The 107922-nt window shown below is 67.5% G+C and carries 122 protein-coding genes and 1 pseudogene (1 of these 123 only partly in view); 85 read left to right on the plus strand and 38 right to left on the minus strand.

Annotation, left to right across the window (positions count from 1 at the left end; all coding sequences use genetic code 11):
* From tuf to ACKTTN_RS04685, 30 genes are all read left to right on the plus strand, one after another.
* Complete coding sequence (gene tuf / locus ACKTTN_RS04540; RefSeq protein ID WP_407908712.1) at positions 1-1191, plus strand: elongation factor Tu; 1191 nt, start codon at positions 1-3, stop codon at positions 1189-1191.
* Between the two features lie 564 nt (positions 1192-1755).
* Positions 1756-2067, plus strand: coding sequence for a 30S ribosomal protein S10 (gene rpsJ / locus ACKTTN_RS04545; protein WP_014161383.1), 312 nt, complete (start codon positions 1756-1758; stop codon positions 2065-2067).
* 11 nt (positions 2068-2078) lie between these two features.
* Positions 2079-2732: a 50S ribosomal protein L3 gene (rplC, locus tag ACKTTN_RS04550; protein WP_407908713.1), complete on the plus strand. Its 654-nt coding sequence runs from the start codon at positions 2079-2081 to the stop codon at positions 2730-2732.
* 10 nt (positions 2733-2742) lie between these two features.
* Positions 2743-3348, plus strand: coding sequence for a 50S ribosomal protein L4 (gene rplD / locus ACKTTN_RS04555; protein ID WP_407908714.1), 606 nt, complete (start codon positions 2743-2745; stop codon positions 3346-3348).
* On the plus strand, positions 3345-3641 hold the full coding sequence (rplW, locus tag ACKTTN_RS04560; protein WP_407908715.1) for a 50S ribosomal protein L23: 297 nt from the start codon (positions 3345-3347) through the stop codon (positions 3639-3641). The genes rplD and rplW overlap by 4 nt, the downstream gene beginning before the upstream one ends.
* A 10-nt stretch (positions 3642-3651) precedes the next feature.
* Complete coding sequence (rplB, locus tag ACKTTN_RS04565) at positions 3652-4479, plus strand: 50S ribosomal protein L2 (RefSeq protein ID WP_407908716.1); 828 nt, start codon at positions 3652-3654, stop codon at positions 4477-4479.
* 6 nt (positions 4480-4485) lie between these two features.
* The gene (gene rpsS / locus ACKTTN_RS04570) at positions 4486-4752 is read left to right on the plus strand and encodes a 30S ribosomal protein S19 (RefSeq protein ID WP_027082411.1); all 267 of its coding nucleotides are present in this window, start codon (positions 4486-4488) and stop codon (positions 4750-4752) included.
* Positions 4753-4762: 10 nt separating this feature from the next.
* Positions 4763-5098, plus strand: a complete 336-nt coding sequence (gene rplV, locus ACKTTN_RS04575; RefSeq protein ID WP_407908717.1) for a 50S ribosomal protein L22 — start codon at positions 4763-4765, stop codon at positions 5096-5098.
* A 14-nt stretch (positions 5099-5112) separates the two neighbouring features.
* Positions 5113-5853 (plus strand): 30S ribosomal protein S3, encoded by a 741-nt coding sequence (rpsC, locus tag ACKTTN_RS04580; protein ID WP_407908718.1) that lies wholly within the window; start codon positions 5113-5115, stop codon positions 5851-5853.
* A 5-nt stretch (positions 5854-5858) separates the two neighbouring features.
* Positions 5859-6272: a 50S ribosomal protein L16 gene (gene rplP / locus ACKTTN_RS04585; RefSeq protein WP_027082414.1), complete on the plus strand. Its 414-nt coding sequence runs from the start codon at positions 5859-5861 to the stop codon at positions 6270-6272.
* Positions 6272-6460: a 50S ribosomal protein L29 gene (rpmC, locus tag ACKTTN_RS04590; protein WP_407908719.1), complete on the plus strand. Its 189-nt coding sequence runs from the start codon at positions 6272-6274 to the stop codon at positions 6458-6460. Before rplP ends, rpmC begins: the two co-directional genes overlap by 1 nt.
* A 9-nt stretch (positions 6461-6469) precedes the next feature.
* A complete protein-coding gene (gene rpsQ, locus ACKTTN_RS04595; RefSeq protein WP_027082416.1) occupies positions 6470-6739 on the plus strand; it encodes a 30S ribosomal protein S17 in 270 nt (89 codons plus the stop codon).
* A 14-nt stretch (positions 6740-6753) separates the two neighbouring features.
* Positions 6754-7122, plus strand: coding sequence for a 50S ribosomal protein L14 (rplN, locus tag ACKTTN_RS04600; protein WP_027082417.1), 369 nt, complete (start codon positions 6754-6756; stop codon positions 7120-7122).
* An 11-nt stretch (positions 7123-7133) separates the two neighbouring features.
* On the plus strand, positions 7134-7451 hold the full coding sequence (gene rplX / locus ACKTTN_RS04605; RefSeq protein WP_407910008.1) for a 50S ribosomal protein L24: 318 nt from the start codon (positions 7134-7136) through the stop codon (positions 7449-7451).
* Between the two features lie 11 nt (positions 7452-7462).
* Complete coding sequence (gene rplE / locus ACKTTN_RS04610; RefSeq protein WP_407908720.1) at positions 7463-8005, plus strand: 50S ribosomal protein L5; 543 nt, start codon at positions 7463-7465, stop codon at positions 8003-8005.
* 18 nt (positions 8006-8023) lie between these two features.
* Positions 8024-8329, plus strand: a complete 306-nt coding sequence (gene rpsN, locus ACKTTN_RS04615; protein WP_407908721.1) for a 30S ribosomal protein S14 — start codon at positions 8024-8026, stop codon at positions 8327-8329.
* Positions 8330-8424: 95 nt separating this feature from the next.
* Entirely contained in the window at positions 8425-8823 is a 399-nt protein-coding gene (gene rpsH, locus ACKTTN_RS04620) for a 30S ribosomal protein S8 (RefSeq protein WP_407908722.1), read from the plus strand.
* Positions 8824-8836: 13 nt separating this feature from the next.
* On the plus strand, positions 8837-9364 hold the full coding sequence (rplF, locus tag ACKTTN_RS04625; RefSeq protein WP_407908723.1) for a 50S ribosomal protein L6: 528 nt from the start codon (positions 8837-8839) through the stop codon (positions 9362-9364).
* A 63-nt stretch (positions 9365-9427) separates the two neighbouring features.
* Positions 9428-9781, plus strand: coding sequence for a 50S ribosomal protein L18 (rplR, locus tag ACKTTN_RS04630; RefSeq protein ID WP_407908724.1), 354 nt, complete (start codon positions 9428-9430; stop codon positions 9779-9781).
* A 137-nt stretch (positions 9782-9918) separates the two neighbouring features.
* Positions 9919-10458: a 30S ribosomal protein S5 gene (gene rpsE / locus ACKTTN_RS04635; protein ID WP_407908725.1), complete on the plus strand. Its 540-nt coding sequence runs from the start codon at positions 9919-9921 to the stop codon at positions 10456-10458.
* On the plus strand, positions 10451-10651 hold the full coding sequence (gene rpmD / locus ACKTTN_RS04640; RefSeq protein WP_133479378.1) for a 50S ribosomal protein L30: 201 nt from the start codon (positions 10451-10453) through the stop codon (positions 10649-10651). The genes rpsE and rpmD overlap by 8 nt, the downstream gene beginning before the upstream one ends.
* Positions 10652-10657: 6 nt before the next feature.
* Complete coding sequence (gene rplO / locus ACKTTN_RS04645) at positions 10658-11095, plus strand: 50S ribosomal protein L15 (RefSeq protein ID WP_407908726.1); 438 nt, start codon at positions 10658-10660, stop codon at positions 11093-11095.
* 28 nt (positions 11096-11123) lie between these two features.
* Positions 11124-12452 carry a preprotein translocase subunit SecY gene (gene secY, locus ACKTTN_RS04650; RefSeq protein WP_407910009.1) on the plus strand — a complete coding sequence of 443 codons (1329 nt, stop codon included), beginning with the start codon at positions 11124-11126 and terminating at the stop codon, positions 12450-12452.
* Positions 12453-12890: 438 nt separating this feature from the next.
* Complete coding sequence (rpsM, locus tag ACKTTN_RS04655; protein WP_407908727.1) at positions 12891-13247, plus strand: 30S ribosomal protein S13; 357 nt, start codon at positions 12891-12893, stop codon at positions 13245-13247.
* Between the two features lie 9 nt (positions 13248-13256).
* Complete coding sequence (rpsK, locus tag ACKTTN_RS04660; protein ID WP_027082429.1) at positions 13257-13649, plus strand: 30S ribosomal protein S11; 393 nt, start codon at positions 13257-13259, stop codon at positions 13647-13649.
* Positions 13650-13662: 13 nt separating this feature from the next.
* The gene (gene rpsD, locus ACKTTN_RS04665) at positions 13663-14292 is read left to right on the plus strand and encodes a 30S ribosomal protein S4 (protein WP_027082430.1); all 630 of its coding nucleotides are present in this window, start codon (positions 13663-13665) and stop codon (positions 14290-14292) included.
* A 49-nt stretch (positions 14293-14341) separates the two neighbouring features.
* Positions 14342-15340 (plus strand): DNA-directed RNA polymerase subunit alpha, encoded by a 999-nt coding sequence (locus ACKTTN_RS04670; RefSeq protein WP_407908728.1) that lies wholly within the window; start codon positions 14342-14344, stop codon positions 15338-15340.
* A gap of 356 nt (positions 15341-15696) precedes the next feature.
* Positions 15697-16068 (plus strand): 50S ribosomal protein L17, encoded by a 372-nt coding sequence (gene rplQ / locus ACKTTN_RS04675; RefSeq protein WP_407908729.1) that lies wholly within the window; start codon positions 15697-15699, stop codon positions 16066-16068.
* Between the two features lie 495 nt (positions 16069-16563).
* Entirely contained in the window at positions 16564-17070 is a 507-nt protein-coding gene (locus ACKTTN_RS04680; RefSeq protein WP_407908730.1) for a disulfide bond formation protein B, read from the plus strand.
* Positions 17071-17075: 5 nt separating this feature from the next.
* On the plus strand, positions 17076-18461 hold the full coding sequence (locus tag ACKTTN_RS04685; protein ID WP_407908731.1) for a class II 3-deoxy-7-phosphoheptulonate synthase: 1386 nt from the start codon (positions 17076-17078) through the stop codon (positions 18459-18461).
* An 87-nt stretch (positions 18462-18548) separates the two neighbouring features.
* Here the strand turns inward: ACKTTN_RS04685 and ACKTTN_RS04690 are convergent, their stop codons facing one another.
* The 3 genes from ACKTTN_RS04690 to typA are packed head-to-tail and all read right to left on the minus strand — an operon-like array spanning position 18549 to position 22558.
* The gene (locus ACKTTN_RS04690) at positions 18549-20183 is read right to left on the minus strand and encodes an amidase (protein WP_407908732.1); all 1635 of its coding nucleotides are present in this window, start codon (positions 20181-20183) and stop codon (positions 18549-18551) included.
* A gap of 41 nt (positions 20184-20224) precedes the next feature.
* Positions 20225-20710 carry a DUF2127 domain-containing protein gene (locus tag ACKTTN_RS04695; protein WP_407908733.1) on the minus strand — a complete coding sequence of 162 codons (486 nt, stop codon included), beginning with the start codon at positions 20708-20710 and terminating at the stop codon, positions 20225-20227.
* 18 nt (positions 20711-20728) lie between these two features.
* Positions 20729-22558: a translational GTPase TypA gene (typA, locus tag ACKTTN_RS04700; RefSeq protein ID WP_407908734.1), complete on the minus strand. Its 1830-nt coding sequence runs from the start codon at positions 22556-22558 to the stop codon at positions 20729-20731.
* A gap of 77 nt (positions 22559-22635) precedes the next feature.
* Here typA and ACKTTN_RS04705 point away from each other — a divergent pair, with 77 nt between their 5' ends.
* The 7 genes from ACKTTN_RS04705 (at position 22636) to ACKTTN_RS04735 (ending at position 28556) form a co-directional block, all read left to right on the plus strand.
* Positions 22636-22875: a hypothetical protein gene (locus ACKTTN_RS04705; RefSeq protein ID WP_407908735.1), complete on the plus strand. Its 240-nt coding sequence runs from the start codon at positions 22636-22638 to the stop codon at positions 22873-22875.
* 19 nt (positions 22876-22894) lie between these two features.
* A complete protein-coding gene (locus tag ACKTTN_RS04710) occupies positions 22895-23401 on the plus strand; it encodes a peptidylprolyl isomerase (RefSeq protein ID WP_407908736.1) in 507 nt (168 codons plus the stop codon).
* A gap of 165 nt (positions 23402-23566) precedes the next feature.
* Positions 23567-24772, plus strand: coding sequence for a pyridoxal phosphate-dependent aminotransferase (locus tag ACKTTN_RS04715; RefSeq protein ID WP_407908737.1), 1206 nt, complete (start codon positions 23567-23569; stop codon positions 24770-24772).
* A gap of 108 nt (positions 24773-24880) precedes the next feature.
* Complete coding sequence (locus ACKTTN_RS04720) at positions 24881-25864, plus strand: malate dehydrogenase (protein WP_407908738.1); 984 nt, start codon at positions 24881-24883, stop codon at positions 25862-25864.
* Positions 25865-25972: 108 nt separating this feature from the next.
* Positions 25973-26860 (plus strand): methylisocitrate lyase, encoded by an 888-nt coding sequence (gene prpB / locus ACKTTN_RS04725; protein ID WP_407908739.1) that lies wholly within the window; start codon positions 25973-25975, stop codon positions 26858-26860.
* A gap of 73 nt (positions 26861-26933) precedes the next feature.
* Positions 26934-28079, plus strand: coding sequence for a bifunctional 2-methylcitrate synthase/citrate synthase (prpC, locus tag ACKTTN_RS04730; RefSeq protein ID WP_407908740.1), 1146 nt, complete (start codon positions 26934-26936; stop codon positions 28077-28079).
* Positions 28080-28082: 3 nt separating this feature from the next.
* Positions 28083-28556, plus strand: a complete 474-nt coding sequence (locus ACKTTN_RS04735; protein WP_407908741.1) for a potassium channel family protein — start codon at positions 28083-28085, stop codon at positions 28554-28556.
* 40 nt (positions 28557-28596) lie between these two features.
* Here the strand turns inward: ACKTTN_RS04735 and ACKTTN_RS04740 are convergent, their stop codons facing one another.
* Complete coding sequence (locus ACKTTN_RS04740) at positions 28597-29208, minus strand: glutathione S-transferase family protein (protein ID WP_407908742.1); 612 nt, start codon at positions 29206-29208, stop codon at positions 28597-28599.
* A gap of 102 nt (positions 29209-29310) precedes the next feature.
* Positions 29311-31344, minus strand: a complete 2034-nt coding sequence (locus ACKTTN_RS04745; RefSeq protein WP_407908743.1) for an FAD-dependent oxidoreductase — start codon at positions 31342-31344, stop codon at positions 29311-29313.
* A 390-nt stretch (positions 31345-31734) separates the two neighbouring features.
* On the opposite strand from ACKTTN_RS04745, the gene ACKTTN_RS04750 reads away from it, so the two are divergent.
* From ACKTTN_RS04750 to ACKTTN_RS04765, 4 genes are all read left to right on the plus strand, one after another.
* On the plus strand, positions 31735-32862 hold the full coding sequence (locus tag ACKTTN_RS04750) for an OmpA family protein (RefSeq protein WP_407908744.1): 1128 nt from the start codon (positions 31735-31737) through the stop codon (positions 32860-32862).
* A 258-nt stretch (positions 32863-33120) separates the two neighbouring features.
* The gene (locus tag ACKTTN_RS04755; RefSeq protein WP_407908745.1) at positions 33121-33594 is read left to right on the plus strand and encodes a hypothetical protein; all 474 of its coding nucleotides are present in this window, start codon (positions 33121-33123) and stop codon (positions 33592-33594) included.
* 6 nt (positions 33595-33600) lie between these two features.
* The gene (locus ACKTTN_RS04760) at positions 33601-34383 is read left to right on the plus strand and encodes a pseudouridine synthase (protein ID WP_407908746.1); all 783 of its coding nucleotides are present in this window, start codon (positions 33601-33603) and stop codon (positions 34381-34383) included.
* Positions 34384-34446: 63 nt separating this feature from the next.
* Positions 34447-34614, plus strand: coding sequence for a hypothetical protein (locus tag ACKTTN_RS04765; protein ID WP_407908747.1), 168 nt, complete (start codon positions 34447-34449; stop codon positions 34612-34614).
* 444 nt (positions 34615-35058) lie between these two features.
* Here ACKTTN_RS04765 and ACKTTN_RS04770 read toward each other — a convergent pair whose 3' ends face one another.
* The 4 genes from ACKTTN_RS04770 to tdh form a co-directional block, all read right to left on the minus strand.
* Positions 35059-36018, minus strand: a complete 960-nt coding sequence (locus ACKTTN_RS04770; RefSeq protein WP_407908748.1) for a quinone oxidoreductase family protein — start codon at positions 36016-36018, stop codon at positions 35059-35061.
* A gap of 90 nt (positions 36019-36108) precedes the next feature.
* Positions 36109-37302 carry a glycine C-acetyltransferase gene (gene kbl, locus ACKTTN_RS04775; RefSeq protein ID WP_407908749.1) on the minus strand — a complete coding sequence of 398 codons (1194 nt, stop codon included), beginning with the start codon at positions 37300-37302 and terminating at the stop codon, positions 36109-36111.
* Between the two features lie 25 nt (positions 37303-37327).
* Positions 37328-37585 (minus strand): hypothetical protein, encoded by a 258-nt coding sequence (locus ACKTTN_RS04780; RefSeq protein ID WP_407908750.1) that lies wholly within the window; start codon positions 37583-37585, stop codon positions 37328-37330.
* 69 nt (positions 37586-37654) lie between these two features.
* On the minus strand, positions 37655-38677 hold the full coding sequence (tdh, locus tag ACKTTN_RS04785) for an L-threonine 3-dehydrogenase (RefSeq protein ID WP_407910010.1): 1023 nt from the start codon (positions 38675-38677) through the stop codon (positions 37655-37657).
* A 170-nt stretch (positions 38678-38847) separates the two neighbouring features.
* Here tdh and ACKTTN_RS04790 point away from each other — a divergent pair, with 170 nt between their 5' ends.
* Positions 38848-40995 (plus strand): S46 family peptidase, encoded by a 2148-nt coding sequence (locus ACKTTN_RS04790; protein WP_407908751.1) that lies wholly within the window; start codon positions 38848-38850, stop codon positions 40993-40995.
* Between the two features lie 178 nt (positions 40996-41173).
* Positions 41174-43264 carry a S46 family peptidase gene (locus tag ACKTTN_RS04795; RefSeq protein ID WP_407910011.1) on the plus strand — a complete coding sequence of 697 codons (2091 nt, stop codon included), beginning with the start codon at positions 41174-41176 and terminating at the stop codon, positions 43262-43264.
* A 67-nt stretch (positions 43265-43331) separates the two neighbouring features.
* Here ACKTTN_RS04795 and ACKTTN_RS04800 read toward each other — a convergent pair whose 3' ends face one another.
* Positions 43332-43730, minus strand: coding sequence for a DUF3224 domain-containing protein (locus tag ACKTTN_RS04800; RefSeq protein ID WP_407908752.1), 399 nt, complete (start codon positions 43728-43730; stop codon positions 43332-43334).
* A gap of 257 nt (positions 43731-43987) precedes the next feature.
* Here ACKTTN_RS04800 and serA point away from each other — a divergent pair, with 257 nt between their 5' ends.
* The 8 genes from serA to ACKTTN_RS04840 all read left to right on the plus strand — a co-directional run bounded on the left by serA (position 43988) and on the right by ACKTTN_RS04840 (position 51899).
* On the plus strand, positions 43988-45565 hold the full coding sequence (gene serA / locus ACKTTN_RS04805; RefSeq protein ID WP_407908753.1) for a phosphoglycerate dehydrogenase: 1578 nt from the start codon (positions 43988-43990) through the stop codon (positions 45563-45565).
* 3 nt (positions 45566-45568) lie between these two features.
* The gene (locus ACKTTN_RS04810) at positions 45569-46210 is read left to right on the plus strand and encodes a histidine phosphatase family protein (protein WP_407908754.1); all 642 of its coding nucleotides are present in this window, start codon (positions 45569-45571) and stop codon (positions 46208-46210) included.
* A 68-nt stretch (positions 46211-46278) separates the two neighbouring features.
* Positions 46279-47553 (plus strand): bifunctional tetrahydrofolate synthase/dihydrofolate synthase, encoded by a 1275-nt coding sequence (gene folC / locus ACKTTN_RS04815; protein WP_407908755.1) that lies wholly within the window; start codon positions 46279-46281, stop codon positions 47551-47553.
* Between the two features lie 87 nt (positions 47554-47640).
* On the plus strand, positions 47641-48675 hold the full coding sequence (locus ACKTTN_RS04820; RefSeq protein ID WP_407908756.1) for an SPOR domain-containing protein: 1035 nt from the start codon (positions 47641-47643) through the stop codon (positions 48673-48675).
* Between the two features lie 2 nt (positions 48676-48677).
* Positions 48678-49226 (plus strand): CvpA family protein, encoded by a 549-nt coding sequence (locus ACKTTN_RS04825; protein ID WP_407908757.1) that lies wholly within the window; start codon positions 48678-48680, stop codon positions 49224-49226.
* Between the two features lie 21 nt (positions 49227-49247).
* Positions 49248-50717 carry an amidophosphoribosyltransferase gene (gene purF, locus ACKTTN_RS04830; RefSeq protein WP_407908758.1) on the plus strand — a complete coding sequence of 490 codons (1470 nt, stop codon included), beginning with the start codon at positions 49248-49250 and terminating at the stop codon, positions 50715-50717.
* Position 50718: 1 nt separating this feature from the next.
* Complete coding sequence (locus ACKTTN_RS04835; RefSeq protein ID WP_407908759.1) at positions 50719-51093, plus strand: ribonuclease E inhibitor RraB; 375 nt, start codon at positions 50719-50721, stop codon at positions 51091-51093.
* A complete protein-coding gene (locus ACKTTN_RS04840; protein WP_407908760.1) occupies positions 51093-51899 on the plus strand; it encodes a ferritin-like domain-containing protein in 807 nt (268 codons plus the stop codon). The genes ACKTTN_RS04835 and ACKTTN_RS04840 overlap by 1 nt, the downstream gene beginning before the upstream one ends.
* Before the next feature lie 14 nt (positions 51900-51913).
* Here the strand turns inward: ACKTTN_RS04840 and lpxH are convergent, their stop codons facing one another.
* The gene (gene lpxH / locus ACKTTN_RS04845) at positions 51914-52648 is read right to left on the minus strand and encodes a UDP-2,3-diacylglucosamine diphosphatase (RefSeq protein WP_407908761.1); all 735 of its coding nucleotides are present in this window, start codon (positions 52646-52648) and stop codon (positions 51914-51916) included.
* 233 nt (positions 52649-52881) lie between these two features.
* On the opposite strand from lpxH, the gene ACKTTN_RS04850 reads away from it, so the two are divergent.
* From ACKTTN_RS04850 to ACKTTN_RS04885, 8 genes are all read left to right on the plus strand, one after another.
* A complete protein-coding gene (locus ACKTTN_RS04850; RefSeq protein WP_407908762.1) occupies positions 52882-53133 on the plus strand; it encodes a type II toxin-antitoxin system HicB family antitoxin in 252 nt (83 codons plus the stop codon).
* Positions 53134-53190: 57 nt separating this feature from the next.
* Positions 53191-54597 (plus strand): glutamate--tRNA ligase, encoded by a 1407-nt coding sequence (gene gltX, locus ACKTTN_RS04855; protein WP_407908763.1) that lies wholly within the window; start codon positions 53191-53193, stop codon positions 54595-54597.
* 7 nt (positions 54598-54604) lie between these two features.
* On the plus strand, positions 54605-55099 hold the full coding sequence (locus ACKTTN_RS04860; RefSeq protein WP_407908764.1) for a transcriptional repressor: 495 nt from the start codon (positions 54605-54607) through the stop codon (positions 55097-55099).
* An 86-nt stretch (positions 55100-55185) separates the two neighbouring features.
* A complete protein-coding gene (locus ACKTTN_RS04865) occupies positions 55186-56682 on the plus strand; it encodes a hypothetical protein (protein WP_407908765.1) in 1497 nt (498 codons plus the stop codon).
* Positions 56683-56693: 11 nt separating this feature from the next.
* Positions 56694-57593, plus strand: a complete 900-nt coding sequence (locus tag ACKTTN_RS04870) for a metal ABC transporter substrate-binding protein (protein ID WP_407908766.1) — start codon at positions 56694-56696, stop codon at positions 57591-57593.
* Positions 57590-58390 carry a metal ABC transporter permease gene (locus ACKTTN_RS04875; protein WP_407908767.1) on the plus strand — a complete coding sequence of 267 codons (801 nt, stop codon included), beginning with the start codon at positions 57590-57592 and terminating at the stop codon, positions 58388-58390. The genes ACKTTN_RS04870 and ACKTTN_RS04875 overlap by 4 nt, the downstream gene beginning before the upstream one ends.
* 77 nt (positions 58391-58467) lie before the next feature.
* Positions 58468-58857 carry a MerC domain-containing protein gene (locus ACKTTN_RS04880; RefSeq protein ID WP_407908768.1) on the plus strand — a complete coding sequence of 130 codons (390 nt, stop codon included), beginning with the start codon at positions 58468-58470 and terminating at the stop codon, positions 58855-58857.
* 131 nt (positions 58858-58988) lie between these two features.
* Entirely contained in the window at positions 58989-59180 is a 192-nt protein-coding gene (locus ACKTTN_RS04885; RefSeq protein WP_407908769.1) for a 30S ribosomal protein THX, read from the plus strand.
* Between the two features lie 80 nt (positions 59181-59260).
* Here the strand turns inward: ACKTTN_RS04885 and ACKTTN_RS04890 are convergent, their stop codons facing one another.
* From ACKTTN_RS04890 to ACKTTN_RS04910, 5 genes are read right to left on the minus strand one after another with little or no spacing between them, the layout of a single operon-like run.
* Entirely contained in the window at positions 59261-60277 is a 1017-nt protein-coding gene (locus tag ACKTTN_RS04890; protein WP_407908770.1) for an extracellular catalytic domain type 1 short-chain-length polyhydroxyalkanoate depolymerase, read from the minus strand.
* A 60-nt stretch (positions 60278-60337) separates the two neighbouring features.
* Complete coding sequence (locus ACKTTN_RS04895) at positions 60338-60709, minus strand: response regulator (RefSeq protein WP_407908771.1); 372 nt, start codon at positions 60707-60709, stop codon at positions 60338-60340.
* 60 nt (positions 60710-60769) lie between these two features.
* Positions 60770-61987: a dipeptidase gene (locus ACKTTN_RS04900; RefSeq protein WP_407908772.1), complete on the minus strand. Its 1218-nt coding sequence runs from the start codon at positions 61985-61987 to the stop codon at positions 60770-60772.
* Positions 61988-62018: 31 nt separating this feature from the next.
* Complete coding sequence (gene hutI, locus ACKTTN_RS04905) at positions 62019-63230, minus strand: imidazolonepropionase (RefSeq protein ID WP_407908773.1); 1212 nt, start codon at positions 63228-63230, stop codon at positions 62019-62021.
* On the minus strand, positions 63223-63441 hold the full coding sequence (locus ACKTTN_RS04910; RefSeq protein ID WP_407908774.1) for a hypothetical protein: 219 nt from the start codon (positions 63439-63441) through the stop codon (positions 63223-63225). Before ACKTTN_RS04910 ends, hutI begins: the two co-directional genes overlap by 8 nt.
* Before the next feature lie 56 nt (positions 63442-63497).
* On the opposite strand from ACKTTN_RS04910, the gene ACKTTN_RS04915 reads away from it, so the two are divergent.
* Complete coding sequence (locus ACKTTN_RS04915; RefSeq protein WP_407908775.1) at positions 63498-64730, plus strand: formimidoylglutamate deiminase; 1233 nt, start codon at positions 63498-63500, stop codon at positions 64728-64730.
* A gap of 182 nt (positions 64731-64912) precedes the next feature.
* On the opposite strand, the gene ACKTTN_RS04920 is transcribed toward ACKTTN_RS04915, so the two are convergent.
* Positions 64913-66151, minus strand: a complete 1239-nt coding sequence (locus tag ACKTTN_RS04920; RefSeq protein ID WP_407908776.1) for an alkaline phosphatase family protein — start codon at positions 66149-66151, stop codon at positions 64913-64915.
* Between the two features lie 97 nt (positions 66152-66248).
* On the opposite strand from ACKTTN_RS04920, the gene ACKTTN_RS04925 reads away from it, so the two are divergent.
* The 6 genes from ACKTTN_RS04925 (at position 66249) to ACKTTN_RS04950 (ending at position 70704) form a co-directional block, all read left to right on the plus strand.
* Entirely contained in the window at positions 66249-66767 is a 519-nt protein-coding gene (locus tag ACKTTN_RS04925; protein ID WP_407908777.1) for a YybH family protein, read from the plus strand.
* An 86-nt stretch (positions 66768-66853) separates the two neighbouring features.
* Complete coding sequence (locus ACKTTN_RS04930; protein ID WP_407908778.1) at positions 66854-67216, plus strand: hypothetical protein; 363 nt, start codon at positions 66854-66856, stop codon at positions 67214-67216.
* 124 nt (positions 67217-67340) lie between these two features.
* Positions 67341-68126: an SEL1-like repeat protein gene (locus ACKTTN_RS04935; protein WP_407908779.1), complete on the plus strand. Its 786-nt coding sequence runs from the start codon at positions 67341-67343 to the stop codon at positions 68124-68126.
* A 61-nt stretch (positions 68127-68187) separates the two neighbouring features.
* Complete coding sequence (gene hutU, locus ACKTTN_RS04940) at positions 68188-69858, plus strand: urocanate hydratase (protein ID WP_407908780.1); 1671 nt, start codon at positions 68188-68190, stop codon at positions 69856-69858.
* A gap of 1 nt (position 69859) precedes the next feature.
* A complete protein-coding gene (locus ACKTTN_RS04945) occupies positions 69860-70141 on the plus strand; it encodes a DUF3253 domain-containing protein (protein WP_407908781.1) in 282 nt (93 codons plus the stop codon).
* 68 nt (positions 70142-70209) lie between these two features.
* A complete protein-coding gene (locus tag ACKTTN_RS04950; protein ID WP_407908782.1) occupies positions 70210-70704 on the plus strand; it encodes a hypothetical protein in 495 nt (164 codons plus the stop codon).
* Here the strand turns inward: ACKTTN_RS04950 and ACKTTN_RS04955 are convergent.
* Positions 70689-71204 carry a GNAT family N-acetyltransferase gene (locus ACKTTN_RS04955; protein ID WP_407908783.1) on the minus strand — a complete coding sequence of 172 codons (516 nt, stop codon included), beginning with the start codon at positions 71202-71204 and terminating at the stop codon, positions 70689-70691. The genes ACKTTN_RS04950 and ACKTTN_RS04955 overlap by 16 nt on opposite strands.
* A 48-nt stretch (positions 71205-71252) precedes the next feature.
* Between ACKTTN_RS04955 and ACKTTN_RS04960 the strand changes: the two genes are divergently transcribed.
* From ACKTTN_RS04960 to ACKTTN_RS04970, 3 genes are all read left to right on the plus strand, one after another.
* Positions 71253-71609, plus strand: coding sequence for a hypothetical protein (locus ACKTTN_RS04960; protein ID WP_407908784.1), 357 nt, complete (start codon positions 71253-71255; stop codon positions 71607-71609).
* Between the two features lie 11 nt (positions 71610-71620).
* Positions 71621-72058 (plus strand): nuclear transport factor 2 family protein, encoded by a 438-nt coding sequence (locus ACKTTN_RS04965; protein ID WP_407908785.1) that lies wholly within the window; start codon positions 71621-71623, stop codon positions 72056-72058.
* A gap of 796 nt (positions 72059-72854) precedes the next feature.
* The gene (locus tag ACKTTN_RS04970) at positions 72855-73091 is read left to right on the plus strand and encodes a hypothetical protein (protein ID WP_407908786.1); all 237 of its coding nucleotides are present in this window, start codon (positions 72855-72857) and stop codon (positions 73089-73091) included.
* Between the two features lie 2 nt (positions 73092-73093).
* Here the strand turns inward: ACKTTN_RS04970 and ACKTTN_RS04975 are convergent, their stop codons facing one another.
* The 4 genes from ACKTTN_RS04975 to ACKTTN_RS04990 all read right to left on the minus strand — a co-directional run bounded on the left by ACKTTN_RS04975 (position 73094) and on the right by ACKTTN_RS04990 (position 78684).
* On the minus strand, positions 73094-74671 hold the full coding sequence (locus tag ACKTTN_RS04975) for an XVIPCD domain-containing protein (protein WP_407908787.1): 1578 nt from the start codon (positions 74669-74671) through the stop codon (positions 73094-73096).
* A gap of 25 nt (positions 74672-74696) precedes the next feature.
* Positions 74697-75209, minus strand: a complete 513-nt coding sequence (locus ACKTTN_RS04980; RefSeq protein ID WP_407908788.1) for a hypothetical protein — start codon at positions 75207-75209, stop codon at positions 74697-74699.
* A gap of 251 nt (positions 75210-75460) precedes the next feature.
* Positions 75461-77965 carry an ABC transporter permease gene (locus ACKTTN_RS04985; RefSeq protein ID WP_407908789.1) on the minus strand — a complete coding sequence of 835 codons (2505 nt, stop codon included), beginning with the start codon at positions 77963-77965 and terminating at the stop codon, positions 75461-75463.
* On the minus strand, positions 77965-78684 hold the full coding sequence (locus ACKTTN_RS04990; protein ID WP_407908790.1) for an ABC transporter ATP-binding protein: 720 nt from the start codon (positions 78682-78684) through the stop codon (positions 77965-77967). The genes ACKTTN_RS04985 and ACKTTN_RS04990 overlap by 1 nt, the downstream gene beginning before the upstream one ends.
* A gap of 61 nt (positions 78685-78745) precedes the next feature.
* Here ACKTTN_RS04990 and ACKTTN_RS04995 point away from each other — a divergent pair, with 61 nt between their 5' ends.
* On the plus strand, positions 78746-79399 hold the full coding sequence (locus ACKTTN_RS04995; RefSeq protein WP_407910012.1) for an arylesterase: 654 nt from the start codon (positions 78746-78748) through the stop codon (positions 79397-79399).
* Positions 79400-79411: 12 nt separating this feature from the next.
* On the opposite strand, the gene ACKTTN_RS05000 is transcribed toward ACKTTN_RS04995, so the two are convergent.
* On the minus strand, positions 79412-79627 hold the full coding sequence (locus tag ACKTTN_RS05000; RefSeq protein WP_407908791.1) for an RNA-binding S4 domain-containing protein: 216 nt from the start codon (positions 79625-79627) through the stop codon (positions 79412-79414).
* Between the two features lie 4 nt (positions 79628-79631).
* Entirely contained in the window at positions 79632-80027 is a 396-nt protein-coding gene (locus ACKTTN_RS05005; protein WP_407908792.1) for a DoxX family protein, read from the minus strand.
* Between the two features lie 124 nt (positions 80028-80151).
* Here ACKTTN_RS05005 and ACKTTN_RS05010 point away from each other — a divergent pair, with 124 nt between their 5' ends.
* Together ACKTTN_RS05010 and ACKTTN_RS05015 are read left to right on the plus strand one after the other, a co-directional pair.
* Positions 80152-80550 carry a VOC family protein gene (locus tag ACKTTN_RS05010; RefSeq protein WP_407908793.1) on the plus strand — a complete coding sequence of 133 codons (399 nt, stop codon included), beginning with the start codon at positions 80152-80154 and terminating at the stop codon, positions 80548-80550.
* Positions 80551-80657: 107 nt separating this feature from the next.
* The gene (locus ACKTTN_RS05015) at positions 80658-81017 is read left to right on the plus strand and encodes a cupin domain-containing protein (RefSeq protein WP_407908794.1); all 360 of its coding nucleotides are present in this window, start codon (positions 80658-80660) and stop codon (positions 81015-81017) included.
* A gap of 3 nt (positions 81018-81020) precedes the next feature.
* Here the strand turns inward: ACKTTN_RS05015 and ACKTTN_RS05020 are convergent, their stop codons facing one another.
* Together ACKTTN_RS05020 and ACKTTN_RS05025 are read right to left on the minus strand one after the other, a co-directional pair.
* Positions 81021-81965 carry a DMT family transporter gene (locus ACKTTN_RS05020; RefSeq protein ID WP_407908795.1) on the minus strand — a complete coding sequence of 315 codons (945 nt, stop codon included), beginning with the start codon at positions 81963-81965 and terminating at the stop codon, positions 81021-81023.
* A gap of 60 nt (positions 81966-82025) precedes the next feature.
* A complete protein-coding gene (locus tag ACKTTN_RS05025) occupies positions 82026-82919 on the minus strand; it encodes a LysR substrate-binding domain-containing protein (protein ID WP_407908796.1) in 894 nt (297 codons plus the stop codon).
* Positions 82920-83090: 171 nt separating this feature from the next.
* Here ACKTTN_RS05025 and ACKTTN_RS05030 point away from each other — a divergent pair, with 171 nt between their 5' ends.
* From ACKTTN_RS05030 to ACKTTN_RS05040, 3 genes are read left to right on the plus strand one after another with little or no spacing between them, the layout of a single operon-like run.
* The gene (locus ACKTTN_RS05030; protein ID WP_407908797.1) at positions 83091-83984 is read left to right on the plus strand and encodes a DMT family transporter; all 894 of its coding nucleotides are present in this window, start codon (positions 83091-83093) and stop codon (positions 83982-83984) included.
* Positions 83984-84694: a DUF6058 family natural product biosynthesis protein gene (locus ACKTTN_RS05035; protein ID WP_407908798.1), complete on the plus strand. Its 711-nt coding sequence runs from the start codon at positions 83984-83986 to the stop codon at positions 84692-84694. The genes ACKTTN_RS05030 and ACKTTN_RS05035 overlap by 1 nt, the downstream gene beginning before the upstream one ends.
* 49 nt (positions 84695-84743) lie before the next feature.
* Positions 84744-85049, plus strand: coding sequence for a cupin domain-containing protein (locus tag ACKTTN_RS05040; RefSeq protein WP_407908799.1), 306 nt, complete (start codon positions 84744-84746; stop codon positions 85047-85049).
* Between the two features lie 96 nt (positions 85050-85145).
* On the opposite strand, the gene ACKTTN_RS05045 is transcribed toward ACKTTN_RS05040, so the two are convergent.
* Together ACKTTN_RS05045 and ACKTTN_RS05050 are read right to left on the minus strand one after the other, a co-directional pair.
* Complete coding sequence (locus tag ACKTTN_RS05045) at positions 85146-86045, minus strand: DUF72 domain-containing protein (protein WP_407908800.1); 900 nt, start codon at positions 86043-86045, stop codon at positions 85146-85148.
* Positions 86046-86147: 102 nt separating this feature from the next.
* Entirely contained in the window at positions 86148-86450 is a 303-nt protein-coding gene (locus ACKTTN_RS05050) for a hypothetical protein (RefSeq protein ID WP_407908801.1), read from the minus strand.
* Between the two features lie 164 nt (positions 86451-86614).
* Here ACKTTN_RS05050 and ACKTTN_RS05055 point away from each other — a divergent pair, with 164 nt between their 5' ends.
* Entirely contained in the window at positions 86615-89035 is a 2421-nt protein-coding gene (locus ACKTTN_RS05055; protein WP_407908802.1) for a TonB-dependent receptor plug domain-containing protein, read from the plus strand.
* Between the two features lie 70 nt (positions 89036-89105).
* On the opposite strand, the gene ACKTTN_RS05060 is transcribed toward ACKTTN_RS05055, so the two are convergent.
* Positions 89106-89678, minus strand: a complete 573-nt coding sequence (locus ACKTTN_RS05060) for a BON domain-containing protein (RefSeq protein ID WP_407908803.1) — start codon at positions 89676-89678, stop codon at positions 89106-89108.
* A 164-nt stretch (positions 89679-89842) separates the two neighbouring features.
* Between ACKTTN_RS05060 and motA the strand changes: the two genes are divergently transcribed.
* Positions 89843-90703, plus strand: a complete 861-nt coding sequence (motA, locus tag ACKTTN_RS05065) for a flagellar motor stator protein MotA (RefSeq protein WP_407908804.1) — start codon at positions 89843-89845, stop codon at positions 90701-90703.
* Positions 90704-90706: 3 nt separating this feature from the next.
* Positions 90707-91876: a flagellar motor protein MotB gene (motB, locus tag ACKTTN_RS05070; protein ID WP_407908805.1), complete on the plus strand. Its 1170-nt coding sequence runs from the start codon at positions 90707-90709 to the stop codon at positions 91874-91876.
* Positions 91877-91879: 3 nt separating this feature from the next.
* On the opposite strand, the gene ACKTTN_RS05075 is transcribed toward motB, so the two are convergent.
* On the minus strand, positions 91880-92821 hold the full coding sequence (locus tag ACKTTN_RS05075; RefSeq protein WP_407908806.1) for a peptidylprolyl isomerase: 942 nt from the start codon (positions 92819-92821) through the stop codon (positions 91880-91882).
* A 114-nt stretch (positions 92822-92935) separates the two neighbouring features.
* Positions 92936-93103, minus strand: a pseudogene (locus ACKTTN_RS05080) (HupB); the annotation flags it as partial.
* A gap of 156 nt (positions 93104-93259) precedes the next feature.
* Between ACKTTN_RS05080 and ACKTTN_RS05085 the strand changes: the two are divergent.
* Positions 93260-93685, plus strand: coding sequence for a PadR family transcriptional regulator (locus ACKTTN_RS05085; protein WP_407908807.1), 426 nt, complete (start codon positions 93260-93262; stop codon positions 93683-93685).
* Complete coding sequence (locus ACKTTN_RS05090) at positions 93682-94614, plus strand: sensor domain-containing protein (RefSeq protein ID WP_407908808.1); 933 nt, start codon at positions 93682-93684, stop codon at positions 94612-94614. The genes ACKTTN_RS05085 and ACKTTN_RS05090 overlap by 4 nt, the downstream gene beginning before the upstream one ends.
* Positions 94615-94683: 69 nt before the next feature.
* Here ACKTTN_RS05090 and ACKTTN_RS05095 read toward each other — a convergent pair whose 3' ends face one another.
* Positions 94684-95931 (minus strand): polyhydroxyalkanoate depolymerase, encoded by a 1248-nt coding sequence (locus ACKTTN_RS05095; RefSeq protein ID WP_407908809.1) that lies wholly within the window; start codon positions 95929-95931, stop codon positions 94684-94686.
* 71 nt (positions 95932-96002) lie between these two features.
* The gene (locus ACKTTN_RS05100; RefSeq protein ID WP_407908810.1) at positions 96003-96611 is read right to left on the minus strand and encodes a class I SAM-dependent DNA methyltransferase; all 609 of its coding nucleotides are present in this window, start codon (positions 96609-96611) and stop codon (positions 96003-96005) included.
* Positions 96612-96684: 73 nt separating this feature from the next.
* On the opposite strand from ACKTTN_RS05100, the gene ACKTTN_RS05105 reads away from it, so the two are divergent.
* Positions 96685-97134 carry a CopD family protein gene (locus tag ACKTTN_RS05105; RefSeq protein WP_407908811.1) on the plus strand — a complete coding sequence of 150 codons (450 nt, stop codon included), beginning with the start codon at positions 96685-96687 and terminating at the stop codon, positions 97132-97134.
* Positions 97135-97177: 43 nt separating this feature from the next.
* On the opposite strand, the gene ACKTTN_RS05110 is transcribed toward ACKTTN_RS05105, so the two are convergent.
* Complete coding sequence (locus ACKTTN_RS05110) at positions 97178-98863, minus strand: alkaline phosphatase (protein ID WP_407908812.1); 1686 nt, start codon at positions 98861-98863, stop codon at positions 97178-97180.
* A 176-nt stretch (positions 98864-99039) separates the two neighbouring features.
* On the opposite strand from ACKTTN_RS05110, the gene ACKTTN_RS05115 reads away from it, so the two are divergent.
* Complete coding sequence (locus tag ACKTTN_RS05115; RefSeq protein ID WP_407908813.1) at positions 99040-100368, plus strand: dicarboxylate/amino acid:cation symporter; 1329 nt, start codon at positions 99040-99042, stop codon at positions 100366-100368.
* A gap of 28 nt (positions 100369-100396) precedes the next feature.
* Positions 100397-100888: an acyl-CoA thioesterase gene (locus tag ACKTTN_RS05120; protein ID WP_407908814.1), complete on the plus strand. Its 492-nt coding sequence runs from the start codon at positions 100397-100399 to the stop codon at positions 100886-100888.
* Positions 100889-100942: 54 nt separating this feature from the next.
* Here the strand turns inward: ACKTTN_RS05120 and ACKTTN_RS05125 are convergent, their stop codons facing one another.
* Positions 100943-101581 carry a C40 family peptidase gene (locus ACKTTN_RS05125; RefSeq protein ID WP_407908815.1) on the minus strand — a complete coding sequence of 213 codons (639 nt, stop codon included), beginning with the start codon at positions 101579-101581 and terminating at the stop codon, positions 100943-100945.
* A gap of 168 nt (positions 101582-101749) precedes the next feature.
* Positions 101750-102250, minus strand: coding sequence for a C40 family peptidase (locus ACKTTN_RS05130; protein ID WP_407908816.1), 501 nt, complete (start codon positions 102248-102250; stop codon positions 101750-101752).
* 169 nt (positions 102251-102419) lie between these two features.
* On the opposite strand from ACKTTN_RS05130, the gene ACKTTN_RS05135 reads away from it, so the two are divergent.
* Complete coding sequence (locus ACKTTN_RS05135) at positions 102420-102899, plus strand: FKBP-type peptidyl-prolyl cis-trans isomerase (protein WP_407908817.1); 480 nt, start codon at positions 102420-102422, stop codon at positions 102897-102899.
* A gap of 77 nt (positions 102900-102976) precedes the next feature.
* Here ACKTTN_RS05135 and ACKTTN_RS05140 read toward each other — a convergent pair whose 3' ends face one another.
* Positions 102977-104584: a M4 family metallopeptidase gene (locus ACKTTN_RS05140; RefSeq protein ID WP_407908818.1), complete on the minus strand. Its 1608-nt coding sequence runs from the start codon at positions 104582-104584 to the stop codon at positions 102977-102979.
* Between the two features lie 303 nt (positions 104585-104887).
* Positions 104888-106480, minus strand: coding sequence for a M4 family metallopeptidase (locus ACKTTN_RS05145; protein ID WP_407908819.1), 1593 nt, complete (start codon positions 106478-106480; stop codon positions 104888-104890).
* Between the two features lie 389 nt (positions 106481-106869).
* On the opposite strand from ACKTTN_RS05145, the gene ACKTTN_RS05150 reads away from it, so the two are divergent.
* On the plus strand, positions 106870-107922 hold the 5' portion of the coding sequence (locus ACKTTN_RS05150) for an NAD(P)/FAD-dependent oxidoreductase (RefSeq protein WP_407908820.1). Its footprint extends 219 nt past the window's final position; 1053 of the gene's 1272 nt are visible here — the first part of the coding sequence; its start codon is at positions 106870-106872; its stop codon lies beyond the right edge, outside the window.

A 107922-nucleotide genomic window follows, 5' to 3' on the forward strand; every position in this document is an offset into this window, starting at 1 on the left:
ATGGCCAAGGGTAAGTTCGAGCGCACCAAGCCCCACGTGAACGTGGGCACGATCGGTCACGTCGATCATGGCAAGACCACGCTGACGGCCGCGCTGACGAAGGTGGGCGCGGAGCGTTTTGGCGGTGAGTTCAAGGCCTATGACGCGATCGACGCGGCGCCGGAAGAGAAGGCGCGCGGCATCACGATCTCGACGGCGCACGTGGAATACGAAAGCGCGAACCGTCACTACGCGCACGTCGATTGCCCGGGCCACGCCGACTACGTCAAGAACATGATCACGGGTGCGGCGCAGATGGACGGCGCGATCCTGGTGTGTTCGGCCGCGGACGGCCCGATGCCGCAGACGCGCGAGCACATCCTGCTGTCGCGCCAGGTCGGCGTGCCGTACATCGTCGTGTTCCTGAACAAGGCCGACATGGTGGACGACGCCGAGCTGCTGGAGCTGGTCGAGATGGAAGTGCGTGAGCTTCTGTCGAAGTACGAGTTCCCGGGCGACGACACCCCGATCATCCACGGCTCGGCCCGTCTGGCGCTGGAAGGCGACCAGTCGGACATCGGCGTGCCGGCGATCCTGAAGCTGGTGGACGCGCTGGACACGTTCATCCCGGAGCCGGAGCGCGCGATCGACAAGCCGTTCCTGATGCCGGTCGAGGACGTGTTCTCGATCTCCGGTCGCGGCACGGTGGTCACGGGCCGCATCGAGCGCGGCATCATCAAGGTGGGCGACGAAATCGAAATCGTCGGCATCCGCCCGACGCAGAAGACCACGGTCACCGGCGTCGAGATGTTCCGCAAGCTGCTCGACCAGGGCCAGGCGGGCGACAACGCCGGCCTGCTGCTGCGCGGCACCAAGCGTGACGACGTCGAGCGCGGCCAGGTGCTGGCCAAGCCGGGTTCGATCACGCCGCACACCACGTTCGAAGCCGAGGTGTACGTGCTGTCGAAGGACGAGGGCGGCCGTCACACCCCGTTCTTCAAGGGCTACCGTCCGCAGTTCTACTTCCGCACGACCGACATCACCGGTGCGGTGACGCTGCCGGAAGGCGTGGAAATGGTCATGCCGGGCGACAACATCAAGATGGTGGTCGAGCTGATCAACCCGGTGGCGATGGACGATGGCCTGCGCTTCGCGATCCGCGAAGGCGGCCGTACCGTCGGCGCCGGCGTCGTGGCGAAGATCCTGAAGTAAGTAGGCCGTCGGCCGGGCGCCTGTCCGGATGACGGTCGCGGTCGATCCAGCCATGCGGTCGGATCGATGCGACAAAGAAGGGGCGCCTCGGCGCCCCTTCCTATGAAGGCCTGAAGCGCGGTCGCGCCCTAGCGGCCGTTGCGAGCTGCGGTTGGCGGTCGGGCTCGATCTCGGTTCGCATGTCCGACCGACGACGGCGGAAAAAACGCACCGCTCGTCGCCTTGGACTGCGAAATTCGGCAGTTCGCCTCTTTACGCGGTCTTCGCATACAGGCTAGAATCGCGGTCCCTTCGAACTTGTTCGAGGGATCGACAGCGAAATGAGGGGCAGGACGCCACTCGTATTCGTCCGACAGGGAAGCGTCGTGTGTCGCTCCGGCCGCAGCTAGCGCTGCTTGCCGACGGGCTTCACGCGTCCTATACTTTCTTGTCTGGCGAGCCGGGAAACCGGCTCGCTTTGTTTTTCGCGTGTCACCGGCCGCAAGGCACGAGGTACGTGGCCACCGTGGGGTTCGGCGCATGAAGCCGCCGTGCCCGTCGCTCTTTACCGAAGGAAATCCCGTCATGGCGGACCAGAAGATCCGAATCCGGCTGAAAGCGTACGATCACCGACTGATCGATCGCTCGGCCAGCGAGATCGTCGAGACGGCCAAGCGGACCGGCGCGCAAGTGCGCGGCCCGATCCCGCTGCCGACCAAGATCGAGCGCTACACCATCCTCGTTTCGCCGCATGCCGACAAGGATGCGCGTGACCAGTACGAGACCCGCACGCACAAGCGCGTGCTCGACATCGTCGACCCCAACGACAAGACCGTGGACGCGCTGATGAAGCTCGAGCTCGCGGCGGGCGTTGACGTCCAGATCAAGCTGACCTGAGGCCTCCCACCATGACCGCGAAGAAGTATTCGTTGGGCATTGTCGGTCGCAAGGCCGGCATGAGCCGCGTCTTCCTTGAAGACGGCAAGTCGGTGCCGGTGACGCTGATCGAAGCGACGCCGAACCGCATCACCCAGATCAAGACCCCTGACACGGACGGCTACAGCGCCCTGCAGGTCACCGTCGGCGTGCGTCGCGCGTCGCTGCTCACCAAGCCGGAAGCCGGTCACCTCGCCAAGGCGAAGGTCGAAGGCGGCCGTGGCCTGTGGGAGCTGCGCGTCGAGAACGACCAGATCAATGGTTTCGAAATTGGCGGCGAGATCAAGGCCGACATCTTCGAGCCCGGCCAGATGGTCGACGTCCAGGGCGTCAGCAAGGGCAAGGGCTTCCAGGGCACGATCAAGCGCTGGAACTTCACCATGGGTGACGCCACCCACGGTAACTCGCTCTCGCATCGTTCGCCGGGCTCGATCGGCCAGCGCCAGACGCCGGGCCGCGTGTTCCCGGGCAAGAAGATGTCCGGTCACATGGGCGCCGAGACCAAGACGATCCAGGGCCTCGAGGTCGTCCGCGTGGACGCCGAGCGCGGCCTGATCGCCGTCAAGGGTGCGATCCCGGGTGCGCCGGGTGGCGACGTCATCGTCCGCCCGACGACCAAGGGCTAAGGAGAACACGATGGAACTCGCCATCAACAACAGCGACAAGAAGCTGTCGGTCTCCGACGCGATCTTCGGTCGTGATTTCAGCGAAGACCTGGTGCACCAGGTCGTCGTCGCCTACCGCAACGCCGGTCGCTCGGGCACCAAGGCCCAGAAGACCCGTGCGGAAGTCAACGGCACCACCAAGAAGTCGAAGAAGCAGAAGGGCGGCGGTGCGCGTCATGGCGCGCTGACGGCTCCGATCTTCGTCGGCGGCGGCGTGACCTTCGCGGCCAAGCCGCGCAGCTTCGCGCAGAAGGTCAACCGCAAGATGTATCGCGCCGCGATGGCGTCGATCCTGTCCGAGCTCAACCGTCAGGGCCGCATCTCGGTCGTCGATGCTTTCGAAATGGAAGCGCCGAAGACCAAGGACCTGATCACCAAGCTCAAGGATCTCGGCACCGGCCGCCGCCCGCTCCTCGTGACCGAGGATGCGACGGAGAACCTGTACCTGTCGGCGCGCAACCTGCCGTACGTCGAAGTCCGCGATGTCCAGGGTCTCGACCCGGTGACGCTCGTCGGCGCCGACTCGGTGGTGTTCACCGCTGACGCGGTCAAGAAGATCGAGGAGTGGCTGGCATGAACGACGCCAAGCTCTACAGCATCATCCGCGCCCCGCGCATCTCGGAAAAGACGGCGCGTCTGCAGGAAGTCTCGAACCAGTACGTGTTCGAGGTCGCCACCGACGCCAACAAGCTCGAGATCAAGGAAGCCGTCGAAAAGATTTTCGGCGTCAACGTCCGCGCGGTGAACGTGGTCAACATGAAGGGCAAGGGCAAGGCCTTCAAGTTCCGCATGGGCCATCGCGCCGACTGGCGCAAGGCCTACGTGACGCTGGCCGAAGGCCAGTCGATCGACGTGATGGCCACGGCCTGAGGATAGACAGATGGCATTGATGACCTTCAAGCCCACTTCGCCGGGTCGCCGCAGCGCGGTCCGCGTCGTGACCCCCGGTCTCCACAAGGGTGATCCGTACCAGGGTCTCGTGGAGAAGCAGGGCAAGACCGGTGGCCGCAACCACCATGGCCGCATCACGACGCGTCACGTCGGCGGTGGCCACAAGCAGCATTACCGCATCATCGACTTCAAGCGCGACAAGGTCGGTATCCCCGCCCGCGTCGAGCGCATCGAGTACGACCCGAACCGCACCGCGCACATCGCGCTGCTGTGCTACGTCGATGGTGAGCGTCGTTACATCATCGCGCCGAAGGGCCTGGCGACCGGCGATCAGGTGATCGCGGGCCGTGATGCTCCGATCCGCGTCGGCAACACGCTGCCGCTCACCAACATCCCGGTCGGCTCCACGGTGCATTGCATCGAGATGAAGCCGGGCAAGGGTGCGCAGCTCGCCCGCGCCGCTGGCGCTGGCGTGCAGCTGGTCGCTCGCGAGCAGGGCTACGCCACGCTTCGCCTGCGTTCGGGTGAAATGCGCAAGGTGCCGGCCGATTGCTGCGCGACGATTGGCGAAGTCGGCAACGACGAGCACAACCTCGAGAAGCTGGGCAAGGCCGGTGCGAAGCGCTGGCGTGGTGTCCGCCCGACCGTTCGCGGCGCGGCCATGAACCCGGTCGACCATCCGCACGGCGGTGGTGAGGCGAAGGCAGGCCAGGGTAATCCGCATCCGGTCACCCCGTGGGGCGTCCCGACCAAGGGTTACAAGACCCGCAAGAACAAGCGGACGCAGCAGTTCATCGTTCGCGATCGCAGGAGCTAATCGGCCATGCCACGTTCACTCAAGAAGGGTCCGTTCGTCGACCACCATCTCATCAAGAAGGTGGAGACCGCGGGCAACAACAAGAAGCCGATCAAGACCTGGTCGCGTCGTTCGACCGTCCTGCCGGAAATGATCGGCTTCACGATCGCCGTCCATAACGGGAAGAATCACATCCCGGTTCTCGTGAACGAGAACATGGTCGGTCACAAGCTCGGCGAGTTCGCCATGACCCGGACGTTCAAGGGCCATGTCGCGGACAAGAAGTCGAAGTAAGGAGATGACCATGGAAGCGAAAGCCATCCTGCGCAGCGCGCGCATCTCCCCCCAGAAGGCCCGTCTCGTCGCCGACCAGGTCCGTGGCCTGCCGGTCGAGCGCGCCCTCAGCCTGCTCAAGTTCTCCGACAAGAAGGTCGCGGGCATGATCTACAAGATCGTGTTCTCCGCTGCCTCGAACGCCGAGAACAACCTCGGCGCGGATGCCGACGACCTGCGCGTCAAGACCATCATGGTCGACGAAGGTCCGACGCTGAAGCGCTTCATGGCGCGGGCCAAGGGCCGCGGCACCCGCATCCTCAAGCGCACCAGCCACATCACTGTGGTCGTGGGCGCAGGCAAGTAAGGCGGAGCAGACTCATGGGTCATAAAGTACATCCCACCGGTATCCGCCTGGGCATCGCCAAGGACTGGAACTCGAAGTGGTTCGCCAACAAGAAGCAGTACGCCGGCTACCTGTCGGCCGACCTGAAGGTTCGCGAGCTGCTTCGCAAGAAGCTGGCACAGGCCGGTATCTCGAAGATCCTCATCGAGCGTCCCGCCAACAACGCGCGCGTCACGATCCACACCGCCCGTCCGGGCGTGGTGATCGGCAAGCGCGGCGAGGACATCGAGAAGCTGCGTAAGGAAGTCAGCGACGTGATGGGCGTTCCGGCGCACATCAACGTGTCGGAGGTCCGCAAGCCGGAGCTCGACGCGCAGCTCGTCGCCGAGTCGATCGCGCAGCAGCTCGAGCGCCGCATCATGTTCCGCCGCGCGATGAAGCGTGCGGTCGGCAACGCGATGCGCCTCGGTGCGCTGGGCATCAAGGTCAACGTCGCTGGCCGTCTCAACGGTGCGGAAATCGCCCGTTCGGAGTGGTACCGCGAAGGCCGCGTGCCGCTGCACACCCTCCGCGCCGATATCGACTACGGCTTCGCTGAAGCGAAGACCACGTACGGGATCATCGGTATCAAGACCTGGATCTACAAGGGCGAGATCTTCGACTTCGCCCAGGTCGGCCAGGAAAAGCAGGAAGAGAACTCGTCGCCGCGCGGCGAGCGCTCGGACCGCGGTGATCGTGGCGATCGCAATGATCGTCGCGGCCGCGAGCAGAGGTAATCGCCATGCTGCAACCCAAGCGAACCAAATTCCGCAAGATGCACAAGGGCCGCAATGACGGTCTGAGCTGGAGCGCGAACGCCGTCAGCTTCGGCGAGTTCGGCCTGAAGGCAACCGCCCACGGCCAGCTCACCGCGCGCCAGATCGAAGCGGCCCGCCGCGCGATCAGCCGCTACGTCAAGCGTGGCGGCAAGATGTGGATCCGCGTGTTCCCCGACAAGCCGATTACCCAGAAGCCGATCGAAGTCCGAATGGGCTCGGGTAAGGGCAACGTCGAGTATTGGGTCGCGCAGATCCAGCCGGGTCGCATGATTTACGAGATCGAGGGCGTCAGCGAGGAAGTCGCGCGCGAAGCGTTCCGCCTCGCCTCGGCCAAGCTCTCCGTGACCACCACCTTCGTTACCCGCACGGTGCGCTAATGGACCTCAAGGAACTCCGCACGAAGTCGGCCGACGAGCTGAACTCCCACCTGACCGACCTGCACAAGGAGCGTTTCGCGCTCCGCATGCAGCAGGCCACGGGGCAGCTCGCCGCGAGCCACAACGTCCGCCGCGTCCGTCGCGAGATTGCTCGCACGAAGATGCTGCTGGGCCAGAACCAGAAGTAAGGACCCGCCATGACCGACAACAATACAGAGAAGGCAATTCGCACGGTCGAAGGTCGCGTCGTCAGCAACAAGATGGACAAGACCGTAACCGTGCTCATCGAGCGCCAGGTCAAGCACGCGCTGTACGGCAAGTACATCCGTCGCTCGTCTAAGCTGCACGCGCATGACGCCGACAACTCCTGCAACGAGGGCGACATCGTCCGCCTGCAGGAAATCGCGCCGATGTCGAAGACCAAGAACTGGCGCGTGGTGCAGGTCGTCACCCGCGCGGCCGGTTAAGAGGAGAGCGAATCATGATCCAGATGCAGAGCTACCTCGACGTGGCCGACAATTCCGGCGCGAAGGAAGTGATGTGCATCAAGGTGCTGGGCGGCTCGAAGCGCCGTTACGCCGGCATCGGTGACATCATCAAAGTGTCCGTCAAGGACGCCATTCCGCGCGGCAAGGTGAAGAAGGGCGACGTGTACGACGCCGTCGTCGTGCGCACCCGCAAGGGCGTCCGTCGTCCCGACGGTTCGCTGATCCGTTTCGACGGCAATGCCGCCGTGCTGCTCAACAACAAGCAGGAGCCGATCGGCACCCGCATCTTCGGACCGGTCACGCGCGAGCTGCGTACCGAAAAGTTCATGAAGATCGTGTCGCTCGCCCCTGAAGTGCTCTGAGCGGAGGAAGACTGATGAACCGTATCCGCAAGGGCGACCAGGTGGTCGTCATCGCTGGCAAGGACAAGGGCAAGCAGGGCGAAGTCGTCCGCATGCTCGGCGACAAGGTCGTCGTGTCCAATATCAATGTGGTCAAGCGCCACACCAAGCCGAACCCGCAGGCGGGTCAGCCGGGTGGCGTGATCGAGCGCGAAGCGCCGATCCACGCGTCCAACGTGATGCTGCTCAACCCGGCGACGGGCAAGGGCGAGCGCGTTGCTTTCAAGGTGCTGGAGGATGGACGCAAATTGCGTGTGTTCCGCTCCAGCGGTGAGGCGGTTGACGCCTGAGGAATGCAGAAATGACCACCCGTCTCGAAAAGTTCTACAAGGACGAAGTCGTCCCGCAGCTCATCCAGAAGTTCGGCTACAAGAACGTGATGGAAGTGCCGCGCCTGGAAAAGATCACGCTCAACATGGGCGTGGGCGAAGCCGCGACCAACAAGAAGATCCTCGAAAACGCGGTCGCGGACATGACCAAGATCGCGGGCCAGAAGCCGATCGTGACGAAGAGCCGCGTGTCGGTCGCATCGTTCAAGATCCGCGACGGCTGGCCGATCGGCGCGAAGGTCACCCTGCGCCGCGCCAAGATGTTCGAGTTCCTCGATCGCCTGGTGAACATCTCGCTTCCGCGCGTCCGCGACTTCCGCGGCGTGTCCGGCAAGTCGTTCGACGGCCGTGGCAACTACAACATGGGCGTCAAGGAACAGATCATCTTCCCGGAAATCGATTTCGATCAGGTCGACGCGCTGCGCGGCATGGACATCGCGATCACCACGACCGCGAAGACCGACGCCGAAGCCAAGGCGCTGCTCGAAGCCTTCCGCTTTCCGTTCCGCAACTGATCCCAAAGGACGACAGACATGGCAAAGACCTCCATGGTCAACCGCGAGATCAAGCGCGCGAAGCTCGCGAAGCGCTACGGCGCGAAGCGTGACGAGCTGAAGAAGATCATCGCCAGCACCAACGCTTCTTACGAAGACAAGATGGACGCGGTCGTCAAGCTGCAGAAGCTGCCGCGTGACTCCTCTCCGTCGCGCCAGCGCAACCGTTGCGCGCTGTCGGGTCGTCCGCGTGGCGTCTATCGCAAGTTCGGCCTCGGCCGCAACATGCTGCGCAAGGCGACGATGAATGGCGATGTGCCCGGCCTGCGCAAGGCAAGCTGGTAACATAGTCCGCTTTACCGCGACGGGGCGACCCGTCGCGGCTTACAACTGAAATTCGCAATCCCGCGGATATCGGTGCTTCTCATAAGGAAACTCTCATGAGCATGACTGATCCCATCGCCGACATGCTGGTCCGCATCAAGAATGCGGCTGCCGTGCGCAAGCAGTCGGTAACCCTGCCGTCGTCCAAGATCAAGGTCGCGATCGCGAAGGTGCTGAAGGACGAGGGCTACATCCTCGACTTCCGTACCGCCGAAGCGGGCCCGGGCAAAACCGAGCTCGAGATCGCGCTGAAGTATTACGAGGGCCGCCCGGTGATCGAGCGTCTTGAGCGCTTCTCGCGTTCGAGCCGTCGCCAGTACCGTGGCAAGTCCGAGCTGCCGAAGGTCCTCAACGGCCTCGGTATCGCCATCATCTCCACCTCGAAGGGCATCATGACCGACTCGCAGGCGCGCCAGCAGGGCGTCGGCGGCGAAGTCCTGTGCTTCGTGGCCTAAGGGAGGAATCGACATGTCCCGAGTTGCCAAGAAGCCGGTCGCCCTCCCGAAGGGTGTCGAGCTCAATATCCAGCCGGAATCGATCAGTGCGAAGGGCCCGAAGGGCGCGCTCAGCGTTCCGAAGCCCGCCGCCATCGACGTCAAGATTGAAGACGGCACCGCCGTGTTCACGACGCCGGACGCCGCGCTGATCCCGCTTACCGGTACGCTGCGCGCCATCCTGGCCAACATGGTCAAGGGCGTTTCCGACGGTTTCGAGAAGAAGCTCGAGCTGGTCGGCGTCGGCTACCGCGCGTCGATGCAGGGCAAGGACCTGAACCTGTCGCTGGGGTTCTCGCACCCGGTCGTGTTCCCGGCGCCGGAAGGCATCACCATCACCACGCCGACGCAGACCGAGATCCTGGTCGCGGGCACCGACAAGCAACTCGTCGGTGAAGTGGCCGCCAAGATCCGCGGTTTCCGTCCGCCGGAGCCCTACAAGGGCAAGGGTGTGAAGTACGCGGGCGAAGTGATCATTCGTAAGGAAGCCAAGAAGGCCTAATCCGGCCGGGCGCCGCCCACCGCGGCGCCGGACCTTCCGCCTTCAGCTTTCGAGGACAACACCATGCACAAGAAAATCGCTCGCCTTCGCCGCGCCAAGTCGACCCGCTCGCACATCCGTGTGCTCGGCGTTCCGCGCCTGTCGGTGCTTCGCACCGGTCAGCACCTATACGCGCAGATCTTCTCGGCCGACGGCTCGAAGGTCCTCGCTGCTGCGTCGACCGTCCAGTCGGACGTGCGTGACGGCCTGAAGAACGGCAAGAACGCCGATGCCGCCGTCAAGGTCGGTCGCACGATCGCCGAGAAGGCGAAGGCCGCCGGCATCGAGAAGGTCGCGTTCGATCGTTCGGGCTACCGCTACCACGGCCGCATCAAGGCGCTTGCCGATGCCGCTCGTGAAGGTGGTCTGCAGTTCTAAGAACGGCTATGCCGTTCGGCCTGCCGGTGCAGACGCGCACCGGGCTACGGCGCGGATTCCCGCGCCGTCGATGCACCCGCGGTAATCCACAACGATAAGCGGCAACGCCGCAAATCCTTTCACTACAGAGAACCAACATGGCAGAAGAACGTCAGCAGCGCGGTCGCGATCGTGATCGCAACCGCGAAGAAGTCGACGACGGCATGATCGAGAAGCTGATCACGGTCAACCGTGTCAGCAAGACCGTCAAGGGCGGCCGCCAGTTCACCTTCACCGCGTTGACGGTGGTGGGCGACGGCAACGGCAAGGTCGGTTTCGGTTACGGCAAGGCACGCGAAGTGCCGGTCGCCATCCAGAAGTCGATGGAGCACGCGCGCAAGTCGATGACCAACGTCGACCTCAACAACGGCACCCTGTGGCACACGGTCAAGGCCGGCCACGGCGCGGCCCGCGTGTTCATGCAGCCGGCGTCCGAAGGTACCGGCGTCATCGCCGGCGGCGCGATGCGTGCGGTGCTGGAAGCGGCGGGCGTCAAGAACGTCCTCGCCAAGGCCGTCGGTTCGCGCAATCCGATCAACCTCGTGCGCGCCACGATGCGCGGCCTGACCGACATCCGGTCGCCGTCGCAGATCGCGGCCAAGCGCGGCAAGAAGGTGGAGGACCTGGTCCATGGCTAAGCACCAGGCTGTCGAGGGCGGTACCGTCAAGGTCCGTCTGGTCAAGGGTCTTCGCGGCACGCAGTCGATTCATCGGCTGTCCGTGCGCGCGCTGGGTCTCAACAAGCTCAACGATGTGCGTGAACTGAAGGACAGCCCGCAGGTACGCGGTCTGATCAACAAGGTTCACTACCTCGTTCGCGTCGAGGAGTAATCGACCATGCGTCTCAACACTCTGCAGCCCGGTGAGGGCGCGCGTACCGAGCCCAAGCGCGTCGGTCGTGGTATCGGTTCCGGCCTGGGCAAGACCTGCGGTCGCGGCCACAAGGGTTCGTTCGCTCGCGCGGGCAAGGGCAAGATCAAGGCCGGTTTCGAAGGCGGCCAGATGCCCATGCAGCGCCGCCTGCCGAAGATCGGTTTCCGCTCGATGACGGCCAAGGAATCCGCCGAGGTGCTGCTGTACGCCCTCGAGGGTCTTGAAGCCGGCGAAATCACCATCACCTCGCTGAAGGAAGCGGGCCTCGTGCCGCCGAACGCGAAGAAGGTGAAGCTGGTGAAGAAGGGCGACGTCACCAAGGCTTTCACCCTGAAGGGTGTGTCGGCCACGGCGGGCGCGAAGGCGGCGATCGAAGCCGCTGGCGGATCGATCTCGGAGTAAGGGCCTGATGGCGCGTAGCAACAGTTCGATGGCCGGCCTCGGCGGCGGCCTCGGTAAGTTCACCGAGCTCCGCCAGCGACTTCTGTTCGTCGTCGCGGCGTTGATCGTCTATCGAATCGGTTGCTACGTCCCGGTCCCGGGCGTGAATCCCCAGGCGATGGTCGACTTCATGTCGACCCGCCAGGGGACGATCGTTGACATGTTCAACATGTTCTCGGGCGGTGCACTGCATCGCCTGAGCCTGTTCGCGTTGAACGTCGCGCCGTACATCTCGTCGTCGATCGTCGTCCAGCTGCTGACGCAGATCGTGCCGAGCCTGAAGGCCATCCAGAAGGAGGGCGAGTCGGGGCGACGCAAGATCAACCAGTGGTCGCGCCTTGGCACGATCCCGCTCGCCGTGTTCCAGGCGTGGGGAATCGCGACGTGGCTGCAGACCGCGAGCGCGCCGGGCGGTACGCCGGTCGTGTACGCCGGCGGTCCCGGCTTCATCATCACCGCGGTCGTTGCACTCACCGCCGGTACGATCTTCCTGATGTGGCTGGGTGAGCAGATCACCGAACGCGGCATCGGCAATGGCATCTCACTGCTGATCTTCGCCGGCATCGTCTCGCGCATCCCGGCCGAGATCGTCAACATGCTCGGCCAGATCCGCGACGGCGACATGGCCGCACCGGCTGCGCTGATCACCGCCGCATTGGTGCTCGGTTTCACGTACTTCGTCGTGTTCGTCGAGCGCGGCCAGCGTCGCATCACGGTGAACTATGCGCGTCGCCAGGGTGGCCGCAACGCCTACCAGAACCAGTCGTCGTTCCTGCCGCTGAAGCTCAACATGTCGGGCGTCATCCCGGCGATCTTCGCGTCCAGCATCGTCATGTTCCCGGCCACGGCCGCGACGTGGTTCAGCCAGAACAATTCGCAGTCGTGGCTGCTCAAGCTCAGCCAGATGCTGTCGCCGGGCGAGCCGCTGCACATGATCCTCTATGCGGCGCTGATCATCGGCTTCGCGTTCTTCTACACCGCGCTGGTCTTCAACTCGCAGGAAACGGCCGAGAACCTGAAGAAGTCGGGCGCGTTGATCCCGGGCATCCGGCCGGGCCGCGCCACCGCCGACTACATCGACGGCGTGCTGACGCGCCTGACCGCAGCCGGTGCGATCTATCTGGTGCTGGTCTGCCTGCTGCCGGAAATCATGCGCACGCAGCTCGGCACGTCGTTCTACTTCGGCGGCACGTCGCTGCTGATCGTGGTCGTGGTGGTGATGGACTTCATCGCGCAGATCCAGGCGCACCTGATGTCCCACCAGTACGAAAGCCTGCTGAAGAAGGCAAACCTGCGCGGCGGCAACCGCGGCCGCTGATACCGTCGCTCGGCGCCGTCACGTGGGCTGCACGGCGGACGGTTTGATGGCATAATGGTCCGCTGGGCGGCTCCAGCTGCTCGCAGGCCAGGATGGCCGACCGGTTTGAATCCCGGCCTGGACGGCGAAACGAAACACGACGCGGCGCGTTGACCTTCGAGTCGACCGTCGCACATGGGCGACCCGGGCGGCAGTCCCGCGCACGGGTGAACCCTTGGCCATACGCGCGCCTGAGGAGCGCGCGGGGCCGGGCAGGGCGGTTCGCCGCGGTGTCCGGTACAGCCGGGGTTCGTCGCCGGAGCATGGGCACACTCCCCATGCCGGGTCGAAGCGGTTCACCGCATCGGCTCCAAGCAAGCCGGGACACATCACATCGAGTTTTCTCGAGAGTTCACCGCCGGGCGCGAGCCTGGCGCATTTCAGTTTGGAGATCGCCTCATGGCGCGTATTGCAGGTGTGAACCTGCCTGCCCAGAAGCATGTCTGGGTGGGGCTGCAGAGCATCTACGGCATCGGCCGTACCCGTTCCAAGCAGGTCTGCGAGTCGGCGGGTGTCGAGCCGACGACCAAGATCCGTGACCTGTCCGAGCCGGAAGTCGAGCGCCTCCGTGGCGAAGTCGGCAAGTTCGTGGTCGAGGGTGACCTCCGCCGCGAAATCGGCATGGCGATCAAGCGCCTGATGGACCTCGGTTGCTACCGCGGCCTCCGTCACCGTCGCGGCCTGCCGCTGCGTGGTCAGCGCACCCGGACCAATGCACGCACCCGCAAGGGTCCGCGCAAGGCCATCAAGAAGTAAGGAACCGACATGGCCAAGCCTGCCGCGAAAGCTCCGAAGAAGAAGATCAAGCGCGTCGTCACCGATGGCATCGCGCACGTCCACGCTTCGTTCAACAACACCATCATCACGATCACCGACCGCCAGGGTAATGCGCTGTCGTGGGCGACGTCGGGCGGCGCGGGTTTCCGCGGTTCGCGCAAGTCGACCCCGTTCGCTGCGCAGGTCGCCGCCGAAAAGGCCGGTCGCGCTGCGATGGACTACGGCGTCAAGGCGCTGGAAGTCCGCATCAAGGGCCCGGGTCCGGGTCGTGAGTCGGCCGTGCGTTCGCTCAACAACGTCGGCTACAAGATCCTCAACATCATCGACGTGACGCCCATCCCGCACAACGGATGCCGTCCGCCGAAGAAGCGCCGCGTCTGAGGAGGAATAAGACATGGCACGCTATATCGGTCCTACCTGTAAGCTCGCGCGCCGCGAAGGCGCCGACCTCAGCCTGAAGTCGCCCGCCCGTGCTCTCGACTCGAAGTGCAAGCTCGAGCAGAAGCCCGGCCAGCACGGCGCCACCGCCCGCAAGGGCAAGCTGTCCGACTACGCCACCCAGCTTCGCGAGAAGCAGAAGGTCAAGCGTATCTACGGTCTGCTGGAGCGTCAGTTCCGCAACTACTACAAGAAGGCTTCGAACCGGAAGGGCAACACCGGCGAGAACCTGCTGCAGTTGCTCGAGACGCGTCTCGACAACGTCATCTATCGCATGGGCTTCGCGGTCACCCGCGCGGCTGCTCGCCAGCTCGTCAGCCATCGCGGCGTCACCGTCAACGGCAAGATCGTCAATCTGCCGTCGTACCAGGTGAAGGCCGGTGATGCGATCGCGCTTGCCGAGCGCGCGCAGAAGCAGCTCCGTGTGCAGGAGGCCCTGACGGTCGCCCAGCAGATGGATCTGTCGCCGTCGTGGATTGAAGTCGACGCGAAGAAGTTCGCCGGCGTCTTCAAGTCGGTTCCGGACCGTGCAGACCTGCCGGCCGACATCAACGAAGCGCTCATCGTCGAGTTGTACTCGAAGTAATTTCATCCGGGCCGGCGTGACGACGTCGGCCCCCAGGAGAAGCCACAACATGACGGTTACCGCCAACCAGGTATTGCGCCCGCGTGGTCCCCAGATCGAACGTCTGACCGGCAATCGCGCCAAGGTCGTGATCGAGCCGCTGGAGCGCGGCTATGGCCACACCCTCGGCAATGCGCTGCGTCGCGTCCTGCTTTCGTCGATCCCCGGGTTCGCAATTACCGAGGTGGAGATCGATGGCGTGCTCCACGAGTACACCACGGTCGAAGGCCTTGAAGAAGACGTGCTCGAGGTTCTGCTGAACCTCAAGGACGTCGCCATCCGCATGCACACGGGTGACAGCGCGATGCTGTCGCTCAACAAGTCGGGCCCGGGCATCGTCACCGCCGGTGACATCCGTACCGACCACAACGTCGAGATCATCAACCCGGAGCACGTTGTCGCGCACCTGACCAAGGACACCGCGCTCAACATGCGTCTGAAGATCGAGCGTGGCTACGGCTACCAGCCCGCCGCCGCGCGTCGTCGTCCGGACGAGGAGACCCGCGCCATCGGTCGCCTGATGCTGGACGCGTCGTTCTCGCCGGTCCGTCGCGTCGCGTATGCGGTGGAAGCCGCGCGCGTCGAGCAGCGTACCGACCTCGACAAGCTGGTTCTCGACATCGAAACCAACGGCACGATCGACGCCGAGGAAGCGGTCCGCACCGCGGCCGACATCCTCACCGATCAGCTGTCGGTGTTCGGCGACTTCACCCACCGCGAGCGCGGTGCGGCGAAGCCGGCGACCGGTGGTGTCGACCCGCTGCTGCTGCGTCCGATCGACGATCTCGAGCTGACGGTGCGTTCGGCCAACTGCCTCAAGGCCGAGAACATCTACTACGTCGGCGATCTGATCCAGAAGACGGAAGTCGAGCTGCTCAAGACGCCGAACCTCGGCAAGAAGTCGCTCACCGAGATCAAGGAAGTGCTCGCGCAGCGCGGCCTTGCCCTCGGCATGCGTCTCGAGAACTGGCCGCCGGCCGGCATCGCGTCGCATGGAATGATGGGGTGACGCGCGGCGGCTAGGACGCGCACGCGTTCTGCCGCGCCGAACGCCAGCGCCGCTGGCGCGGGCCGGGCAACGAGAGAACCCGCTTCCCTCGTTGCCTGCTTTCGCAGGTGTAGATCAAGCAACACCACGCGGCACCGCATCTAGGCGCCACGTAGCAAGACCCGCCAGAACGCCGAAGCGTGCCGGCACCGGATCCCGCCCACTGGACGGGATCCTGCTTTCCCCGACGGGCGCAACAGCCCGCGGCATTCCGGCCAGGACGGCCGGATCCGGACCATCCGCAGTCCACAGCGTCAACGCCGGGATGGCGACAGCGAAATCCAGCAGTTCCAACATTCACTTAGGAATCGATCGCCATGCGCCACCAGAAAGCCGGCCGCAAGTTCAGCCGCACCAGCGCCCACCGCGATGCCATGTTCACCAACATGGCGGCGTCGCTGATCAAGACGGGCCTGATCCGTACCACGCTCCCGAAGGCCAAGGAGCTCCGCCGCGTCGCCGAGCCGCTCATCACCCTCGGCAAGGTCGACGGTGTCGCCAATCGCCGCCTCGCTTTCTCGCGCCTGCGCGACAAGGAAGCGGTGGGCAAGCTGTTCATCGAGCTCGGCCCGCGTTACCGCGAACGTCCGGGCGGGTACCTGCGCATCCTCAAGTGCGGCTTCCGCGCCGGCGACAACGCGCCGATGGCGTACGTCGAGCTCGTCGACCGTCCGGATGCGGCGCAGTAAGCAGCATTGAAATCGATCGGCGACTTCGGTGGCCGATCGCGACGAAAACCCCGGCTCGCGCCGGGGTTTTTGCTTTTTCGGGGCGATATGGCGAGATTGATCGCAGCTACTCGCGCCGCGCAGTAGTGCGGGCGCAGGGTAGCTGCGGCGGGGCGTAGACGTGTCGCGACGCTACCATCAGCCGCGGACTGCTTCGGCGACGCGTGACCTAAGAGGTCGACATCGCGATACCTCGCATGTGGGAGCCGCGTCGTGCCGAGACACCGACGCGCAAGCCGCGACGCCGGGTTCGGCGTCGAAGTCGGAGTCGCATGGCGCGATGGCCCCGCCGTCGAGCGCGTCGCAGCTGACAGCAGCGTTGGTCGACATCCAGGATCACCGCAACTGAACGCCGGGCAGCGCGCCGCGAAAAACACCGACACTCATGCGCTCCCGCGCTTTGCGTCCCGCGCGCTGCCCTGCGACCATGGACGCATCCGGGGATCACGCTGCCTTATGGCTCTCAATCCGTTCCGCGCTTCGTTCCGCGTCCAGTTCCTGCTGGGCTTCCTCGCCTGCTGTGCGCTCATGGCGTACGCGCTTTACGCCGAGCACGTGCTCAAGCTCGAGCCGTGCCCGCTGTGCATCTTCCAGCGCATCGCGGTGATGTCGCTGGGCGTCGTCTTTCTGATCGGCGGACTCGTTGGCCCGAAGCGGCCGGCCGGCCGTCGCTCGTGGGGTGTGCTGGCGCTGATCCCCGCGATTGCCGGCGCCGCCGTGGCCGGTCGTCACGTGTGGATCCAGCACCTGCCGCCGGATCAGGTGCCGTCGTGCGGGCCGCCGTTCGCGTTCCTTCGCGAGACGCTGCCGTTCATCCAGCTCATCCGGAAAGTACTGACCGGTGACGGTCAATGCGCGAAGATCGAGTGGACGTTCCTCGGCCAGTCGATGCCGGTTTGGACGCTGATCAGTTTCGTAGTGCTGGCGTTGTGGATCGCATTCGCTGCGTTCCGTCGAAGGTGAGAAAAATGGCAACGAACGACAACCTGCAGGCCGTGACGCTTCCCCGCGAGTGGAATGCGCAGTCGTGGCGTGCGCGCCCGGCGATGCAGATGCCGCAGTATCCGGACGCCGGCGAGTTCGAGTCCGCGCTCGCCGAACTGCACCGGCTGCCGCCGCTGGTGACGTCGTGGGAAATCCTGAGCCTCAAGCAGCAGCTTGCCGAGGCACAGGAAGGCAAGCGCTTCCTGTTGCAGGGCGGTGACTGTGCGGAAAACTTCGACGAATGCTCGTCGGACGTCATCTCCAATCGCCTCAAGGTGCTGCTGCAGATGTCGCTCGTGCTCGTGCACGGCATGCGCAAGCCGGTGGTGCGCGTCGGCCGTTTCGCGGGCCAGTACGCCAAGCCGCGGTCGGCCGACATGGAGACGATCGACGGCGTGAGCCTGCCGAGCTATCGCGGCGACATCGTCAATGCGCCGGCATTCACGCCCGAGGCGCGCCGTCCCGATCCGCGTCGCATGATCAAGGCGCATGCGCGATCGGCGATGACGATGAACTTCGTCCGCGCGCTGATCGACGGCGGCTTCGCCGACCTGCATCACCCGGAGTACTGGGATCTCGGCTGGGTCGGCCATTCGCCGCTCGCCGACGAATACCGCCGCATGGTCGCCGCGATCGGCGATGCGGTGCGCTTCATGGAGACGCTGTCCGGCGCCGAGGTGCACAACCTCAATCGCGTCGATTTCTACACGTCGCACGAAGCGTTGCTGCTGCCGTACGAGGAAGCGATGACGCGGCAGGTGCCGCGCAACTGGGGATGGTTCGATCTCGGCACGCATTTCCCGTGGATCGGCATGCGTACGGCGCAGATCGACGGCGCACACGTCGAATTCCTGCGCGGCATCCGCAACCCGATCGCGGTGAAGATCGGGCCGTCGGTGACGCCGGACATGCTGCTCAGGCTGGTCGATGTGCTGAATCCCGAAGACGAAGCGGGACGGCTCACTTTCATCCATCGCATGGGTGCGTCGCAGATCGCGGAGAAGCTGCCGCCATTGCTCGACGCGATGCGTCGCGACGGTCGCCGCGTGCTGTGGGTATGCGACCCGATGCACGGCAATACCGAGTCGACGGCGAATGGTTACAAGACGCGTCGTTTCGCAAACATCGCGACCGAAGTGGATGCGTCGTTCGACCTGCACGCCGCGGCCGGAACGCGCCTGGGTGGCGTGCATCTCGAGCTCACGGGCGAAGACGTCACCGAATGCCTCGGCGGCGCGCGCGAGCTCACCGAGATCGACCTGGAGCGCGCGTATCGCAGCAGCGTGGATCCGCGACTGAACTACGAACAGGCGCTGGAAATCGCGATGCTCATCGTGCGCAAGCAGACGCAGATCAGCGCGCCGGTGTAAGCGCCGACGTCGGCCTAAGGAAGAGCTTCATCCGCGGCCCTGCGATCAAACGATCGCGGGGCTGTTCTTTTTGTGACAGATGGGCGATCAGTGTTCGGTCGTCGCCACGTCGTCGATCGTGGGGAGAAAGCGCGGCGCCGTGCGCGCATGCGTCGCCTGTTCGAACGAATACGCGAGTTCGATCAGTCGCGGCTCGCTCCATTTCTTGCCGAGGAACACCAGGCCGAGCGGAAGCCCGTGCGCGTCGCCCATCGGCACGCTGATGCTCGGATAGCCGGCGACGGCTGCAGCACCATAACCGGCGCCGCTGAAGTGATCGCCGAGCACGGTATCGATGCGCCACGACGGCCCGGTCGCCGGCGCGACCAGTGCATCAAGCTTCTGCCGCTTGAGCGCGGCATCGATGCCCTGCGGCCCGGCAAGGCGGCGGGCGGTGTCGCGCGCCGACTTGTACTTCGCTGACGAAAGCGCTGGAGCCTTCAGTGCCTGCTCGAACAGCTCCTGCCCGAAGTACGGCATCTCCTGCGATTCGTGCGTTCGGTTGAATTCGACGATGTCGCCCAGGCGACGCACCGGCGCGTCGCCGGCGGCGAGATAGGACTCGAGGCCCGGGCGGAATTCGGACAGCAGCACGGCGTTCTCGGCGTCGTCCCACTTGCCTGCGGTCGGGATGGACGTCTCGACGATGGTCGCGCCCGCGGCCTTGAGCGCTTCGATCGCGCGATCGAATGCGGCGTCGACTTCCGGGTGGTAGCCCGCGCTCTTGCGGAGCACGCCGATGCGCGCGCCCTGCAGCGCGTCGCGCTTGAGGTGCGCGGTGTAGTCGACGGATTTCGGTCGCGACTTGCCACCGTTCGCCGCATCTTTCGGATCAGGTGCGGCGATCGCCGACAGCAGCGCGGCCGCGTCGGCGACGCTGCGCGCCATCGGGCCGGCGGTGTCCTGGCTCGCGGAGATCGGCACGATGCCCTTGCGGCTCACCAGGCCCACCGTTGGCTTCATGCCGACCACGCCGGTCACCGACGCGGGGCAGATGATGCTGCCGTCGGTCTCGGTGCCGATGGTTGCGGCGGCGAGGCTCGCTGCGGCGGCGGTGCCGCTGCCGGAACTCGATCCGCAGGGGTTGCGATCGAGCGCGTACGGGTTCCGCGTCTGCCCGCCGACCGCGCTCCAGCCGGAGATCGAACGCGTCGAGCGGAAGTTCGCCCACTCGCTGAGGTTGGTCTTGCCGAGGATCACCGCGCCGGCAGCGCGCAGGCGTTGCACGAGGAACGCATCGCGCGACGGGTGATAGTCCGAGAGTGCAAGCGAACCCGCGGTGGTCGCCATCGGCGTCGCGTCGATGTTGTCCTTGATCAGGATCGGAATGCCGTGCAACGGGCCGCGCACGTGGCCGTTACGGCGCTCCTCATCGAGCGTGTCGGCTTCGCGCAGCGCGTCGGGATTGAGTGCGAGCACCGCGTTGAGTCGCGGGCCGTCATCGTCGAGCGCGGCGATGCGGTCGAGGTAGCCCTGCGTCAATGCATGGCTGGTCAACCCGTCGGTCGACATGCGCTTCTGCAACGTCGCGATGTCGGCGTCTTCGAACGGGAAATGGAAACCGATCGCCGAGGGGGCGGTGACGGTCATGGTCGGACCGCTGCCTTCGGGTTCCGGAGGCGGCGCGGTGGCGCAACCGACGAGCGTCAGCGTGAGGAGGAGAGCAGGCGGTGCGCGGCGCATGGCGGTCTCCGGCGGGGACACGCCAGCATCCGACGATGCGCTCAGACGGGCAAGCGGGCTCGACGGCGGAACAGGTCTCGCGCCAGCACGTAGACCACGACGACGTTGACGACGAGCAGCGTCATCGCCGGCCAGCCGGGGTGGTGCCAGAGCGCGTAGACGTCGAACGGCAGGTAGATCGCGGCGGCGACGCAGCCGAGCCACGACGCCCACGCCTTGTCACGCCACAGGCCCCACGCTTCGACCGCGTGCAGCAGGCCGTAACCGGCCGCGATCGCGGCGGTCGCATGCACCGCACCGGCGCTGATGGCGTTGGCGAGCCACGCCAGCGGGCCGTCGGTCGAACTCAGCTCGAAATGGCGGATCAGCGCATGCACCGCGCTGCGCAGCGGCAGCGGGCCGAGGATCTCCAGCCCGCTCGCCGCAAGCAGCGCGAGCAGGCCCTTGGAGCCTTCGACCAGTGCGATCACGCGCAGCCCGGGATGGGCGCGCGGATTCGTGTTGTACGGGCGGGGGTGGTCCGTCACCGGCGCGAGTGTACCGGCTCAGCCCTTGCGCGATTCGCGCTTGCGGTCGGTTTCCGTCAGGAACTTCTTGCGCAGACGGATTTCCTTCGGCGTGACCTCGACCAGTTCGTCGTCCTCGATGAAGTCCAGCGCCTGCTCCAGCGTGTACTTGATCGCCGGGCTCAGCTGGATCGCGTCGTCCTTGCCCGAAGCGCGCATGTTGGTCAGCGGCTTGGTCTTGATGGCATTGACGGTGAGGTCGTTGTCCTTCGAGTGGATGCCGATCAGCTGGCCCTCGTAGACCATGTCGCCTTCCGCGGCGAACAGGCGGCCGCGTTCCTGCAGCGGTCCAAGCGAATACGCGGGCGTCGCGCCGGCGGCATTGGCGATCAGCACGCCGTTGATGCGCTTGGCGATCGCGCCCTGTTCCTTCGGGCCGTAGTGGTCGAACACGTGGAACAGCAGGCCCGAGCCCTGGGTCAGCGTCCGGAACTCGTTCTGGAAGCCGATCAGGCCACGCGCCGGGATCATGTAATCCAGGCGCACGCGGCCCTTGCCGTCGGATTCCATGTTCTTTAGCTGCGCCTTGCGGGTGCCCAACTTCTCCATGACGCCGCCCTGGTGCTGCTCTTCGATGTCGACGACGAGTTGCTCAACCGGCTCCATCATCTGCCCGTCGATCTCCTTGATGATGACTTCCGGGCGCGACACCGCGAGCTCGAAGCCTTCGCGACGCATGTTCTCGATCAGCACCGACAGGTGCAGCTCGCCGCGGCCGGACACGAGGAACTTGTCCGGGTCGGAACCTTCCTCGACCTTCAGCGCGACGTTGTGAAGCGTCTCGCGCTCGAGGCGCTCGCGCAGCTGGCGGCTGGTGAGGAACTTGCCGCCGGAAAGATCCTTGTTACCCGCGAACGGCGAGTTGTTGACCTGGAACGTCATCGAGATCGTCGGCTCGTCGACGGTGAGCGCCGGCAGCGCTTCCGGCGCGTCGAGCGCGCAGACGGTGTCGGAGATGCTGAGGTCCTGCACGCCGGAGATCGCGATGATGTCGCCGGCTTCCGCTTCCGGCACTTCGATGCGCTCAAGGCCCATGAATCCGAGCACCTGCAGCACCTTGCCCTGGCGCTTCTTGCCTTCGCGGTCGACGACGCTGACCGGCATGTTCGTACGCACCTTGCCGCGCTGCACGCGACCGACGCCGATCAGGCCGACGAAGTTGCTGTAGTCCAGCTGGCTGATGCGCATCTGGAACGGGCCGTCCGGATCGACCTTCGGCGGCTCGACGTGCTTCATGATCGCTTCGTAGAGCGGCGTCATGTCGCCGCTGCGCGCCTGATCGTCGAGGCTCGCGTAACCGTGCAGCGCGGACGCGTACACGATCGGGAAGTCGAGCTGTTCGTTGGTCGCGCCGAGCTTGTCGAACAGGTCGAACACCTGGTCGATCACCCAGTCCGGGCGCGCGCCCGGGCGGTCGATCTTGTTGACGACGACGATCGGCTTGAAGCCCATCGCGAACGCCTTCTGCGTGACGAAGCGCGTCTGCGGCATCGGGCCGTCCATCGCGTCGACGAGGATCAGCACGGAGTCGACCATCGACAGCACGCGCTCGACCTCGCCACCGAAGTCGGCGTGGCCCGGGGTGTCGACGATGTTGATGCGATTGCCGTTCCAGGTGATCGCGGTGTTCTTCGAAAGGATCGTGATGCCACGTTCCTTTTCCTGGTCGTTGCTGTCCATGACGCGCTCGGCGAGCACGGTGCGCTCGTTGAACGTGCCGGACTGCTTGAGAAGGCAATCGACGAGGGTGGTCTTGCCATGGTCGACGTGGGCGACGATGGCGATGTTGCGCAGGCGTTCGATAGACATGCGAAGAGACGCCTTAAGGCGCAAGCTGAGAAGGGAAGCCGGCTATTATAGCGGTCTAGTCGCCGTCGACGCCCGTCATGTCTGAACAGCCGTCCGTACTGCCGTTTCCGCGCTGGCTGATCGTGGTCGACACCGTCGCCGCGCTGTGCATCGTGGCCGGCCTGTTGCTGCGCAATGGCGTCATCGATGGGTCTGCGCTGCCGCGCGGTACCGATCTGCTGCTGCTCGCGCTGGGCGGCCTCGGCATCGTCGGCTGCGGCGCGCAGTTCGCCCGCTACGCGCTGGCGACCGCCGCCGCCTCCAAATCCTCCCGCTGACCCTCCCCCAGGAGTTTCCATGTCCCTCATCGCCAACTTCGACACCGACCGCGGTCCGATCCGCGTCGAGCTCGCCGCCGACAAGGCGCCGCTCACGGTCGCCAACTTCGTCAACCTGGCCAAGCGCGGCTTCTACGATGGCCTGTCGTTCCACCGCGTCATCAACGACTTCATGATCCAGGGCGGCTGCCCCAAGGGCACCGGCACCGGTGGCCCGGGCTACAAGTTCGAGGACGAGGCGCGCAACGGCCTGTCGCACGACCGTGGCGTGCTCTCGATGGCCAACGCCGGCCCGAACACCAACGGCAGCCAGTTCTTCATCACCCACGTGTCGACGCCGTGGCTCGACGGCAAGCACACCGTGTTCGGCAAGGTGCTGGAAGGGCAGGACATCGTCGACTCGGTGAAGCAGGGCGACATCATCCGCTCGGTCAAGATCGAGGGCGACACCGACGCCGTGCTGGCCGCGAAGGCCGACCGCGTCGCCGAGTGGAACAAGACGCTCGACGCCAACGCCCGTCCGTAAGTCGTTCGTCCGCGGCGCCCGCCGGTGACCCCGGCGGGCGTCGTCGCGTCCGGGCCGCTCGGCGCCGGCGCGATAGTTTCACGTGATACCATTTCGCCCCTGTTCCGGCCCCTGCGCCGTCGCGCCTCGGCTGGCCTTCACCGCCGTATTTTTCGAGGTTCCGCGATGCCCCGTCTCGCCTCGCGCATTGGCCGCGCCAAACCCAGCGCGATCATGCAGGTCGCCGAAAAGGCCAAGCGTCTCAAGGCCGAAGGCCGCGACATCATCAGCTTCTCGATCGGCGTCCCGAACTTCCTGCCCGGCCCGCATGTCTACGAGGCCGCCGCCAATGCGCTCAAGCACGACAGCGGCCAGTACGGCAGCAACCGCGGCCCCGACGCGCTGATCGACGCGTTCCTCGCGCACATGGCCGAAGTCGGCCTGACCGGCTACACGCGCGCCAACTGCGCGACCGGCATCGGCGCCAAGCACGTCATCTACAACCTCTGCGAATCGCTGCTCGACGAAGGCGACACCATCGCGTTCCCGACGCCGTACTGGACGAGCTATCTCGACATCGCCGAGATCGTCAACGCGAAGATCGACCTGCTGCCGTGCCCGGCCGAACAGAACTACAAGTTGACTCCCGCGCAGCTCGACGCCGCGCTCGCGAAGAAGCCGCGCGTGTTCCTGTTCAACAACCCGTCGAACCCGACCGGCATGGTCTATTCGAAGGACGAGATCACCGCGCTCGCCGACGTCATCGCGAAGTACCCGGAAACGTGGGTCATCACCGACGACATCTACAACCGCATGGTGTTCGACGGCATCGGCTATCACAACTTCGTGCAGGCCCGCCCGGAGCTGCGTGACCGCGTGATCTTCATCGATTCGCTGAGCAAGACCTACGGCATGCCGGGCTGGCGCGTGGGCTTCATGGCGGGGCCGGAAGTCGTTGCGCAGGCCGTGGTGACGATGAACTCGAACCACATCACCAACCTGCCCGAAGTGACGAACGCCGCCGCGGTCGCCGCGCTCACCGGCCCGCAGGACATCCCGCAGCAGAAGTGCGCGGAATTCCAGGCCAAGCGCGACCAGGTCATGGCGGTGATGGACAGCATCGCCGGCCTCAAGTGCCCGCGTCCACAGGGTGCGTTCTACGTGTTTCCCGACGTGAGCTTCGCGTTCGGCAAGACGCATGGCCCGAGCGGCGCGAAGATCGGCGGCGACGTCGACTTCTGCAACGCGCTGCTCGAAGCCAAGGGCGTCGCCTGCGTGCCGGGCTCCGCGTTCGGTGCGCCCACCGCGCTGCGCATCAGCTACACCTGCCCGACACCGCAGCTGCAGCCCGGCCTCGACCGCTTCCGCGAATTCTGCGCCGAGCTCGCTTGATCGATGGACGCGGAAGCCCTGAGCTCCGCGTCCAAGCCGTCGGGCAAGACCGACGGCATCCAGGAACATTCGCGTCATAACCCCACACACGTTCCACGGAGTTCCTTCATGAAGACCCCCGTCCGCGTCGCCGTCACCGGTGCAGCCGGCCAGATCGGTTACTCGCTGCTGTTCCGCATCGCGTCCGGCGAAATGCTCGGCAAGGATCAGCCCGTCATCCTGCAGATGCTTGAACTGCCGATGGAGAAGGCGCAAGCCGCGCTCAAGGGCGTGATGATGGAGCTCGAGGACTGCGCGTTCCCGCTGCTCGCCGGCATGGTCGGTACGGACGATGCGGAAGTCGCGTTCAAGGACGCCGACATCGCGCTGCTCGTCGGTGCGCGTCCGCGCGGCCCGGGCATGGAGCGCAAGGACCTGCTGCTGGAGAACGCGAAGATCTTCACCGCGCAGGGCGCGGCGCTGAACAAGGTCGCGAGCCGCAACGTGAAGGTGCTGGTCGTGGGCAACCCGGCGAACACGAATGCGTACATCGCGATGAAGTCGGCGCCGGACCTGCCGGCGAAGAACTTCACCGCGATGCTGCGACTCGATCACAACCGCGCGCTGTCGCAGCTCGCGAACAAGGCCGGCGTAGCTGTTGGCGACATCGACAAGCTGGTCGTGTGGGGCAACCACTCGCCGACGATGTATCCGGACTACCGCTTCGCCACCGTCAACGGCGTGTCGCTGAAGGACAAGATCAACGACGCCGACTGGAACGCGAACGAGTTCATCCCGAAGGTCGGCAAGCGCGGCGCCGCGATCATCGAAGCGCGCGGTCTCTCGTCGGCGGCGTCGGCGGCCAATGCGGCCATCGACCACATCCGCGACTGGGTGCTCGGCAGCAACGGCAAGTGGGTGACGATGGGCGTGCCGTCGGATGGCAGCTACGGCATCCCGGAAGGCGTGATGTACGGCGTGCCGGTGACGACCGCCAACGGCGAGTACACCCGCGTGACCGACCTGCCGATCGACGAGTTCAGCCGCGCGGCGATGGACAAGACGCTGGCCGAGCTGGAAGAAGAGCGGCAGGGCGTGGCGCACCTGCTGTAACGCGCAACGACGAAGGCGGCCACGGTCGCCTTCGTCGCTTTGGCAGTCGGCGATGCATGAGGTCGCCATCGCCCGCGGACATCGCGGGCCGCAATCGATGAGGTCGCAATGACGCAACAGTCCGCCGGCGCGCGTTTCCGTGCCGCCCTGTCCGAAGAATCCCCGCTGCAGGTGATGGGCGCGATCACGGCCTACGCCGGCCTGATGGCCAGGCGCACGGGGTACAAGGCGCTCTATCTCTCCGGCGGTGGCGTTGCAGCCAATTCGCTCGGTGTGCCTGACCTCGGCATCTCGACGATGGAGGACGTGCTCACCGACGCGCGCCGCATCGTCGACGCCACGCAGCTCCCGCTGCTGGTGGACATCGACACGGGTTGGGGCGGCGCGTTCAATATCGCGCGCACCATCCGTTCGTTCGAGCGCGTCGGCGTGGCTGCCGTGCACATGGAGGACCAGGTCGGGCAGAAGCGCTGCGGCCATCGACCGGGCAAGGAAGTGGTGACGAAGGCCGAGATGGTCGATCGCGTGAAGTCGGCGGTCGATGCCCGCACTGACGCGAGCTTCGTGATCATGGCGCGCACCGACGCCGCCGCGGTCGAAGGCGTCGACGCGGCGATCGAACGCGCGCAGGCTTACGTCGAAGCCGGCGCCGACATGATCTTCCCGGAGGCGATGAACTCGCTCGACGACTACCGCAAGTTCAAGGCCGCGGTGAAGGTGCCGATCCTCGCCAACCTCACCGAGTTCGGCTCGACGCCGTTCTTCACCACCGACGAGCTGCGCGACGCCGGCGTCGACATTGCCCTGTACTGCTGCGGCGCGTACCGCGCGATGAACAAGGCCGCGCTGAATTTCTACGAGACCGTGCGCCGCGAAGGCACGCAGAAGAACATCATCGACACGCTGCAGACCCGCGCCCAGCTGTACGACTTCCTCGGCTATCACGCCTACGAGGACAAGCTCGACCAGCTCTTCGCGACGTCGAAGAACGATTGATCCGACGCAGCCGCGCGACGCGGCTGCATGTAGTCCGCTTCCGCATCGCGGACGCCGCAATGAGAGAAACGACATGAGCGAGCAAGTGCTCCCGAAGGCCAAGAAGTCCGTCGCGCTGTCCGGCACCGCCGCGGGCAACACCGCGCTGTGCACGGTCGGCCGCAGCGGCAACGACCTGCATTACCGCGGCTACGACATCCACGACCTCGCCACCAAGTCGACGTTCGAGGAGGTCGCGCACCTTCTCGTGCACGGCACGCTGCCCACCACGTCGCAGCTGCGCGCGTACAAGGCCAAGCTCAAGCGCCTGCGTGGCCTGCCGGCGATCGTGTCCGAAGCGCTGGAGCTGGTGCCCGCCAACGCGCACCCGATGGACGTGCTGCGCACCGGCTGTTCGGTGCTCGGTACCGTGCTGCCGGAGCGCGAAGGCCATCCGGCGTCGGAAGCGCGCGACATCGCCGACAAGCTGATCGCGAGTTTCGGTTCGATGCTGCTGTACTGGTGGCATTTCACCCGCAACGGCGAGCGCATCGAAGTGCAGACCGACGACGATTCGGTCGCCGCGCACTTCCTGCACCTGCTGCACGGCGAGCGCCCGTCGTCGTTGCACGCCGATTCGCTCGACAAGTCGCTGATCCTCTACGCCGAGCACGAGTTCAACGCGTCGACGTTCACCGCGCGCGTGATCGCAGGCACGGGTTCGGACCTGCATTCGTGCATCACCGGCGCGATCGGTGCGCTGCGCGGCCCCAAGCATGGCGGCGCGAACGAAGTGGCGATGGACATCATCAGCCGCTACGCAACGCCCGAGGAAGCGGAAACCGATATCCGTGCACGCATGGAACGCAAGGAGATCGTCATCGGCTTCGGCCACCCGGTCTACACGATCGGCGACCCGCGCAATCCGATCATCAAGGAAATCTCGCGCAAGCTCTGCGCCGACGGCGGCAACACCACGCTGTTCGATGTGTCCGAGCGCATCGAGAACCTGATGATGGACACCAAAAAGATGTTCCCGAACCTCGACTGGTACAGCGCGTCGGCCTATCACATGATGGGAATCCCGACGCCGATGTTCACGCCGCTGTTCGTCATCGCACGCACAACCGGCTGGAGCGCGCACGTGATCGAGCAGCGCGAGGACGGCAAGATCATCCGGCCGAGCGCGAACTACATCGGCCCGGAAGATCGCGAGTACGTGGCGATCGACAAGCGCTGATCGATGCCCGACGGCGCGCCCTACTCGGTACATGCGCTGGCGATCGTTACGGCGATCGCCGCGGTGATGGCGGCGGGCGCGATCAACTTCGAGGGCATGAAGTGGCTGGGCGAGCGCCATAACCGGCACCGTCAGCGCATCGGCGGCCCCGTCGGTCGCCACCACATGCTGTGGATGGTGTTCGGCCTGCTCGGCCTGCACGTGCTGGCGATGCTGGTGTTCGGCGTCGGCTACTGGGCGCTGTTGCGGGTGCCCGAAGCCGGCAGCATCGACGGCGCGCACCGCGCGAACGTGTTCGATGCGTTCTACCTGTCGGCGATGACGTATTCGACCGTGGGCTTTGGCGATCTCACGCCGAAGGGACCGATCCGCTGGCTCGCCGGCGCGGAGGCGCTGGTCGGCTTGATGATGATCGCGTGGTCCGCGTCGTTCGCGTTCCTGGAGATGTCGCGCCACTGGCGCGACGATCTCCGTTGAGTAGCCGGCGCGACGGAGGTCGTCGCGCGGCGCCCAAGTCTCAGGCGAGGCCTTCCGCCTTCAAAGCGGCCTGCACACCGGCATCGGCGTCCATGCGGCGCACGAACGCCGCCAGGTTGTCGAAGCCGGACAGGTCGACACCCGTCTTCGAGGCCCAGCGCAAGGTGATGTAGAGATACGGATCGGCGTAGCTGCGGAAGCCGGCGATCCACTCGCGGCCTTCGAGCTGTTTTTCCGCACGCTCGTAAATGCCCCGCAGCCTCTTGCGCGCGATCGCTTTCACCGTATCGAACTGCGACTCGTCGTCGATGAAGCGCGCCGGCCCGAACAGCGGGTGGAACGCGGGGTGCACGTCGGCATTGCAGAACGCGAGCCATCGATTGGCTTCCGCGCGCTGGCGGGGCGTGCCGTCGCCACCGAGGCCGGACGTCGGATACAGATCGGCGATGTAGCCGACGATCGCGGCGTTCTGCGTCAGCACGAAGTCGCCGTCTTCGAGCGCGGGCACCGCGCCGACCAGATTGATGGCGAGGTAGGGCGGCGACTTCATCTCCTCGGCCGTCAGCACCTGCACGCTGAAGGGCGCACCGGACCAGTGCAGCGAGATGTGGCAGGCGGTCGAGCAGGCGCCGGGCTTCGTGTAGAGCTTCATGGACGACTCCAGTGGACGGGACCGCCGACTATCCGGCCATCCGCGGCCTTACGGCAACGCGATGGCTGCAATGAATGGTTGCGTGGATGAGGTTGCGGCCGCTTAGAGCGCGGCGGCCACCCGGCTTCCCTGCGCGATCGCGCGTTTCGCGTCGAGCTCCGCCGCGACGTCCGCACCGCCGATGACGTGCACGTCGCGGCCCGCCGCGCGTAGCGGCGCTTCCAGCGGGTTGTTCGACAACTGTCCCGCGCAGATCACGACGTTGTCGACCTCGAGCGTGCGCGGCTGGCCGTCGACAGTGATGTGGAAGCCGGCGTGGTCGAAGCGCACGTACTGGACGCCGCCGAGCGCCTGCACGTCGCGCGACTTGAGACTCGCGCGATGGATCCAGCCGGTGGTCTTGCCCAGACGTGCGCCCGGCTTGCCGGCGGTGCGCTGCAGCAGCCAGATCGCGCGTGCGACCGGCGGCTTCTGCGGCGGGCGCAGACCGCCGGCGACGTCGGTGTAGTCGATGTCCACGCCCCATTCGCGACGCCAGGCCTCGACGTCGACGGACGGCGACACGCCGTCATGCGCGAGGAACTCCGCGACGTCGTAGCCGATGCCGCCCGCGCCGACGATCGCGACGCGTGGGCCGACCGCGACACGACCGGCGAGCACGTCGTCGTAGCGCAGCACGCGCGGATCGTCGTGGCCGGGAAACTCGACAGGGCGGGGCACGACGCCGGTGGCGAGGACGACGCTGTCGAAGCCGGCGAGTGTTTCGTCGGTCGCGCGGATCGACGTGCGCAGATCGACGCCATCGATCCCGATGCGTCGACGGTAATAGCGGATCGTCTCGTCGAATTCTTCCTTGCCGGGAATGCGACGCGCGAGGTTGAACTGGCCACCGATGTCGTCCGCGGCTTCGAACAGCGTCACGTCGTGTCCGCGTTGCGCAGCGACCGTCGCACACGCAAGGCCCGCGACGCCTGCACCCACGACGGCGACGCGCCTGGGCGTCGTCGTACGCGCGTAGACCAGTTCGGTTTCATGGCATGCACGCGGGTTGACCAGGCAGGTCGCGCGCTTGTTCTGGAACACGTGGTCGAGACACGCCTGGTTGCATGCGATGCAGGTGTTGATCTCGTCGCTGCGACCGTCGCGCGCCTTGGCGACCCACTGCGGATCGGCAAGCAGCGGTCGCGCCATCGACACCATGTCGGCTGCGCCGCTCGCGAGAATGCGCTCGGCGATCTCGGGCATGTTGATGCGGTTGGTGGCGACCAGCGGAACGCGGACGTGCGGCTTCAGGCGTGCGGTAATGTCGACGAACGCGGCGCGCGGAACGGATGTCGCGATCGTCGGAACGCGCGCTTCATGCCAGCCGATGCCGGTGTTGATGATCGTCGCGCCCGCGGCTTCGATCGCCTGCGCCTGCTGTACCACCTCGTCCCACCGGAGCGCGTTGTCGACGAGGTCGAGCATCGAGAGCCGATAGATGACGATGAAATCGGGACCGCAGGCTTCGCGGATACGTCCGACGATCTCGACGGCGAAACGCATGCGCTTGCCCGCGTCGCCGCCCCAGGCGTCATCACGCTTGTTGGTGCGGGGCGCGGTGAACTGGTTGACCAGATAGCCTTCCGAGCCCATCACCTCCACGCCGTCGTAGCCGGCTTCGCGCGCAAGCACCGCCGAGCGTACGAACGCACGGATCTGCCGCTCGACGCCGCGCGACGACAGCGCTGTCGGCTTGAACGGATTGATCGGCGCCTTGATCGCGCTCGGCGCGACCTGCAACGGGTGGTAGCCGTAGCGACCGGCATGGAGGATCTGCAGGCAGATGCGTGCGTCGTGCGCGTGCACCGCCGATGTCACCTGCCGATGTCGGCGCACGTGCCACGGCATCGACAACGTGCCCGACAACGGCTTGAGCCAGCCGCGCACGTTCGGCGCGAAGCCGCCGGTCACCATCAGTCCGACGCCGCCTTCCGCGCGTTCGGCGAAGTACGCAGCGAGCTTGGGGAAATCGCGCGCATGGTCCTCGAGTCCCGTATGCATCGATCCCATCAGCACGCGATTGCGAAGCGTGCAGAAGCCCAGGTCGAGTGGGGCGAACAGGTGCGGAAAGCGCGGGTGCGGCGCGTCGGTCATTCGTCGATACGTCTGCGTACGGTGCGCGCACGATGCCGCGAAAGCGGGTGTTGGGCAAGGCGGCGACGCGCACGGGCTGGAGGACGCCGCGAAAACAAGAGGCAGGCCGCTCGGGCCGAGTTGGACGCGACGGAAAACCGTCGCGAAAGTCGCGCATCAGGGTGCGCGTGATGTGTCGTCGAATGCGCTTTGCGTCTTAGCACTTAATGAAAACCCACTGAAAAAGGCCACTTCGGGAACTTCGGAAATTGTTAGGGGGCAGTTAACAGCGCCTTCACAGCGCCGCTTCTAGGCTCCGCGCCGATGGCTTTGTTCAGTTAGCCGTCTCGCACGGTCGGAACACGCTGACGCGGATTCCCCCCTCCCGATCCCCCTAGGAGCTCGTACAAGATGAACAAGAAACTCCTCTGCGCCGCCCTCTTCGGTGGTTTGTCGCTGGCGCAGGCCGCTCAGGCCCAGACGTTCGACGACCGCTGGTACATCACCGGTTCCGCCGGCTTCAATCTGCAGGACAGCGATCGCGGCACGCGCAACGCCCCGTTCGGCACGATCGGCTTCGGCAAGATGTTCAACCCGCTGTGGTCGTGGGACATCGAAGCCAACTACCAGAACCCGCGCGCTGACTACAACCAGGATCTCTGGTGGAGCCAGTACGGCGTTTCGTTCGACGTCCGCCGCCACTTCATCGCGGAAGGCCGCGCCTGGAACCCGTACGTCGTGATGGGTCTCGGGTGGCAGAAGTCGGAAGAAGAATTCGATCCGTCGAACCCGCTGATCCCGGCGCGCTTCACGCGTGATGGCGCTCCGAGCCAGCGTGAAGACAGCCACGTCGCCGGCAAGGTCGGCGTCGGCCTGCAGGGTGACGTCGGTCGCGTGAAGCTGCGCACCGAACTCGCCGTCCGCCTCGACGCGGACGACGACAGCGTCGGCGCGCTGCTGCAGGACAACGACCACGACGACGGCTCGGATTGGTTCCATGACGTTCTGGCCTCGGTCGGCGTCGTGATCCCGCTCGGTCCGCCGCCGGCGGCTCCGGTCGCCCCGGCTCCGGTTCCGACCTGCGCCGACAAGGACGACGACGGCGACGGCGTGAACAACTGCGACGACAAGTGCCCGGGTTCGACGGCGGGTCAGGCCGTGGGTCCGGACGGCTGCGCGGTTCCGCTGACGATCGACCTGAAGGGCGTGAACTTCGACTTCGACAAGTCGACGCTGCGTCCGGACGCGATCGCGATCCTCGACGAGGCGGTCTCGATCCTCGGCCGTTACCCGGCGCTGCGCGTTGAAGTCGCGGGTCACACCGACCTGTGCGGCACCGATGCGTACAACCAGTCGCTGTCGGAGCGTCGCGCCCGTGCGGTGTACGACTACCTGACGAGCCACGGCATCGACGCGTCGCGTCTGGCCGGCCCGACCGGTTACGGCGAGAGCCGTCCGCTGGAGAACACCCCGCAGACGCTGCCGGCGTGTAAGAACGAGCGTAACCGTCGTACCGAGCTGAACGTCCAGAACCAGTAAGACGTCCGGTTCACCGCTGCACCCGAAGCCCGGCCTTGCGCCGGGCTTCTTTTTTTTGCGACGCGCCCGGCCGCAAGATGCCCCGCGATCGGCATCGAACCGACGCGTGGATACCGAATCGCAGCGGCGAAACGACTTGAAGCAAGGCGCTACGCGTATTCGCCAACCACCTGCGATCGCGAACTGCCGAGTCCGGCAAACGCGCTTTCACGAAACGCGACGTATGCTGTCGGCCTGAATCGGTCGCCGGAGATCGCCATGCGTCGCCTCGTCCTTGTGTCCCTCGTGCTTGCCAGCGGAAGCGCGTTCGCGCAGGACGCCTGCACCGGGCTCGCGCGTTCGACCACCGCGCCCGTTTCGGCGCCCGCGCTCGCGCCCGAACTCGTCGCGCCGGCGCCGCAGCTCGGCGCGCCCAGTGGCGTTCTTGCGCAGGCGTTCGACCAGACGCAGACGGTCGACGCAATCCTGTTGCGCATCCGCATCGACAAGTGTCGTTCCATGGCGACGTCGACCAAGCCGGGCCAGTTCGTGCCGGGCATGGATCCGGCCTCGTACAAGCCGCAGACCCAGTTCGACAACACGCCGTGGCGGTTCGACATGAACCAGAACGGCAAGCGCATGACCGCCGATGAATTCGACGCGTGGATGAAGGCACGCGGCGTGCGTGTCGCGAAGGGCGCGCAGCCCGCTCCGCCTCCACCTCCGCCGCCGGTGGACGCCGACAAGAAGTAAGCCTTCATGCCGCCAGCGGTGCCGCGCCACGGGTTGGCGCGCGTGCTTTCAAAGCGCGGGCTGTGCTCGCGTACGCAGGCTGCGGAGTGGATCCGCGACGGCCGCGTTGCCGTCAACGGGCGCGTCGTTCGCGACCCCGAATTCCCCGTGCGCATGGACGCCGACCGGGTCGATGTGCGCGACCTCGCCGCCGCCGCCGCATTACCGATCTACATCGCACTCAACAAGCCGCGCGGCCTGGTGACCACCGCGCGCGACGAGCGCGGACGCGACACCGTGTATCGGTGCTTCGACGGCGCGAACCTGCCATGGATCGCGCCGGTCGGTCGGCTCGACAAGGCGAGCGAAGGCCTGCTGTTGTTCTCGAACGACCCGCGCTGGGCATCGTCGATCACCGACCCTGCCAGTGGTCCGCAAAAGACCTATCACGTGCAGACCGATCGCATTCCGGACGCGGCTACCCTGCACGCGATGCAGTCCGGTGTCGACGTCGACGACGAGCGGCTCGCTGCCGCGAACGCGACATTGCTGCGCAGCGGCGCGCGCAACGCATGGCTGGAAATCACGCTCGACGAAGGTCGCAACCGGCACATCAGGCGCCTGCTCGAAGCCTTCGACATCGGCGTGCTGCGACTGGTGCGTGTCGCGATCGGTACGCTCCCGCTTGGCGAGCTCGCCAAGGGCGCATGGCGGCCGTTGACTGCCGACGAAGCCCGGGCACTCGGCCCGATCCGTGCCGTCGGCGATGTGAAGGCCCCGTCGACATTTTCTTCAGATCGCCGGGCGTAGCGTCCGTCGACCGCTGCGGCCGGTGCACGTGGCGGTCCCGCCTCGCACCGCCGGAGTCACGTCATGGACGTTCTGCTCGCGATCCTCCTCTACTGGGGGCTGCTCCCCACCTCATCGCCCACGCCTGAGACGCCCGTCGGCACGACGACCACCGCGGTCGCCGACGATCCGGGCGACGGCGGTACCGACATCGCCAAGCCGCGCGCCTGCGGAAACCGCTGCTCGTACTGACGCTTTCGGGCGCGATGACATCCGTCGACGTGCGATTCGCGCGCGACGAAAGGATCACGTGAGGGCCGCGAAGGCGGTCGTCGTCGGCGATGCCATGCCCTGTCGAACCTGCATTCGAGACGTTGTTCGGCGCTCGAAGCGGCAGAGGCTTTTTGGTCCGAGAAGTGCGCGAATCGCGAGGACGCAATAGGCGCGTTGTCGCGACATGGGTTCGTTGTTCGTAGTTCTTGTTTCGTCACGTCACATCCGTCCCGTCGCGGGGCAGACAGGCAGTCGCGGCCTCATGCATCCGTCGACGCTTGCCTACACGACGAGAGCAGTGGTCGGCTCGCTCGAGTCGGCGCCGTAAGAGTGAGCGAACGCCATCGGCGCGCGTGTCGGTCGTTAGTGCGCATCAGTGCGCATTGGTGCGCACTCCGAACACGCGACGCAGGGCAGAGCGCCTCAGGGAATCAGCAACACCTTGCCGAGGGCGCGACGGCTTTCCAGATGCGCGTGCGCCGCGGCGCCGTCCGACAGTGCGAATCGCGAATCGATCGACACGTCCAGGTCGCCGCGCCGCACGGCGTCGAACAATTCCGCGGCGCGGGTGCGGCGATCATGTGCGGTGCGCAGCACGTTCCACAGGTCGCCACCGGTGAGCGTCTTCGAGCCGTCCATCAGCACGCGAGGATCGACCGGCTCCGGGTCGCCGCCCGCCATGCCGTAGAACACGACGGCGCCGCCCGTTCGCACCGCGCGCAGCGAGTCGTGCACCGTGCGGCCGACCGAGTCGAACGCGACATCGATGCCGTTGGCGGCGAAACCCTGCACGCGCGCGATCCAGTCACCGTCGTAGGTCGACGTCGCGTCCGCGCCCGCGCGGCGCGCGGCGTCGCACTTCGCTTCCGTGGATGCGAGCGCGATCACGCGCGCGCCGGCGGCCTTCGCGAGCTGCACCAGCAATTGCCCGACGCCGCCGGCGGCGGCGTGCACGAGCGCGGTGTCGTCGCGCCGTAACGAATAACTGTCGCGGATCAGGTATTGCGCGGTGAGGCCTTGCAGCAACAACGCGGCGGCGGTTTCATGCGGGATGTCATCGGGCAGCGGAATCAGCCGGTCGACATCGACCGCCACGAGTTCCGCATTCGCGAACGGCGCGTCGGCGAACGCCACGCGATCGCCAACCGAAAACGCCGAATCTGCCGGCGCCGAGATGATTTCGCCGGAGCCTTCGTACCCCGCGATCCACGGCGGGTCGCCTGCGAGGTGGTAGTGGCCCTGCCGACGATAGACGTCGGCGAAGTTGAGGCCGATCGCACGCAGTCGCACCAGCGCTTGGCCGGCCGTCGGGATCGGGTCGGCGACATCGCGATAGACGAGGACCTCGGGGCCGCCGAAGCGGTCGAACGTGAGCGCCTTCATGGCGCGTCTCCAATCGGGTACCGCACGCTACACGCCGCGCGCGCCGCCACTGTGCGCATGCGCCGGACACTGCGGCGCATGCGGATCCGGTCAGGCGTTGATGACGCCGAGTTCGCGGCCGATGCGGGTGAACGCATCGATCGCGCGGTCGAGATGCTCGCGCGTGTGCGCCGCCGAGATCTGCGTGCGGATGCGCGCCTGGCCCTTGGGCACGACCGGAAAGAAGAAGCCGATCGCGTAGATGCCTTCCTCGAGCAGGCGCTGCGCGAACTTCTGCGCGAGCGGCGCGTCGTACAGCATCACCGGCGAGATCGGATGCACGCCGGGCTTGATGTCGAAGCCGATCGCGGTCATCCGTTCGCGGAAATAGCGCGTGTTCTCCTGCAGCTGCGTGCGCAGGTCGCCCGCTGCGGCGAGCATCTCGAACGCCTTGATGCCGGCCGCGACAACGTGCGGCGGCAGCGAGTTGGAGAACAAGTACGGACGCGAGCGCTGGCGGAGGAGCTCGATGACTTCGCGCTTCGCGGTGGTGAAGCCGCCGAGCGCGCCGCCCATCGCCTTGCCGAGCGTGCCGGTGATGATGTCGATCTTCTCAAGCACGCCTTTCACTTCAGCCGAGCCGCGGCCGGTCGCACCGAGGAAGCCCGTCGCATGGCATTCGTCGATGTGCACCAGCGCGCCATACTTCGCGGCGAGCGCGGTGATCTCGTCGAGTGGCGCGATGAAGCCGTCCATCGAGAACACGCCGTCGGTGGTGATCATGATCGTACGCGCGCCGTCGGCCTTGGCCTGCTTCAGCTGCGCCTCGAGATCGGCCATGTCGCAGTTGGCGTAGCGGTAGCGCTTGGCCTTGCACAGGCGCACGCCGTCGATGATCGACGCGTGGTTGAGCGCGTCGGAGATGATCGCGTCGTTCTCATCGAGCAGGGGCTCGAACAGGCCGCCATTCGCGTCGAAGCAGGCGGCGTAGAGGATGGTGTCCTCCTTGCCGAAGAAGTCCGCGATCGTCTTCTCGAGGTCCTTGTGCAGATCCTGCGTGCCGCAGATGAAACGCACGCTGGCCATGCCGAAGCCATGCGTATCCAGCGCCTTCTTCGCTTCCGCGATGATGTCCGGATGATCCGCGAGACCGAGGTAGTTGTTCGCGCAGAAGTTCAGCACCGTGCGGCCGTCGGCCAGGGTGATCTCGGCCGACTGCGGCGACGTGATGATGCGTTCGGACTTGAACAGCCCCGCGTCGCGGATTTCGTCGAGGGTGGTGGCGTAGCGCTCGGTGAGGGACATGCGGGTGCGGGCCTCGGAATTGGGGTCAGTCGCTGCTGCTGTCGCTGCAGCTATCGGAATCGGAGCCGCTGTCCGACGATGAGTCATCGGACGAATCGCTGCAGGCGTCGGGTGCGAACGGCGCGTCGTTGGCTTCGTTGGTGTCGTACGGGTTGTCGTACGCGTTCACCGGCACGTAGTCGTCGGAGACGGTGCCTGATGTGCGCGCCCCGTTGTTCGCGTTGCTGGCCAGGTAGAGCCAGCCCGCGATCACGATGACGGCGATCACCACGACGAAGATCATCGGCGTTCCTCGTAGGGCGGGTCTTGACCCGCCGTCACCACGGAGAGGCGGGTCGACGCCCGCCCGACGTCAGTTCCAGCTCAGGACGATCTTGCCGCTCTTGCCGGCTTCCATCAGGTCGAAGCCCTTCTGGAACTCTTCGACGGGCAGCTGATGCGTGAGCACCTTTCCGAGCGGGAAACCCGACAGCACGAGCTGCGTCATCTTGTACCAGGTCTCGTACATGCGACGGCCGTAGATGCCGTGCAGCGTGAGGCCCTTAAAGATGATCTTGTCCCAGTCGGCGCCGGCGCCCTTGGGCATGATGCCGAGCATCGCGATCTTGCCGCCGTTGTACATACAGTCGAGCATGTCATTGAACGCGCGCGGGTTGCCCGACATCTCCAGGCCGACGTCGAAGCCCTCCATGTGGAGATCCTTCATGACGTCCTTGAGCAAGGTATTCGACACGTTGACCACGCGCGTCGCGCCCATGTCGGCGGCGAGCTTGAGTCGGTAGTCGTTGACGTCGGTGACGACGACGTTGCGCGCGCCGATGTGCTTGCAGATGCCGGCGGCGATGATGCCGATCGGGCCGGCGCCGGTGATCAGCACGTCCTCGCCGACCACGTCGAACTCCAGCGCGCAGTGCGCGGCGTTGCCATAGGGATCGAAGAACGCGGCGAGTTCGCTCGGGATCTGGTCCGGGATCGGCCACAGGTTCGACGCCGGCATCACGATGTATTCGGCGAACGCGCCATTGCGGTTCACGCCGATGCCGACCGTGTTGGGGCAGAGATGCTGCTTGCCCGCGCGGCAGTTGCGGCAGTGGCCACAGACGATGTGTCCTTCCGCCGACACGCGCTGGCCGACCGTGTAGCCGGTCACGCCGGTGCCGAGCGCGGTGATGCGGCCGACGAATTCATGGCCGATGACCAGGCCCGGCTTGATCGTGCGCTGGCTCCACTCGTCCCACATGTAGATGTGCAGGTCGGTGCCGCAGATCGCGGTCTTCTCGAGCTTGATCAGCACCTCGTTCGGGCCCGGCACAGGCACCGGCACCTCTTCCATCCAGATCCCCTTGGCGGCTTCGCGCTTCACGAGGGCGCGCATCGTCTGCGCGGGCAGGGGGACGGTGACGGTGTCGGACATGCTCGAAAGGCCTGCGACGCGCGGCGCGCGATGGGTCGCGAATTATACGGAGGACGACCTGAAGGCCCCGCGGTTTGCGACGGCCGGACTGCTGCCGCTATGGTCGGCGACCGATCGAAGGGAAGTCCTCCATGCGCCGCCGTCTGCTCGCCACCGCCCTGTCCCTGTCCATCGCCCCGGCCGTCGCGTCGGAAGGCATGTGGATGCCGTCACAGCTGCCCGACCTGGCGCCGCAGCTCAAGGCGGCCGGCTTCGAAGGCGACCCCGCCGCGCTGGCCGACCTCACGCGGCCGCCGCTGAGCGCGGTCGTGAAAGTGGGTGGCGCGACCGGCGCCTTCGTCTCCAAGGACGGCCTGGTGCTCACCAACCACCACGTGGCGTTCCCGGTGATCCAGTACAACAGCCGCGCCGACCGCGACCTGATCGGCAACGGCTACGTCGCCACGACGCGCGGCGACGAACTGCCCGCCGCGCCCGACTACCGCGTGCTGGTGACCACCGGCTTCGACCGCATCACCGACCGCATCCTCGCCGGCGCCAAGGGCAAGCATGGCCGCGCGTACTTCGACGCCGTCGACGCCGCCACCAAGGCGGCGATCGCCGACTGCGAGCGCGAGGCGGGCATGCGCTGCAGCGTCGCCAACATGTACTACGGCACCGACTTCTACCTGATCCGCCAGCTCGAGCTGCGCGACATCCGTCTCGTGTACGCGCCGCCGGATTCCATCGGCAACTACGGCGACGAGATCGACAACTTCGTCTGGCCGCGCCATTCCGGCGATTTCACCGTGCTGCGCGCCTATGTCGGCCGCGATGGCAAGCCGGCCGACTACAGCCCCGACAACGTGCCCTACAACCCGCCGGCGCATCTGCAGGTGTCGACGCGCCACGTTGGCGAAGGCGATTTCGCCATGCTTGCGGGCTATCCGGGCATCACCTATCGCCATCGCATGGCCAGTGAATTCGTCCAGCAGATCGATTGGCAGCTGCCGACGCGCGTGGCGCTGAGCCAGGGCGTGATCGACACCATCGACAAGGCCGCGGCGACGCCCGAGTCGCACGTGCTCTACGCCGCGCAGCTGCAGAGCCTGAAGAACACGCTCAAGCGCGCGCAGGGCGAACTCGACGGCCTGCGTCGAAGCGATGCCGCCACGGTCCGCCGTGATGACGAAACTCGGATGCTCGCGTGGCTCGCGAAGCAGCCGTCGGCCGCGGCAACGCGCACCGACATCGCCGCCGTGCAGAAACTGCTCGACCAGGCCGCCGTGGTGCGCGACCGCGACCAGCTGCTCGGCATGATCCGTTCGCAGACCCAGTTGTTGCGCGCGGCGATCACCGTGCAGCGCCTTGCCCACGAACGTACGAAGCCGGACGCCGAGCGCGAACTCGGCTACCAGCAACGCGACGAAGCGCTCGTCACCGCACAGCTCAAGCAGGTGCAGCGGCGCTTCGATCCCGTGGTCGAGAAGGCGGTGCTCACCTATCTCCTGACGCAGTACCAGGCGCTGCCGGCGGCACAGCATGTCGCCGAAGTCGATGCCGTGTTCGGTCGCACGCCCGAGGAGCTGCGCACGCGGCTCGACGCGCTGTACACGGGCACGAAACTCGGCGACGAGGCCACGCGCCTCGCCACGATGTCCCGCGATGCCGCCTCGCTCGCCGGCGACAGCGATCCGCTGCTGCGCGCCGCCTCGACGCTGCAGCCCGCGCTGTTGCGCATCGAGGATGAAGCCAAGGCGCGTGACGGCGAACTGCTGCGCCTGCGGCCGTCGTACATGGCCGCGCTGATCGCCTACCGCAAGTCGCAGGGCCGCGCCGTGTATCCCGACGCCAACTCCACGCTGCGCGTGAGCTACGGCAACCTGCGTGGCATGGATGCGCGCGACGGCGTTCACTACGTCCCGGTGACCACCGTGGCGGGCATCGTCGAAAAGCACACCGGCGTGAAACCATTCGACGCGCCCAAGCCGCTGCGCGACGCGATCGCCAAGGGCGATTTCGGAACGACCGTCGATCCCACGCTGAAGACGCAGACGGTCGACATCCTCACCGACCTCGACACCACCGGCGGCAATTCAGGTTCGCCCGTGCTGGATGCGAACGGCAATCTCATCGCATTGAATTTCGACAGCAATTGGGAAGCGGTCAGCGCCAGCTGGATGTACGACCCACGCTACAAGCGCGCCATCCACGTCGACATGCGCTACATGCGCTGGCTGATGGCGAAGGTGTATCCCGCGCCGCAGCTGCTCGCGGAGATGGGGCTTCCCGCCGAATGAACACGCGGTGCGCGACGCGATGCTGTGACGCGCGTCAAGCGCGTCCTCGCGCGTGCATTGGCTAGACTCGACCGTCCAGAAATCGAACACCGGAGCACCCATGCGCATGCATCGACTCGCCATCGCCACGTTCGCCGCGCTCGCGGCCCTCTCAACGAGCGCGGTCGCGGTCGAAGGCATGTGGGTGCCGCAGCAGTTGCCGGAAATCGCGACGCCGCTGAAGAAGGCGGGGCTGAAGCTCGATGCGCGCCAGCTCGCCGATCTCACCGGCGACCCGATGGCCGCGGTGGTGTCACTCGGTGGCTGTACGGCCAGCTTCGTGTCGCCGCAGGGCCTGGTCGTCACCAATCACCACTGTGCGTACGGCGCGATCCAGCTCAACTCGACGGCGCAGAAGAACCTGATCGAAACGGGCTTCAACGCACAGACGCCGGGTGACGAACTCTCCGCCGGCCCGAACGCGCGCATCTACGCGCTCGATTCGATCCAGGACGTGACGAAGACGGTGAAGGCCGCGATCGCCGCGTCGCCGGATGCGCTCGGTCGCACCACCGCGCTCGACGCGATCGAGAAGAAGCTGGTCGCCGACTGCGAAGCGCCCACCGGCTATCGATGCCGCCTGTACAGCTTCGCCGGCGGCAACACCTATCGCCTGTTCAAGAACCTCGAGATCAAGGACGTCCGCCTCGTCTACGCGCCGCCGCGCAGCGTCGGCAACTACGGCGGTGAAGTCGACAACTGGATGTGGCCGCGCCACACCGGCGACTTCTCGTTCTATCGCGCCTACGTCGGCAAGGACGGCCGGCCCGCCGCCTACGCTGCGGACAACGTGCCGTACCGGCCGAAGCATTTCCTCAAGCTCGCCGACAAGCCGCTGGGCGACGGCGACTTCGTGATGGTGGCCGGCTATCCCGGCAGCACGAGCCGTTACGCGCTCGCCAGCGAATTCGACGCCACCGCGAACTGGACGTATCCCACCGTCGGACGTCATTACAAGAACCTCGTCGCGCTGGTCGACAACGGGGGCCGTCGCAATCCGGACATCGGCGTGAAGTACGCGGCAACGGTGCGCAGCTGGCAGAACGCGCTGAAGAATTACGATGGCCAGCTGGAAGGTTTCCGTCGCATCGACGCCGGTACGCGCAAGCATCGCGAGGAAGACGCGGTGCTTGCATGGCTGCGCGGACAGGGCTCACGCGGCCAAGCGGGGCTCGCCGCGCACGACCGCCTCGAACAGATTGGCGAGGAGGCACGCGCGCATCGCGAGCGCGACCTAGTGTTCGGCCAGCTGCGCAGCACCGGCGTTCTTGGCGCCGCCATGCAGATCTATCGCACTGCGGTCGAGCGGCAAAAGCCGGACGTGGAACGCGAAGCCGGCTACATGCAGCGCGACATGCCGTCGCTGGAGGGCGCGATGCGGCAGATGGAGCGGCGCTACCAGCCCCAGATGGATCGCGAGCTGATCGGCTACTGGCTGCGCGAATACACGAAGCTGCCGGCCAGCGAACACATCGCGTCGGTCGACAAATGGCTGGGCGGCACCGACGCGAAGGCCGTCGATCGCGCGCTGGATCGCCTCGCGAAAACGCGGCTCGGCGATACGCAGATGCGTGTCGGCTTGTTGAGCACGGACCGCAGCGCGCTCGAGAAGTCGAAGGATCCGGCGATCCAGTTCGCGGTCGCGGTGATGCCCGACGTGCTGCGTCTGGAAGAGGAAGCGAAGACGCGCGCGGGTGATGCGCTCGTCGCGCGTCCGGAATTCCTGCAGGCGCTGGCCGACTACCGGAAGGCGCACGGGCAGGCGGTATATCCCGACGCGAATTCGTCGTTGCGCATCACCTACGGCCACGTGACGGGTTACACCAAGCCGGACGGCTCGAAGCAGCCATCGTTCACCACGCTCGAGCAGGTTGCGCAGAAGGCGACGGGCAAGGAGCCATTCGACGCACCGCAGGTCGAACTCGATGCCATTCGTGCGAAGAACTACGGCGGACTCGCGGACAAGCGCCTCGGCACCGTACCGGTGAATTTCCTGTCCGATCTCGACATCACCGGTGGCAATTCGGGCTCGCCGGTGCTCGACGCGCAGGGCAGGCTGGTCGGCCTCGCCTTCGACGGCAACTGGGAGTCGGTGAGCAGCAACTGGGTGTTCGACCCGGCGATGACGCGGATGATCGCCGTCGACCAGCGCTACATGCGCTGGATCATGCAGGAGGTGGCGCCGGCGCCGCAGCTGCTGCAGGAACTCGGCGTTCCCGAACGCAAGTGATCGCGCGTTCCTGACGAAAAAAGGCCGGCGTCGATCGCCGGCCTTTTCGTTTCGCGACGCCGGTTGTTTACGCGTCGGGCAGCGTGTAGTCGAACGTGTAGAAGTGTTCGCCGCCGGTGATGTCGATCTTCATCGTGCCGCGCAGGCCTTCAAGTTCGCCGCCGCCCGAATCGGGCACCACGTCGATGCGCAGCGACGGTTGGCCGCGGTCCATCACGCCGAAATGCATGAGCGCGAAGTCACCGCTGCGGCCGTCGAGCGAGCCGTCGACGCGTTCGACCGCGACGTAACCCGCCGAGCCGTCCACCTCGGTGCCGACCGCGAGCATGTGCACCACGCTCGTGGCCTGCAGCGGGCCTTCGAAGTCCTTGTCGATGCGGAAGTGCATCGCCTTCACGTCGTCGCCCAGGTCCAGTGGCGACTGCGGCGTGCGTTTCACTGCAAAGCGGCCGTGTGCGACGGGCATGGCGATCTCCGCGTTGATGTTGGATGCCGATCATGGCCGCGACGCCGCCGGTCGGCCAGCGCTTGTCGACGAACGCGCGTCTGCTAGGCTCCAACCCGTCGCGGATTCCCATGCCAGCCGGCCCCGTCTCCCGACCGCACCACGCATGCCTTCGCGCATGCACGCAGCACCGCATCACCGTCGCATCCCTCCGGGCATGCACGACGGCCGGCTGGCAAGGCATTCCGCGCATCCCTCATTCAAGGAGCGCGACGACGATGCGAGTGCTGGCATGCGATGGAATCCATGACGACGGCCTGAAACTGTTCCGCGACGCGGGATGGGACGTGACCGTCGCGCCCGAGCCGATCAAGGACTCCGACGCACTCGCGCGCGCGCTCGTCGATGTCGACGCCGTGCTGGTGCGCTCGGCGACCAAGGTGCCGTCGGACGCGCTCATCCAGGCGACAAAATTGAAAGTGATCGGCCGCGCCGGCGCGGGTGTCGACACCATCGACGTCGACGCCGCCACCGCGCGTGGCATCGCAGTGATGAATGCGCCGGACGGCAACACCCTCGCCGCTGCGGAGCACGCGATCGCGCTTCTATTCGCACTCGCGCGCCACATTCCGCGCGCCGATGCCGGCATGAAGGCCGGGCAATGGCCGAAGGCGGGGCTTACCGGCTTCGAGCTCGAAGGCAAGCGCCTGGGCGTGATCGGACTCGGCCGCATCGGCAGCACCGTCGCGCGCAAGGCGCGTGGCATCGGCATGGAAGTCGCCGCGTATGACCCGTTCCTTCCTGCATCCGCGGCGGGCAAGGGAAGCGTGCCGCTGATGACGCTCGACGATCTGCTCGCGTGGGCCGACATCGTCACGCTACACATTCCGCGCACCAAGGAAACGACCAACCTGCTGTCCGAAGCGCGGATGCGCGCGATGAAGCCGGGCGCGATGTTGATCAACGCGGCCCGCGGCGGCCTGGTCGATGAAGCCGCTTTGCTGCGCCTGCTAGACGAAGGCCATCTGGCCGGCGCCGCACTCGATACGTTCGTCACCGAGCCGCTGCAGGAAGACTCGCCGCTTCGCAACAATCCGAACGTCGTGCTGACGCCGCATCTGGGTGCGTCGACGAGCGAAGCGCAGCAGGCGGTGAGTACCATCCTGGCGCGACAGATCATCGATTTCGTCGAGACCGGCGCGGTGGCGGGCTGCGTCAACCTGCCGCCGCTCACCGCGGAAGCCGCGCGCGAAGTCGGGCCGTGGATGCCGTTGATGACTGCGCTTGGTCGCGTTGCGTCGCGCCTGGTTCCCGCACCGACGCGCCTGCATATCCGCTATGCCGGCCGCACTGAAGGCCTCGACACGCGACCGTTGACGCGACTGCTCGTGTCGTCCCTGCTCGGCGCTGCATCGGGCCGCGTCACCCCGGTCAATGCGCTGCAGGAGGCGACAGCGCGCGGGCTCGAGGTGTCGGAGACGATCGGTGGCGAAGGCGACGGCTACGACCGCCTGGTGCGGCTGACGATCGAGGGCGACAACGCCGGACGCGCCGTGCGGCGCGAGATCGACGCCACCCTGCATCGCGCGCCACGCGTCGTCGCGCTCGACGGCGTCGAGATCGAATTCGATCCGCTTGCCCACGTCCTGCTGATGCGCAACGAGGATCGTCCCGGCATGGTCGGCACGGTCGGTTCGCAGCTCGGCGCTGCCGGCATCAACATCATCAGCTTCGCGCTCGGTGCGGCGGGCGACGGGTATGCGCGCGCCGCGATCACCATCGACCGCGAGATCGACGAATCGCAACTCGACGTGCTGCGCGCCACGCCCGGCGTGTTCTCGATCCAGCAGGTCTGACGCATGAAGATCATCCTTGCCCGCCACGGCGAAACGCCGTGGAACGCCGAGGGCCGCTACCAGGGCCAGGTCGACATTCCGTTGTCGCCGGTCGGAGAAGCGCAGGCCGAAGCGTTGGCGCTGCGGCTGCGCGACGTGCCGATCGCGCGCGCGGTCGCGTCGCCGCTGTCGCGCGCGAAGAGCACCGCGGAGATCGCGCTCGGCGATCGCGCACCGATGCTCGGCAGCGATGCAGGGCTGATGGAGATCGCGCACGGCGAATGGGAGGGCCTGCTCGCGAGCGAGATCCGCGATCGCGACGGCAAACGGCTGATGGCATGGCGCGATGCGCCCCACGAGGTGCTGATGCCGCAGGGCGAGTCGCTGCAGCAGGTGCTCGATCGCGCGTGGCCGGCGTTCGCGCGCGCCTGCGACGGACTCGGCGCGGACGACACGCTGCTGGTCGTCGCCCACGATGCGGTCAATCGCGTGCTGCTGTGCCGGGTGCTCGGCCTGCCGCTCGCGAATCTCTGGCGATTCCGGCAGGCACCGACGACGGTGAACCTGCTCGAAGGCGCGGACGCCGACCACCTCGACGTCGTCCGCCTCAACGACAGCAGTCACCACACCGCACTGTTCGGCGAGGCCGTGCATCGCGCGCTGTAGGGGCGGTTCGACCCGCCTCTGCGTGCGTTCGAACAGTGGCGGGTCGAGACCCGCCCTACAATTCGCGCATGACGTCCGAACTCGATCTCTGGCTGGCCCGCCTCGAAAAGCAGCATCCGCGCAGCGTGGATCTGGGTCTCGACCGCATCCGCGCCGTGCACGAGCGGCTGGGACTGACGCGGCCGGCGCCGGTAGTGATCACCGTCGGCGGCACCAACGGCAAGGGGTCGACGGTGGCGTTCATCGAGGCGATCGCGCGCGCGCAGGGGCTGCGCGTCGGGGCGTACACGTCGCCGCACCTGCTGCGCTACAACGAGCGCATCCGCATTGACGGTCGTGACGCGGACGACGCTTCGATCGTCGAAGCATTCGAAGCGATCGAGGCCGCGCGCGGCGATACCACGCTGACGTACTTCGAGGTCGGCACGCTGGCGGCGTTGTGGCTGCTCGAACGCGCGTTGCTTGATCTCGCGATCCTCGAGGTCGGGCTCGGTGGACGTCTCGATGCAACGAATCTCGTCGATGCCGACGTCGCGGTGATCACCACCGTCGACATCGACCACACCGACTGGCTCGGGCCGGACATCGAATCGATCGGTTTCGAAAAGGCGGGCATCGCGCGCGCGTGGAAGCCGCTGGTGCTGGGCGACGACGATCCGCCGTCGAGCGTGCTGCGCCATGCGTATTCGATCGGCGCGAATGCGCTGCGGATCGGCTGCGACTTCTTCGTCGATGCGAACGACGGCGGCGACACATGGCGTTGGCGTGCGGTCGGCGAGCAGTACGACCTGCCGCGCCCGGCACTCGCCGCGCCGTCGCAACTTCGCAATGCGGCGGTCGCGATCGCGGCGCTGCGGGCGAGTCCGTTGGAGATCGACGAGCGCGCGATCGCCGAAGGCGTGGCGAACGCGCGTATCGCCGCACGGTTGCAGCGCGTCGAACGCGGCGGCGTCGAATACGTCGTCGACGTCGCGCACAACCCGCAGGCGGCGCGCGAACTCGCGGCGTGGCTGGCGCGGACGCCGGCGAACGGGCGGGTGATCGCGCTGTTCGCGGCATTGGGCGACAAGGACGCGGCAGGCGTGGTCGGCGCGCTCGCGACCGGCGTCGACGCCTGGCACATCGCTGGGCTTCCGGGGCACGGGCCACGCGCGGTCGAGGTCGATGCGTTCGCCGAACGTCTCACCGATACGGTCGCTTCGACCGCGACGCCGTGGCCCGACGTCGCGTCCGCGATCGCGGGGATCGACGCGCACACGGGCGATCGTGTCCTGGTGTTCGGCTCGTTCCACACCGCGGCCGACGCACTGCGGTCGCTTGCCGCGGGAGCGACCGGCGGCTGAACGGAACAGCGTCGGCCGGGGTCGCCGGGAGTCGACGCGTATAATTCGCCGCGACAAGGCGGGCCGCCCCCGCCGCATGCGGACGCGATGGAACCTGCCCTGAAACAGCGGCTGCTCGGCGCGGCGGTGCTCGTCGCCCTGGCAGTGGTCTTCCTGCCCCTCCTCGTGATGGATCCCGCGCCCGACAGCGGCGCATCGCGCGTTCCGCTCAAGGTGCCGCCGGCCCCCGAGGCGGCGAGCGGCGACACCCGCACGCTCGACCTGCCGCTGGCGCCGGAGCCGACCGGCAGGCCGGTGCTGTCGGCGCCGGTCGAGGCTGGTGTCGGCGCGCCCGAGGCCGCGTCCGTCGCGCCACCGCCGGCGACGCCCAGTACCGCCGCCGGCAACTACGCAGTCAATTTCGGCAGCTATGCGACCGAGTCCGACGCGGCGCGCGTGATCGGCGCGCTCGGCGCGGCGCATCTGCCCGCCTACCAGGAACCGGCGCCGCTGGGCCTGCGCACCGTCCACCGCGTGCGCATCGGCCCCTTCGCGACGTCCGCCGACGCCGAAGCCGCGCGCCTCGCCGCGGGCCGCGTGCGCAGCGACGTCAACGCCAAGGTGGTCGTGCTCGACGCCGACACCGCGACACCCGCGAAAGCAGTCGCGACGACTACCGCGCCCGCGTCGACGCAACAGGCCGTCACCGCGACGCCGCTGCCTGCCGCACCGGCAACGCCCGCGCGCGCAACGCCGTCGCCCGATAACGCGACGACCACCGTGGCAGCCGGCACGCAGCGACCCGCCTCGGCCGCCAGTGCGCCACCGAAGCCCTCGGCACCGCCTACGCCGCCGCCTGCGCCGCCTGCATCCACGGTCGTCGCGACGTCCGCGCCCGCCGCGGCCAACGTCGGCTTCGCCGTGCAACTCGGCGCATTCGCCGACGCCGCGGAAGCGGCGCGCATGCGCGATCGCGCGCGCGCCGCCGGCTTCGCCGCGTTCATCGAGAAGGTCCACACCGATCGCGGCGACCTGAACCGCGTGCGGGTCGGCCCGGTACCCGATCGTGCGGCCGCCGATGCGCTGCGTTCGCAGGTCGCTGCGAAGGTCGGCGTGAGCGGCATCGTCCGCCCGCATCCCTAGCGATGAGTTCGCTCGACTGGCTGCTGCTCGCGATCCTCGGCGTTTCGGCGCTGACGGGCCTGATGCGCGGCTTCGTCGGCGTGGTTGCGTCGTTCGCGGCGTGGTTGCTGGGCGGTAGCGCGGCGCTGTTGCTCGGCGGTGGCGTCGCGCGCGCCATTGCAGGCCGTGCCGACCCGACGCCCGTGCAACTGCTCGCCGGTTACGGCATCTGTTTCGTGGCGACGTCGATCGCCGTGGCGATCGTCGCCTTCCTCATGCGACGCGCGCTCAAGGCCGCTGGCCTGGACGGCGTCGATCGCATGCTGGGGCTCGCGATCGGCAGCCTGCGAGGCATCGCGATGGCGTGCGCGGTGGTGCTGCTGCTCGGCTTCACCGCGATCCCGCGCCAGCGGCCGTGGCAGGCGTCCGCGCTGGTGCCGCTTTTCAAGCCCGGTGCGCGTTGGATGTCGACGTGGCTGCCGGTATGGGCGCGCGAGCGAATCGACCTCGACGGCGCCACGCCCGCTCGAAACCTCCCGGAACCGCCCCCATTACCGGGGCTTCCCGTCTGATCTTCTGCAGGACATCGAATCATGTGCGGCATCATCGGAATCGTCGGCCAAAGCGACGTCGCGGGTCAGCTCTACGACGGGCTGACCGTGCTCCAGCATCGCGGCCAGGACGCTGCCGGCATCGCCACCGCCAGCGGCTCGAAGATCCGCGTGCACAAGGGCAACGGGCTCGTCAGTGACGTGTTCGACGAGGCGTCGATGCAGCTGCTGCAGGGACACTTCGGCATCGGCCATTGCCGCTATCCGACCGCGGGCAGCGCGGGTTGTGACGAAGCACAGCCGTTCTACGTCAACTCGCCGTACGGCATCGCGCTGGCGCACAACGGCAACCTCATCAACACCGACGCGCTGCGTCGCGAGGTGTTCGAGCAGGACAAACGCAACGTCAACACCGAGTCCGACTCGGAGGTGCTGCTCAACGTGTTCGCGCACGAACTCGACGTGCAGGGCGTGCTCTCGCCGGAGTCGATCTTCAAGGCGATCGAGGGCGTGCACCGTCGCTGCGTCGGCGGTTATGCGGTGGTGGCGACCGTGCTCGGGTTCGGGCTCGTCGCGTTCCGCGACCCGCACGGCATCCGCCCGCTGGTGCTTGGCAAGCGCAGCAGCAATGGCCGCGACGAATACGCGGTCGCGTCCGAGTCGGTCGCGCTGGACCTGCTCGGTTTCGACCGCCTGCGCGACGTGCGCCCTGGCGAGGGCGTCGTGGTCACGGCCGACGGCGTGCTGCACACGCGCGCCTGCGCCGAAGAGCGCGCGGCGACGCCGTGCATCTTCGAATACGTGTATTTCGCGCGTCCCGATTCGATGATGGACGACGTGTCGGTGCACAAGGCGCGCATGCGCATGGGCCAGAAACTCGGCGAGAAGATCCTGCGCCTGCGGCCCGGCCACGACATCGACGTCGTCATCCCGATTCCCGACACCTCGCGCGATGCCGCGCTGGAAATCGCCAACGTGCTCGGCGTGAAGTACCGCGAGGGCTTCATCAAGAACCGCTACGTCGGCCGCACCTTCATCATGCCGGGGCAGGGCGAGCGCGCGAAATCGGTGCGTCGCAAGCTCAATCCGATTCCGCTGGAATTCCGCGGCCGCAACGTGTTGCTGGTCGACGACTCGATCGTGCGCGGCACCACCTCCAAGCAGATCGTGCAGATGGCGCGCGATGCGGGTGCCGCGAAGGTGTACCTCGCATCCGCGGCGCCGCCCGTGCGGTTCCCGAACATCTACGGCATCGACATGCCGTCGGCCGACGAACTCGTCGCGCACGATCGCACCGATGATGAAGTGCAGGAGTTGCTGGGTTGCGACTGGCTGATCTACCAGGACCTGTCCGACCTGGAAGAAGCGGTGTCCGGACCGAAGCACCGCATCGACGCGTTCGATTCGTCGTGCTTCAACGGCGACTACGTGACCGGCGTCGAACCGGGTTACTTCGAGCGCATCAAGCAGCTGCGTTCGGACGCCGCCAAGCAGGCGCGGAAGGTGGCGTGACATGAAGTCGTTGCAGCTGGCGATGATTCCCGACGACGAGAACGGCGACGTGCTGCGCGCGATGGTCGAGGACGGCGACGACCTGACCATTCCGCGCGACATCGATTTCCACCTCGTGTTCGGCGAGAACGACGCCTCCAGAGCATTCACCGACGCCGCGAACCGTCTGCCGGACTTGCTGGTCACTGCGCCGGCAGTCGACGAGGAAGGGATCTGGCAGGTCGTCGTCACCCGCCACATGGCGGCGAAGCACGCCGACATCACCAAGCTGGAACACGACCTGACGGTGCTGGCCGAATCGTTCGGCGGCTATCCGGATGGCTGGGAGTGTTCGCGCGCCGCCGGCCCCGAGCTCGAAGACGACGCGGACGCGTGATGGCCGGCGACCTGCACGCCGCGGCGCTCGGCTGCCTGCGCGCGGCGACGCCTGACGACAAGGTCGCGCGCACGTTCGAGGTGTTCGCGCGCTTCGAGCGCGGCGAACTCGCGCCTCGATCCGATTCGCCCGCACCCGGGCCCATCGAAATGCCGGGTCGTCCCGATCGACCCAGGCTCGTTCCTGCGCGCGACCTGCCCAAGCGCGGTTTCGGCACGACGGAAGGCCTGGCCGCGTTCGTGCACGCGATCGCACACATCGAATTCAATGCGATCGACCTCGCTTGGGACGCCGTCTATCGCTATCGCGACATGCCGGCGCCGTTCTACGCGGACTGGGCATCGGTCGCGAACGACGAAGCGCGCCACTTCACGATGTTGCGCGCGCGGCTGCGCGAACTCGGTTTCGACTACGGCGACTTCGACGCGCATAACGGCCTGTGGGAAATGGCCGAGAAGACCGCGCACGATGGGCTGGCGCGAATGGCGCTGGTGCCGCGCGTACTCGAAGCGCGCGGGCTCGACGTCACGCCGGCAATGATCGTGAAGCTGCGCCAGCGCGGCGACGACGCGACCGCCGACATCCTCGAAGCGATCCTGCGCGAGGAAGTGGGGCACGTCGCCGCGGGAAGCCGATGGTTCCGCTGGCATTGCACGCAGCGCGGGCTGGAGCCGCAGGCGACGTTCAAGTCGCTGCTGGGCGAGTACGCACGTGCGGTGCTCTACGGGCCGTTCAATCGCGAAGCGCGGCTGGAAGCAGGCTTCGATGCGGAAGAACTGGCGTCACTGGAAACGCTCGCGAACTGATCGTGCCCTCCGCGCTACGCGAGGCCTTCCAGCTCCACGCGATCACCGTCCACGCGCAGCACCGATCCGTGGTCGTACCAGTCGCCGAGAACCACGCGCCTGCACGCGCGTCCGCCGACATCGAGCGCGTGGATCGCCGGGCGATGCGTGTGGCCGTGGATCATCAGGTCGACGCCGTAGCGCGCGAAATATTCGTCGACCGTCGACGGCGCGACGTCCGTAATCGTTTCCATCGTGCCGGCGTTCTTCAGCGCAGCCTGTGCATCGCGGCTCTGCGCGCGTGCGTGCTGCGCGAACGCGATGCGTGCGGCGAGCGGTTGTGACAGGAACTGCGCTTGCCATTTCGGATCGCGCGTCTGTGCACGGAACGCCATGTAGCCGGTGTCGGCAGTGCACAGCAGGTCGCCGTGCAGGATCAATGCGGGGCGACCTTCGAGCATCACCATCGACGGGTCCTGCACGATCGTCATGCCGGCGCGGCGTGCGTAGTCGTCGCCGAGCAGGAAGTCGCGATTGCCGCGGATGAAATACGCAGGCGTGCCCGTGTCGACGAGTTCGCGCAGTCCGCGCGCGACGGCGTTGCCGACGTCCGACGGATCGTCATCGCCCACCCAGGCCTCGAACAGGTCGCCGAGGATGTACAGCGCGTCCGCACCGCGGGCCTCGTCATGCAGGAAGCGCAGGAACAGGTCGGTGACCTGCGGGCGTTCGGCGTCGAGGTGCAGGTCGGAGATGAAGAGCGTGGTCATCGCCGCATTGTAAGAGCGGGGCGGCGATGGGCCGGCACGCCAGGCCGCGGCATAACGCGTGGCGAAGCCACCGCCGGCCGCCACGATTGCGACGCGCCGCACGTCCCGGATGCGTACCGCGTGCCATGCCGATCCGCGGGCGTATAGTCGGGCCACCGGTCACGGCCTCAGGGGGGGGCGGTCGGTATGCGGATTCAGGACAACACGGGCGACGCCTGCGTCGAGGTTCGCGCATGAGTCGCGGCTACTTCGCGTTCGTGCGGCGCGATGCCGAACGTCGCTACCACGCGACGCTGCCCGACTTTCCGGGTTGCAGCGCAGAGGCGGACCGCCTGCCCGCGCTGACGCAGGCGATCCGCGAGGCCGTGCAGGCCGAGGCACGCAGCAGCGGCTGGCCGACGCCGACCCGGTTGGAAGCGTTGCCGCGGCAGCCCGACGACCACGAGGGCTACTGGCTGATGGTCGAGATGTCCGCCGCGGGCTGAACGGGCACGTTGACGGCAGGCGTAAAATCACGGGTCCCACGTCCGTCGAGCCGCCGCATGACCAGCCGTACCCGCTTCGCGCCCAGTCCTACCGGGTACCTCCACATCGGCGGCGCCCGCACGGCGCTGTACTGCTGGCTGGAGGCGCGTCGGCGCGGCGGCGAATTCGTCCTGCGTATCGAGGACACCGACCGCGAGCGCAGCACGCAGGCCGCGATCGACGCCATCCTCGAAGCGATGGAGTGGCTCGGCCTGAACTACGACGAAGGCCCGATCTACCAGACGCAGCGTCTCGACCGTTATCGCGAGGTCGCCGAGCAGCTCGTCGCGGCCGGCAAGGCGTACTACGCGTACGAAACCAAGGACGAACTCGAGGCCATGCGCGAGAAGGCGATGGCCGCGGGCGAGAAGCCGCGCTACAGCGGCGCCGCACGCGACGCGAATCTTCCGTATCGCGACGATCCGAATCGCGTGATCCGCTTCCGCAATCCGCAGGACGGCACGGTCGCGTGGGACGACAAGGTCAAGGGCCGCATCGAGTTCGCCAACAGCGAGCTCGACGATCTTGTGATCTTCCGTTCCGATGGCTATCCCACCTACAACTTCGCGGTCGTCGTCGACGACATCGACATGCGCATCACCGACGTGGTGCGCGGCGACGACCACGTCAACAACACGCCACGCCAGATCAACATCTACGAAGCGCTCGGCGCGCCCGTGCCGCACTTCGCGCACCTGCCGATGATCCTCGACGAGCAGGGCGCCAAGCTGTCCAAGCGCACCGGCGCGGCGGATGTCATGCAGTACCGCGAGAACGGCTACCTGCCGCACGCGCTGCTCAACTATCTGGTGCGACTGGGTTGGTCGCATGGCGACCAGGAGATCTTCTCGATCGAGGAACTCACGCGCCTGTTCGATCTCAAGGACGTCAACGCCAAGGCGTCGCGACTCGATTCGCAGAAGCTCGGCTGGCTCAACCAGCAGTACCTCAAGAGCGACGAACCGTCGGATGTCGCGAAGCATCTCGTCTGGCACCTCGAGCAGCACGGGTACGACCTGTCGAAGGGCCCGGCGCCGGCCGACATCGTCATCGCCATGCGCGATCGCGTGCAGACGCTCAAGGACATGGCGGAGCGTGCCGCGGTGTGGTTCCAGCCGCTCACGGCGTACGACGATGCGGCGGTCGCCAAGCATCTCAACGCTGCTGCGCGCGCGCCGCTGGACGAAGCGCGCTCGCGCCTGGCGCAACTCGCCGCGTGGACGCCCGACGCGATCCACGCGACGCTGAACGAGGTTGCTGCCGCATGCGATGTCGGCATGGGCAAGGTCGCGCAGCCGTTGCGCGTCGCGATCACCGGCACGCAGGTGAGCCCGGACATCGCGCACACCATCTACCTTGCCGGCCACGACGAAGCGCTGCGTCGCATCGACGCAGCGCTTGCGAAGCTGCCGGCGGAAGCCTGAGACCGACATGGCGCACCACGACACCTGCACCGATCCGCGCCACCACGTCCACACGGGCGATGCATTCGTCGCGCAGGTCGAGCGTGCGTGCGAGGAGCGCGGCCTGCGCCTGACGCCGTTGCGCGCAAGTGCGCTGCGGCTGATCGCCGACGCCGAGCGTCCGCTCAAGGCCTACGAGCTGCTCGAGCTGATGAAGGCGACGCACGAAGGCGCGGCGCCGCCGACGGTGTATCGCGCGCTCGACTTCCTGCTCGAGCACGGCTTCATCCACAAGCTGTCGTCGATCAACGCGTTCGTCGGCTGCCATCACCCCGGCGGCGCACAACACGCGGTGCCGTTCCTGATCTGCGACCGCTGCCACGCGGCGACCGAACTCGAGGACGAGCAGATCGTCGACGCGCTCGACAGCCGCGCACGCGCGCTCGGTTTCGCCCCGCGCGCGCAGACACTGGAAGTCCACGGCCTGTGCGCCGACTGCGCCGCGAAGCCCGACGCAGCCTGAATCCCCTGACTTCCGGGCTATTGAGGAACCGGCCGGAGGGTCCGTAACGTAATGTTATAACCTTCCGCAAACCGGACCCGGCGGCAATGACGAAAACCCTCTTGGCCTTGGCACTTGCTGGCGCGCTCGGCACCGCCCATGCGGCCGATGGCGTGTCCCAGGCGCAATTCAAGGCGCTGCAGGCGCGGATGGCGCAGCTCGAAGCCGAAACCAAGGCCGCCCGGGCCGAGGCCGAGCAGGCGCATGCCGAGGCGCAGGCCGCTCGCGCCGAACTCGCCAGGCTGCAGGGCGCGTCTGCAGGCACGGCCGTCGCGGCGGCTCCGTCCGCGAACACGGCGCCGGCCGCCGATGCGTCACCGGCTGCACCGGCGACGAGCGATGCATCCGCCACGTCCGATCTCGCCGCGAACGACGACCTCGCCGCGCCCGATGACAGCGCGTCCAACCCGCCTGCCGCGGCGGCGCCCGCCGCCGACTCGGTTGCGAGCACCGACGCAGGCGCGGGCGGTTCGAACCCGAACGCCTTCAACCCGGCGATCTCGATCATCCTCAACGGCAGTTACACGCATCACTCACTCGATCCGGCGAATTACATGCGCGCGGGCTTTCCGCTCGTCGATGGCGCCGGCCCCGCGCCCGACGGTTTCTCCCTCGGCGAAAGCGAAGTCTCCTTCGCCGCGAACATCGACGAGAAGTTCTACGGCCAGCTCACGCTCACGGCCGAAAGCGAAGGCGGGCAGGACCACATCGGCGTCGAGGAAGCCTTCATCGACACCACTGCGTTGCCGGCCGGCTGGAACGTGCGCATGGGCCGGTTCTATTCGAACATCGGCTACCTCAACAGCCACCACGCGCACACCGACAACTTCTTCGATCGTCCGTTGCCGTACCAGGCGTTCCTGGGCAACCAGTACGGCGACGACGGCGTGCAGGTGCGTTGGGTCGCGCCGACGTCGTTCTTCCTAGAGCTCGGTGGCGAGGCGTTCCGCGGCGAGAGTTATCCGAGCGCGGGCGCAGGTCACGGCGGCGTCGGTACCAAGACGCTGTTCGCGCACGTCGGCGGCGACGTCGGCGAGGAGAACGAATGGCTCGCGGGCGTTTCCGCATTGCGCTCGAGCGCGGTCGCGGGCGAGGACGGCTTCACCGGCGACGGCACGCTCTACATCGTCGATGGCACGTGGAAGTGGGCGCCCCAAGGCAACTTCAAGGACGGCGGCCTGACCCTGCGCAGCGAATATTTCCTCGATCATCGAGACGGCAGCTTCGCCGATCCCGTCGATCCGACGCTCGCGTTCGATTGGGCCGGCGACCGTCGCGGCGCATACGCCGAAGCGGTGTATCGACTCAATCGCCAGTGGGACGTCGGCTATCGCTTCGATCGCCTGTGGTCGGCCAGCGAAGGCCCGCTTGCGAGCGACAGCGATCCGACGCGACACACGATCGAAGCCACCTGGCGCAACAGCGAATTCAGCCTGTTCCGCCTGCAGCTGAGCCATGACAAGCCGAATGCGACGGACACGGACAATGCCGTGACCGTGCAGTACCAGACCAGCCTCGGCGCCCACGGCGCCCACAAGTTCTGAGGAATCGAACGATGAAGTCCCTGCTGATGTCCGCGGTCCTGCTTGCTGGCGCCGTCGCTGCGCCGGCGCAGGCCAAGATGCGCGTCTTCGCCTGCGAGCCCGAGTGGGGTTCGCTGGTGCACGAGCTGGCCGGCGACAAGGTCGACGTCGACGTCGGCACGTCCGCGCTGCAGGACGTGCACGTCATCGAAGCCAAGCCGAGCCTGATCGCGAAAGTGCGCGCGGCCGACATGGTGGTCTGTACCGGCGCCGAGCTCGAAGTGGGCTGGCTGCCGCAGCTGATCCGCCAGTCCGGCAATGCGAAGGTCGCGTCGGGCGCGGGCTATTTCATGGCCGCGTCGCAGGTGAAGACGCTCGAGAAGCCGACCGCGCTCGATCGTGCGAACGGCGACGTGCACCCCGACGGCAACCCGCACATCCAGATGGATCCGCGCCGCGTGCTGATCGTCGCGCAGCGCCTCGATGCACGCCTCGCGCAGCTCGATCCGTCGAACGCCGCGGCGTACCAGCAGAACCTCGCGAACTTCCAGACGCGCTGGACTGCCGCGATGGTGCGCTGGAAGGCGCAGGCCGCGCCGCTCGCGGGCCGCAAGGTCGTCGTGCACCACATCAGCTGGGTCTACCTGTGGGATTGGCTCGGCATGCAGCAGATCGGCGCGCTGGAACCCAAGCCCGGCGTGCCGCCGACCAGCGCGCACCTCGCGAGCCTGATCGCGACGACCAAGTCGGCGAACACGCTCGCGATCGTCCGCGCCGCGTACCAGGATCCGAAGCCGGCCGACTGGCTGGCCGAGCGCACGGGCGTCAAGGCGGTGACGTTGCCGCTCACCGTCGGCGGTGACGCGCAGTCGAAGGATCTGTTCGGCCTGTTCGACTCCACCATCTCCAAGCTGCTGCAGGCCGCCAAGTGACGCTGAACTGGGAAGGGCTCGACCTCAGCATCCTCGGCCCGGCGTGCGCCGCGGGCCTGATCGTCCTGTCGACGCACGTGCCGCTCGGTCGGCAGGTGCTGTCGCGCGGGATCATCTTCATCGACCTCGCGATCGCGCAGATCGCGGGGCTCGGCGTGATCCTCGCGCAGTTCCTCGGCATCGATGAACACGGCTACGGCGTGCAGTTCGCCGCAGCCGCGGCCGCGCTGCTCGGCGCGGGCCTGCTGTCGTGGACCGACAAGCGCTGGCCGCAGTACCAGGAGCCCTTGATCGGCACGCTGTTCGCGCTGGCGGCGACCGGCGGCCTGTTGCTGCTCGCCAACAACCCGCAGGGCGGCGAGCACCTCAAGGACCTGCTGGTCGGGCAGATCCTGTGGGTGAGTTACGCGCAGCTGATTCCGGCGCTCGTACTGTCCGTCGTGCTGCTGGCCTTCATGTGGCTGCGCCATGGCCGGCTCACCGGGCTGACGTTCTACGCGTTGTTCGCACTGGCGATCACCGCGTCTGTGCAGCTGGTCGGCGTCTATCTCGTGTTCGCCAGCCTGATCGTGCCGGCGCTCGCGACCGCGGGCATGACGGGCAAGCGTCAGCTCGTCGCGGCGTACGCGATCGGCATCGGCGGCTATGTGCTCGGGCTCGGGCTGTCGGCGGTGCTCGACCTGCCGAGCGGCGCGCTCATCGTCTGGATGCTCGCGGCTTGCGCGCTGGTCGCGCAGGCGGTGCCGGCGATCCGTCGCGGCCACCGCGAAGGCGCGGCCGCCGCCGCAGCGCATTGACGGGTCGTTCGCGACGCAATGTTATAGTGTTCCAAATGGCCGCCTCTCCTCCACGCGCGACCCCGCACGTCCGGTCGATGCCGTTCCTTGACCGGATCGGCGCGACCGGCTCGCTGCTGTGCGCGATCCACTGCGCCCTGCTGCCGGTGCTGATCGCGCTGCTTCCGTCGCTCGGGCTGGCCGCGTGGCTGGACGACGACTTCGAGCTCGGCTTCGTGCTGTTCGCGAGCGCGCTTGGCCTGTACAGCCTGGTCCGCGGTTACCGCCGTCACCACGCGGTCCGCGCACTGCGACTGCTGGTGCCCGGGCTGGCCGCCCTGTGGCTCGGCGTGCTGTACGCGCCGCTGCACACGTCCGCGGTCGCGCATGCCATCTCGATGACCATCGGCGGCACGCTCGTGGGCTTGGCGCACGTCACGAATCTGCGCCTGCAGAGCGTCCACAACGACACCTGCTGCGCGCCCTGACGGGCCGGCCGGCGCGCCCGCTGTGCTAGGCTTCGCAGCCTCGCGCCAAGCGCGCGATCCCTCACGCGGCTCGTCCGCGGGCCCGCACTCGCGGCGCCGACGTTTCAATCTCAGATTCCAGGAGCATCACGATGGGTAAGGGCGACCGCAAGACCGCCAAGGGCAAGCGCTACAACTCCAGCTACGGCAACGCGCGTTCGAAGTCGACCGCCGTGTCGACGGGCGCGACCGCTGCGCCGGTCGCGAAGAAGGCGACCAAGACTGTGGCCAAGGCGCCGGCGACCAAGAAGGTCGCGGTGAAGAAGGCTGCGTCGAAGGAGTAAGCACCGGCCCGCCCGGATGCACGAAAAGCCCCGCTAGAGCGGGGCTTTTTCGTTCCAGTGAATCGACGGTCCGAAGCGCGCTACAAGGATTCGAAGAACCGCCACATCAGCTCGTTCGCCGAGATGGCCTGCGACGCCGGCTCGCCGCGATCCTTGTGCCCACCGGGCCAGGAATGCGCGCCGGTTTCAGTGACGCACAACTGCACCTTCGCGCCGCCTGCGCACGGCGCGCGCAGCTCGCAGTACGCGCCGGGCACGCTCAGCACGCGACGCGCCGGCGTGCTGCACCCGTCGTGTCGCGACCATTGTTCGATCGTCGCAGGCACCGAAGTGAATTCGGTGACCATCGACCGGTCGCGGAACGCGTCCGGCCCGGCGCCGCCGTCGAACAGCACGTGGTCATCGTCGCGGGCGTGGAAGTGCGCGATCGAGACCGGTCGCGATGGCGTGCAATGCGTCGTGTTGTCGGTCCCGGCGACCGGCGCGATGGCGCGGAAGACGTCGGCGGCGTCGCAAGCGAGCCGGTAGGCCATCAGTCCACCGTTCGACATGCCGGTCGCGTAGACGCGCGATCGATCGACGTCGACTTGGTGTTCGACGTTGTCGACGACCGCGCGGATGAAGCCCACGTCGTCGACGCGGCGATCGCGCGCGGCGCCGCAGCACCGACCCGCATTCCACGTCGCGAGGCGCCCGCCAGGCATGCGGCTGAAACCATTCGGGAACACCGCGATGAAGCCATGCGCTTCCGAGGCGGTGATCAGCCCGTACTTCGAATCATCCGCCTGCCAGTCCATGTCGCCACCACCGCCGTGGAGCGCGACGAGCAACGCCGTCGGATGCCCCGGTCGATAGCTGCGCGGCACATGCACGCGGTACATGCGCGTGATGCCGTCGTGCTGGATGTCGTAGCGGTAGTCGCCGGGCGCGACCAGCCGCGCGCGTGGGTCGCCACCGCGAACCATCGCCGCATCGGCCTGACGCTGCGCGGCCCGGGCGCGCAGGATTTCGGCGAATCGGCCGCCGCGCGCCTGCGCGAACACGTCCGCGGCGACGACGAGCAGGAGGACGATCGCGACGTAACGCCAGCGGTGCATGGCGGCTCGGGTGAGTGGGGACCCTCGACGCCAACGCACCGTCGCGCAGACGGTTGACGCTCAGTGCGCGGTGCCGACGAACGTCCTCGCCAGCTCGACGAGCACGGCGATGTCGGTCGACTTGCTGAGCACGCGGCAGCCGTAGCGTTCCTCGATGCCGCGCGTCTCGGCGTCGTACGACAGCGCGGTCAGCACCGTGACCGGCGGATGCGGGCCCGCCGCGTCGAGTACCTGCAGGAACTCGCGGCCGCCCATCACCGGCATCACGAGGTCGAGCACGATCCATGCAGGCTCCGGCTCGCCGGAAAGCAGGTCGAGCGCATCGCGTCCGTTGTCGGCCAGCGTCACGTCGAGGCCCTGCGCCCCGAGCAGTTCGCCAAGCGCTGCGCGGATATCCGGGTTGTCCTCCACGATCATCACGCGCGGCGTCATGGCGGCCTCCTTCCTGCGGAGACTGGCCGGCGGTTCCTTCGGTCGCCGTGAAGCCGCGGTCTAGCCGTCGCCGCGCAGCTTCGCGCCGGCTGCGTCGACCGCCTTCCACACGCGCATCAGGTTGCCGCCGAGCACCTTGCGGATCGTTGCGTCGGAATACCCGCGATCGCGCAGTGCTTGGACGAGGTTCGGATAGTCCGCCACGCTCTTCAGGCCGTCGGGCAGCGCGCCGGACACGCCGTCGAAATCCGAGCCGAGGCCGACGTGATCCTCGCCGATCAGCTTGATCGCGTAGTCGATCTGGTCGACCACCTGCGACAGCTTCGTCGCCGGTTTCGGATGCGCGGCGTCCCAGACCTTGTCCCAGTCGTCGAACGACTGCACCGCTTCGCCGCGTGCTTTCGCTTCGGTTTGCGCGTGCTGGAACTTCGCCATCTCACGGAAATATGCAGTGGTGTCCGCCGCAGCCTTCGGATCGATGAAACCGCTGCCGAACGTGATCTGCACCACGCCACCGCTTTTCGCGATCGCCTTCGCGAGCTTGTCGCTGAGGTTGCGTTCGAAGTCGGGGGTGAAGTGGCGCATGCCGGAATGGCTGGCGATCACCGGCGTCTTGCTGACGCGCAACACGTCCTCGACCGACTCGTCCGAGAGGTGCGAGACATCCACCATGATGCCGAGCCGATTCATCTCCGCGACCACCTTCTCGCCAAACGGACTCAGGCCGTGCCACGGACGATCGAGCGAATACGAGCCGTCGGCGATGCGATTGCTATGGCTGTGCGCAAGCGTGATGTAGCGGACGCCGCGATCACGGAACACCCTCAGCTGCGACAGGTCGTCGCCGATCGGCGCGCCGTTCTCCATGCCGAGCGCCAGCAGCACATGCTTGCCCGATTCCTGCAGGTGCAGGTAATCGCCCGGCTCGGTGATGACGCCGAAACGGTCACCGCACCGCGCCGCCATCGCCTCGACAGCGTCGATCTCCATGTGCGCCTTCTGCCGCGCCGTGCCCGCGGCGTCTTCCTCGGGCGAGGTGTAGATCGACATGAACGCGACATCGAGGCCGCCGCGACTTGCCTTGTCGGCATCGAATTCGCGGTCCGGCGTTTCCTGGCACAGATCGCGCCACGACTTCAGCAGCTCGCTCGGCGCGTCGATGTGCGTATCCACGATGACGGCGTCCTGCGCGAACTGCGACGCGGTTTCGCGCGGCTCCGCGCCGAACGCCAACACCGGAGCGAGCAGCAGAAGGCAGGGCAGGGCGGACGGGCGCATCGCGTTCTCCAACAGGACGAGGGACGTTCGATCAGCACTGTGTTCCGGCAACGTAACGCGCATCGAGCAGATCGCCGCCGAGCCAGTAGCACAGCTCGGCGGGATGCGCGACGCGCCAGAGTGCGAAATCCGCACGCAGGCCGACGCGCAGCATGCCGCGATCGGCGAGCCCGAGTGCGCGCGCGGCGTGCACGGTCGCGCCGCGCAGCGCGTCTTCGGGCGTCAGGCGGAAGTGCGTGCACGCGAGCTGCATCGCCTGGCGCAACGACAGCAGCGGCGAAGTGCCGGGATTGCAGTCGGTCGCGACCGCCATGGGCACGCCATGCGCGCGGAAGGCGTCGAGCGGCGGCAGCTTGGTTTCGCGCAGCACGTGGAACGCGCCGGGCAGCAGCACGGCGACGGTGCCCGCGCGCGCCATCGCGGCGACGCCGGCGTCGCTGGTGTGTTCGACATGGTCGGCCGAAAGCCCACCGAAGTCCGCGACGATCGCTGCGCCATCGAGATCGCTCAACTGGTCGGCGTGCAGCTTCACCGGCAGGCCAAGCGATCGCGCGCACTCGAACAGGCGGCGTGTCTGCGCGGGCGAGAAACCGATGCCTTCGCAGAACGCGTCGACCGCGTCGACCAGGCCTTCGGCGTGCAACTTCGGCAGCCAGTCGATCGCGGCGTCGATGTAATCGTCGGCGCGACCCGCGTATTCGGGCGGCAAGGCGTGCGCGGCGAGGTAGGTCGTGCGGACGGTGAGCCCGTCGACACCGAAGCGACGCGCGACGCGCAGCATCTTGCGTTCGTTGTCGAAGTCGAGCCCGTAGCCCGACTTGATCTCGAGCGTGGTGACGCCATCGGCGCGCAATGCGTCGATGCGCGGCTTCGACTGCGCATACAGAGCCTCCTCGTCGGCCGCACGCACGGCGCGCACGGTCGAGAGGATGCCGCCACCCGCTCGAGCGATCTGTTCGTAGGTCGCGCCCTGCAAACGCATTTCGAACTCGGTGGCGCGGTCGCCGGCGAACACCGCATGCGTGTGGCAGTCGATGAGGCCCGGCGTGATCCATCCGCGTGCCTCGATCACCCCGCGCGCGAGTGACGCGGGCGCATCTGGCAGCGCATGGCGCGGGCCGATGTGCGCGATGACGCCGTCCTTCCACGCGATCACGCCATCGGCCATCGCCCCGTAGCCATCGCCGTCGAGCGTGGCCAGCGAGGCTCCGACCACGAGGCCGTCCCAACGTGGTTCAGTCATGCGTGCCGCCGCAGCGCGTGCTGTCCGAGGCAAGGTCCGGCATGCGGCTGTCGCTGTGGTCATCGCAGGCGACGCCGGCCAATGGGCGTGCCTCGACCATCGGCGCGTTGTCGTCGCGCGACCCGGGCGTCAGCCTGTGTGGCCGGCCCAGCAGCAGTGCGGACAGCGCGATCAGCGCGACGACGATGCCGACGAATTCGATGACGTGCATGCGGTCTCCCTCCGGCAGCCGAGGTAGCCTAGCGCACCCGACGCCTGCCGCCCGCCATGCCCGAATCGCCCGTCCAGCGCACCGCCCGCGGCTGGGAACTGCCCGGCCTCGCCAACCTGCATTCGCATGCGTTCCAGCGCGCGATGGCGGGCATGGCCGAGCGCCAGACCGATCCGGCCGACAGCTTCTGGACCTGGCGCGAAACCATGTACCGGATGGCGGCGCGATTCGACCCCGACACGTTGCGCGATGTCGCCGCGCAGCTCTACGTCGAGATGCTCGAAGCCGGCTACACCGCGGTCTGCGAGTTCCATTACGTGCACCATGCCGTGGACGGCCGGCCGTACGCCGATCCCGCGGCGATGTCGCGCGCGTTGATCGACGCCGCGCGCGCTACCGGTATCCGCTTGACGCTGTTGCTGGTGTTGTACATGACCGGCGGTTTCGACGGCCGCGCCCTCGCCGAACGCCAGCGCCGCTTCGGTCACGACGTCGACGGCTACCTGCGGCTGCTCGAGACGCTGCGCGATCCGCGCAACGAAGCGCTGCGCATCGGGTGCGCGCTGCACAGCCTGCGCGCCGTGCCGGAAGATGCGATGCGCAGCGTGCTTGCGGCATTGCCGTCGGATTCGCGCATCCACATCCACATCGCCGAACAGACCGCGGAGGTCGACGAATGCATCGCTCTACGCGGCGCGCGGCCGGTGCGTTGGCTGCTCGACCACGCACCGGTCGACTCGCGATGGACGCTGGTGCATGCGACGCATCTGGACGATGGCGAGATCGCCGACGTCGCGGCGTCGCGCGCGACCGTTGCGATCTGCACGACGACGGAAGCGAATCTTGGCGACGGCCTGTTCCCGCTGCGTGCATTCCTCGAAGCGGGCGGACGCTTCGGCATCGGGTCGGATTCGCACGTGTCGACGTCGCCGATCGAAGAATTGCGCTGGCTCGAATACGGACAGCGACTGGTGACGCGCCGTCGCAACGTGGCCGTCGGCGCATCGACGAGTGTCGGTGAAACGCTGCTGGAGCGCGTGCTGGAAAGCGCGCTCGATTCGTCGGCGCAGGCGACGAACGAGGATCGCGTCGTACTCGATGCCGACGCGCCGATCCTCGCCGGCGCGACGGCGGACGACGTCATCGATCGCTGGATCTTCTCGGGGAATCGTCCGCTGGTACGCGAAGTCGATGTGGCGGGGCGCACGGTGGTGCGTGATGGCCGACACGTCGATGCCGACGCGATCGCGACGCGTTATCGCGCCGCCATGGCGAAGTTGCTCGCGTGATGCGGGTGAACGCGACGCACCCGGCCTTGTTGCACGTTGCGAGCGCGGCTCTAGCCTCTGTGCCGGCTCGCTATCCCATTTCGTAACGACTGACGTCAGCAGCGCGCGTGTCGAGCACCCGGCCGTCCGCGCGAAATGCCGACCCGGATGCGACCTCGTGCCGCGTGCGACGGTCTGCGCAGCTACTGACCGGGCCGCAATGCGCCCGACAACGCCGCGGGATCGCCATCGTTCGGCATCGGCGTGACGCCGAGCACGCGCGCAAGCATCGGGTAGACGTCGACGTTGTCGATGGGGCGTAGCACCACGCCGTCGCGGAACGATGGGCCGTCGGCGACGAACAGCGCGCGCATCGACGGCAGCGCGGGATCGAAACCGTGCGAGCCGCGCAGTCCGGTCGGGCGTGTCGCCAGCTTGGCGCGCGTCACGGCGTCCCAGCCTTCGTCCATCTGGCAGACGATGGGCGGCACGCGCGGGTTGCTGCCGTAGTGCCAACGCGCGGGAATGTTTTCGCGCGTCCAGCATTCGTAGTGGTCGTGGCGGCCGACGAGCTTCGCGTTTGCCTCGGCTTCGTGCCCGGCGAGCGGGCGGAAACCCACCGACTGGCCGGTGGTGATGTTCGCTGCGATGTCCGGCGACGCCATGTCCTCGATCGCGACCGCGTGACCCGCCTGCACCGGCGCCATGCCGTGGTCGGAGACGACGACGATGTTCACGCGATCGGCGAAGCCGCGCGCGACAAGGCCGGCACGAAGACGGGCGAGATAGCCGTCGACCTTGCTCTCGGCGGCGACGGCTTCGGGCGAACCAGGGCCGTGGTCGTGCTCGGCGTGGTCGACGTCCTCGAAGTAGAGCGTCACCAGTTTCGGGCGCGCGGGCTCGGGTCGGTCGAGCCAGCCCAGCACGGTATCGACGCGGTCGTTGCCGCTGAACTTCTCGTCGAACGTGCGCCATTCGGACGGGCGCACGCCACCGGTCGGCGCGGCGCTACCGGGCCAGAACATCGTCGCCGCGTGCTGGCCGGACTTTTCGACCGTCGACCAGATCGGCTCGCTGCCCCACCAGGCCGCGTTGCCGACGGCGGCTTCGTCGTCGATATTGAAGTGGCCCAGCTGCGCGTCGTCCATGGTGTTGTGGACGATGCCGTGGTGGTCCGGGCGCAGGCCGGTCACCAGCGTGTAGTGGTTCGGGAAGGTCAGGCTCGGGTACGACGGACGCATGTACTCGGCGCGCACGCCGTTGCGGGCCAGCGAGTCGAGCGTCGGCGTGTGGCCGTGCTGCATCGCGCTGGCGCGGAAGCCGTCGATCGAGATGAGGATGGTCGCGACCGGCGGGCCGGCCGGCGCGGTGGACTGCGGGGTGAGCGATGCGCAGGCGGCGAGCAGGGCCGCGGCGAGGGCAACAACGAGCGGTCGGGTCACGTACGGCGCGCTAGGTCGAAGGAAACCGTGACTTTAGCCGGTCGCCATGACGCTCCGGTGCGCACAGCATCGCAGGACTTCACCGGAGCCCCGCGCCATGGCGTTCGCACTCGCACTCGTTCCCCTGCTCGCCGCCACTGCGGCCGCACCCGTGGCCCCGCCGCCCGCGCCGTTCTCGGCCGACGAATGCGCCGTGTTCGCGCGCGAGATGTCGTTCGCCAAGTCGGTGGCCGACCACGACGCCACCGCGTTCGCGCAGCACGTCGCGCCCGATGCCGCGTTCGCCGCCGGCTCCCCGCGCCCGCAGCGCGGTCGCGACGCGATCGTCCGCGCGTGGGCGCCCATCGTGAAAGGCGAGGGCATCAGGCTGGAGTGGTACCCGGTGCGCACGACGGTGGTCGGCGACATCGCGTGGTCGACCGGCCCCGCACTCGTGGAAGAAGTCGACAAGGGCGTGACGCACCTGACGCGCAGCACGTTCCAGTCCGTGTGGCGTCGCAATGCCGAAGGCGTCTGGCAAGTGGTGTTCGATGGCGGAACGCCGCCACGCGAGGTCCAGCCCGCCGAGGCCGACGCGTTCCGCAAGGCGCGTCCCAGCGCTTGCCCGGGCGCGTAAGCCGGGACTGAACCCGGCGACGGGCGCGCGCTCCGGCGTCGTGGCAGGGGCGTATCGTGGCGGTGTCGACCTCGCGGGAGACCGCCATGAACCTCCGACCCATCTTCCTCGCCACGCTCGTGCTCGCCGCGCTGCCGGCCTTCGCTCAGCAGGCGACGCCCGTGCCCACCGCTGAGCCCGCGCCCATGGCGGCACCCGAGACCCAGGACGCGTCCGCGCCCGCTCCTCTCGACGCCGCAGCCCCGGTGGCGGACCCGCGCCTCGACCCGGTCGCGTTCGCCGAAGCGCATCCCAATTGCCTGCGCGACACCGGCACCCGCATCCGTGCCAAGCCCGGTCGTTGCACCAATAGCGGCCCGGGCCGCGTCTACACGCAGGACGACCTGCGCAGCACGGGCCAGACCGACATCGCCGACGCCCTGCGCATGCTCGACCCGTCGATCCACTGACGCATCCACGTCGCGCCATCCGACGCCCGGCTCCGGCCGGGCGTTTCGTTTGCGGGTTCAGAAGCGGCCGTAGCCAGCCGATAATCCGGCGACGCGCTGCTTCCGGCGCATATGGAAAATCGCCATGGCCCGCATGCGCCTGCTCGCACTCGTCCTGTCCCTCGCCATCGCCCCGGCGTTCGCCGCCGACGCCCCGGACGCGATCGACCCGGCCGTCCAGAAGAAGCTGGAGGACGCGCAGGCCGCGATGAATGCGGGACATAAGGCCGAGGCGCTGCAAATGGTTGGCGAGGCCACGCGACTGGCCGACAGTGGCGCGATGGCCCACAAGCTCGGCCACTACTACGAAGGCTCCCCGGACGTGCCCGACCACGACGCCCTGGCGACGAAGTGGTTCCAGTTCGCCGTGGACCACGACGACGCCGAGTCGATGCACCACGTCGGCATGCGCTACATGGAAGGCAAGGGCGGCCTGCCGCGCGATTCGCGCAAGGGCATCGCCCTGCTCAACGCGTCGGCGAAGGGCGACTACATGCCCGCGTATTCGTTCATGGCGAACTGGCGCAAGGAACAGGAGACCAAGGGTCGCTGCATGCTGGCCGCGCTGCGCGGCTACGACATGCGCGAGGTCATATTCGGCCAGGACCGCTTCTACGACTTCAGCGATGGCAACGGCGATGCGGGCGGTGGTGACACGTACCTGATCCTCGGCCTGCCGGACAACAGCGGCATCGAGCTCGGTGATCCGGACGAAGCGGCGCTCGAAGTCGACGGTTTTTCGCACGCCGAGTACACCGAGGTCGACGGCCGGCACTTCTACAACGGCACATACGCCGCGCGACGTCCGAGCAGCGCCGCGCTCCAGCGCGCCGCGCAGGTGCGCGCGCAGTGCAACGTGGCCGAGCGCTGAACCCACCGGCCGGCGCGAGCGGCGATAATCGGGGCCCTCCGCCCGATCCGTCCCCGCGCCGATGCCTACTCGCAACGATCCGTCCCGCATCATTCGCGCCCCGCGCGGCACAAAGCTGTCCTGCAAATCCTGGCTTACCGAAGCGCCGTTCCGGATGCTGCAGAACAACCTGGATCCCGAGGTCGCCGAGAACCCTGCGGAGCTCGTGGTCTACGGCGGCATCGGCCGTGCCGCGCGCGACTGGGAATGCTTCGACGCGATCCTGAAATCGCTGCGCGAGCTCGACGATGACGAGACGCTGCTGATCCAGTCCGGCAAGCCCGTCGGCATCTTCCCGACGCATGCCGACGCACCGCGCGTGCTGCTCGCCAACAGCAACCTTGTGCCGCACTGGGCCACGTGGGAACACTTCAACGAGCTCGATAAGAAGGGCCTGATGATGTACGGCCAGATGACGGCCGGTTCGTGGATCTACATCGGCTCGCAGGGCATCGTGCAGGGCACGTACGAGACGTTCGTGGAGATGGGTCGTCAGCATTACGACGGCAATCTCGCTGGCAAATGGATCCTCACCGCGGGCCTCGGCGGCATGGGCGGCGCGCAGCCGCTCGCGGCGACGCTTGCCGGCGCGTGCTCGCTCACGATCGAATGCCAGCAGAAGAGCATCGACTTCCGCCTGAAGACGCGTTACGTCGACGAGCAGGCGACGGATCTCGACGACGCGCTCGCACGCATCGAGAAGTACACGAAGGCCGGCGAAGCGAAGTCGATCGCACTGCTCGGCAATGCCGCCGACGTGCTGCCGGAACTCGTGCGCCGCGGCGTACGTCCCGATGCCGTCACCGACCAGACCAGCGCGCACGATCCCGTGCACGGCTACCTGCCGATCGGCTGGACCGTGGACCAGTGGCTGGCCGCGCAGAAGACCGACCCGCAGCGCGTGCGCGATGAAGCCAAGAAGTCGATGCGCGTGCATGTCGAAGCGATGCTCGCGTTCGAGAAGCAGGGCATCCCGACCTTCGACTACGGCAACAACATCCGCCAGATGGCGTTCGACGAAGGCTGCACCAACGCGTTCGACTTCCCGGGTTTCGTTCCGGCCTACGTGCGCCCGTTGTTCTGTCGCGGCGTCGGCCCGTTCCGCTGGGTCGCCCTGTCGGGTGATCCCGAGGACATCTACAAGACGGATGCGAAGGTCAAGGAACTCATTCCCGACGACGCGCACCTGCATCGCTGGCTCGACATGGCGCGCGAACGCATCAGCTTCCAGGGCCTGCCGGCGCGCATCTGCTGGGTCGGCCTAGGTCAGCGCCACAAGCTCGCACTCGCGTTCAACGAGATGGTGCGCAACGGGGAACTGAAGGCGCCCGTCGTCATCGGTCGCGACCATCTCGACAGCGGGTCCGTCGCGTCGCCCAACCGCGAGACCGAGGCCATGAAGGATGGCAGCGATGCCGTCTCCGACTGGCCGCTGCTCAACGCGATGCTCAACGTCGCCGGCGGCGCGACGTGGGTGTCGCTGCACCACGGCGGCGGCGTCGGCATGGGGTATTCGCAGCACTCGGGCGTCGTCATCGTCTGCGACGGCACCGAAGCGGCCGACAGACGCCTCGCACGCGTGCTGTGGAACGACCCCGGCACCGGCGTGATGCGCCATGCCGACGCGGGCTATGAAATCGCGCAGCAGTGCGCGGTGGAGCAGGGACTGAAGCTGCCGATGCAGGGCGGCTGAGATGGCCGACGACGCGACGATCCGCGACGGGATCATCGCGTTGCTGTCCGCGCGGGCGTCGACGTCGTCGATCTGTCCATCGGACGTCGCGCGAACGTTGCACGCCGACGAGGCCGCGTGGCGTGCCGCGATGCCGGACGTGCGTCGCGTCGCCGCGCTGCTGTCGGAGCGCGGCGTGATCGCGGTGACGCAGGGTGAGCGCGTGCTGCCGTCGGCCGACGTGCTGATGGCCACCGGCCCGATCAGGCTCCGGCGCGGGCCGCAATTCCCCGTGGACGCTTGATGCCGCACTGTCTCGGAACTGCAACACGGCAGTCATAACGTGGCCCGGTCCGTCTGCCGCGATCCGCCATGAGCCTGCGCCGTCTACTGCTTGCCATCCTGCTGGTCGGGTCCTTTCCTGCCGCCGCCGCCGACCACTACGTCGCGATCGAGAAGCGGCTGACGCCGGAGCAGGTCGCGTCGGTCGGACTGACGCCGGAGCAGCTGTCGCGGCTCAACGCGTTGCTACAGGACGCCGACGCACGCGACGCCGCGACGCGTCCGGCGGCGGCCGCGCGCGTCACAACGGCGGCCGACGATGCGACGCCTTCGTCGCCCGTGCAGTTCATCGGCCTCGACGGTGAGCCGATCACCGCAAAAGTCCACGGCAGCGTCGCCGGGTGGGCGCCGGGCACGGTGTTCGAACTCGACAACGGACAGCAGTGGAAGGTGCTCAAGGGCAACGTCACGTTGCGCCGTGCGATCGACGGCCCGACGGTGCGCCTGGTGCCGGGACTCGCCGGCCGCTGGTTCCTCGAACTCGACGAAGACCACCCGAAGGCGCGCGTCTACCGCATCGACTGAGCGGCGACGTCCGCCGCCTGCAGGCTGACCTGCTTGCCACCGGGCAGCCGCTGTCGTCCGACTTCGACGAAGCCCTGCCGTGCATGGAAGCGTTCGGACGCCGGGTTCGGCGGGTCGACGTCGAATTCGCACGTGACGTAGGGAACCTCGTCGCGGCGTGCATTCTCGAACACATCGGCGTAGAGGCGTTGTCCCATGCCCGCGCCGCGATGGGTAGCCGCGACGACGACGCGATCGACGTACAGGAATCGCGGATAGCGCGCGTCGAACCACTGGTAGTTGACGCTGTCGTACGCGGCACGTTCGCGAAATGCGAGAACGAACGCCACCGCGGTGCCATCGCGTTCGACGACCCGGCACAGTGCGCACTCGGCCAACAGCGCGTCGAAGCGCGTGGCGTCCATCGGGCTCAACACGGCGACCGATGCTGCGTTCAAGGCGACGAGGGCGGCCCGGTCGGACGATGTGGCGTTGCGCAGCAGGATGCGTTCGTCGGTCATGGCGGCGGATCGTAGGCGCGGGCGGCGTGGCGCGCTAGCATCGGTCGCATGTACGAACCCCGTGGACGTCCGCCCCTCAGCCGCGCGCAGTTCGTGCGTCGCCTTGGCAAGCATGTTCTGGTGGCGTGTGCGTTGCTGGTGCTGTCGCTCGGCATCGGCATGGCGGGCTACATGGCGTTCGAGTCGCTGTCCGCCACCGACGCCTTCCTCAACGCGTCGATGCTGCTCGGCGGCATGGGGCCGGTCGATCCACCGAAGCACGAGTCGGGCAAGCTGTTCGCCGGCATGTATGCGCTTTACGCGGGCCTGGTGTTTATCGTCGCCGCCGGCCTGGTGGTCGCGCCGGTCGCGCATCGCCTTCTGCATCGCTTCCACTGGGAAGACGGCGGCAACGCGTCGTCGTAAAGGAGGTCCGCGTGCGAATCGCGCTGCTGTCTTTGGCACTGCTCGCGTCGACACCCGCGTTCGCGATGGACCGCGCAGAGCGGGAGCTCCGTGACACCGAGGCTGCGCTCTGCCATGCCTTCGAAATCGGTGACGTCGACTACCTGCGACGCGCACTCGATCCGGGTTTCACGCTGACCGGGTCAAGTGGCGTGGTCGAGAACCTGCAGCAGACACTGGACGAAGTGACGAAACGCGAGCCGCGCTACGACGAGTTCCGCAACAGCGATCAGGTGGTGCGACGCTACGGCGACGCGGCGGTCGTTACCGGCATCACGCATATTCGCGGCACCGCGGGTGGCCAGGCATTCGCGGCCGACTCCGCATTCACCGACACGTGGATCCGCCGCGCAAATGGCTGGGTACTCGTCGCAAGCCACGCATGGAAGCGGCCTGCGCCCACGCACTGATCGCACATCAGGCCTTGCGCAACAGGGGCGACACGATCCGCACCACTACTACCATCGAACCAACAGGGCGTTTCGATTGCGTGTTTCGTCGATGGCGCTTGCGACACGACCTCCACGATCTACACGCCTGTCCGTGCGTCACCTGTGCCACATAACGAACAACGCTTCGCGATGACGATGCGCCCCCGTTGACTCCGATGCGATCCGCATTGCACCTGACTGCGACCCGGATCGAACATATCGAATGTTCGTCGTTCCGATCAGCATCGGTTAACCGTTCGCACCGCACCTTTGCGCCAAGGCCGCCGACAAGCAAAGCCGTCATGGCACCGACCGCGGCCCCCGACGCACCGAGTGCACAGGTGTGGCGCGGCGACGATGCTTGCCTGCCCCGGTCCTGCCGGGGCTTTCTTTATCAGCGCTGCGTCGGCCGCACGCTACGCATACTTCGACGACGAACGGTCGCGCGTCATCACGACGGTCTCACAGCCGCTGGATGAGGCTGATCGCGCAGTCCGCATCACCGTGGTCGCAGTCATTTCCTCTCCACCCCGTGCCTTCTGGCCCGGGGTTTTTTGTGCGCGTTGCCGTCACGCACGGCTAACGGGTGTCGGCGCAGCGTGACGGTGCGACGGCTCTCCGTCGCGATTCCGCGATACAACGCGCGGAAACCAGCCTCCTGAGAGGCATGAGTCCCCGGCGTCGTCGGCCGGGGACTCCTCGTAGGGGGCCCATGAACCCGGCGGTCGCCCGATGCGGCCAGGGAACGGCGACACGCGTCGCCCGCGAGGCATGCATGCGTCTCCATGCATTCCAGATGACCGATGGCACGATGCACGTGGTGGCGGAACGACTCGCTGCCGCGCTCGATGCCCACCGCGAGCTCGACGCCTACGACATGGGCGTTGCCGAAGTCGACCTCGCGCAGCTCAGTCCTACTCTCGTGCTCGGCATTGGCCTCGATGCCTGGGCGATCGCGCGCGGGGAGGACGCACTGATGATCCGCTCCGCGATATCGATGCAGACCTGCTGAGGTCAGAGCGCGCCGATCGTGCGCGCAGGCGGCGACGGCGGCTCGTGCATCTTCGACTGGCCCGGCGCATCGATCGCCACGTTCCCGCGGCGTTCGATTTCCGCGTTCAACGTGCGCAGCGCCTGCATGCTTGTTTCGACCGGCGTGTTCGCCGCGACACCGGCATCGACGCGCGCCCAGCGGTTCGTCGGCGACGTCAGCTCGCCCTCGACCGCGAACAGATACCGCCCGTCGTCGCTGCGCACGACGTTGTCGATGCGGCGCAGGCCCGCTTCACGGGCCACCGGCAGCAGTGCAGCCGCCACGCGGTCGCTCGCGGCGTCGCTGGTGCGACCGAGTTGCGTATCCAGACGTCGCACGCCCGCAAGGGCCTGACCGTGTAGCGCGCGGTCGGCGTCGCCCAGCGTTGCGGTCGGTGGGGCGGCCGGCGCTGACGGCGGCGCGAGCTTCGGCGTTTCTGCAGGCAGCGGTCCAATCGCGACCGGCCGAAATTCAAAGCGCGAGGCCAATGCCTCGTCGCGTGGCTCGGCATTGAAGCGATCGCCCGGCGTCCCGCGTGGTGCGAGGGCGTCGACGCGGCCACGTTCGTGGTGCGCGTCGAAGACAGACGTGCGGTAGATCGGGAGCGTCTCTTGCGAACGATGGATGGCGTAGTACTCGGCGCGTTCGGGCAGCGCGCGCTTGGCCAGAAGCGGCGTGTCGGACAGAGCGTTGACCGCGTCCGTCACCATGTTTCCCGTCAGGACGCCGAGTCCGTTGTGGTGATAGGTGTCGCCGAGATTCGAATGCGCGCCTGCGATGGTGACCGAGAGGAAGCGTCCGTCGGCGGTCGCTCCCGGATCCATGATGCTCGTCGACTGGAACAGGTTCCGCGCCTCGTCGCGCGCAACGAATTGAACGCCCGCGATCACGCTGGGCGCCGGGCGACGATCGTGAAGGCGAGGCGCGCCGGTGCCCACCGGGTCGATTTCGATCAGCACCTGCGCGACGCGGCCCAGTTCGACCAGCGGTGGCTTGGTGTAATGGATAACGCCATGTTCGCGAACGGCGCCGGAGGGGTCCTGCACACCGCGCTCGGCGACCATCCGGGTGAACCCCGCGGCCTCCTCGCCACCGCGCGAGAAACCGAGCTCCGCAATGCGGATGTCCGCATCGGGGTTTTCACGCTTCCATTCGAAGACCTGCCGCGAGAACTGCAGGTACATGCGCTCGAGCTTGTCGTCGTAGCTGAACCCAATGGCGCCATCGGCGAGCCGCACGATCGGATTCGATTGCGTGCCGATGCCTTCCATGTAGCCGGCGCCGACGCGTGCATCGCGCTGTGCGTGCAGCTCGTCGTAGACGCGCGCGACGTTCGAGGCATGCTCCGGGTCGCGCGTCGCATTGTTCCCCGTCCCGTCGAAGCAGGCCACGTACAGGCGGACGTCGGGATCGGATGCCGGCAGCAGCACGGGCATTCGGAACGCGGCGAGTTGCCGCTGCGCCTCGTCGTAGGTTTGCAGGTCGGCGCGATCGGCGAGACGGTAGCCGACGCCGTCCTCGAGAATGCCGTCCGGCCCGACCGAATGCTTCTCCGTCATCGATGTTCTCCGGCGTCCTGCCGATTCAGTACGTGTGCGACCAGGCCAGCATCAGGTCGGTGCGTGCGGTGCTGTGCGAGTTGCCCGGGATCTGCTCCGAGAGCGTCGGCACGAACGCGCGCATGTAGACGTCGACTTTGCGGTTGTCGACCACGACGATGATTGCCGGGTCATCGACGAGCGCGTTCTTGGGCAACTCGTTTTTCGGAACGCGATGAAGGATGCGTCGATCCTTGAAGATGCGGTCGAGGTCGATCGACGCCTTCAGCGGCGTACCGTCCAGCGACTGCCACGAGATCTCGACGGGGCCCGGGAATGTCCGGTCGACAATCTCGCCACCGCGCCAGGACGGCGGATCATTCACGGGATCGAGTGCGCGCGCGTCGTGTTCCTGCGACGACGCCACGTGCTCGTGCCCGTCATAGACGATCCTGCAGCTGCGCGTGTCATAGCAGTACGCACCGAACGTGTGGTGATCGAAGCGAAGCTCGGCGACTGGCGACGTCGCGGCGGCGTGGTCCGGTGAGGTATGGGGCATCGACTGACATCCTGTCGCAATGAGGCTGACGATCAAGCCCGCGAAAAGCGCGAGTTGACTCAAGACTGTCCGCGCGAGGGCGCGTTCGCTGGTCTTGCGGGCCGCGTGGATCGGTCGGCGCTGCATCCAATGTGCGACGTGCCGACCGCGCGCTTTGTGCAAGGGCCTATCCGGGCCGAAGGCTCGAAACATTCCGTGTTTCCATGGCGAGGCGCGCCTACGCTACGGCGCGCGACATGCCGCCGTCAACGTCACTCCTGCAGCTCCCGCAGCGTTGTCGACGGCGGCGCGTCGAGCACGCGCCGCGTGGCCCACAGGCCTGCGATCAGCGCGGCCAACGTGCCAATGACAGCACCGGCGATGGCCGGTTTGGCATCGAACTGCCACGGAAGATCGAATACGCGCGTCGCGATGACGCCGGAGAGCACCGACGCGGCGATCGCAGCGACGAGGCCCGACAGCAGGCCGATCGCGATGAACTCCGACGCCTGCGCGAGTCGCAGCTGTGCGCGCTTCGCACCGAGCACGCGCATCACGCCGCCTTCCAGCAGGCGCTCGTCCTGGCTCGCGGTCACGGCGGCCATCAGCACCAGCACGCCGGCGGCGAGCGAGAACCAGAACACCACCTGCACCACCGTCGACACCTGGTCGCCCGTTGCCCGCACCTGTGCGAGCACGGCGTCGACATCGATCACGGTGAGGTTGGGGAAGCGGTCGACGATGCGCGCAGTGAAGCGCGGCTGCGATGCGGGCACACGCACGGCGGTGATCCAGCTCGCGGAGTAGCCATCAAGCACATGTGGTGATGCGACGACGAAGAAGTTCGGCTTGAAACTTTCCCAGTCGACCTCGCGTAACGAGGTGATCCGCGCTTCGAACGGCTGCCCCGCGATGTCGAAGCCGACGCGATCACCGACCTTCCAGCCGAGACGGTCCGCAAAGCGCTTCTCCACCGACAACTCCGCTGCGCGCGGCGTGCCACGCCACCAGTGGCCGTCGACGATGCGGTTGCTCGACTCGGGCTTGTCCGCGACCGACAGATTGAACTCGCGTTCGGCGAAATGGCGCGCATCGTCGTCGGCATAGCGTTTCGGATCGACGGCAACACCGTTGCGGCTCACCAGGTGCGCGCGAATCATCGGGAACATGACGGGCGCTTCGAGGCCTTCTCCGTGCACGAACCCGCGCACGTCCGCGACCTGCTCGGGCTGCACGTTGATGATGAAACGGTTGGGCACATCGGTCGCCAGCGAGCGTTGCCAGCGGTCGAGCAGGTCGGTGCGCACGAACGTGAGCAGCAACAGCGCCATCAGGCCGAGGCCGAGCGCGCACACTTGCGCGACGCTGGTGCCCGAACGTCGGCTCACGTTCGCGAGCCCGTAACGCAACGGACCGCGCATGCGCGAACGCAGCGCGCGCACCGCGACGATCAACAATGCTGCGAGCAGCGCAAGCACCACGAGCGTGGCGACGACACCGACCAGCATCGCCACGCCGAGCGTCGCCGATCCCGCCTTCCACCACAGCAGCGCGCCGAGTGCGGCCATGCCGAGTGCACCGACCAGCCACGCGCTCGGCTCGGAGCCGTCGAGGTCGCGCCGCAGCACGCGCAAGGCGGGCACGCGACGCAGCGCGAGCACTGGCGGCGCGCCGAAGGCGAGCAGCACGACAAGACCGAGCAACAGGCCCTGCAGCGCTGGCATCCATCCCGCTGGCGGAATCGACAACCCGAGCCGCTGCGCAAGCCACAGCCCGATGCCCCATTGCATGACGAACGCGAGCACGACGCCGACCACGCTCGCGGCGACGCCGAGCAGCATCAGCTCGCCAACGTGGATCGCGACGATGCGTCGCTGCGAGGCGCCCAGGCAGCGCATGACGGCCGCGCCTGCGCGATGTCGCTCGCTGTGGCGTCGCGCGGCCATGGCGACGGCGACCGCTGCCAGCATCACCGACACCATCGCGGCAAGGCCGAGGAAACGCCCGGCGCGATCGAGCGCCGAGCGCACCTCCGGCCGCGCGCTGCCGATGGTGTCGAGTCGCTGCCCGCGGACGCGCGTCGACCTGGCGATGGCGGTGAAGCGCTCCACCGCACCCGCGTCGCCGGCAACGACGAGCTTGTACTCGACGCGGCTTCCCGGCTGCACGAGCCCCGTCCGCGGCAGGTCGGCCATCGCGATCAGCACGCGCGGCGCGATGTTGAACATGTCGGTGGACGCGTCGGGCTCCTGCGCAACGATCGCGCTGATCGGAAACGACGCATCGCCCAGCGCCACGACATCGCCGAGCTTCGCGTCGAGCGCCTGCGCGCCGTTGCGCGTCAGCCACGCGGTACCGGGCGCGGGCCCGTGCGTAGCTGTGGACTCGTGACCCTGCGCGTCGACCAGCCGGAAATCGCCGCGCAGCGGAAAGCCTTCGCCGAGCGCGCGCAGGTCCGCGAGCTTCAGCCGCTGCGCATCGCCTTCGCCGACCGACGCCATCGTCGTGAGTTCGCGCGTCTCGGTGGAGCGCAGGCCGGGTGCGCGCGCCGCTTCGAGCTGTCGCGCTGCCGGCGGATCGTCGCCGCGCAGCACGGCGTCGCCGCCGAGCAGGCGGTTCGCTTCGATCGCGAGCGCACGGTCCGCGCGATCGGTGACGAAGCCGACCGCCGTCACGGCGACCACCGCGAGCACGATCGCAGCGAGCAGGATGCGCACTTCGCCGGCGCGCAGGTCGCGACGGAGCTGGCGCCATGCGAGGACGAGCGCGGTCGGCATCATGCGGTCGCCGAATCGTCGACGAGGCGTCCCGCGTCCAGTCGCAGGCGGCGACTGCAGCGCGTGGCGAGCGCGTCGTCGTGCGTCACCAGCACCAGCGTGGTGCCGGCCTGTGCGTTGAGTTCGAACAGCAGTTCGATGATGGCCGCGCCCGTGTGCGTGTCGAGGTTGCCGGTGGGCTCGTCGGCGAACAGCAGGCCGGGGCGGGTGACGAACGCGCGCGCCAGTGCGACGCGTTGCTGCTCACCGCCGGAGAGTTGTCGCGGGTAGTGGCCGAGACGCTCGCCCAGGCCGACGCGCTGCAGGATCGCGCGCGCCGGCGTCTCGGCATCGCCATCGCCACGCAGTTCGAGCGGCAGCATCACGTTCTCGAGCGCGGTCAGCGAAGGCAGCAGCTGGAAGTTCTGGAATACGAAGCCGACCTTCTCGCCGCGGACGCGCGCGCGGCCGTCCTCGTCGAGTGTCGACAACGCCGTGCCATCCAGCAGCACGCGCCCCGACGACGGCACGTCGAGCCCGGCCAGCAACGACAGCAACGTGCTCTTGCCCGAGCCCGACGCGCCGACGACGGCGATGGTTTCGCCCGGCGCGATCGCGAAGCCGACGTCCTGCAGGATCACGAGATCCCCGGAGGGCAGGGGGACGTGCTTGCCCAGGCCCTCCGCAGCGAGCGCGGAGGGCGCGGTCCTTCGGCCGGGGTTCACGGTGGCGTCGAGCATCATGTCTCCAGTGAGGCCGGACGGTCGGCCGGAGGACTGCATGAGTTACGCATATGAAGGCATGAAGTCCCGTGTTCAACAGGGCCTTTGGTGGGTAGTACTTCTGTTCGCCCTCGCGGTGGTCGCGCCTGCGCAGGCGAAAACGCCGGTGCGCGCGCCGCCGACGACGAAGACCGTGCTGGTGATGGGCGACTCGCTGTCGGCGGGTTACGGCATCGCGGTGTCGCAGGGCTGGGTGTCGCTGCTCGGCCAGCGGCTGCGCTCCAGCGGCGGTGGCTGGTCGGTGGTCAACGCGAGCGTGAGCGGCGAGACGACGGCCGGCGGCCTGTCGCGCCTGCCCGCGGCGCTGGCGCGCGCGAAGCCGGCGGTGGTGGTGATCGAGCTCGGCGCGAACGACGGCCTGCGCGGCCTGCCGACGCGCGACATGCAGGCCAATCTCGATCGCATGGTGAAGCTGTCGAAGGCCTCGGGCGCGAAGGTGCTGCTTCTCGGCATGCGCATGCCGCCCAACCTCGGGCGTGCCTACACCGACAGCTTCGCGAACGCGTACACCACGGTCGCGACGTCGAATGGCGCGACGCTCGTGCCGTTCTTCCTCGAGCCGATCATGCTCGACCGCACCGCGTTCCAGCGCGACAACCTGCATCCCACCGCGGCGGTGCAGGGGCGGCTTCTCGACCATGTGTGGCCGTCGGTGCGGCCGATGCTGCGCTGACGCCGGTCGGGCCTACGCCACGCGGATTTCGACGTGGCCCACGCGCACGACCTGGCCGGCGCGGATCTTCGCGGTCTTGCGCAATTCCACGGCGCCGTCGACGTTCACGGCGCCGCTGGCGACGACCTGCTTGCCGGCGCCCCCGCTGTCGCAGAGCCCGACCAGCTTCAGCAGCTGGTTGAGCTCGACGAACTCGCCCTCGAGCGCGAAGTCGATCGTCTGCGTCATGCCGTCAGCGCTCGTTGACGCTGAAGCGTCCCGGGCCGAGAAGTGCGAGCGCGAGTGCGGACACGAGATACATCGCCTGCAGCTCCAGCGCCCAGCCGCCCTGGTCGTTGAACGAACCGATCTGGCCCATGTGCACCAGCAGCACGGCGACGACCATGTTGATGAAGACCAGCACCGCGCCAATGCGTGCGTGGAAGCCGGCGATCAGCATCAGCGGTCCGATAACCTCGCCGAGCAACACGCCGTAGCCGAGCGCGCCCGGAAGGCCATGCGCTTCGACCATGTGGACGATGCCGCCCATACCGCCGTTGAGCTTGGACAGGCCGTGGAAAAGGATCAGCACGCCGAGCGTGACGCGCAGCAACAGCTTGCCGATGTCGTGTTGGGTATTGGCGTTCATGGCATTCCCCTGTTCGAACGCGGCGAGCATAGACGCATCGCCGCATGGCTGTCTGCGCCGGCGGACGGCGAGGTTCGCATCGTGTGAACCGGGTAGCATCCCGGCTCGATTCCGGAGACCCGCGATGATCGCCTACACCACCATCGGCACCAACGACCTGCAACGCGCGGCCGCGTTCTACGACACGCTGCTCGCCCTGATCGGCGGCAAGCGCGAGATGGAGCAACCCGGCTACTTCATCGCCTACGGCAACGGCGGGCAGGGCGCCGGACTCGGCGTCACCGTGCCGTTCGACAAGAACGTCGCGACGGTGGGCAACGGCACGATGGTGGCGCTGGAAGCCAAGGATCGCGCGCAAGTCGATGCCGTGCATGCCAAGGCGCTGGAACTGGGCGGCAGCGACGAAGGCGCGCCCGGCGAGCGGTTTCCCGGCTTCTACGCCGCGTACTTCCGCGACCTCGACGGCAACAAGCTCAACATCTGCTACATGACGTTCGACCAGGGCGACCACGCGCCGGCGTAACCGTCCGGTCCCGCCACGAAGGCGTCGCACCCGCGGCGCCTTCGTCGTTTCCGGAGCCTGACCGCACGTCGACACGTGCGATGCGAGTCTCCATGCAGGAGGCGGCGATGCATACGAAGAAGCTGACGTTCGGCGAAGGGTTTCGCGTCGCGTTCGAAGTGCGGCGTGCGCAGTGCGCGGAAATGGTGCTGGCGCCCGGCGACACGGAAGGCGGCGACGACAACTACCACCGCGGCGCGGACCAGTGGCTTTACGTGGTGGACGGGCGCGGCGTCGCGACCGTGCAGGTCGACGGTCGCAAACGCCGCATCACGCTGGAACCGGGCCGGCTCGTCGTCATCGAAAAAGGCGAGCGCCACGAAGTGCGCAATACCGGCACGGCGCTGCTGCGCACGCTCAACTTCTACTACCCGCCCGCGTTCGCTCGCGACGGCGATCCGAAAGGCCCGGGCCGCAAGCGCGGCTGACGATCAGTCGATCGCGCCCTTCGCTTCCGACGCCGCGAGCATCTCGGGATGCTCGATGCGTCGCAGTCTGTGCAGCAGCGGATACGCGAGCACGGCGCCGAGGATGATCGCGACGCCGCCGTAGAACGCGGCGCTCAACTCGCGCTGCTCACCCAGCAGCAGGATCGCAAGGACGATCGCGTACACCGGCTCCAGGTTCACCGCGAGCTGCGCGGCGAACGCGCTCATGTGCCGCAACGCGACCAGCGACAGCGCGTACGGCACCAGCGTGCAACCGATCGACAGCGCGAGCAGCAGGCCGGTGTCGCGCAACGAGGGCAGGTCGAGCGCGAGGCCTTCGCCGGGCACCAGCCAGCCCATCAGTGGCGACAGTGCCGTGATCGCGACAGTGCCAGCGGCAAGTTCGATCGCGGTGACGGTGAGCGCGTCGCCATGTTCGACCAAGCGCTTGTTGAGCGATCCGAACAACGCGACCAGCAACGCCGACAGCGTGCCGACCGCAACGCCGGCGCGCATGCCGTGCGGAATGCCGCCGACGACCAGCGCGACACCCGGCAGCACCGCGACGCCGAGCAGGAAGTCGCGAGGCTGGAAGCGCGTGCGCGCGAGCCAGGGTTCGACCATCGCGGTGAACACGGTGCCGAGCGCGATGCACGTTGCGCCCACCGACGCATTCGACAACTTGATCGAGCCGTAGAACGTCAGCCAGTGCAGCGACACCAGAACGCCGATGCCACCGTACGCGGCGATCAGTCGTGCCGGCATCGCGCGCAGGCCGCGCCATACGCGTGGCACGCACGCAAGCACCGCGACCACGAACAACATGCGCCACCACACCAGCGGCAACGCACGCAGGCTGATCAGCTTGCCGAGGATGGCGGTGAAGCCCCACAGCGCCACGCAGGCGTGGATCTGGAGGAATGCGCGGCGGGTATCGGGTGTCGACATCGGGCCATTATCGACGGTGCGTGCAGCGATGCCGCGCCGTCGTCGTCACGGATTGCGTGGTCAACCGGCGTGTGCGCGCGCCTCGTCGATCACCCAGTCGACGAACGTGCGCGCCGCGGGGCGCAGGTGACGATGCGTCGGCACCACGATGTAGTACGCCCACCGCGCGGTGAGCGACGGGCCAGGCAGCTGCACGAGCCGCCCACTGGCGAGATAGGGCGCGACGATGTGTTCGCGTGCGAGCACCGCGCCCAGGCCGGTGGCCGACGCTTCCAGCGCGCCGGTGGAATCGGTGAAGCGGAAGCGCTCGTCCGGCGTGATGCCCAGAACCTTCGCCGCGCGGAACCAGTCGTGCCAGCCCTGCCGCGCGTTGTCGGCGACGAGCGGCAGGCTGGCGACGTCGCGCGCGGTTCTTGTTTCGGCGATGCCCGGCATCGTCGGCGCGGCGACCGGGAACAGGTGTTCGTCCATCAGCTTGGTCGCCTGCGCTCCGGGCCACTGGCCACCGCCGTGGCGGATGGCGAGGTCCGGGCCGCTGTCATCGAAGCGGGCGAGGGCGAAGCCGGTCTCGATGCTGAGGCGAATGCCCGGATGCATCGCGGCGAAGCGCGGCAGGCGCGGCATCAGCCAGGCGCAGGTGAAGGAGTGCAGCGTGGCGACGCGGACGATGTCGCGGTCTTCGCTGGATGTCTTGAGGCCGCGCAGAACGTCCTCGAGGTCGGCGAGCGAGCTGCTGGCGGCGTCGGCCAGCTGGCGGCCGGCGGCAGTGAGCGCGACGCCGCGTGCGTGGCGCTGGAAGAGCGGCAGCCCCAGCCGCGATTCCAGCTTGCGCACGTGGTGGCTTACCGCGCTCGCCGTGAGGTGCAACTCCTCGCCGGCATGGGCGAAGTTCTGGTGGCGCGCTGCCGATTCGAAGGCGGCCAGCGCTGACAGCCATTCCGCGCGTGTACTCATCGAGACCCAAGCCAGATTCGTGTCGGACCGCGAAAGTATGCGCTTGTGTGGCCTGCCGTCGCGCGGAAAATGGGCTGCGACACCAACCTGGCTCATGGCCGGCGGTCGCACGACGCGGATCGCGTCGACACCGCGCCCCGGCCCAAGCCCGTGCTTTCCGGAGGAAACGCCATGTCCGTCAATGCGTCCGCGGCACCGCTCGCGGCCCCGTCTGCCACCTCGTGGGTGACGCCACTGGAGATCGGCGTTCTCGGTGCGATCTGGGGTGCGTCGTTCCTCTTCATGCGCGTGGCCGCGCCCGAGTTCGGCCCCGCCGCGCTGGTCGAATTGCGGCTCGCGCTCGGTGCCGCCGTGCTGCTGCCGTTCCTGTGGAAGGCACGCGCATCGTTCCCGCTGCGCATGTGGCCGAAGCTGGCGCTGATCGGCGCGATCAACTCGGCGATCCCGTTCCTGCTGTTCGCATGGGGCGCCGAGCGCGCGCCGGCCGGCGTGGGCGCCATCTGCAACGCGATGACCGTGCTCTTCACCGCACTGGTCGGCGCGATGTTCTTCCGCGAGAAGATCGGCCTGGCGCGCAGCCTCACGCTCGCCACCGGTTTCGGCGGCGTGGTCGTCCTCGCGAGTGGCCGCATCGCCGGCGCCGACATCGGGCCCGCGGTGATGGCAGGCTCGGCCGCCGCGTTGCTGTACGGCATCGGCATCAATCTTGTGCGCCGCCATCTCACCGACCTGCCCGCCACCGCGGTCGCGCCGGCGACGCTGCTGTGCAGCGCGATCCTCGTCGCGCCGTTCGGCATCGCGCAGTGGCCGACGCGCATGCCGTCGGCGCATGCGTGGCTGTCCGTCGCGCTGCTCGGCGTGATGTGCACCGGCATCGCCTTCGTCATGTACTACCGCCTGATCGCGCGCATCGGTGCGGGTCGCGCGTCGACGGTGACGTACCTCGTGCCGCTGTTCGGCGTGGCGTGGGCGTGGATGCTGCTGGGCGAAGTGCCGACGGTGCGCATGGCGATCGCTGCCGCGCTGATCCTCGGCAGCGTGGCGATGAGCCAGCGGGCGAAGTGATGTCCGCATCGGCTGCGGGCTATCTGGCGTCGAACTACCGCACGACCGGGCAACTCGCCGCCGCCTGCGGTATCGACGCGGCGCTTCTCGAATCGCTCGTCGATGCGGGATTGTCGCCGCGCCCGTCGTATCGCGTGGACGACGGCGGCACGCTGGTGTCGGTGGTCTTCGGCGCCTTTGCCGGGACGGATGCAGCGCCGGGCGCATATTTCCATCCCGGTACCGCCGCGTGGGTACGACGTGCGTTGCGCGCCCGTCGTCGCCTGGACATCGATGCTACGCGTCGCGTTCTGCATCGCGGGTTCGTCAGGCGCTTCGCGGCGGCGCTGCGCGCGATCGATCGCGACATCGCGCGCCTGCACGATTACTTCGCCGACGACGCGTCGCCACTGCAGGCGGCGCTCGATGCCCGCTGCGAAATCGCATGGACCCATCTCATGGATGGCACGTTCGGTCTCTGCGTTACGGACTGCGCCCGCGTTGCCGGTATCGCGCGCAAGGAAATGCTGCAGGAGTTGCTGACGTGCCGCGCGGAACGCACCGTTGCAGCGCGCGACCGCGCGCCGCTGATCGTCATGATCGATGCGTACGCCGATGCGGCGATGCCGTTCGCGCCGCAGGAATATCCGTCCAGCAGCCGTCGTCGGCTGGTCGAGGACTTTGGTGCGATCGTGCGTTCAACGCCGGCGACTGAACTCGCCGGCTCCTGACGACCCGCCAGCGAGCCAACGCATTCACTCTTCACCATGGAGTTCTTCGATGGCGGCACACACGGACCTCGTCGCGCTGGCTTCGTCGCTCGGCGAGGCTTGGCGATCCACAGTCGTCGGCCGCGCCGCAGGTGCAAACTTGAAGATCGTGCGCATGGACGGCCGTGCCTACCCGGACGAGTCGCATTCGTTCGACGAAGCGCTGCTCGTGCTGGAGGGCCAGATGAACCTGCATATCGGCGGGGCGATCACCTGCGTGCGCGCCGGCGAGGTCTACATCGTCCCCGCCGACGTTGCGCATGCAGTCGCCGAAGGCAGCCACGGCACGCTGGTCATCATCGACCGCGACGCCTGATACCTCGTGGCAGCGGAGCCGCGGCTGGACTCGGATATCTCGCGGTGTGGTGTGGCCGAAACGCCGCCGCGATCGGTCGACGCAACGAGCCGCGAATCAGCGACGCAGAAGCCGCGAAATCATCGACATCGCCGCAGCGGGATTACGCTGCTTCGCGCCGCCGATGAAGTAGACGAAGACTTCGCGCTTGCCGAGCGTCGCCGCGGGCTCGACCAGGTGCGCGACGTCGTTTGGTTCTTCGCCGCGCGCCCATTCGCGCGCGCGCTCGAGCCACGTATCGAGTTCCGCGCCGTCGTAGCCTTCGGCGATGTCGACGCGCGAACGCATCAGCCGCAGATAGACGATGCGCCCGGTGACGTCGCCGAGCACCGGCATGTCCGGCGCGTCGGTGAACACCGTGCCCGCGCCGAAGCCGCGCGCGATGTCGACGTAGCGCGGATCGACAAAGCTCGGATGGCCGGGTTCGATGACGTGCCGCAACGGCCGGCCGTCGAGCGTACGCGGCAGCAGGTCGAGGAACGCGGCGAGGTCGTCGGCGTCGAACAGGCGACTCGGTGGCATGTGCCACAACACCGGGCCCAGGCGGTCACCGAGCTCGGCCAGGCCGCCGTTGAGGAACGCCCACGCGGCCTTGCCGCATTTCGCCAGCGGGCCGCGCTGGGTGATGTGCTGCGGCGCCTTGACCGAGAACACGAAACCTTCGGGCGTCTGCTCGCGCCACTGTGCGTACTCGGATGCGCGCCGCGCGCCGTAGAACGTGGTGTTGATCTCGACTGTCGAGAAACGGCGGCTCGCGTATTCCAGTTCGCGCCGCGTCACCAGCCCCTGCGGATAGAACGTGTGCCGCCACGGCGCGTAGGTCCAGCCGCCGATGCCGATTCGTACGCCGTCCACCGCCGGAACGCCGCTGCCGAATACGGTGGGTGCACCGGAGAGAAACGCGTTCGTCCGCGGCGACCGGTCCGACAGCAGGGTCTCGTGCGGCCGGCCAAGCATGGTCAGGCTCCCGCCGGGCCGTGGACGCGCGCGGGCTCGCGCACCGTCAGGCGACGGCGGCTCATGCGCGGCGGGCTCGGATAGCGGTACATCGGGATCGGCTCAGCTGTTCCAGTCGTCGTCGTTTTCGAATTCGATGAGCACATCGAGGTCGTAGGCCAGCGCTTCCACCGCGTCGCGCACGCGGCGCACGGTGTAGTCGTTCGGCGCTTCCACTTCGAGCTCGTGCACGCCCGGGCCCTGGTCGTCGGGCAGGCCGGCCGAACTCGAATCGGCGTCGTCCATGTGGGGCGTCAGGTCGGCCACTTCCTCGACGTGCTCGATGCCGTCGATGCTCGCCAGCAGGTTGCCGATGGCGCGGGCGTGGTGGTCGCTGCCTGTCACTCGCATACGCATCACGGGCATGGTCGGTACGTCCTTCGTTGGGGCGATTTCGAGGCTAGGCACGCACCGGCAAAGGCCGTGTGATGGATTCGCCGCATGCCTGAGCGGTTCATCGCGTGGACGCGCCCGCGGCGGCCCGCTAGATTCCGCGCAGGGGATCACTTCTTGTCTTGGGGACAACACAGATGCAGCGACTTTCGATCGACCATCCGCGTCGGGCCGTGCTGTGCTCGACGATCGCCGTCGTGCTCGCGCTCGGCGCCATGCCGCGCGCGCATGCGCAGGACGCGTCCGCCACGCCGACCGACGACACGCCGCGCCAGCTCGACAACGTCAGCGTGGTCGGCTCGCGCCGGATCCAGCGCTCGTCCGAAACCACCACGCCGGTGCCGGTCGACGTGTTGCCGATGCAGCGCCAGGTCGAGACCGGTGGGCAGTTCGATCTTGCCCAATCGCTGCAGTCGACCGTGCCGTCCTTCATCTCCACGCGCCAGACCGGTGCGGACGGCGCCGACCTGGTGGATGGCGCGTCGCTGCGCGGCCTGGGCTCGGACCAGACGCTCGTGCTAGTCAACGGCAAGCGCCACCACACGGTGTCGCTGGTGAACATCTACGGCGCGCGCAACCGCGGCAATACCGGCACCGATCTCAACTCCGTGCCGGTGATGGCGATCGACCGCATCGAAGTGCTGCGTGACGGCGCGGCGGCGCAGTACGGCTCCGACGCGATCGCCGGTGTCATGAACATCGCGCTCAAGCGCCGCGAAGGCTGCGAAAGCGTGTTCGGCTGGGGCCAGTACTCGCGCGGGGACGGTGAGAACTGGCTCGCGACCGCCTACTGCGGCATGAAGCTCGCCACCGGCGGCACGCTCGCGGTGACCGGCGAATGGCAGGACCGCGGCCGGTCCAACCGCGCGACCGAAGAGAACCCGCTGCGCATCATCGGCGACTCGCAGGTCATCAACCGCACGCTGTTCTTCAACGGCGACCAGCCGCTGGGCGACGCCGCCACGCTGTACTTCACCGCCGGCATCCAGAGCCGTGCCGCCTCGTCGGCTGCGTTCGCGCGTGGCGGCGTCGGCAGCGACGACATCCCGTCGCGCAACTCGCCCGACATGTACCCCGACGGCTTCGTGCCCTTCATCGACGGCGACATCGAGGATCGCTTCGGCATCCTGGGCCTGCGCGGCGATGCCGGCCTGTGGCACTGGGACCTGTCGCAGACGCACGGCTACAACGAGCTGCGCTACGACATCAACCACACGCTCAACGCGTCCATCGCGAACGCCGAGGCGATCGCGGGGCGGCCGGCAGTCAGCGCGTCGCGTTTCGATGCGGGTGGTTTCTCGTTCGAGCAGGGCACCACCAACCTCGACTTCTCGCGGTTCTACGACGGCGTGCTGGACGGCATGAACCTCGCGTTCGGCGCCGAGCATCGCCAGGAGCGCTACCGCATCCGCGCGGGCGAGCCGAATTCGTACATCGACGCGGACGGCGCGGGCGTCGGCGGCAATGCGGGCAGCCAGGGCTTCCCGGGCTTCCAGCCGGCCGACGTCACCAACCGCACCCGCTCCAGCGATGCGCTGTACGCCGACGTCGAGCTCGACCTCTCGCCGCGTTGGACCACCGACCTCGCCGTGCGCTGGGAAGACTTCAGCGACTTCGGCTCGACCGTCGACGGCAAGATCGCCGCCGCGTTCAAGGCCACCGACACGCTGCTGCTGCGCGGTTCGTACAGCACCGGTTTCCGTGCGCCGTCGCTGCAGCAGAAGTACTTCTCCTCGACCATCACCGACTTCATCAGCGGCGAGCCGGTGGACATCGTCATCGCGTCGAACGACAGCGCGCTGGCGCAGGCCGCGGGCATTCCGTCGCTGAAGGAAGAGAAGTCCAAGAGCGGCACGCTCGGCCTGACGTGGACGCCGTCGCGCGCGCTGTCGCTTACCGCCGACGCGTACCGCATCGACATCAACGACCGCATCATCCTCACCGGCGAGTTCGGCACGGACGACCCGAACATCGGTGCGATCCTCGCCGCGCGCGACGTCGGCGTGGCGCGCTTCTTCGTCAATGCGGTCGACACCAAGACCACCGGCCTGGACCTCACGCTGTCGCACCACGCGACGCTGTGGGGCGGCGCGCTCGACAGCTTCCTCGCGGCGAACTTCAACCGCACCGAAGTGACGAACGTGAACGCGCCGGCCCCGCTCGCCGGCCGTGAGGACACGCTGCTGCCGGAGCGTGATCGCCTGTTCGTCGAGAACGGCGCGCCGCGTCGCAAGGCGGTGCTCGGCTTCGACTGGACGCGTGCCCAGTGGAACGCGAACCTGAAGATCATCCACTTCGGCCCGCAGGAGCTCGGCACGTTCTCCGGCACCGAAGCCGGCGTCCCGAACCAGCACTACGACGCGAAGACTTCGGCCGACATCAGCGGCACGTATGCGTTCACGTCGCAGGCCAAGCTCACGCTCGGCGTGACCAACCTGTTCGACGTGTTCCCGACGCGGCAGGACCCGAACGAAACCGACAACGGCCACATCTACGAGAGCGTGCAGTTCGGCCTGAACGGCCGCGCCTACTTCGCCAGGTTCTGGTACGGGTTCTGACGGTCGATGTGACGTGATGTGAAAACGCCCGCGCGATGCGGGCGTTTTCTTTTGGGTCGGTGACGGTGCGTCAGGCGTTGTAGCTGTCGCGGCCCGCGCCGTGGTTCGGCGACGAGGTGGAGAACCCGCTGCCCGGCTGGCCCGGACCACTGCGTACCGCGCCGCCGCGGCCGAACGAGGCGAGGCCGTTGTCGATGTGGATGCGGTTCTCGACCTGGACCACGCCGCGCACGGCGTCGGCGATGTCCTCGGCGCGGTGCTTCATCCAGCGCTCGCGCACTTCGCCCGTCAGCAGCACACGGCCGTTGTCGACGCTGATGAGGATCTCGGAGGCGTCCAGCAGCTCGTCGTCGCGCAGCCGCTCGTTGAGCTCCTCCGCGATCAGCGAGTCCGACCGGGTGGCGTTCTTCGGGCCGCGACGCTCGTGCATGGCGCGCCGGGTGGACTCGTCGATCGCGCGACCTTCGGCGCGTTGCACATCGCGCTCGTAGCGCGGCTCCTCGGGGCCGCCGATCTCGGGCGGGCCGAACGAGCCATCGGCGCGGCCGGTGCCGGCCCAGCCGTGGTCGGTAACAGAGGGCATGTCCTCGTACAGGCGGGCGCCGGCGTCGCGGTTGGGGCCGTGCGGGGTGGGGTGGTTCATGTCGTGCTCCTGCGGTGTCCTGCCCGTGATGCTGGTCGCGCAGCCGTGACCGGTACGCCAACGTCGAGCGGCCGCGGCATGGCTGAACAGCCGGTTAGCTCAAGAAGCGACCTGCGTCGCCGATAGCTACGGGTGTCGAGTCCCCTGCGTCAGGAGCCACACGGATGTATCTGATCATCGGAGCCGTTGTCGTCATCGGCAGCGTGATCGGTGGCTTCACGATGGTGGGCGGAAAGCTGCTCGCGTTGTGGCACCTCAACGAAATCATCGTGATCCTCGGCTGCGCCGCGGGTTCATGGATGGTCGCCACGCCGATCAAGGTGATCAAGGCGTCGCTTGCCGGCGTCAAGGGCGTGATGAAGGGCCCGAAGTACAAGCGCGAGGACTACGTCGACCTACTCAAGCTCATCTACGAGCTGCTGGTGAAGATGCGTCGCGAAGGCATGATGGCGATCGAAGCGCACATCGAGCAGCCGCAGGACAGCTCGATCTTCCAGAAGTATCCGAAGGTTCTCGGTGACCACCACATCCTCGACTTCATCACCGACTGCCTGCGCCTGATCGTGGGCGGCAACATGGCGCCGCACGAACTCGAGTCGCTGCTCGAGTACGAACTCGAAACGCATCACCACGAGCTGCTCGAACCCGCGCATTCCATGCAGAAGGTGGGCGATGCGTTGCCGGGCTTCGGCATCGTGGCCGCGGTGCTCGGCATCATCAATACGATGTCGATCGTCGGCAGCGCCGCACCGGCCGAGATCGGCGAGAAGGTGGCGTCCGCGCTGGTCGGCACCTTCCTCGGCATCCTGGTGTCGTACGGCTTCGTCGGCCCGATCGCCAGCGCGATGGAAACCCGCGCGCACGAGGACGGCAAGGCGTTCGAAGTGGTCAAGATGGCGCTGATCGCGTCGCTGCGCGGCTATGCGCCGAGCGTCGCCATCGAGTTCGCGCGCAAGCTTCTTTTCTCCGACGTGCGCCCGACGTTCCAGGACCTAGAGGCCGACCTCAAGGCGGCCAAGGGCTGATCGATGTCGGCGCAACCCGCTCCCATCATCATCGTCCGGCGCCGCAAGAAAGGCGGTGGCGGACATCACGGCGGCTCGTGGAAGGTGGCCTACGCCGACTTCGTCACCGCGATGATGGCGTTCTTCATGGTGATGTGGCTGGTCGCGCAGATGCCGCAGGAGCAACTCGGCGGCATCGCGGATTACTTCAAGAATCCAAGCGCCGTGCGCGGCCGCACGAGCACGATGGTGCAGGGCAAGATGGGCCCCGGTGGCGCTGGCGATACGCCGATCAAGATGTTCCAGCAGGTGCGCAATCCGCCGGGTGCGGGTGCGGCGAAGATTCCGGGCCTGGGCAACGGCAAGAACGCCGACGCCGAAGCCGCGCGCAAAACACTCGAACAGGCCGACAAGAAGAAGCTCGAGATCCTCAAGCAGGACCTGCAGAAGGCGATCGGCCAGAGCCAGGCGCTCAAACCGTTCAAGGACCAGCTGCTGATCGACATCACGCCGGAAGGGCTGCGCATCCAGATCATCGACGCGCAGAACCGGCCGATGTTCGACTCCGGTTCGCCGGAGCTGAAGGGCTATACGAAGTCGCTGCTGGTGGAGCTGGCGCGTTACGTCGACCAGGTGCCGAACCGCGTCGCGATCAGCGGCCACACCGACACCGTGCGCTATGCCGCGAAGATCGGTTACAGCAACTGGGAACTGTCGGCCGATCGCGCGAATGCCGCGCGTCGTGCACTGATCGAAGGCGGAATGCGCGAGGAGAAGCTCGCGCGCGTGGTCGGCCTGTCATCGTCGGTGCCGTTCAATCGCAACGATCCGGCGGACCCGAAGAACCGGCGCATTTCGCTCGTCGTGCTGAGCCAGGAAGCCGAGCGCATTGCCGCCGAGAGCGACGAACCGCGCCTTGCGGGTGACGGCAAGCCGAACGATCCGCCGCCGGTGCCGCGTTCGATGGATGCCGGCCCGCTCGTGGTGCGCAAAGTGGTGGCGGCGTCGAACGTGACGCCCGACATCGTCGCGATGCCCGACGCAGCGACTGCGCATGCAGGCACGACAGCCGCGCGCGAGAAGACTGCGGATGGGGCTGCCGCGGCGGCGGAAGCCGCGCTGAAGATCGCGAACGGAAGCAAGGCGCAACCGGCGGCGCGAGCGAGCGTCGCGCCGCCGATGATCACGCGCTGACGTTTACTTCTTCGCTTCGCGTGCCGGCAGCGGCACGTTGCACAGGTCGATGTGGTGCGCCTGCACCTTGTAGAACGCGTCGCGACGATTGCGGCGCGATTCGACCAGCTCCTTGAACAGCGGCGCGTCGGTACGCATCAGTTCGACATTCGTGCGTTCCGCGGCCGGCACGTCGGCGGCGAGCCGGATCGACTGGATGCCCACGCGCTGTTCGGGCTTCTCGAAGAAGCCGAGCGCGCCGGTGCCGCGCGGAATCGTCGACAACCATTCCATGCCCTGCACGACGCGGCCGACCATCGACATGTTGCGGTCGAGCTGGCGCGGCGATTGCCCGGTCACGACGTAGAGCTCGGTCGCGTCGCTGGAATCGGCCTCGTTGTTGCGGCCCGCGCCCACGGCGCCATAGCAGTGCGCCATCCAGTACGTGCCGGCCTTCGGGTCATGGCCGACCGGCATGCCGCCGGCGAAACCGACCTGCGGCGCCCAGCCGTCGACGTCGGGCAGTCGCGTCCACGTCTTCGTCAGCGCGGCATCGCGGCTGGTGAACTCCGCCGGCAGCTTCGCCTTCGCACTACCGATCGGCTTGCGCTTGGCGGCGTCCTCTTCCGGGTCGCCCCATTGCACGACGAAGTTGTCCTGCGAACGCACGATGCTCAGGCCGTTCCAGTAGCCTTCCTTCGCGAACGTGCGCACGTTGCCGACGTGCTGCGGCGCGAACTGCGGCGCGAGCTCGATGACGACGCGATGGCCGTTCGCGAGGTCCATGTACAGCGTGTTCTGCGGATCGAGCGCGCGCCAGTCGGACGGCTTGGACGCGTCGATGATTTCCTGCATCGAGCGCACCTTCGCGGGCGCGGCGGCCCTGGGTGTCGCGGCCTGCGTGGCGAGCGCGCAGCAGGCGAGGGCGAGGGACAGCGAAAGGGCGAGCGGGCGCGACGTCGGCATGGCGGGTTCCCCGGTGTGGTCCGCCGATTCTGGGGCAGCGGCCGCTTCCGCTGCACGCCGCGCTGCAGCCGGCGGCGGGTGAGGCCGCCGGCCGCGCGGAAGTCAGTGGTGCGAGCGCCCCGAGCCGGACTTCTTGCCGCCGCCGTCCTGCTTGTTGACCGTCGCCCACGCGATGCGCTCGGCGTCCTTCGCGGAGCGGCCTTCCTTCTTCTCGCTGGCCTCGATGTGCTCGGCCTGGCGCTTCTGCTTGTCGGTGTAGCTGGATTTGTCGCCCTGGGTCATCGCATCGGTCTCCGCTGCCTGGGGGCGTCCGGGATACCGCCGGGCCCGTGGGCATGACGCCAAAGCGGGCGTGACATCGGTCCTCGTGACCTTCGGCAGGTTCGCTATAGCGAAGTTGCTACTAGATTGAAGTCGACACCAGGCCGAGCCTCCGTCATGTCCGCCCAACCCGACATCGATCCCGATCTCCACCTGCGCAAGTTCCAGAAGGAGCTGAGCGCCGGCACCGTGTCGCTGGCGCTGCTCGCGGTGCTCGCCGACGCCACCGAGCCCATGTACGGCTACCAGATCGCCAAGCGGCTGGAACAGCTCGAAGGCGTGCTGGCCGGCAAGCAGAGCGCGCTGTATCCCGTGCTGCGCGGGCTGGAAGGCAGCGGCCTGCTCGAGAGCTTCGTCGAGCCGTCCGTGTCCGGCCCACCGCGCCGCTACTACCGCATCAACGACGCCGGCCGCGGCGTGCTCATGCACTGGGCCGACGCCTGGCGCGCCACGCGCGATTCGGTCGACGCCGTGCTCGGGCCGCTCGCACGCGCCACCTCCATGTCCACCCTTTCATCCGTCTCCCGGGGAGACCTCGCATGAACGCCGCCCATTCCTTCTCCGACCTGCGCGCGCCGGCCACCATCGCCGAATACCTCGAGCGCCTGCGCACCGCGCTCGCCGGCGCCGACCCCGCGCTGATCCAGGACGCGCTCTACGACGCCGAGGATTACCTGCGCTCGGAGATGAGCGCGAATCCCGGCCGCTCCGAGGCCGAAGTGATCGCGGAAGTCGCCGGCAGCTACGGCGCGCCGAACGAAGTGGCGGACATCTACCGCGACACCGAAGTGCGCGTGCAGACGGCGCTGCAGTCGCCCAAGCCCAGGAAGCCGCGCACCACGCTCGGCAGGTTCTTCGGCGTCGCGCTCGAACCGCGTACGTATGCCGCGCTGTTCTACATGCTGCTGTCGCTCGCCACCGGCATCTTCTACTTCACGTGGGTGGTGACCGGGCTGTCGATGACAGCGGGCATGTCGATCCTGATCATCGGCATTCCGCTCGGGATCCTGTTCTTCGGATCGGTGCGCGTGCTGTCGCTGGTGGAAGGTCGTCTGGTCGAAGTCATGCTGGGCGAACGCATGCCGCGCCGCCCTCGCTACGTCGCCAAGGATGCGCCGCTGCTCGATCGCGTCCGCGCCATGTTCACCGACCCGCGCACGTGGAGCACGATGGCCTACATGCTGCTGATGCTGCCGATCGGCATCGTGTACTTCACGCTCGCGGTGACGCTGCTGTCGATCTCTGCCGGCTTCATCGCCGCACCGGTGATGGCGCTGTTCGCGTGGGCCGGCTGGGCGCCGTTCAACGAGTTCCAGGTGAACGGCATCGACGCCTGGGGCCTGCCGCTGGTGTTCGTCGGTGGCGTGGTGCTGTTGTTCGCGACGCTGCACCTCGCACGCGGCGTCGGCCACCTGCACGGTCAGATCGCGAAGGCGATGCTGGTGGCGTCGCCGGGGTCCGCGACGGCCTGACGCACGTCGCGAACGTGGAAACGAAAACGGGCGCCGAGGCGCCCGTTTTCTTTCCTTCCCGCGCAACCATCAGCGCTTGGAATGCATCGCGAAGAAATCGCGCACCTTCGGATACACCTGCGTGCGCCAGCGGCGGCCGCTGAAGATGCCGTAATGGCCCGCGCCTTCGACGACGAGGTGCTGGCGTTCGTTCTCCGGAATGCCCGTGCACAGCTTCTGCGCCGCGCGCGTCTGGCCGCGGCCGGAAATGTCGTCCAGCTCGCCTTCGATGGTGAGCAGGGCGGTGTCGTGGATCTTCGTCGGATCGACGCGCTGCCCACGCACTTCCCACTCGCCCTTCGGCAGCAGGTGTTCCTTGAACACGATGCGCACGGTGTCGAGGTAGTACTCGGCCGGCATGTCGAGCACGGCGTTGTATTCGTCGTAGAAGCGGCGATGCGATTCGGCGTCTTCCAGATCGCCCTGCAGCAGGTTCTCGTAGAAGTCCCAGTGCGACGTGAAGTGCCGCTCCGGGTTCATCGCGACGAAGCCCATGTGCTGCAGGAAACCCGGATACACACGACGCCCCGCGCCCGGGAACGACGCCGGCACCGGGTGGATCAGTTGCGACTCGAACCACCACATCGGCTTGTGCGTGGCGAGGTCGTTGACCTGCGTCGGGTTCTCGCGCGTGTCGATCGGGCCGCCCATCATCACCAGCGATCGCGGCGTCGGCTCGCCGCGCGCGGCCATCAGCGACACCGCGGCGAGCACGGGAACGGTCGGCTGGCAGACGCTGATCACGTGCAGGTCGGCCGCGCCGATGTGCTGGATGAACTCCTCGACGTACACCACGTAATCGTCGAGATGGAACGGGCCTTCGGCGGCCGGCACCATGCGCGCGTCGACCCAGTCGGTGATGTAGACGTCGTGGTCGCGCAGCAGCGTGCGCACGGTGTCGCGCAGCAGCGTGGCGTGGTGACCCGACAGCGGAGCGACGACCAGCACCTTGGGCGACGCAGCCAGCGTTTCCACGCCGGCGACGTCGTCGGCGAAACGCTTGAAGTGCAGCAACCTGCAGAACGGCTTGCGAAGCGTCTCGCGCTCCATCACCGAATACACGCGGCCGTCGACCTCGACGTCGTGGATATCGAACGCGGGCTTCTCGTAGTCCTTGCCGAGCCGGTAGAAGAGCTCGTAGCCGGCGGACAGCTGGGCCGCGCCCGGCACGTCGTGCAGCCAGCTGCCCTGCGCGCCGAAGGCCTTGCTCATCGCATCGGCCCAGTAGGTCATCGGCGCGAGCCACGCGCGCCCGAGTTCATGCATCTGATAGAGCATCGACATCCCCCTGTTGCGTCGCAGCATAGCGCAGGCGCTTGACGGCGGAATGTGAAGTGTGTCCGCCTCGTTCAACCCGGGATTTCGAGGGCCGCGGCCTGGTCGGCGAGGGCTGGCGAGAGCCACAGATGCGATCCCAGTGGAACGAAACCGGCGGCCTGCAGGCGCGTGCGGTAGAACCGCGCAGGGCGGCGACGGAAGCCCGCGGTGTCGCCTTCGATCTCGTCCTCGCGCGTGAACGTTTCCAGGAACGCGACGCCGCTGCACAGCTCGGCGAGGCCCGGCAGGCCGGCGTCGAGTTCGCGCGGCTCGAGGTAGTGCATGACGTCGCTGCAGACCAGCAGGTCGGCCGGCGCGCACGGGCGCAACGATGCGAAATCGGCGAACGACGCGAGGTGCAGGTTGCGGCGACGACCGAAGCGTTCGATCGCATACGCACTGCTGTCGAAGCCGATGTAGCTTGCTTTCGGTCGAAGTTTTTTGACCGCCGGCTGCCACGCGCCTTCGCCGCAGCCGATATCGAGCACGCTGCGCAGTGGACGTTCGAGCCAGTACTCGGCGGTCGACACCGCGAGCGCGACCTTGCGCGACAAGCGCGCTGCGCCACCGATCGCCGCGCGCTTGAGCGCCGGATCGCGGTACCAGCGTTCGAAATAGTCGCGGTCGTAGTGCTTGGCCATGCGGAATGCTCGTGGACGGACGATGCGCGATGCGCGTGGCATCCTACCGGCCCCGCCCGAACCCTGCCGCGCCATGGCCTATCTCTGGATCAAGACCGCCCACGTCGTGTTCGTGATGGCGTGGATGGCGTCGGTGTTCTACCTGCCGCGCATCCTCGTCAACATCGCCGAAGCGGGCGACAACGCGGCGGTGCGCGATCGACTGGTGTTGATGGGGCGCCGGCTGTATCGCTTCGGCCACATGATGTTCGGCGTCGCCTTCGCGCTCGGCCTGTTGCTCGCACTGGGCGGCAAGGTCATCGCCGGCATGCCGGTGTGGTTCGCGCCGGGCAACGGCTGGCTGCACGCGAAGATCGGTGGCGTGATCCTGATGCTGGCGTTCTTCGTCATGAGCGGGCGCTGGCTCAAGCGCGCCGCGAAAGGCGGCCCGATTCCGTCATCGCGCACGCTGCGCATCGTGAACGAGATCCCCGTGTTGCTGCTCGTCGCGATCGTGTACCTGGTGCTCGCCAAGCCGTTCTGATCGACGACGACGGCGGCCGTTGCACCGCCGTCGCGTGGGTTCGTCAGTGCGCGGGTGCGAGCGATGCGGGCATCGAAACCGGCACGCCGTTCGCGTCGCAACCGCCCGCCTTGCATACCGCCGCGCGCAGATGTGGCGTGGCCTGCAGCAGGATGTGGAAGAGCGAGTTTTCCTCGAGGCTCCCGCGCACCGCGTCGCTGCCCGGGCCGCGCGCCCAGACGCCTACGTCGTCGCCACCGTGCGTTTCCGATGCCATCGGCACCAGCGCTTCCTGCATGTAGTCGGGTGACGCTGTGTCGACGTTGGTCAGGTCGGGACGGCCGTTCTTCGCGTCCTGCGCGCCGCTGACGATGTGCGGGTAGTGCTTGATGCCTTCGGGCTGCTGGTCGGTGGCGCCGACATAGCCCGGGCCGTTCGAATAGTTGAGCGTGGTGTATGGATGGCCGGCAGCGTCGACGGCGTATTCGGTCTTGCCGTCGCCTTCGCCGCTGCTGCCTTTCACCTTGCCGAGGATCGGATTTCCGCGCACCGGGTAACCGACGAAGCTCAGCGTGTGCGAGTGATCGGCGGTGACGAGGATCAACGTGTCGTCGGCCGACGTGGCCTGCATCGCGGCGCGCACGGCGTCGCTGAATTCGACCGTTTCCGTGAGCGCGCGATACGCATTGCCTTCGTGATTCGCGTGGTCGATGCGCCCGCCTTCGACGAGCAGCACGTAGCCGTCGCGACTCTTGGACAGGCGCGAGATCGCGGCGCGCGTCATCGTCGGAAGGTCCGGTTCGCCCGCTGCGTCGGTCGGGCGGTCGGTGACGTAATGCATATGGCTGGGATCGAACAGGCCCAGCAACGGCGCGTCGGCCGATGCGTCGGCGAGCTGCTTCGCGCTCCACACATAGGCACCGCCCGGATGCTTCGCGCGCCATTCGCCGATGAGGTCGCGGCCGTCGAGGCGCAGGCCGTGCTTGTCGGCGTACTCCGGATCTTCGTCGGCGGCCGGCATGAAGTTCGACCGCCCGCCGCCCATCAGCACTTTCACGCGATCGGCGTACGGCGATTCGACGAGCTGGCGCGCGATGTCGATGCAACCGGCGTCGCGTGCTTCGACAGGCATCTCGGCGTCCGCTTCCCAGTTGCGATCGGGCACGTGGGTGAACGTCGCCGCGGGTGTGGCATGGGTGACACGCGTGGTGGTGACGATGCCGACGTCCATGCCCTGCGACGCGGCGATTTCCCACAGCGTCGTCGTCGGGTGCAGCCTGGCCTGCGCGCAGTTGCCACGCGGCACTTCCGGCCCGACCGAGATGACGCCGATGCGCGTTTTCACGCCGGTCGCGATCGCGCTCATGGTGCCGGCCGAATCCGGCGTCTGCGAATCGGTGTTGTAGGTCTTGCTGAGCGCGGTGGACGGGAAGTCTTCCCAGCTCAGCCGGTTCTCTTCGCCCGGATGCCCGTGGCGCTGGCCTTCGAGGATGCGCGCCGCGGCGACCGTGGTCAGGCTCATGCCGTCGCCGAGGAAGACGATCACGTTCTTCGCGTGCCCGCCCATCGCACCGCGCGCGGCCGCCTGCGAGGCGCCGTTGCGGAACCACCAGGCGCTGGTCTCGCCCGTCGGGCGGTCGATGGCGGGGACATCGACGGTGTAGTGGGGCGCGGTCGCGGTGGTGGTGGCGCAGGCGGCGCAGAGCAGCGTCGCGGCGAGCGCGAGGCTTGCGGGCAGAAGTCGGTGCATGGACGAAGACGGCAGACGGGAGGCGGCCGATTATGCCGACGCCACCTGACGATTCGCGCCTGCCACGCCGAGCCGTGCTGTCGGTCACGCTGGCGGGACGCTGCGACCTCGCGCGGGGCATCGTTCCATGACGCGCGCTTCGCTATCGTGCGGTTCTGACCTTTCCGGCCCGCCCCATGTCCCTCGTCCACGCCTGGCTGAAGATCCGATTCTGGAAGCGCGTGCTGCTCGGTTTCGCGCTGGGCGCGCTGGCTGGCTGGCTGATGGGGCCGGCCGCGGCGACGTGGTTCGGCCCGCTCGGCGATCTCTATGTCCGCCTGATCAAGATGATCGCGGTGCCGCTGGTGTTCTTCGCGGTGGTCAACGCGGTGGCGGCGCTGCACGGGCAGAAGTCGATGGCCGCGCTCGGCGGTCGCACGTTCCTGTGGTTCGCGCTGACAGCGGTGATCGCGGTCGGCATCGGCCTGGGCGTCGGCACGCTGCTGCAGCCGGGCGTTGGTGTCACGCATCTCGCGGTCGACCCCGACTACGTGCCGAAGTACGTGCCCAGCGTCGCCAACGTGCTGCTGTCGGTGGTGCCCGACAACCCGTTCGCGGCGATGACCGGGATCGGCGAGAAGAAGAATGCGGCGGGCGAGCTGGTGCTCGCATTCGGCAAGGGCTCGATCCTGCCGGTGATCTTCTGGGCGGGCCTGCTCGGCTTCGCGATGGTGAAGCTCGGCGAGCGCGTGCCGCGCATGCGCGAGCTGATGGGCGAGGGCCGCGACCTGATGGTGCAAGTCACCCGCTTCGTGCTCGAAATGACGCCGATCGGTACGTTCGGCCTGATCGCCGCTCTGGTCGGCGAGTTCGGTTTCGAGAAGCTGCTGCCGCTCGGCAAGTTCGTGATCGCGCTGTACGTCGCCTGCGGCCTGCACATCGTGCTGAGTTACGGCGGCCTGCTGCTGCTGCACCGCCTGAACCCGCTGCGCTTCTTCAAGGGCGCGTTCCCGGCGATGCAGGTCGCGTTCGTCAGCTCGTCGAGCTTCGCGGCGATGCCGGCGTCGCTCAACGCGGCGACGCGCAACCTCGGTGTCGACAAGGACTACGCAGCGTTCGCCGTGCCGCTGGGCGCGTCGATCAAGATGGATGGCTGCGGTGCGATCTATCCGGCGCTGTGCGCGCTCTTCATCTCGCAATACACCGGCGTGCCGCTCACGCCCGACCAGTACTTCATCGTGCTGATCGCCTCGGTGCTGGGCAGTTTCGGTACGGCCGGCGTGCCGGGCACAGCAGTTGTGATGGCGACGGTGGTGCTGAGCGCGGCGGGGCTGCCGCTGGAAGTGATCGGCTACCTGTACGCGATCGATCGCGTGCTCGACATGATGCGCACGATGACCAACGTCACCGGGCAGGTGCTGGTGCCGGTGCTCGTTGCGCGCGAGACCGGGCTGCTCGACACCGCCGTCTACAACGCGGGGCGTACCGACGTCGGCGGCCTCGACGCGGACGCCGAGGCGGCCTGATCGCGCGGCCTGTGCTACACCGTCGCGCATGAAAGACCGCGAACTCACCCTGCGCTTCCTCGCGCAACCGACCGACGTCAACTACGGCGGCAAGGTCCACGGCGGCGCCGTGATGAAGTGGATCGATCAGGCGGGCTACGCCGCGGCGGTCGCTTGGAGCGGGCACTACTCGGTGACGGTGGCGGTGGGCGGCATCCGCTTCCTCGCGCCCATCCGCATTTCCGACCTCGTCACGCTCGAGGCGAAGCTGGTGCATACCGGCACGACGAGCATGCATTTCGCCATCGAAGTGCGCGCCCGCGATCCAAAGGATCCGCAGACGGGCGATCGCCTGTGCACGCACTGCGTGATCGTGTTCGTCGCCCTGGACGCCCCCGAAGGCAAGCCGGTGCCCGTGCCGCCGTGGACGCCCACGGACGACGAGGACCGCCGTCTTGCCGAATACGCGCAGCAGGTGATGGCGCTCAGCCGCGGCATCGAACCGCTGCTCGAGGACGTCATGGGCGCGCCCGCCGCCTGAATGCGCGAAGGCCGCCCGGAGGCGGCCTTCGAACGATCCCGAGGTGGATGCGGATCAGATGTCGGCGACGCGGCGCGCGCGGACGAACTTGCCGTTCCAGTAGCCGGTGTCGAGCTCGGACACGGTGACGTCGCGGCCCGTGCGCGGCGCGTGCAGGAACTTGCCGTTGCCGATGTAGATGCCGACGTGGTCGACGCCGCTGCTGTGCGTGCTGAAGAACACGAGGTCGCCGGCGGTCAGCTGGCTACGTTCGATCTGCGTGCCGGTCTGCGCCATGTCGCGCGCGACGCGCGGAAGTTCGACGCCAAGCGCGTTGCGGAACACGTAGCCGACCAGGCCCGAGCAGTCGAAGCCGTCGGTCGAGGTACCGCCCCAGCGATACGGGGTGCCGAGCAGGGCGAACGCACGCGCCAGCACGCTCTGCGCGCGGCCGGTGACCGGCGCCGCGGTGGCGTTGCTGCTGCGGGCGCCCGGCACGATCAGGCGGTTGATGTCCGACGCCAGCATCAGCGCGCGGTCGGAGAGCGTCATCGAATCGGGGAGCGCGGCGCGGGAGTCGGCCGGCGCGTCCGCGCTGTCCGCTCCCATGCCCACGGTGTTCGCCGGATCGGCAAACGCCGGGACGGCCGCCAGCGCCAGAAGGGCGGCCAGGGCGGCGCGAGTGAAGGAGCGGTTGAAAGTATTCCGGGTCATCACCGGGGCCTCACGATTTCGTCACGGGGGCATCATGCCCGCCGAACGGAGGCGTTTGGTTAGCAAGACGTTAGCTGGCCGTTAATTCCCGGGGTCGGTGTCCCAGAAACGGACTTCAGCGTTGTGACGGCGGCTGTACCGAAAAAGTGGGCTCCAGCCGCTTGGCCGTCACATCAGCAGACGCCTCGCGCCGCGGAAATGGTCCCGCCAGTACGGGCCGTCCAGACGGTCCAGCCGCACCGTCCCGCCGGTGCTGGGCGCATGGACGAACCGGCCTTCGCCCACGTAAATGCCTACGTGGCTGACGCCAGCGGCGTCGCCGAACACCACGAGGTCGCCGGTCGCCATCCGATCGAAGCCGACATCGCGGCCGAGGCGGGCGAGTTCACCGGAGTTGCGCGGCAGCTGGCGCGACAGCGTGTCGTGGAAGACGTAGCCGACCAGCCCGCTGCAGTCGAAGCCGCTGTCCGGCGTGTTGCCGCCGTACTTGTAGGGCGTGCCGACCAGCGACAACGCGCGCATCAGGACGGCGTTGGCGGCGTCGGGGTTATCCGGCGTCGTCGACGGCCACACGGTCGGGAACACGACGCGTGGCGGCGGTGGCGAATGGCGGACAACCGCTTCGGGTCCACCGCACGCGGCGAGCAGCAACGGGAGAAGGAGCCCCATGCTCGCTGGCGCGGGGAAACGCTTGCCGGGATAATGCCGCCGTTCCATTGTCGGCAAGCTTGACGGCTCGTTCACGCCGCTTCAATGCCGCTCGTCCCGCCAGCCGCCGCGTCCACGATGCGGGCCGCCGGCTTCGCACATTTCCGCCGCTGGCGGTTCCAGGATTTCCATGAAGATCGAGAAGAACAGCGTCGTCCGCTTCCACTACACCGTCTCCGAGCAGGGCCAGGAGTCGATCGAGTCGTCCGAGGGCCGCGAGCCGCTGGCGATCATGGTCGGCCACGGCAACATCATCCCGGGCCTCGAGGAGGCCATGATGGGTCACGAGGCCGGCGACAAGTTCGACGTCGACGTCGCGGCCGCGCAGGCCTACGGTGAGCGTCGCGACGGCCTGACCCAGCGCGTGCCGAAGAAGCACTTCGAAGGCCAGCCGCTGCAGCCGGGCATGCAGGTCGTGCTCAACACCAATTTCGGCCCGCGCGCCGTGACCATCGAGAAGGTCGGCATGACGGTGGTCGACGTCGACCTGAACCACCCGATGGCGGGCAAGGACCTGCACTTCGCGATCGAGATCGTCGACGTGCGCGAGGCCAGCGCCGAGGAGCTCGAGCACGGCCACGTGCACGGCGAGGGCGGCCACCAGCACTGAGCGGCCCACCACTCATATATATGTGCAAACGAAAGGCCCGCCGAAGCGGGCCTTTCGCGTTTCGGGGCGCCGGTCGGTCAGCGGGTCGACGAGGTGACGGCCGCTCCCGCCCAGGCGCGGTTCACCGCGTTGTATTCGGGCGAGTTCAGGCCGTACAGGTCGCGCGCCGCATTGAGCGAGTAGGTGCGCGCCTGGGCGTAGGTCGTGCTGGACGTGAAGTAGACGTCCATCGCGCGATACCAGATCGCCGCCGCCTTGCTCCGACCGATGCCGACGATGCCGGTGTCGCCGTTGCAGACAAGCGAGGCCGGGGTGAGGTTGTACGTCGTACCCACACCGAACCCGGCCGGCACCACCGCGCCTTCGGCCAGCAGGTAGAAGAAGCGGTTGGCGACGCCGGATGTGTAGTGCGGATCGTCGAAGTAGCTGAAGCGGCGATTGCGCGGATAACAGGCGAACGATGCACCGTCCATGTCCTGCTTGAACATGCGGCGCAACGCCTTGGTGTTGTCCGGGTTGGAGTTGTAGATCTCCTCGCCGATCAGGTAGTCGCCCGGGTCGTTCGCGTTCGCGACCGAGAACTCGACCATCGTGCCCATGATGTCGGACGAGCCTTCGTTGAGGCCGCCGGCGTCGCGCGAGTAGGCGAGCCCGTTCACTGCAGCCGTCACGCCGTGCGTCATTTCGTGGCCGGCGACATCCAGCGCGACCAGCGGGCGGTAGGTCGAGCCGTCGCCGTCGCCATAGCGCATGCAGAAGCACGAGTCCTGCCACGACGCGTTGACCCAGTTGGTGCCGACATGCACCAGGCTCTTCGCGCCCTTTCCGTCGTTCTTGATCCCGTTGCGGCCGAACGTGTTCTTGTAGAAGTCCCACGTCGCGGCGACGCCGTAGTGCGCGTCGACCGCCGCCGTCGCGCGATCGCTCGTTGCGCCGTTGCCCCAGGCGTTGTCGACGTCGGTGAAGATCGTGCCGGTGGTCGAGCTGGTCGAGCCGTTGTGGTTGTCGAGCGTCGTGCCGCTACCGCGCACGGTGTCGCGCAGCTCGTAGCCGCCGGTGACGGAGTTGGTGTCGATCGACACCGTGCCCAGCGTGAGTGAATCACCCGTGCCGACCGCCGCCGCGGTTTCGACCGCATCCCAGCGGTCCAGCAGCCGGCCGCTGCGGGCGTCGACGATGTAATGCATCTCGGTCGGCGTGCTGTCGGGCTTGAAGCCGCTCATGACGACTTCCCAACCCAGCGCGGGCACGGCGTCGCGGGCGAACACGACCTTGCGCGCCGTCGGCATGCCCTGGAAGCCCGTGCCGAAATCCGCACCGGCGACGACGATCGCGTCCTGCGCGCCGATGCGCGCCGCGATGTCGGGCCGGAGCGTGGTCGCCACCCCGAGCGATGCGCCCTGCAGCTGGCCGTTGCGCGAATGGGTGACGAAGTCGCCGCCGATCACCGGCAGGCCGAGATAGCTGCGGGTGAAGCGCGCATGTTCGGTGCCGTCGCGGTCGACGATGACGTTGCGCACGGCGAATGCATCGCCGTCGGCAGCCGCGATCGTGGCGCGATGGCTGTCGAGCAGCGCGCGAGCGCGGCTGGCGGCCGGCGACGAATCGGCCGCGACGACGGACCAGGCCGAGGCGCCCAGCGCCGCAACGACGGCAAGGCAGAGAAGGGACGTGGTGTTCGACATGGCAGGCACCTGTGGGTTCGGGGGAGGACCGCGCAACGCGGAACGCGCCGGCCTTCATGGCCGGCACGGCGACCCAGTCCCGAGCGGCATCCTGCGATCGACCCGACGGAAACGTCCGTGTGCTTCCAATCCGTACAGGCCCGGATGCCTGATCCGGGAATGTGACGCCCGTCAAAAAATAAACCCATCCCGAACGGAGCGGACCGGCACCGGCCGCATTTTCCGTGCCGTCCGTCGGAAGTGCGGGCGCGAACGAAAACGGCCCGCCGAAGCGGGCCGTTCCGAAACTGCCGACGAGGCGGATCAGTTGACGCTGGTGGCCGTCCACGCGCGGGCGACCGCGGTGTACTCCGGCGAGTTCAGGCCGTACAGGTCCTTGGCGGCGTTGAGCGTCGCCGTGCGGGCCTGCGGATAGGTCGTGCTGGAGGTGAAGTAGACGTCCATCGCGCGGTACCAGATCGCCGCGGCCTTGGTGCGGCCGATGCCGACGACGCCGGTGTCGCCATTGCAGACCAGCGACGCCGGGGTGAGGTTGTACGTCGTACCCGCGCCGAACCCGGCCGGCACCACGGCGCCTTCGGCCAACAGGTAGAAGAAGCGGTTGGCGACGCCCGACGTGTAGTGCGGATCGTCGGTGCGACGGAACGCGCGGCCCGGATAGCAGACGTACGACGCACCGTCGAGGTTCTGCTTGAACATGCGACGCAGGGCCTTGGTGCCGTCGTTGACGTTGTAGATCTTCTCGCCGATCAGGTAGTCGCCGGGATCGTTGGCATTCGCGACCGAGAACTCGACCATCGTGCCCATGATGTCGGACGAGCCTTCGTTGAGCCCGCCGGCATCGCCCGAATACGCGAGGCCGTTCACCGCGCTGGTCACGCCGTGCGTCATTTCGTGGCCGGCCACGTCGAGCGCGACCAGCGGCTTGTACGTCGCGCCGTCGCCATCGCCGTAGCGCATGCAGAAGCACGCATCCGACCACGACGCGTTGACCCAGTTCGTACCGACGTGCACGAGGCTCAGCGCGCCCTTGCCGTCGTTCTTGATGCCGTTACGGCCGAACGTGTTCTTGTAGTAGTCCCACGTCGCCGCGACACCGTAGGCCGCATCGACCGCAGCTGTCGCGCGGTCGCTGTTGCTGCCGTTGCCCCAGGTGTTGTCGGCGTCGGTGAAGATCGTGCCGGTCGTGGACGTCGTCGCGCCGTTGTGGTTGTCCTCGCTCAGGCCGCCACCGCGCACGGTGTCGCGCATCTCGTAGCCGCCGCTGATCGAATTGGTGTTGATCGACACCGTGCCCAGTGTCAGAGAGTTGCCGGTGCCGGTCGCCGCGGCGGTTTCAACGGCGTCCCAGCTGTCGAGGATGCGGCCGTTGTTGGCGTCGACGAAGTAGTGCATCTCGGTCGGCGTCTGGTCGCGCTTGGCGCCGCTCATCACGACTTCCCAAGCCAGCACCGGCGCGGCGTCGCGTGCGTACACGACCTTGCGCGCCGTCGGCATACCCTGGAAGCCGGTGCCGAATTCCGCGCCGGCGGCGACGATGGCGTCACTGGAGCCGATGCGCGCCGCGATGTTCGGGCGCTGCAGCGAGCGGAAGGTCATCGATGCGCCACGCATCTGGCCGTCGTGCGAATGGGTGACGAAGTCGCCGCCGATCACCGGCAGGCCAAGGTAGGTGCGGTTGAAGCGGACGTGCTCGGTGCCGTCGCGGTCGACGACGACGTTGCGCACCGAGTAGGCGTCGCCATCGGCGCCGGCGAGCAGCGAACGGTTGGCGTCGACCAGGCCGCGCGCGCGATCAGCGGCCGGCGAAGCGCCGGTAGCGGCGAGCGAGTAGGCGGAGACGCCGAGCGCAGCCAGGACGGCGGCTGCGAGAACGCGGGACTTCGTATTCGACATGGAAACCCTCGAAATTCGGGAGAGAGATGGGTCTTGCGACCGCGGAGACCGCGGCCACCTCACGACTCCGGCGGCGTCCTGTCGGCGCGGCGCATGGGTAACGTCGAACGTACGGAAACCGGACGTCGCGCCTGTCACCAATGTTTCAAAAAGTGACAGCCCGCAAGAAAAATGACCTGAAGAGGACAGGTGCCGCCGCACCCGTCGGGATTCATGCGGCGGCGCATCACGAAAAGCGCCAGCGCGGCGGAGCGCGGTCGTCCCGTGCATGCGCTGGCAGCGGGCTGTCGATGTGGTTCGGCGCGTACGGCCGCCGTGCGAAACTTTGCGCACGGTCACGCGGCGGAACGCCCGGGCTGGTGCCGCCAACTTGTGGACCCCGAGCCTTCGTGACCGCCGAAACGCCGACCTCGACCGACATCCTGATCATCGGCGGCGGCGTCATCGGGCTGGCCTCGGCGCTGGCGCTGGCCCAAAGCGGGCGCGCGGTGCGGGTGATCGACGCCGGGCGCATCGGCGGTGGCAGCTCCCACGGCAACTGCGGAACCATCACGCCCAGCCACGCACCACCACTTGCCGCGCCCGGCATGGTGGCGCGCGCCCTGTCGATGATGCTGACGCCCGACGCGCCGCTGTACATCCGGCCGCGCTTCGATCCCGCGTTGTGGGGCTGGCTGTGGGCGCTGCGCGGGCGCTGCAACCCGCGGCACTGGCGCGAGAGCGCGATCGCGAAGGCGGCGCTGCTCCACGACTCGCGACGCCGCCTCGAGGCCTGGGTCGCGCAGTACCGGCTCGACTGCGAGTTCCAGCCGACTGGCGAGGACTACGTCTTCCGCGACGCAGGCCGTTTCGAGCACGGGCAACGCGAAATCCCGCTGCTGCGCGAGTTCGGTATCGACGTCCAGCTGATCGACGGCGCGGCGTACGAACGCGACGAACCATCGATGCGACCGGGTGTTGCGGGTACGATCCGGTTCGACGGCGACGCTGCGTTGCGCCCCGATCGCTACGTCGATGAACTCGCACGCGCAGCGCGCGAGCGGGGCGTCGTCATCGATGAGCATCGTCCGCTTGTTGCGCTGGGCGACGCCGCGAACGGCTACGTCGCGCGGACGTCGCAGGGCGACGTCGAAGCGCGCGAGGTCGTCGTCGCCACCGGTGCATGGTCGCCGCGTCTCGCCGAAACACTGGGCCTGCGCTGGCTCGCGCGCACCATCCAGCCGGGCAAGGGCTATTCGATCACCTACGACCCGCCGGCATTGCTGCCGCGACGCCCGCTCGTGTTGCGCGAGCGCGCGGTCTGCGTGACGGCGTGGGCCAGCGGCTACCGGCTTGGCAGCACGATGGAGTTCTCCGGCTACGACGAACGCCTTGACGAGCGTCGGCTCGGCGCGCTGGAGCGGGGCGCGCGCGAGTACCTGCGCGACCCCGTTGGCCCGCGC

Origin of the sequence: Lysobacter claricitrinus (assembly GCF_045866565.1) — a bacterium.
GTDB lineage: Bacteria > Pseudomonadota > Gammaproteobacteria > Xanthomonadales > Xanthomonadaceae > Cognatilysobacter > Cognatilysobacter claricitrinus.

Bases quoted from the DNA above. Each gene is read 5' to 3' on its own strand.
- ACKTTN_RS05140 (WP_407908818.1), bottom strand. From the start codon at position 104,584: ATGTCGAACACCACGTCCCTTCTCTGCCTTGCCGTCGTTGCGGCGCTG.
- ACKTTN_RS04975 (WP_407908787.1), bottom strand. From the start codon at position 74,671: ATGACGGAGAAGCATTCGGTCGGGCCGGACGGCATTCTCGAGGACGGC.
- ACKTTN_RS04990 (WP_407908790.1), bottom strand. From the start codon at position 78,684: ATGCTCGACGCCACCGTGAACCCCGGCCGAAGGACCGCGCCCTCCGCG.
- ACKTTN_RS04680 (WP_407908730.1), top strand. From the start codon at position 16,564: ATGGCTCTCAATCCGTTCCGCGCTTCGTTCCGCGTCCAGTTCCTGCTG.
- ACKTTN_RS05060 (WP_407908803.1), bottom strand. From the start codon at position 89,678: ATGAACCACCCCACCCCGCACGGCCCCAACCGCGACGCCGGCGCCCGC.
- rplO (WP_407908726.1), top strand. From the start codon at position 10,658: ATGCGTCTCAACACTCTGCAGCCCGGTGAGGGCGCGCGTACCGAGCCC.
- secY (WP_407910009.1), top strand. From the start codon at position 11,124: ATGGCCGGCCTCGGCGGCGGCCTCGGTAAGTTCACCGAGCTCCGCCAG.
- ACKTTN_RS04890 (WP_407908770.1), bottom strand. From the start codon at position 60,277: ATGCACCGCTGGCGTTACGTCGCGATCGTCCTCCTGCTCGTCGTCGCC.
- ACKTTN_RS04755 (WP_407908745.1), top strand. From the start codon at position 33,121: ATGCGTCGCCTCGTCCTTGTGTCCCTCGTGCTTGCCAGCGGAAGCGCG.
- rpsS (WP_027082411.1), top strand. From the start codon at position 4,486: ATGCCACGTTCACTCAAGAAGGGTCCGTTCGTCGACCACCATCTCATC.
- rpsQ (WP_027082416.1), top strand. From the start codon at position 6,470: ATGACCGACAACAATACAGAGAAGGCAATTCGCACGGTCGAAGGTCGC.
- ACKTTN_RS05045 (WP_407908800.1), bottom strand. From the start codon at position 86,045: ATGCTTGGCCGGCCGCACGAGACCCTGCTGTCGGACCGGTCGCCGCGG.
- rplD (WP_407908714.1), top strand. From the start codon at position 2,743: ATGGAACTCGCCATCAACAACAGCGACAAGAAGCTGTCGGTCTCCGAC.
- rpmC (WP_407908719.1), top strand. From the start codon at position 6,272: ATGGACCTCAAGGAACTCCGCACGAAGTCGGCCGACGAGCTGAACTCC.
- ACKTTN_RS04900 (WP_407908772.1), bottom strand. From the start codon at position 61,987: ATGCGCCCGTCCGCCCTGCCCTGCCTTCTGCTGCTCGCTCCGGTGTTG.
- serA (WP_407908753.1), top strand. From the start codon at position 43,988: ATGCGAGTGCTGGCATGCGATGGAATCCATGACGACGGCCTGAAACTG.
- ACKTTN_RS05090 (WP_407908808.1), top strand. From the start codon at position 93,682: ATGAACGCCGCCCATTCCTTCTCCGACCTGCGCGCGCCGGCCACCATC.
- ACKTTN_RS04835 (WP_407908759.1), top strand. From the start codon at position 50,719: ATGAAGTCGTTGCAGCTGGCGATGATTCCCGACGACGAGAACGGCGAC.
- rplC (WP_407908713.1), top strand. From the start codon at position 2,079: ATGACCGCGAAGAAGTATTCGTTGGGCATTGTCGGTCGCAAGGCCGGC.
- tuf (WP_407908712.1), top strand. From the start codon at position 1: ATGGCCAAGGGTAAGTTCGAGCGCACCAAGCCCCACGTGAACGTGGGC.
- ACKTTN_RS05115 (WP_407908813.1), top strand. From the start codon at position 99,040: ATGTCCCTCGTCCACGCCTGGCTGAAGATCCGATTCTGGAAGCGCGTG.
- ACKTTN_RS04825 (WP_407908757.1), top strand. From the start codon at position 48,678: ATGAGTTCGCTCGACTGGCTGCTGCTCGCGATCCTCGGCGTTTCGGCG.
- rplF (WP_407908723.1), top strand. From the start codon at position 8,837: ATGTCCCGAGTTGCCAAGAAGCCGGTCGCCCTCCCGAAGGGTGTCGAG.
- ACKTTN_RS05055 (WP_407908802.1), top strand. From the start codon at position 86,615: ATGCAGCGACTTTCGATCGACCATCCGCGTCGGGCCGTGCTGTGCTCG.
- rpsC (WP_407908718.1), top strand. From the start codon at position 5,113: ATGGGTCATAAAGTACATCCCACCGGTATCCGCCTGGGCATCGCCAAG.
- ACKTTN_RS04935 (WP_407908779.1), top strand. From the start codon at position 67,341: ATGGCCCGCATGCGCCTGCTCGCACTCGTCCTGTCCCTCGCCATCGCC.
- rplB (WP_407908716.1), top strand. From the start codon at position 3,652: ATGGCATTGATGACCTTCAAGCCCACTTCGCCGGGTCGCCGCAGCGCG.
- purF (WP_407908758.1), top strand. From the start codon at position 49,248: ATGTGCGGCATCATCGGAATCGTCGGCCAAAGCGACGTCGCGGGTCAG.
- rplP (WP_027082414.1), top strand. From the start codon at position 5,859: ATGCTGCAACCCAAGCGAACCAAATTCCGCAAGATGCACAAGGGCCGC.
- ACKTTN_RS04800 (WP_407908752.1), bottom strand. From the start codon at position 43,730: ATGCCCGTCGCACACGGCCGCTTTGCAGTGAAACGCACGCCGCAGTCG.
- rpsN (WP_407908721.1), top strand. From the start codon at position 8,024: ATGGCAAAGACCTCCATGGTCAACCGCGAGATCAAGCGCGCGAAGCTC.
- ACKTTN_RS04745 (WP_407908743.1), bottom strand. From the start codon at position 31,344: ATGACCGACGCGCCGCACCCGCGCTTTCCGCACCTGTTCGCCCCACTC.
- ACKTTN_RS04740 (WP_407908742.1), bottom strand. From the start codon at position 29,208: ATGAAGCTCTACACGAAGCCCGGCGCCTGCTCGACCGCCTGCCACATC.
- rpmD (WP_133479378.1), top strand. From the start codon at position 10,451: ATGGCTAAGCACCAGGCTGTCGAGGGCGGTACCGTCAAGGTCCGTCTG.
- ACKTTN_RS05035 (WP_407908798.1), top strand. From the start codon at position 83,984: ATGTCCGCATCGGCTGCGGGCTATCTGGCGTCGAACTACCGCACGACC.
- folC (WP_407908755.1), top strand. From the start codon at position 46,279: ATGACGTCCGAACTCGATCTCTGGCTGGCCCGCCTCGAAAAGCAGCAT.
- rpsJ (WP_014161383.1), top strand. From the start codon at position 1,756: ATGGCGGACCAGAAGATCCGAATCCGGCTGAAAGCGTACGATCACCGA.
- lpxH (WP_407908761.1), bottom strand. From the start codon at position 52,648: ATGACCACGCTCTTCATCTCCGACCTGCACCTCGACGCCGAACGCCCG.
- ACKTTN_RS05020 (WP_407908795.1), bottom strand. From the start codon at position 81,965: ATGTCGACACCCGATACCCGCCGCGCATTCCTCCAGATCCACGCCTGC.
- ACKTTN_RS04930 (WP_407908778.1), top strand. From the start codon at position 66,854: ATGAACCTCCGACCCATCTTCCTCGCCACGCTCGTGCTCGCCGCGCTG.
- ACKTTN_RS04895 (WP_407908771.1), bottom strand. From the start codon at position 60,709: ATGACGCCGCGCGTGATGATCGTGGAGGACAACCCGGATATCCGCGCA.
- ACKTTN_RS04685 (WP_407908731.1), top strand. From the start codon at position 17,076: ATGGCAACGAACGACAACCTGCAGGCCGTGACGCTTCCCCGCGAGTGG.
- ACKTTN_RS04735 (WP_407908741.1), top strand. From the start codon at position 28,083: ATGCCCGACGGCGCGCCCTACTCGGTACATGCGCTGGCGATCGTTACG.
- ACKTTN_RS04865 (WP_407908765.1), top strand. From the start codon at position 55,186: ATGACGAAAACCCTCTTGGCCTTGGCACTTGCTGGCGCGCTCGGCACC.
- prpC (WP_407908740.1), top strand. From the start codon at position 26,934: ATGAGCGAGCAAGTGCTCCCGAAGGCCAAGAAGTCCGTCGCGCTGTCC.
- ACKTTN_RS04720 (WP_407908738.1), top strand. From the start codon at position 24,881: ATGAAGACCCCCGTCCGCGTCGCCGTCACCGGTGCAGCCGGCCAGATC.
- ACKTTN_RS05015 (WP_407908794.1), top strand. From the start codon at position 80,658: ATGCATACGAAGAAGCTGACGTTCGGCGAAGGGTTTCGCGTCGCGTTC.
- hutU (WP_407908780.1), top strand. From the start codon at position 68,188: ATGCCTACTCGCAACGATCCGTCCCGCATCATTCGCGCCCCGCGCGGC.
- ACKTTN_RS04915 (WP_407908775.1), top strand. From the start codon at position 63,498: ATGCCCGAATCGCCCGTCCAGCGCACCGCCCGCGGCTGGGAACTGCCC.
- ACKTTN_RS04860 (WP_407908764.1), top strand. From the start codon at position 54,605: ATGGCGCACCACGACACCTGCACCGATCCGCGCCACCACGTCCACACG.
- ACKTTN_RS04795 (WP_407910011.1), top strand. From the start codon at position 41,174: ATGTGGGTGCCGCAGCAGTTGCCGGAAATCGCGACGCCGCTGAAGAAG.
- rpsK (WP_027082429.1), top strand. From the start codon at position 13,257: ATGGCCAAGCCTGCCGCGAAAGCTCCGAAGAAGAAGATCAAGCGCGTC.
- gltX (WP_407908763.1), top strand. From the start codon at position 53,191: ATGACCAGCCGTACCCGCTTCGCGCCCAGTCCTACCGGGTACCTCCAC.
- ACKTTN_RS04750 (WP_407908744.1), top strand. From the start codon at position 31,735: ATGAACAAGAAACTCCTCTGCGCCGCCCTCTTCGGTGGTTTGTCGCTG.
- rplV (WP_407908717.1), top strand. From the start codon at position 4,763: ATGGAAGCGAAAGCCATCCTGCGCAGCGCGCGCATCTCCCCCCAGAAG.
- rpsM (WP_407908727.1), top strand. From the start codon at position 12,891: ATGGCGCGTATTGCAGGTGTGAACCTGCCTGCCCAGAAGCATGTCTGG.
- rpsD (WP_027082430.1), top strand. From the start codon at position 13,663: ATGGCACGCTATATCGGTCCTACCTGTAAGCTCGCGCGCCGCGAAGGC.
- ACKTTN_RS04715 (WP_407908737.1), top strand. From the start codon at position 23,567: ATGCCCCGTCTCGCCTCGCGCATTGGCCGCGCCAAACCCAGCGCGATC.
- ACKTTN_RS05085 (WP_407908807.1), top strand. From the start codon at position 93,260: ATGTCCGCCCAACCCGACATCGATCCCGATCTCCACCTGCGCAAGTTC.
- ACKTTN_RS04955 (WP_407908783.1), bottom strand. From the start codon at position 71,204: ATGACCGACGAACGCATCCTGCTGCGCAACGCCACATCGTCCGACCGG.
- ACKTTN_RS05100 (WP_407908810.1), bottom strand. From the start codon at position 96,611: ATGGCCAAGCACTACGACCGCGACTATTTCGAACGCTGGTACCGCGAT.
- ACKTTN_RS05000 (WP_407908791.1), bottom strand. From the start codon at position 79,627: ATGACGCAGACGATCGACTTCGCGCTCGAGGGCGAGTTCGTCGAGCTC.
- ACKTTN_RS04985 (WP_407908789.1), bottom strand. From the start codon at position 77,965: ATGCCGACCGCGCTCGTCCTCGCATGGCGCCAGCTCCGTCGCGACCTG.
- ACKTTN_RS05005 (WP_407908792.1), bottom strand. From the start codon at position 80,027: ATGAACGCCAATACCCAACACGACATCGGCAAGCTGTTGCTGCGCGTC.
- ACKTTN_RS04690 (WP_407908732.1), bottom strand. From the start codon at position 20,183: ATGCGCCGCGCACCGCCTGCTCTCCTCCTCACGCTGACGCTCGTCGGT.
- ACKTTN_RS04970 (WP_407908786.1), top strand. From the start codon at position 72,855: ATGCGTCTCCATGCATTCCAGATGACCGATGGCACGATGCACGTGGTG.
- ACKTTN_RS04770 (WP_407908748.1), bottom strand. From the start codon at position 36,018: ATGAAGGCGCTCACGTTCGACCGCTTCGGCGGCCCCGAGGTCCTCGTC.
- ACKTTN_RS05135 (WP_407908817.1), top strand. From the start codon at position 102,420: ATGAAGATCGAGAAGAACAGCGTCGTCCGCTTCCACTACACCGTCTCC.
- rpsH (WP_407908722.1), top strand. From the start codon at position 8,425: ATGAGCATGACTGATCCCATCGCCGACATGCTGGTCCGCATCAAGAAT.
- motB (WP_407908805.1), top strand. From the start codon at position 90,707: ATGTCGGCGCAACCCGCTCCCATCATCATCGTCCGGCGCCGCAAGAAA.
- ACKTTN_RS05105 (WP_407908811.1), top strand. From the start codon at position 96,685: ATGGCCTATCTCTGGATCAAGACCGCCCACGTCGTGTTCGTGATGGCG.
- ACKTTN_RS04850 (WP_407908762.1), top strand. From the start codon at position 52,882: ATGAGTCGCGGCTACTTCGCGTTCGTGCGGCGCGATGCCGAACGTCGC.
- ACKTTN_RS05125 (WP_407908815.1), bottom strand. From the start codon at position 101,581: ATGACCCGGAATACTTTCAACCGCTCCTTCACTCGCGCCGCCCTGGCC.
- ACKTTN_RS05130 (WP_407908816.1), bottom strand. From the start codon at position 102,250: ATGGGGCTCCTTCTCCCGTTGCTGCTCGCCGCGTGCGGTGGACCCGAA.
- ACKTTN_RS04705 (WP_407908735.1), top strand. From the start codon at position 22,636: ATGTCTGAACAGCCGTCCGTACTGCCGTTTCCGCGCTGGCTGATCGTG.
- ACKTTN_RS04765 (WP_407908747.1), top strand. From the start codon at position 34,447: ATGGACGTTCTGCTCGCGATCCTCCTCTACTGGGGGCTGCTCCCCACC.
- ACKTTN_RS04810 (WP_407908754.1), top strand. From the start codon at position 45,569: ATGAAGATCATCCTTGCCCGCCACGGCGAAACGCCGTGGAACGCCGAG.
- typA (WP_407908734.1), bottom strand. From the start codon at position 22,558: ATGTCTATCGAACGCCTGCGCAACATCGCCATCGTCGCCCACGTCGAC.
- ACKTTN_RS04840 (WP_407908760.1), top strand. From the start codon at position 51,093: ATGGCCGGCGACCTGCACGCCGCGGCGCTCGGCTGCCTGCGCGCGGCG.
- rplN (WP_027082417.1), top strand. From the start codon at position 6,754: ATGATCCAGATGCAGAGCTACCTCGACGTGGCCGACAATTCCGGCGCG.
- ACKTTN_RS04820 (WP_407908756.1), top strand. From the start codon at position 47,641: ATGGAACCTGCCCTGAAACAGCGGCTGCTCGGCGCGGCGGTGCTCGTC.
- ACKTTN_RS05010 (WP_407908793.1), top strand. From the start codon at position 80,152: ATGATCGCCTACACCACCATCGGCACCAACGACCTGCAACGCGCGGCC.
- ACKTTN_RS05025 (WP_407908796.1), bottom strand. From the start codon at position 82,919: ATGAGTACACGCGCGGAATGGCTGTCAGCGCTGGCCGCCTTCGAATCG.
- rpsE (WP_407908725.1), top strand. From the start codon at position 9,919: ATGGCAGAAGAACGTCAGCAGCGCGGTCGCGATCGTGATCGCAACCGC.
- ACKTTN_RS04960 (WP_407908784.1), top strand. From the start codon at position 71,253: ATGTACGAACCCCGTGGACGTCCGCCCCTCAGCCGCGCGCAGTTCGTG.
- kbl (WP_407908749.1), bottom strand. From the start codon at position 37,302: ATGTCCCTCACCGAGCGCTACGCCACCACCCTCGACGAAATCCGCGAC.
- hutI (WP_407908773.1), bottom strand. From the start codon at position 63,230: ATGACTGAACCACGTTGGGACGGCCTCGTGGTCGGAGCCTCGCTGGCC.
- ACKTTN_RS04995 (WP_407910012.1), top strand. From the start codon at position 78,746: ATGAAGTCCCGTGTTCAACAGGGCCTTTGGTGGGTAGTACTTCTGTTC.
- ACKTTN_RS04710 (WP_407908736.1), top strand. From the start codon at position 22,895: ATGTCCCTCATCGCCAACTTCGACACCGACCGCGGTCCGATCCGCGTC.
- ACKTTN_RS04880 (WP_407908768.1), top strand. From the start codon at position 58,468: ATGCCGTTCCTTGACCGGATCGGCGCGACCGGCTCGCTGCTGTGCGCG.
- rplR (WP_407908724.1), top strand. From the start codon at position 9,428: ATGCACAAGAAAATCGCTCGCCTTCGCCGCGCCAAGTCGACCCGCTCG.
- motA (WP_407908804.1), top strand. From the start codon at position 89,843: ATGTATCTGATCATCGGAGCCGTTGTCGTCATCGGCAGCGTGATCGGT.
- ACKTTN_RS04980 (WP_407908788.1), bottom strand. From the start codon at position 75,209: ATGCCCCATACCTCACCGGACCACGCCGCCGCGACGTCGCCAGTCGCC.
- ACKTTN_RS05120 (WP_407908814.1), top strand. From the start codon at position 100,397: ATGAAAGACCGCGAACTCACCCTGCGCTTCCTCGCGCAACCGACCGAC.
- ACKTTN_RS04760 (WP_407908746.1), top strand. From the start codon at position 33,601: ATGCCGCCAGCGGTGCCGCGCCACGGGTTGGCGCGCGTGCTTTCAAAG.
- ACKTTN_RS05110 (WP_407908812.1), bottom strand. From the start codon at position 98,863: ATGCACCGACTTCTGCCCGCAAGCCTCGCGCTCGCCGCGACGCTGCTC.
- ACKTTN_RS04670 (WP_407908728.1), top strand. From the start codon at position 14,342: ATGACGGTTACCGCCAACCAGGTATTGCGCCCGCGTGGTCCCCAGATC.
- rplW (WP_407908715.1), top strand. From the start codon at position 3,345: ATGAACGACGCCAAGCTCTACAGCATCATCCGCGCCCCGCGCATCTCG.
- ACKTTN_RS05050 (WP_407908801.1), bottom strand. From the start codon at position 86,450: ATGCCCGTGATGCGTATGCGAGTGACAGGCAGCGACCACCACGCCCGC.
- ACKTTN_RS04950 (WP_407908782.1), top strand. From the start codon at position 70,210: ATGAGCCTGCGCCGTCTACTGCTTGCCATCCTGCTGGTCGGGTCCTTT.
- ACKTTN_RS04885 (WP_407908769.1), top strand. From the start codon at position 58,989: ATGGGTAAGGGCGACCGCAAGACCGCCAAGGGCAAGCGCTACAACTCC.
- ACKTTN_RS04870 (WP_407908766.1), top strand. From the start codon at position 56,694: ATGAAGTCCCTGCTGATGTCCGCGGTCCTGCTTGCTGGCGCCGTCGCT.
- ACKTTN_RS04790 (WP_407908751.1), top strand. From the start codon at position 38,848: ATGCGCCGCCGTCTGCTCGCCACCGCCCTGTCCCTGTCCATCGCCCCG.
- ACKTTN_RS05095 (WP_407908809.1), bottom strand. From the start codon at position 95,931: ATGCTCTATCAGATGCATGAACTCGGGCGCGCGTGGCTCGCGCCGATG.
- rplE (WP_407908720.1), top strand. From the start codon at position 7,463: ATGACCACCCGTCTCGAAAAGTTCTACAAGGACGAAGTCGTCCCGCAG.
- ACKTTN_RS05030 (WP_407908797.1), top strand. From the start codon at position 83,091: ATGTCCGTCAATGCGTCCGCGGCACCGCTCGCGGCCCCGTCTGCCACC.
- ACKTTN_RS04780 (WP_407908750.1), bottom strand. From the start codon at position 37,585: ATGATCTTCGTCGTGGTGATCGCCGTCATCGTGATCGCGGGCTGGCTC.
- ACKTTN_RS05075 (WP_407908806.1), bottom strand. From the start codon at position 92,821: ATGCCGACGTCGCGCCCGCTCGCCCTTTCGCTGTCCCTCGCCCTCGCC.
- tdh (WP_407910010.1), bottom strand. From the start codon at position 38,677: ATGCGCGCCCTCGTGAAGCGCGAAGCCGCCAAGGGGATCTGGATGGAA.
- ACKTTN_RS04910 (WP_407908774.1), bottom strand. From the start codon at position 63,441: ATGCACGTCATCGAATTCGTCGGCATCGTCGTCGCGCTGATCGCGCTG.
- ACKTTN_RS04945 (WP_407908781.1), top strand. From the start codon at position 69,860: ATGGCCGACGACGCGACGATCCGCGACGGGATCATCGCGTTGCTGTCC.
- ACKTTN_RS04925 (WP_407908777.1), top strand. From the start codon at position 66,249: ATGGCGTTCGCACTCGCACTCGTTCCCCTGCTCGCCGCCACTGCGGCC.
- rplQ (WP_407908729.1), top strand. From the start codon at position 15,697: ATGCGCCACCAGAAAGCCGGCCGCAAGTTCAGCCGCACCAGCGCCCAC.
- ACKTTN_RS05145 (WP_407908819.1), bottom strand. From the start codon at position 106,480: ATGTCGAATACGAAGTCCCGCGTTCTCGCAGCCGCCGTCCTGGCTGCG.
- prpB (WP_407908739.1), top strand. From the start codon at position 25,973: ATGACGCAACAGTCCGCCGGCGCGCGTTTCCGTGCCGCCCTGTCCGAA.
- ACKTTN_RS05040 (WP_407908799.1), top strand. From the start codon at position 84,744: ATGGCGGCACACACGGACCTCGTCGCGCTGGCTTCGTCGCTCGGCGAG.